Here is an 85577-nt window from a genome sequence, read left to right as displayed (position 1 = left end):
TTCTTTAAGGTAAGGAGGTGATCCAACCGCAGGTTCCCCTACGGTTACCTTGTTACGACTTCACCCCAGTCATGAATCACAAAGTGGTAAGCGCCCTCCCGAAGGTTAAGCTACCTACTTCTTTTGCAACCCACTCCCATGGTGTGACGGGCGGTGTGTACAAGGCCCGGGAACGTATTCACCGTGGCATTCTGATCCACGATTACTAGCGATTCCGACTTCATGGAGTCGAGTTGCAGACTCCAATCCGGACTACGACATACTTTATGAGGTCCGCTTGCTCTCGCGAGGTCGCTTCTCTTTGTATATGCCATTGTAGCACGTGTGTAGCCCTACTCGTAAGGGCCATGATGACTTGACGTCATCCCCACCTTCCTCCAGTTTATCACTGGCAGTCTCCTTTGAGTTCCCGGCCGAACCGCTGGCAACAAAGGATAAGGGTTGCGCTCGTTGCGGGACTTAACCCAACATTTCACAACACGAGCTGACGACAGCCATGCAGCACCTGTCTCAGAGTTCCCGAAGGCACCAAAGCATCTCTGCTAAGTTCTCTGGATGTCAAGAGTAGGTAAGGTTCTTCGCGTTGCATCGAATTAAACCACATGCTCCACCGCTTGTGCGGGCCCCCGTCAATTCATTTGAGTTTTAACCTTGCGGCCGTACTCCCCAGGCGGTCGACTTAACGCGTTAGCTCCGGAAGCCACGCCTCAAGGGCACAACCTCCAAGTCGACATCGTTTACGGCGTGGACTACCAGGGTATCTAATCCTGTTTGCTCCCCACGCTTTCGCACCTGAGCGTCAGTCTTTGTCCAGGGGGCCGCCTTCGCCACCGGTATTCCTCCAGATCTCTACGCATTTCACCGCTACACCTGGAATTCTACCCCCCTCTACAAGACTCTAGCCTGCCAGTTTCGGATGCAGTTCCCAGGTTGAGCCCGGGGATTTCACATCCGACTTGACAGACCGCCTGCGTGCGCTTTACGCCCAGTAATTCCGATTAACGCTTGCACCCTCCGTATTACCGCGGCTGCTGGCACGGAGTTAGCCGGTGCTTCTTCTGCGAGTAACGTCAATTGCTGCGGTTATTAACCACAACACCTTCCTCCTCGCTGAAAGTACTTTACAACCCGAAGGCCTTCTTCATACACGCGGCATGGCTGCATCAGGCTTGCGCCCATTGTGCAATATTCCCCACTGCTGCCTCCCGTAGGAGTCTGGACCGTGTCTCAGTTCCAGTGTGGCTGGTCATCCTCTCAGACCAGCTAGGGATCGTCGCCTAGGTGAGCCGTTACCCCACCTACTAGCTAATCCCATCTGGGCACATCCGATGGCAAGAGGCCCGAAGGTCCCCCTCTTTGGTCTTGCGACGTTATGCGGTATTAGCTACCGTTTCCAGTAGTTATCCCCCTCCATCGGGCAGTTTCCCAGACATTACTCACCCGTCCGCCACTCGTCACCCAAGGAGCAAGCTCCTCTGTGCTACCGTTCGACTTGCATGTGTTAGGCCTGCCGCCAGCGTTCAATCTGAGCCATGATCAAACTCTTCAATTTAAGTTTGATGCTCGTGAATTAAACTTCGTAATGAATTACGTATGTTCACTCAGAGACTTGGTATTCATTTTTCGTCTTGCGACGTTAAGAATCCGTATCTTCGAGTGCCCACACAGATTGTCTGATAAATTGTTAAAGAGCAGTTGCGACGCGCTTTAGCGCTCTGTCGCGAGGTCCCGTATATTACGTTTTCCTCATTCAGAGTCAAGCATTTATTTTTGCTTTTCTCTACGAGATTCTCAGTGGAACCCCGCTGACCCGGCGGCTTGTAATCCGTTGTTCCGTGTCAGTGGAGGCGCATTATAGGGAGTTATTTCAGGCTGACAAGGGGAAATTTAAAATAATCTTCCGAGTGCGTATTTTTTCACCAAAACCACTTAAACTGACAGTTTTTCGAGCGTTTTAAAGCCATAGCGCTGTAGCACGGGCAATAATTGCTCGGCTTCTGTCGTCATTGCCATACAAAATGCAACGTTCTCATCGGTTGATTTCGCATCTGGCGCTTCATGTTCTAATAGCCAGGCCGTACGGCGCGCAATCGCGGCACCAGAATCAACCAGCCGCGTCCCCTCTGGAAGAACCTGCAAAAGCTCTTCCTGTAATAGAGGGAAATGAGTGCAGCCGAGCACCACCGTGTCAGGCGGTTCCGACATCCGCAACCATGGACGTAGAATGCGGCGCAGCTCTTCCAGAGAAACTGTTTCACCGTGCAGTTTCGCTTCCGCCAGTTCCACCAGCTCAGCAGAACCCAACATTGCAATTTGACATTCGTTAGCGAATCGCGCAATCAGCTCATGGGTATACGAGCGCTTCACCGTTGCACGTGTAGCCAGTAACCCCACAATGCCATTCGCCGTGAGCCGCGCCGCCGGTTTAATCGCAGGCACCACGCCCACAACCGGGAAAGCAAACTTCTCACGTAATGCAGGAAGCGACACCGTGCTTGCTGTATTACATGCGATGACCGCAAGAGAGAGGGGATAGCGCTGCTGGACTGCAGTCACAATCTCAACAACACGCTCGACGATAAACTCCTCGCTCTTCTCTCCATAAGGAAAGGCGACGTTGTCGAAAGCGTAGATATAGTGGAGATCCGGCAGAAGACGCCGGATCTCGTCATAGACCGACAACCCACCGACGCCGGAATCAAACACCAGCACGGTGGGACGGGGATCAGAAGGTGTAGCTGCCAGACAAGGTGTATTCCCGTCCTGCAGTTGCGTAGCCATAAACTGTCTCGTAATCTTTATCGAACAGGTTGGCGATTTTACCACGAACTGTCAGCTGTGAGGTGATTGGATATGAGGCAGAGATATCTAACAGGCTATACGACGGCATACGACGCTGTGTGCTGGAAAACTGATTCGAGTTATTATTGTAACTCTTGCCATAATATTGATAGGACAAATCCATATCAAAGCCGAGCATCGTCCAATCCAGTTGGTATTTGTATTGCTGACGGGAACGATGAGCCAAGACTTCATTATCAGAATCCCGACGCGGGTCAAGATAACCCATGCTAATACGATGCGTCACTGGCCCAGTATCAAAGTCTCCTGTTAACTCTACACCTTTAATCGTTGCTGACTGGGTATTGTAGTACACCCCTGTCATACCGTTATCTGGGGAGTAATAATCAATCAGATTTTTAATTTTGTTCTGGTATGCCGCAAGCCGCCAGTTAACCGGTCCTGTCAACCCTTGTAATCCGACTTCAAATTGACCTGATTTCTCGGCTTCCAAATTAGGGTTAGGGGTAATATACAAACGGCTTTGGCCATACATTTGCCCCAGTGTAGGCGCCTGGAATCCTGTGCCATAGGAAATTGTTACTTGGTAATCAGGTACAAACTCCCAGCCTACTGCTGTTTGCCAGGTGCCATTCCAACCAAATTGTTCGTTATCATCTCCACGTAGCGCGCCTTCAAGAGTTACCGTATCCACCTTTTGTTGCGCAGTCAGATAATAACCGGTGTTATCACGCTTATAATCATTAGAGTTATACGTATCAACTGATGTCAGTTTTTGTTGTTGCCAGTCAATACCCGCACTAACCGTTCCTTTCCCTACTATGAAGCTGTTGCCCCACTGGACGTTTTTCTGCGTCATATCATCAAGCGTGGTCCCTGCTTGATACAAGCCTTGCGTACTGGAATAGTTATAGTCTTTATATTTCTGATAACTACCAGTAAGTTGTGTGGAGTAAAAATCATTATTCCATGCAAGTCCTGTTTCATAGGTGTGGTTGTAAACCTGGTGCTCATCACCCCCATCTTTATAGCCTGCATCATAGTCCGTATTGTTGCTATAACCATAACCACGAACAAAAGCGGATAATTCGTCAGTGAATTTGTGGGTCACTCCAGCCCAAAATGTCTTATTACGGAAGCCATCACGGTCACTATCTCCCGAATATGATGAATCGGGTTGAACGTTGTAGCCTTTTGTATCAGTGAAAGAGCCAGCAATCGTCGCCAGTGTATCTTCGCCAAGCTCCTGACGCAGACTCGCATCGTATTGCTGGTAATGATTAGACCCCACCCCAACCTGAACTTTACCGCCGGGTTGCGTATTCTGGGTAATGATATTGATAACACCGCCAATTGCATCCGCACCATAGACTGCCGAGCGCGGGCCACGAATCATTTCAATACGTTGAATCAAAGAGAGGGGGATTTGACTAAAATCGGCAATACCTGTGATTCCCGACTTTGCCAAAGGAATGCCATCAATTAAAACCAAAGTATGGCGCGCTTCTGCACCACGGATATAGATATTACTGGATTGTCCCATCCCCCCATTTTGCGCAACATCCACACCAGGCAGACGACGCATCACATCAGTCAGATCTTTTGATTGCCAACGATCGATATCTTCGCGTGTCACAATTTCAGTAGGTGCCAGCACAGTGTTAACAGGCTGCTGAAAACGGTTGGCAGTAACGACGAGAGTATCTGGGCTAGTATCCTGTGCCCAACCAGAAAATGCCGTGACGGACAGTGCCGTGCACAGCAACGATTTTTTAATCATTGTAAAGCATCCACAATATAAGAAGGATGCCGCAGGTCCCACCGATAGTACGCGATGATGAAAGCCAGATGCGACGTTAGCCGGCAGGTCTTCGGGCTTGGAGGCAACTTAAAGAGACGATAACTTCCCACGGCATGCCGCAGTGTCTGCACCAGGTGCGCTCATCCCCTACCTTCCTTACCGCTGCGCGTCAGCTCCAGATTCACACTGGATTCCCTTTTAACTCACAGGACCGGAAAACGGATGCTACAGTTTGTTACAACCCACTGTCCAGACCACGCATCACAATATCGGAAATCATCAATGACTGGACATCTGTTGAGCAATCCCTACAATCCCCGCGTACTTTTATTTTTCAGGACGCATCATGACCCCCGAACACCTTCCGACAGAACAGTACGACGCACAGTTAGCTGAAAAAGTGGTGCGTCTGCAGAGCTTAATGACGCCATTTTATGCACAGGCTCCGGAAGTGTTTCGCTCACCGGTCAGCCACTACCGTATGCGCGCGGAATTCCGTCTGTGGCATGACGGTGATGATCTGTACCACATCATGTTCGACAGCCAGACCAAAAACCGTATCCGTGTTGACAGCTTCCCGGCGGCCAGCGAGCTTATCAATACGCTGATGGCGGCAATGATCGACGGCGTTCGCAATAACCACATCCTGCGCCACAAACTGTTCCAGATTGATTACCTCACGACCCTGAGCGATCAGGCGGTGGTATCGATGCTGTACCATAAAAAGCTGGATGATGAATGGCGTCAGGAAGCCGAAGCACTGCGGGATGCGCTGCGGGCGAAAAACCTGAATGTGCATTTGATTGGCCGGGCAACCAAAACCAAAATCGAGCTGGATCAGGACTATATTGACGAACGCTTACCGGTGGCGGGTAAAGAGATTATCTATCGGCAGGTTGAAAACAGCTTCACCCAGCCGAATGCCGCCATGAATATTCAGATGCTGGAATGGGCGATTGATGTCACCAGGGGGTCAAAAGGCGATCTGCTTGAACTGTACTGCGGCAATGGCAATTTCTCGTTAGCCCTCGCACAAAACTTCAACCGCGTGCTGGCCACTGAAATCGCCAAGCCATCCGTTGCTGCTGCACAGTACAACATTGCGGCTAACCATATTGATAACGTACAAATTATCCGCATGGCGGCCGAAGAATTTACTCAGGCAATGAACGGCGTTCGCGAATTTAACCGTTTGCAGGGGATCGATCTGAAGAGTTACCAGTGTGAAACTATCTTCGTTGACCCACCGCGCAGCGGTCTGGACAGCGAAACGGAGAAAATGGTGCAGGCGTATCCGCGCATTCTGTACATCTCCTGCAATCCGGAGACATTGTGTAAGAACCTGGAAACGTTAAGCCAGACGCACACTGTTTCACGTCTGGCTCTGTTCGATCAGTTCCCGTATACGCACCATATGGAGTGCGGAGTACTGTTAACGAAGAAATAAGACTGAACGTAGGCCGGATAAGCACTGCCTGTTCAGATTGCCGGATAGCGGCTTTCCCTATCCGGCCTACAGCTATAACTGTTACTCCGCTATTTCCTGCTTACGGTTACGCACTTTAAAGCCGATCCAGAACACCAGAATTACAGACAGTACCGCCGGGAAGAAGTTAGAGCCAATATCCGGATATTCAGCGCGTACCACTGTGCTGTACAACAGAACGCCGAGGATAAAGCAGGCGGCAGCCAGGCCCGGCAATCCCACAGGCATGGTGCGATTTTGATAGCGTTGATGCAGACAATACACCGTCAGCACCAGCGAAATGATCGGGAATACTGAGAATGGCACAATGGAGCTAAACAGCGCCGCAAATGTACCATTGATCGATAAGCCAGCAACCAGCGCCAGCAGCAGCGTACCTTTATCTTGACCTGACTGTTTCATTGCTTGTCCTTCTCGTTACTCGGAGTGGTGCGTCATCTTCTCTTGTTCACGGCGGTACCAATAAAATGCGCCTTTCGCGATCATGCGTAGTTGCAATACCAGCCGCTCTTCCAGCTGTCGACGCTGCTCGGCGCCAACATCCAGTGCTTCTGCCCCGGCGCTGAACACAATGGTTACCATGGCTTCGGCTTGCGCTTCAGTAAACGCACGAGGCATATGGTTTTCGAGTTCCAGATAGTCCGCAAGTTCCGCAATGAAGTGCTGAATTTCACGAGCGACCGCTGCACGAAACGCTGCGGATGTCCCCGAACGCTCGCGCAATAATAAACGGAAGGCGTTGGGATTGTTGCCGATGAACTCCATAAATGTTGAGACCGAGGTGCGGATCACACTCCCGCCCTTCGCAATACGCTGGCGCGCCTGGCGCATCAACTGACGCAGCATCAGACCGCTCTCGTCCACCATCGTCAGGCCGAGTTCATCCACATCGCGGAAATGGCGATAAAACGAGGTTGGCGCAATGCCCGCTTCACGAGCAACTTCGCGTAAACTGAGACTGGCAAAACTGCGCTCAGCGCTCAGTTGACTAAATGCGGCTTCTACCAGCGAACGCCGGGTTTTTTCTTTTTGTTGCGCTCTAACGCCCATCACGATGTCTGAATCCTTCCACATACCTTGCTGGCACTATACCAGAGATTAGGCGGTTGGCATGGCTTTGTGAATGATTGTTTACGCGCAGTTTGTGCTTCGAGTTCGCAAAAAAGCACAACGATAATTGGGTTATCTCAACAACGATGTTACTATTCTGTTGCTTTTATGTATAAGAACAGGTAAGCCTGACCATGTCACATTCTTACGATTACGATGCAATAGTAATAGGTTCCGGTCCCGGCGGCGAAGGCGCGGCAATGGGTCTGGTTAAGCAAGGAGCGCGCGTCGCGGTGATTGAGCGCTATCATAACGTCGGCGGAGGTTGTACCCACTGGGGCACCATCCCGTCGAAAGCTCTCCGCCACGCCGTCAGCCGCATTATTGAATTCAATCAGAACCCACTGTACAGCGACCACTCCCGACTCCTTCGTTCTTCTTTCGCCGATATTCTCAACCACGCTGATAACGTTATTAATCAGCAAACGCGTATGCGGCAAGGATTTTACGAGCGCAATCACTGCGAAATTTTGCAGGGGAATGCCCGTTTTGTTGATGAACACACGATTGCCCTGGAATGTCACGACGGTACGGTGGAAACGCTGACCGCAGATAAGTTCGTTATTGCCTGCGGCTCACGTCCTTATCGACCTGTTGATGTCGATTTTTCGCATCCCCGGGTTTACGACAGCGACTCTATCCTGAGCCTGCACCACGAACCCCGCCATGTGCTGATTTATGGCGCGGGGGTCATTGGCTGTGAATATGCGTCGATCTTCCGTGGAATGGACGTCAAAGTTGATTTAATCAACACCCGCGATCGTCTGCTGGCATTCCTCGATCAGGAGATGTCCGACTCGCTCTCTTACCACTTCTGGAACAGCGGTGTGGTCATTCGCCACAACGAAGAGTACGAGAAGATTGAAGGCTGCGATGACGGCGTCATCATGCACCTGAAATCCGGTAAGAAACTGAAGGCTGACTGCCTGTTGTACGCCAATGGCCGTACCGGTAATACCGATTCGCTGGCGCTGGAAAATATTGGTCTGAAAACCGACAGCCGCGGACAGTTGAAGGTCAACAGCATGTACCAGACGGCGCTGCCGCACGTGTATGCCGTAGGGGATGTGATCGGTTATCCAAGCCTGGCATCGGCGGCCTACGACCAGGGACGCATTGCCGCCCAGGCGTTGGTAAAAGGCGAAGCCACCGCGCATCTGATCGAAGATATCCCAACCGGGATTTATACCATTCCGGAAATCAGCTCCGTTGGTAAAACCGAACAGCAGCTCACGGCAATGAAAGTTCCCTACGAAGTTGGCCGCGCCCAGTTTAAGCATCTGGCACGCGCGCAAATCGTGGGTATGAGTGTCGGAACGCTGAAGATCCTGTTCCATCGCGAAACCAAAGAGATTTTGGGGATCCACTGCTTTGGGGAGCGCGCGGCCGAAATTATTCACATCGGACAAGCGATAATGGAGCAAAAAGGTGGTGGTAACACTATCGAGTACTTCGTTAACACCACCTTTAACTACCCAACCATGGCAGAAGCCTATCGGGTAGCGGCGCTAAACGGCTTAAACCGCCTGTTTTAACGCACTGTCGAAATGGCCATCCATTGATCCACGGATGGCCTCTGCCAGCTGTTCATAACGGCTGCGCAGCGGCGAACCAGGACGGTACACCAGGCCAATCGTACGACGCGGTTCGGGTTTAATGCATGGCAGATAAACGACACCATCACGCTTACGCTCCGGCGGAACGGCCAGCGCAGGCAGTAAGGTAATACCGCTTCCTGCCGCCACCATGTTACGCAGCGTTTCCAGACTGGTTGCCCGGAAATGGGTATCTTCATCAGCACCCGCTTCAAAGCAGAAGCCCATCGCCTGATCGCGCAGGCAGTGGCCATCTTCCAGCATCAGCAGTTTTTCACCCGCCAGATCGGACATCGGTACACAGTCACGATTTGCCCATGGGTGATCTTCATAGATCGCCAGCATCATAGGCTCATCAAATAGCGGTACTTCGATGAACGCCTCACTCTCTTTGACCAGCGCCAGAATGACGCAGTCGAGCTTACCGCTATCCAGTTGCGCCAACAGCTGATGTGTCTGCGCTTCATGGAGATACATTTCCAGTTTTGGGAAGGTCTGGTGCAACATCGGAATAATATGCGGCAGCAGGTATGGCCCCACCGTTGGGATCAAACCAATATGCAGCGGGCCAGACATTGTCTCGCCTTGTTGGCTTGCCATCTCCTTGAGCACTTTGACCTCGCGCAGCACGGTGCGCGCCTGATCCACCAGCAGCAAACCGGCCTGGGTGAACAGCACCTTGCGACTCGTACGCTCCAGCAACATGACGCCAAGCTCATCTTCCAGCTTGCGGATCTGCCCGCTCAGCGTTGGTTGGCTAACGTGACAGGAGTCTGCCGCTCGTCGGAAGTGACGATGTTCGGCTAGCGCCACCAGGTATTCAAGATCACGAATATTCATTATTCATCCTCCATCGCCACGATAGTTCGTAGCGATAGGTAGCATAGCAACGAACGATTATCCCTATCAAGCTTTCTGTTTAATAATGCACCACAGAAACGGAACGGTACCCCTTTAACCCTTGAAGCTACTGTCCGTTTTGAGAGTTTCTCTCATACTCGAAATAACTAAAGCCAACGTGAACTTTTGCGGACCTTGCGTCCGCATTTTTTTTGCATAAAAAAGCCCGGCGTCGCAAAGCTCGGCCGGGTTATGGTTTGGTAGGCCTGATAAGCGTAGTGATATCAGGCAGAACGGCGCACATTGCCGGATGGCGGCTTCGCCTTATCCGGCCTACAGGCGTGCCTTCGCATAGTCGATCGCCTGCGCAACCTGCTGCGGCGAAACGCCACCTTTCGCTGCACGTTTATCCAGACACGATTGCAACGAGAGGATCGGGTAAACGTCATCGCCGATCACCTGGCTAAACTTTTGTAAGTCAGTGAGTGACAGCGCTTCCAGCGGTTTGCCCTGACGAATCGCCTCGACCACCGTTTCCCCCACAATATGGTGCGCTTCGCGGAACGGGACGCCTTTCGCCACCAGATAATCCGCCAGCTCAGTGGCGTTAGCATAACCCTGCTGCGCCGCTTCCTGACAACGCGGACGTTTCACCTGGATGCCATCCAGCACCAGCGCGGCCATATGCAGACAGTCCAGCCAGGTGTCGAGCGCGTCGAACAGCCCTTCTTTGTCTTCCTGCATATCTTTGTTGTATGCCAGCGGGAGGCCTTTTAAGGTCATCATCATGCCAGTCAGCGCACCCTGCACGCGACCACATTTGCCACGGATCAGCTCCAGCGCATCTGGGTTTTTCTTCTGCGGCATCAGAGATGAACCGGAAGTCACACGGTCGGACAGCTCAACAAAGCCCGCTTCGCCGGTATTAAAGAAAATCAGATCTTCAGCAAAACGCGACAGGTGTACCATGCCGATAGAGGCGTCGGAGAGTAGCTCCAGCACGTGGTCACGGTCAGAAACGCTGTCCAGGCTGTTGCGCGTTGCCGAGGCAAAGCCCAACCAGCCCGCCAACTGCTCACGATCGATTTCATACGCCGTACCCGCCAGCGCGCCGCAGCCTAACGGACTGACGTCCAGGCGTTTGAGCGCATCCTGCAAACGGCTCTCGTCACGCGCCAACATTTCAACATAGGCCAGGCACCAGTGAGCAAACGTCACCGGCTGCGCACGTTGCAGGTGGGTGTAACCCGGCATGACGGCGTCCTGGTTATTCTCCGCCGTCACCACCAGCGCAGTTTGCAACTGACGATTGGCCGACAGTAATTCGATAACCGTGTCTTTACACCACAGCTTGAGATCGGTCGCGACCTGGTCATTACGGCTACGCCCGGTATGCAGTTTTTTACCAAGCTGGCCGACTTTATCAATCAGCTTACCTTCCACCCAACTATGAATATCTTCGGCATCGCTTTGCAGAATCTGCTGAGGATTCGCGCGAACCTCTTCCAGCAGGTTATTCAGCGCCTCTTCCAACTGCAGCTGTTCATCGGCAGTCAGTACACCGACCGTTACCAACGCTTTGGACCAGGCCACAGAGCCAACAATATCCTGTTCTGCCAGGCGGTAGTCAAAACGCAACGAGTCGTTGAACTGTTTGAACCGCTGATCTGCTGCCTGTGTAAAACGCCCACCCCAAAGTGCCATAACGAATTTCCTTAATATGATATTTTTGCCCGGTGGCGCTGCGCTTACCGGGACTACAAAACCCACATAGGCCGGATAAGGCGAAGCCGCCATCCGGCACATTAATAGTTAAGCCAGAATACGCGTACCGATTGGCGTGCCGTTAAACAACGCCGGAAGTTGCTCTGCATGACGCCAGGAGGCGATATCCACCGGACGGCCCAACGTACGCGCGGCATCCAACGCCGCATTCACCTTCACAATCATGCCATCGGTAATGATGCCCTGTTCAATCAGCTGTTCCGCTTTCGCCGCAGTCATTTCGGCAATGCGCTGGCCTTTGCCATCCAGAATACCGCTCACATCAGAGAGCAGGATCAGATCCGCACCCAGCGTTGCCGCCAGCGCCGTTGCAGCCTGATCGGCATTCACGTTCATCAGCAGACCATCATCAGTGACGCCAATAGAGCTCACTATCGGCAGAAAACCGTTTTCCAGCAGCGTGTTAATCAGTTTAGGCGAACCCGGCTGCGCCAGTCCAACATGACCCAGTTCTTTATCGAGCGGCGTCACTTTTACGCTGTCGCCATCGCCAAGATACAGCCCCACGGACGCGATGTGATGCTTTTTCGCCCAGGCCAGCAAAGTTTTATTCGCCGTTCCCGCCAGGGCACCGGTAATAATGTCAATTTGATCGGCAGGCGTGACGCGCAGACCATTTTTCTTTTTCACCGGCAGATTCAGCTGCTTCATCAGTTCGTCGACCACGCAGCCGCCACCGTGCACAATGACCAGCGGGCGCTGGTGCGACTCACGATAATTCACCAGTGCGGTAAACAAGCGCTCCAGCGCCTCTTCGCTATCCAGTAAAACGCCGCCCAGCTTGATAATTAATGGATTCATTGTTGCACCCTTAAATAAGAGACTGCGTTTGGACAAAGCCAAAACGAATATTTGCGCACTGCATCGCCTGTGCCGCCGCGCCTTTCAATAAGTTGTCTTCCGTCGCCACCACGATCAGATGCTCACCCTGTACGGCAAACCCGATATCGCAGAATGGTAATCCAACCACATTCTTCAGCGCCGGAACCCCTTTGTCATACAGACGCACCAGCGGTTTATCGCTATACGCCTGTTGCAGCGTCTGAGCCACCTGTGCATGGGTTACGCCCGCTTTAAGGCGGCAAGTGATAGTTTCCAGAATTCCGCGCGGGAAGTTGCCCAGATGCGGGGTGAAAATCACTTCAGCCCCCAGATGAGTGGCGATTTCCGGCTGGTGACGATGGGTAAACACGCCATACGGTTGCAGGCTTACTTCGCAAAAACTATTAGAGATAGCCGCTTTACGGCCCGCGCCGCTCACGCCGCTGGTCGCATTAATTACCGGCCACTGGCTGAGATCCAACAGCCCGGCATCAATCAACGGCTTCAGCGAAAGCTGCGCCGCCGTCGGGTAACAACCCGGCACAGCAATCAGATTCGCTTCTTTCAACTTGTCAGCGTTCCACTCCGCCAGCCCGTAAACTGCCTGCTCCAGCAGATCGGGGTGCTGATGGGTAAAACCATAATATTTTTCATAGAACGCGCCGTCATTTACGCGAAACGCGCCAGAGAGGTCAAACACCACGCAACCGGCCTGCAAAAACTGCGGAGCCAGGTCATGACTTACCTCATGAGCCGTTGCGAGAAACACAACATCCACCCCTGAGCTAAACTCGCTGATATCTGACATTGGCTGCAACGGTAAATCGACAATACCTTTCAACTGCGGATGCAAATCGGAGATTAATTTTCCTGCATCATTGCTTTGCGCTGAGACGGTCAAAGCGGTTATGGTCATATCAGGATGGCGATTTACATAGGTCACAAGCTCTGCGCCGGCATAGCCACTGGCGCCCACAATCAGCGTATTCAACATCGGGGCTGCTCACCTTCTTAGATTCTGTTGCCAGGTATAAGCCTTTATCACCTCACCTTACACTTGGTGGGTTTTATTACGCTCAACGTTAATGTATTTTTATTCACAAATACTGCATGAATATTGATACTATCATGACCCGAGGTGTGTCAACAATGAAAAACAATTTACCGCCATTTATCGAGATTTACCGCGCTCTGATTGCCACGCCATCGATTAGCGCTACCGAAGAAGCGCTCGATCAAAGCAATGCAGGTTTAATCACTCTGCTGGCGGGCTGGTTTAAAGATTTAGGTTTCAATGTGGAGGTCCAGCCGGTTCCCGATACGCGAAATAAATTCAATATGCTGGCGAGCATTGGACAGGGCGCGGGTGGTCTGTTGTTGGCGGGCCATACCGATACCGTACCCTTTGACGACGGACGCTGGACACGCGATCCGTTCACCCTGACCGAGCATGACAATAAGCTCTATGGTTTGGGTACGGCGGACATGAAAGGCTTCTTCGCCTTTATCCTCGATGCGTTGCGTGATGTCGACGTCACGCAGCTGAAAAAGCCCCTCTACATTCTGGCCACTGCTGACGAAGAGACCAGCATGGCGGGAGCTCGCTACTTCTCTGAAACCACTGCTCTGCGCCCAGACTGCGCGATTATTGGCGAACCCACTTCACTGCAACCGGTTCGCGCACACAAAGGTCATATCTCTAATGCGATACGCATTCTGGGACAGTCAGGTCATTCAAGCGATCCGGCGCGTGGTGTCAATGCGATTGAACTGATGCATGATGCGATCGGCCATATCATGCATCTGCGCGATGACCTGAAAGCGCGCTATCACCATGATGCCTTTACCGTCCCGTACCCGACGCTAAATTTGGGCCACATTCACGGCGGCGACGCCGCCAACCGAATCTGCGCCTGCTGCGAACTGCATATGGATATTCGCCCGCTACCAGGTATGACGCTAAACGATCTCAATGGGTTACTTAACGAAGCGCTGGCCCCTGTCAGCGAACGCTGGCCGGGTCGCCTGACCGTATCGGAACTGCATCCGCCGATTCCAGGCTATGAGTGTCCACCTGACCATCAACTGGTAGAGGTGGTTGAGAAACTGCTGGGCGCACAGACTGAAGTGGTGAACTACTGCACCGAAGCGCCATTTATCCAAACGCTTTGCCCGACGCTGGTATTGGGTCCAGGTTCTATTAATCAGGCGCATCAGCCGGATGAATATCTGGAAACGCGCTTTATTAAGCCAACCCGCGAATTAATCACCCAGGTTGTGCATCATTTCTGCTGGCATTAACTGCCTGTCACCCCGCTAATCCTTTAGTGGTAAGCGGGGCGATTTTTTAACATTTCCATAAGCAACGCTTATTTGATTGGATGTGAATTAAATAACGTAAATTCACGGCATTTATTCGTTTGCTGAACCGATTTCGCAGCAATTGACGTCACGTGTTTTACGTGGCTTTATAAAAGACGGCTAAAAAGTTAAGTCCGCAAGATTTCGCGTGATAGTCAGGCGCGAAAGATACAGGACATATTCAAAATAGATGGGGTGTCTGGGTTAATATGAACGAACAATATTCCGCGTTGCGTAGTAATGTCAGTATGCTCGGCAAAGTGCTGGGAGAGACCATCAAGGATGCGCTGGGAGAGAACATTCTTGATCGCGTAGAAACAATTCGTAAGCTGTCCAAATCATCTCGCGCTGGCAATGAAGTTAATCGCCAGGAATTGCTCACCACACTGCAAAATCTGTCTAACGACGAGCTGCTGCCGGTTGCCCGCGCATTTAGCCAGTTCCTGAACCTGGCCAACACCGCCGAGCAGTACCACAGCATTTCGCCAAAAGGCGAAGCAGCCAGCAACCCGGAAGTGATTGCTCGCACTCTGCGTAAACTGAAAGAGCAGCCCAACCTCAATGACGCCACCATCAAGAAAGCCGTAGAATCACTCTCTCTGGAGCTGGTACTCACCGCCCACCCGACCGAGATCACTCGTCGTACTCTGATCCATAAAATGGGTGAAGTGAACGCCTGCCTCAAGCAGCTTGATAATAAAGATCTCGTCGATTATGAACGCAACCAACTGATGCGCCGTCTGCGCCAGCTCATTGCCCAGTCCTGGCATACGGATGAGATCCGCAAACTGCGCCCAAGCCCGGTTGATGAAGCCAAATGGGGTTTCGCGGTAGTTGAAAACAGCCTGTGGGAAGGTGTGCCGAACTACCTGCGTGAGCTGAATGAACAACTGGAAGAACATCTTGGATATAAGCTGCCGGTTGATTTTGTCCCGGTTCGATTTACCTCCTGGATGGGCGGCGACCGTGACGGCAACCCGAACGTAACGGCGGATATCACCCGTCACGTGCTGCTGCTCAGCCGCTGGAAAGCGACAGACCTGTTCCTGAAAGACATCCAGTTTCTGATTTCTGAACTGTCGATGGTGGATGCCACGCCGGAACTGTTGGCGCTGGTGGGCGAAGAAGGCGCAGCAGAACCTTACCGCTATCTGATGAAAACCCTGCGTTCTCGTCTGATGGCAACCCAGGCCTGGCTTGAAGCCCGTCTGAAAGGCGAGAAATTGCCGAAACCTGCGGGACTTCTCACCCAAAACGAACAGCTCTGGGACCCGCTTTACGCGTGCTACCAGTCTCTACAGGCCTGTGGCATGGGCATCATCGCCAATGGCGAATTGCTCGACACCCTTAGGCGCGTGAAGTGTTTCGGCGTGCCGCTGGTACGTATTGATATTCGTCAGGAAAGCACCCGCCATACTGAAGCCCTGGGCGAACTGACCCGTTATCTGGGTATTGGCGACTACGAAAACTGGTCGGAAGCGGATAAACAGGCTTTCCTGATCCGCGAGCTGAATTCCAAGCGTCCGCTGCTGCCGCGTAACTGGGAGCCGAGCAACGACACCCGCGAAGTGCTCGACACTTGTCGGGTCATTGCCGAAGCCCCATATGGCTCCATTGCCGCCTATGTTATCTCGATGGCGAAAACTCCGTCGGATGTGCTGGCCGTGCATCTGCTGCTAAAAGAAGCCGGAATTGGTTTTGCTATGCCGGTCGCTCCGCTATTTGAAACGCTGGACGACCTCAACAATGCCGATGACGTCATGTCTCAACTGTTGAATATAGACTGGTACCGAGGCTTTATTCAGGGCAAACAGATGGTCATGATTGGCTACTCTGATTCCGCAAAAGACGCGGGCGTGATGGCGGCCTCCTGGGCGCAATACCAGGCTCAGGACGCGCTGATCAAAACCTGCGAAAAAGCCGGTATTGAACTGACGCTGTTCCACGGTCGCGGTGGTTCCATTGGTCGCGGCGGCGCGCCTGCGCATGCGGCGCTGCTCTCTCAACCGCCGGGCAGCCTGAAAGGCGGTCTACGCGTGACAGAACAAGGGGAGATGATCCGCTTTAAGTACGGCCTGCCGGAAGTGACCATCAGCAGCCTGTCGCTGTATACCGGAGCAATTCTGGAGGCCAACCTGTTACCACCGCCAGAACCGAAAGATAACTGGCGTCATATCATGGATGAGCTTTCCGATATTTCCTGCGAGCTATACCGTGGATATGTGCGTGAAAACAAAGACTTCGTCCCTTATTTCCGCTCAGCTACACCTGAGCAGGAACTGGGTAAACTCCCGCTCGGTTCACGTCCGGCAAAACGCCGTCCGACCGGTGGCGTTGAGTCTCTGCGCGCCATTCCGTGGATCTTCGCCTGGACGCAGAACCGCCTGATGCTCCCGGCCTGGCTGGGTGCAGGCACCGCGCTGCAAAAAGTGGTTGAAGATGGTAAGCAAAGCGAACTTGAAGCCATGTGCCGCGACTGGCCATTCTTCTCCACACGCCTTGGCATGCTGGAAATGGTTTTCGCGAAAGCAGACCTGTGGCTGGCGGAGTATTACGATCAACGCCTGGTCAAAAAAGATCTGTGGCCGTTGGGTGCAGAGCTACGCCAACGCCTGGCAGCAGATATCGATGTCGTACTGGCGATTGCCAACGACTCACATTTGATGGCCGACCTGCCGTGGATTGCCGAGTCAATTCAGTTAAGAAATATTTATACTGATCCGCTGAACGTATTACAGGCAGAGCTGTTACACCGCTCACGCCAGGCAGAAGAACAGGGCAATTCACCGGATCCGCGCGTGGAACAAGCGCTGATGGTGACCATTGCTGGTGTCGCCGCTGGTATGCGTAATACAGGCTAACATCCCTCCCCCGTCGCCTTCGTGCTATTATTCGGAGGCGACGGCAAAAACCGCTGTTACAACCACTTCATTTTCAATATATTCCCCTCGAATATATTCATTAAATGAATATAACGATGGCAAAACACGATCCTAAGATCGTGATGCTTCAGTTCCTCTTAATGTTTAAGTGCTACTCTTGGCGCTACAATTAAAGACAGGCTTACATTATGCAATCCTTACACTCCCAGTCTAAACCTAAATTTAGCTGGAAAGCCCTGGGTTGGGCGCTCCTCTATTTTTGTTTTTTTTCCAGTTTACTCCAGGTCGTTATTCTCTTATCCGGCTATAGCGGAACTAATGGTTTACGCGACTCCTTGCTGTTCAGTTCGCTGTGGTTGATTCCGGTATTCTTATTTCCAAACCGTATCCGCGTTATTGCTGCCGTCATTGGCGTAATGCTATGGGCGGCCTCACTAGCTGCACTGAGCTATTACGTCATCTACGGGCAAGAGTTCTCGCAAAGCGTTCTGTACGTGATGTTTGAAACCAATGCGAACGAAGCCAGCGAATATCTGAGCCAATATTTCAGTCTGAAGATTGTCTTAATTGCGCTGGCCTATACAGCTGTGGCAATTCTGCTATGGACACGTCTGCGTCCTGTGCATATTCCATCGCCCTGGCGCTATCTGGTGTCGTTTGCACTGTTATACGGTTTGGTTCTGCATCCGATGGCGGTAAACACGTTCATCAAACATAAACCATTTGAAAAAACGTTGAATGGCCTGGCATCACGCATGGAACCTGCCGCACCGTGGCAGTTCATCTCCGGGTATTATCAGTATCGTCAGCAGTTGACCGCGCTGAATAGCCTGCTGAATGAGAACAATGCCCTGCCGCCGTTGGCCAACTTTAAAGACAACTCCGGTGATGCACCGCGTACGCTGGTACTGGTGATTGGCGAGTCAACGCAACGTGGCCGTATGAGCCTGTACGGATACCCGCGTGAAACAACGCCGGAACTGGATGCGCTGCATAAATCCGATCCTAACTTCACCGTGTTCAATAATGTCGTGACCTCCCGTCCGTACACCATTGAAATTCTGCAGCAGGCGCTGACCTTCGCCAACGAGAAGAACCCGGACCTGTATCTGACTCAGCCATCCCTGATGAATATGATGAAACAGGCGGGGTATAAAACCTTCTGGATCACCAATCAGCAGACGATGACCGCCCGCAACACCATGCTGACGGTGTTCTCTAAGCAGACGGATAAACAGTTCTATATGAACCAGCAGCGTACGCAAAGTGCGCGCGAATATGACAGCAATGTGCTGGCACCGTTTAAAGAAGTACTGGCCGACCCGGCACCGAAAAAGTTCATCATCGTTCACCTGCTGGGAACGCATATTAAGTACAAATTCCGCTATCCGGATGGTCAGGGTAAGTTCGACAATAATATCGACAATGTGCCCGCAGGCCTGAGTGACGATGAGCTGGAAGCTTACAACGATTACGACAGCGCGAATGTCTACAATGACCATATCATTGCCAGTCTGATCAAAGACTATAAAGCGACGGATCCGAACGGCTTCCTGCTGTACTTCTCCGATCATGGGGAGGAGGTGTACGATACGCCACCGCATAAAACGCAGGGTCGTAATGAAGACAACCCGACGCGCCATATGTATACGGTGCCGTTCCTGCTGTGGACCTCGGAAAAATGGCAGGCCGCACACCCGCGTGACTTCTCACAGGATGTGAATCGTAAATACAGCAGCTCAGAGCTTATCCACACCTGGTCTGATTTAGCGGGCTTCACCTATGATGGTTTCGATCCAACTCGTGCCATTACCAGCCCGCAGTTCAAAGAGACGACCCGCTGGATTGGCAATCCGTATAAGAAAAATGCCCTGATTGATTACGACACCCTGCCTTACGGCGATCAAATCGGTAATCAATAACCGTCTGCCGGATGCACTACGCTTATCCGGCCTACAGCTCGCAAAGACTTGTAGGTCGGATAAGGCATTAGCCACCATCCGGCAATAATCACTTGAGGGCGGTTGTTTTCAACGTTACTGTTCCCCTGTCTGCTGCCTGCAAGGGATTAACATGTATCACGACATCAGCCATCTGCTCTCTCGCCTGATTAACGGCCCCACGCCGTTGCGCCAGATTTTTTTTGCCAGCACCAGTAGCTCAACGCCAGAACTGGCGTATCAGGTCGATTTTCCCCGACTGGAGATTGTGCTGGAAGGTGAATTCACCGATAACGGTGTTGCTGGCGGATCCGCGACGTTACAGCCTTGCGATGTGTTATTCGTTCCCGCTGGTGGCTGGAACTTTCCGCAGTGGGTCACACCAGTCACGACACTCAGCATCTTGTTCGGCAAACAACAACTGGGTTTCAGCATCGTGCAATGGGACGGCAAGCAATATCAAAACCTTACCCGCCAGCACGTTGCGCGGCGTGGACCACGTATTGGCTCATTCCTGCTGCAAACGCTCAATGAAATGCAGATGCAGCCGCAGGAGCAGCAAACCGCCAGGCTAATCGTCGCGAGCTTACTGAGCCACTGTCGCGATCTGCTCGGTAGCCAGATACAAACCGCATCACGCAGCCAGGCGCTTTTCGAAGCCATTCGCAACTATATTGACGAACGCTACGCTTCACCACTCACCCGAGAATCCGTCGCACAGGCGTTTTACATTTCACCCAATTACCTTTCCCACCTTTTTCAAAAAACGGGCGCCGTCGGTTTCAACGAATACCTGAACCACACGCGGCTGGAACACGCAAAAACGCTATTGAAGGGTTACGAGCTGAAGATTAAAGAAGTGGCCCACACCTGTGGGTTTGTTGACAGCAACTACTTCTGCCGCCTGTTTCGCAAAAATACCGAACGTTCGCCATCAGAATACCGTCGGCAGTACCACAGCCAGTTGACGGAGATAAAAACTAATCCAGAGTAAGATGCGTGTGCTGTGGCGCTGAAAGCAGCTTTCGCACGGCGCTCATCACCCGCTGCGGCTCACGCAGAAATGCGCTAATGCCCGACTGAACGTATCGGCTCTGCGTAAAACGCTCTGCTCCTGCCAGTTCAATATCAGTAATCAGCAACACCACATCAGCGCGGTTAATATCCTCTTCCGTCAGGCGATTTTCGGTACCCAATGCACCCTGAGTTTCGATCTTGATGCTCCATTTTTCCTGCTGGCAGAGTTTCTCCAGCCGCTCAGCTGCCATATAGGTATGGGCCACGCCGCTTACGCACGCGGTGACAGCAACCAGATATCGTACAGGTGCGATGGTCATACTATCCTCCTACTGTTACCTGAAATCCGGCGCATTCTGCCATCTTACGTATACTATCCACCTCTTGCGCCGTCGGTACGGGCACTTCTTTCATCAACCAGGGCAAACCGAGCAGGCTGTATTTTGGCTCGCCATATTGATGAAACGGTAGCAGGTGTACCTGCTTTATGCCTAGTGATGACAACATCGTCAACACATGCTGCGTGTTATCTGAATTCATCGTAAAGCCCGGAATCAGCGGCAGGCGAGGTATGACATTAACCCCTTCCTCCACCAATAACCGTAAATTCGCCAGCACACGCGGCAGATTCATGTTGATGATCTCACGTGCCAAATCTCCATCCATTATTTTGAGATCGAACAGCACCTCATCACACTCTTTTGCCAGCGATAACAAGCGACCGGCCGGCGCATCGCCAGCCGTTTCAATTGCACAGCGCACATCCCAGCGCCGCAGACGTTGCAGGAGCCGTGTGGCAAAGGGCGCTTGCATCAGCACTTCACCGCCGGAAAGCGTCACTCCCCCGCCAGAAGAGCGAAAGAAAATATCATCTTTCATCACTTCATGTTCCAGCTCGTCCAGCGTGATATCACGACCAATACGCTCAAACGCACCGGAGGGACATTCGTCAGCATCACGCAGACAGGGTGTGCAGTGCAGGCATTTACTCTCCCGCCGTACAGTTTCAATACGCGGGGAGAGAGATTCAGGGTTAGCACACCAAGGGCAGGTATGCGGACAGCCCTTAAAAAAGACGACCGTACGAATACCCTGCCCATCATTCAATGAGTAACGCTGAATGTTGAATATACGCGCGACTTCCTCGCCACGAGGGTCAATTACCTCACAGTTGATGCGCGGTGCGGCGAATGATGTCATCCTGGATCTCCTTCGACAGCTCGACAAAGAAGGCGCTGTAACCCGCCACGCGCACCACCAGCCCGGTGAAATCCTGCGGGCGCTGCTGTGCTTCGCGCAATGTGTCGGCATTTACCACGTTAAACTGGATGTGCTGGAGCTTGAGCTGGGTAAATGCCCGCAGAAAATCCGCCAACTTGCGTAAACCGGCCTCACCTTCCAGTGTGGCTGGCGTAAACTTCACGTTCAGCAACGTCCCATTGGAAAGTAGCGTGTTATCCAGCTTGCTGACCGACTTCAATACCGCCGTCGGTCCTTGCATATCCTGTCCCAGCATCGGCGACAGGCCCCCGTCTGCCAGTTGTTCCCCGGCGAAGCGGCCATCCGGTGTTGCCCCAACGACCGAGCCCAGCGGCACGTGCGCAGAGACGGTATACGAACCCGGCGTAAATTGCCCGCCGCGTGGATTGTGGTATTTCTCTACCTCTTTGCAGTAATGACGCAGCAGTTCGGCGCTGATGTTATCTACATCATCGATATCGTTGCCGTATTTTTCGAAGCGATTGATCAGCCTGGCGCGAACTTTCTCGCCTTCCGGGGTAGCAAAGTTATCTTTTAGCACCAACAAAAGCTCATCAAAAGATAAGCGCTGTTGTTCGAATACCAGCCCATTGAGCGCATGCAGCGAATCGCTCAGGTTTGCAATACCGATCCCCTGTACGCCGGAGAAGTTATACCGCGCGCCGCCGTCAGTAATATCGCACCCTTTATCCAGACAGTCGCTAATAAACGAGGAGAGCAGCGGCACCGGCGCCCAGTCGCGATGACCGATGTCGCAGATATTACTGCCCTCGACCATCAACGTGATGTAGTGGCTGATTTTGGCACGAATATGCGCCAGGAGATCGTCGTACGTCAGCGTGCGATTGCCTTCGTTCTCATGCAGACAGATTTCCATCACTTTCAGCAGATTAAACATGGCGATATCGTGCAAACCGTATGTTCTGCCTGGAATAGACAGCTCGACACAGCCTACTACCGCGTAATCCCGCGCATCTTCCAGCGAAACACCGCGATTCAGAAACGCGGGCACCACCACTTCATCGTTAAAGATTTGTGGGATGCCGGTACCAAGACGAATGGTCTGTGCTGTTTTCATCAGGAACGGTGTATCGATCAACGCGTTCGTGCGCACACCGAGATTTGGTTGTGGCAGCTGTACATTCTGATACGCATCAAGGCAGAGGAAAGACAGCACATTTACCGCACTACGACCATTCTCCGTTAATCCCCCCAGTAGCGCGGTGTAGCCTGTTGGGAAGCCAGCAAAATAGCGCGCGCTGCTGGTGGATCGCAGTAGCACAATGTCATTACATTTTACCCACAGGGATTCGAGGATCTCTTGTAAGAATGCCGGGTCTTCCCCCTGCGTCAGCGAGGCCTGATAAAACGGCAGCATATACTGGTCGAAGCGGCCGAGTGAAAGCGAACTGGCGTTGGATTCATATTGCAAAATAATGTTCATGTACCAGAACAGCTGACATGCCTGCCAGAAGGTTTGCGGCTTGCTGTGGGCGTTATACCGGGAGTTTTCAGCAATCGTCAGTAATTCCTCGCGTCGCTGCGCATCCGGGCAGCTTTCCGCCATCTTCTCTGCCAACATAGCGTAACGCAGAATATGGTTTTGCGAAGCCTCAAGCAGCAACAGCGCAGCCTGATAAAAGTGATTATCCGGCTGTTGCAGACAATGCGCCCGCATCTGCGCTACCAGCTCGCCAAGCCCGTGATTCAACAGGCGTGGATAATCAATAATGATATGTCCCTGACCTTTGTCAGTCTGGTTAATGCTAAAAATCTGGGTACTGACGGCGGCTTTTACCTCATCGGTCATCTGACCGTTGATGAAATCTTTCATCGACCGCTTTTCCCAGTATGGATACAGCACATCACGATAGCGATGTTTATCCTCTTCGCTGATGTCAAAACGGTCCTGCGGACGGGTTGGAAACTGCTCCAGCTCTTTAAGCAGCCAGTAAGGATCCATTTCCGGCGACATAATGCCCGCACGCGGTTTAACGGTACGGTTTCCGGCAATCAGTTCCTCATCACGAATCGAAATCTCAACGTGCTCAAGAATATATGCGGTGGCTTTCGCCCGACGCAGAATAACCGGCTCTCCCTCCGTCTGCTGGTGGCTGGCGGTATATAACAGCGCACGCTCAAGCGAAATTTCACGGTTGTTCTGAAACAGAGCGTTTTTTAAACGTTGGATACGGTTAGTCATGAGGAACTCCCAGGAACCTGTCCATCAAGCTATCTTATTTGTCATTTTGAGCCAGGGCAGTGCTCGCGCCCCTCACGTACTGCGTGTACGCTCGGGTTCCTGCGCGCTGTCCGTGTTCAAACTGCCTGCAACGATAACGCCTGATGAAGCAGGCTCTAAAAATGAAAAGTTAAGCGGTTTGCGCCAGATGCGCGCCAATCTTGTTCATGATGGCGTCGGCACGTTTCACTGCATCGCTGATGTTGACGCGAACGATAGTTTTGCCCGCAAAACGTTCTTCAAATTTAATACCAATGTCCTTGGTCAGAATAACCATGTCGGCTTCCGCCACATCCGCCGCGGTCAGTTCGTTTTCCAGACCGATCGACCCCTGAGTCTCAACCTTTACTTGCCAACCTTTGGCTTTAGCGGCGCTTTCCAGCGCTTCGGCTGCCATATAGGTGTGGGCAACGCCAGAAGGACATGCGGTTACTGCGATAATCTTGGTCATGACTCATTCCTCACTTAATTCATTTCAAAATCTAAATCCAGGTCATCTTCTTTCTGATCGACCTGAGACACTTTTTTCCGCGCCAGACTTTTCAGTACGTTAACGCACACGGCGGTCACTACAGCACCAACGGCAACCGCCGCGATATAACCCAGTTTTCCTTCCACTACAGGCAGAACAATCAGCCCGCCCCAGCCGGCATAACACTGCGCACCAAACAGGGCGGCGGTTACCGTGCCGCAGGCGGAACCCACCATAATCGATGGGATGACGCGCAGCGGATCGGCTGCAGCAAACGGAATCGCGCCTTCTGTTACGCCAACGCAACCCATTACCAGCGCAGCTTTACCGGCTTCGCGTTCTTCAGAAGAGAAATTCTTACGACCAATCAGCGTCGCCAAACCTAAACCCAGCGGCGGCACGCAGATCCCCACTGCAGCGATTGCCACCACGGTATAAACCCCCTGTGCCACGCAAATCAGCATGAAAGCGTAGGCAACTTTGTTAATTGGCCCTCCCATATCGAAGGCCAACATCAGTCCCATAATTACCGCCAGCAGTACGATGCTGCCCTGCTGCATCCCCTGCAGCCACTCGGTCAGGCTCGTGGTTAACGCGCCAACGGGTTCTCCCAAGCCCCACATCATGATGCCTGCGGTGATAAAGGTGCCGACGATAGGAATAACGAAGATGGGCATTACCGAGCGCAACACCTTATGAACCGGGATCTTCTTCAGATAATGAACGACGATACCGCCAATGATCCCGGCGATTAATGCGCCAAAGAAACCTGCACCGAAGCTGTTTCCCACCCATGCGCCAATCGCACAAGGGGCCAGAGCAGAACGTTCAGCAATGGAATAGCCGATATAAGCGGCAAGAAATGGCACCATCAGCGTCAACCCGGCGACGCCAATATCAAAAAGCTTTTTGAGATTAGGATCGGTCGCTGCATCCGGTACCGCGCCCTTGCCATACAGCATGACGGAGACAGCCAGCAAAATACCGCCCGCTACGACGAAGGGAATCATATGCGAAACACCGGTCATCAGGTGCTGACGAGTATTTTTCAGGATTTGTACCAACTCTTTCATACGTCGCTCCCGGGCTGCCTAAAGCCCATATCCATAAACTTGTTGCGGAAAACAATAGGCAATCCGACGCGACGCAAACAGTGGATAAAAAGGCCATTTACTGGACTTTTGTAATGTCAGTACAAAAATGCGATCCGCCTCATAACTTGCAGTTTCTCGGAATTTATAGGGGATACGCTGACTTGTGAGGGATGTCTCACTTTGATGGTTACATTACATTTATCCAGTTTTTGGCAGATTTGTCACATGGCAGGCTCAGGCGTTGCCCTTTTATCCTGTAGCGAGAAATCGTTATGGGAGATGAGGCTATGGCCCTGATTGTGGAATTTACCTGTGAGCTACCCAATGGCGTACATGCACGCCCGGCAAGCCACATAGAAACGCAGTGCAACACCTTTACTTCGCACATTGAGTGGCACAACCTGCGTACCGAACGTAAGGGCAACGCTAAGAGCGCGTTATCGCTGATTGGCACCGATACTCTGGCGGGTGATAGCTGTCAGTTGCTGATTTCCGGTACAGATGAACAGGCAGCTCACCAGCATCTGAGCCAATGGTTACGTAATGAATTTCCGCACTGCGATGCACCGCTAGCGGAAGCCAAAAACAACGAGCTGGAGCCACTTCCGGCATCGCTCACCCATTTAAATCCACAGCTTTTCCGCGCTCGCGCCGTCTGCAGCGGCAGCGCAGGAGGCGTTCTGAGTCTGCTTTCTTCGCTGGATCTCAACGCGCTCAGTAACCTTCCATCCGCTCAGGATATTGAAACCGAGCAAGCGGCACTGGATAACGGTTTAACGCTGTTGATGAAGAATATTGAGTTTCGATTACTCGACAGCGACGGCGCTACCAGCGCGATTCTGCAAGCACACCGCTCGCTGGCCAGCGACCTCTCACTGCGCCAGCACCTGCTCGCCGGCGTATCACGCGGGTTAAGCTGCGCCCAGGCGGTTGTTGAAAGTGCCGGACATTTTTGTGATGAATTCTCCCGTTCAAGCAGCAGTTATTTACAGGAGCGTGCGCTGGATGTACGCGATGTTTGCTTCCAGCTTCTGCAGCAAATTTATGGAGAACAGCGCTTCCCTGCGCCGGGAAAACTGACCCAGCCTACGGTTTGCATGGCGGATGAGCTAACACCGAGCCAGTTCCTCGAACTGGACAAAACATTGCTGAAAGGCTTGCTGTTAAAAAGCGGTGGTACTACGTCACACACGGTGATTCTCGCCCGGTCATTCAACATCCCTACGCTGGTTGGCGTAGATATTGAATCTTTGATGCCATGGCTGCAGCAAACAGTTTATATCGATGGTAACGCAGGAGCAGTCGTCGTTGCCCCTGATGAATCCGTCGTACGTTACTATCAGCAAGAAGCCCGTATTCAGGATGCCATTCGGGAACAGCAACGTATCTGGCTGACCCAGGAGGCACGCACGGCTGATGATATCCGCATGGAAGTCGCCGCCAACATCGCTCACTCCGTGGAAGCGCAGGCAGCCTTTAGTAACGGTGCGGAAGCGGTTGGCCTGTTCCGTACGGAAATGCTGTATATGGACCGTACCTGCGCCCCGGATGAGAACGAGCTATACAACATTTTCTGCCAGGCGCTGGAACCCGCACAGGGACGCAGCATTATTGTGCGCACCATGGATATCGGCGGTGATAAACCCGTTGATTACCTGAATATTCCTGCTGAGGCCAACCCGTTCCTCGGTTATCGTGCGGTGCGTATCTATGAAGAATATGCCGCATTGTTTACCACGCAACTGCGATCGATCCTGCGCGCCTCAGCGCACGGTAGCCTGAAAATCATGATCCCAATGATCTCCTCCATGGAAGAGATCCTGTGGGTCAAAGAGAAACTGGCTGAAGCCAAACAGCAGCTACGAAGTGAACACATTCCGTTTGATGAGAAGATCCAGCTCGGTATTATGCTGGAGGTTCCGTCTGTGATGTTCATCATTGACCAATGCTGCGAAGAGATTGATTTCTTTAGTATTGGCAGCAATGACCTAACGCAATACTTACTGGCGGTCGACCGCGACAACGCCAAAGTTACCCGCCATTACAACAGCCTGAATCCGGCCTTCCTGCGTGCACTGGATTACGCCGTGCAGGCAGTACATCGACAGGGGAAATGGATTGGCCTGTGCGGTGAACTGGGTGCCAAAGGTTCTGTGCTGCCACTGCTGGTGGGACTGGGTCTGGACGAACTTAGCATGAGCGCACCCTCCATTCCCGCCGCCAAAGCGCGGATGGCGCAACTCGACAGCCGCGCCTGCCGTCAGTTGCTGAATCAAGCGATGGCTTGTCGAACTTCGCTGGAGGTCGAACATCTGCTGGCCCAGTTCCGCATGACCCAACAGGATACTCCGCTGGTTACCGCCGAGTGCATCACGCTGGATAGCGAGTGGCGCAGTAAAGAAGAGGTCATCAAAGGGATGACCGACAACCTCCTGCTAGCAGGCCGTTGCCGCTATCCACGTAAACTGGAAGCAGACCTGTGGGCTCGCGAAGCCGTCTTCTCTACCGGATTAGGTTTTAGCTTCGCCATTCCACACAGCAAATCCGAACATATTGAGCAGTCCACCATCAGCGTAGCGCGCCTGCAAGCGCCGGTACGTTGGGGTGATGATGATGCGCAGTTCATTATTATGCTGACGCTCAACAAACATGCCGCTGGCGATCAGCATATGCGTATTTTCTCGCGTCTGGCGCGCCGCATTATGCATGAAGAATTCCGTAACGCGCTGGTTAGCGCCGCCTCAGCCGACGCTATCGCCAGCCTGTTGCAACATGAACTTGAACTTTAAAGAGGATGTTTTTGTATGGAACTTTATCTTGATACCGCCAACGTCGCGGAAGTCGAACGTCTGGCACGCATCTTCCCTATCGCGGGTGTTACCACCAACCCAAGCATTGTAGCGGCAAGCAAAGAATCCATCTGGGATGTACTGCCGCGCCTGCAAAACGCCATCGGCGAAGAGGGTATTTTGTTTGCCCAAACCATGAGTCGAGACGCGCAGGGCATGGTGGAAGAAGCTAAACGCTTGAGCAATGCGGTGCCTGGTCTGGTAGTGAAAATCCCGGTGACATCCGAAGGTCTGGCCGCGATTAAGATGCTGAAAAAAGAGGGCATCACCACGCTGGGAACCGCCGTTTACAGTGCATCTCAGGGGCTACTGGCTGCACTGGCGGGAGCTAAATATATCGCGCCTTACGTTAACCGTATCGACGCGCAGGGCGGCGACGGAATTCGCACTGTACAGGAACTGCAAACGTTACTGGAACTGCATGCGCCAAACAGCATGGTACTGGCCGCCAGCTTTAAAACCCCGCGTCAGGCGCTGGATTGCTTACTGGCAGGATGTGAAGCAATCACCCTGCCATTAGACGTAGCGCAACAAATGCTCAATACCCCTGCGGTAGAGTCAGCAATAGAGAAGTTTGAGCAGGACTGGAACAACGCATTTGGTCACATCAACCTGTGAGGGAAATAAAGTATGGATCGCATTATTCAATCACCTGGTAAGTACATCCAGGGTGCCGATGTTATTACCCGTCTTGGCAGCTACCTCAAACCATTGGCAGAACGCTGGCTGGTCGTTGGGGACAAGTTTGTCTTAGGTTTTGCCCAGGGCGCACTGGAAAAAAGCTTCCAGGATGCCGGACTGGCGCTGGAAATTGCACCGTTTGGCGGCGAATGTTCACAAAACGAAATCGACCGTCTGCGCGGCGTGGCGGAAAAAGCGCAGTGTGGCGCAGTACTTGGTATTGGCGGCGGTAAAACGCTGGATACCGCCAAAGCGCTGGCGCACTTTATGGGCGTGCCTGTCGCCATTGCGCCAACCATCGCCTCTACCGATGCGCCGTGCAGCGCGCTGTCCGTCATTTACACCGATGCCGGTGAATTCGATCGCTATCTGCTGCTGCCCAACAACCCGGACAGGGTCATTGTTGATACCAAAATTGTCGCGGGCGCACCGGCGCGTCTGTTAGCTGCGGGTATTGGCGATGCGCTGGCGACCTGGTTCGAAGCCCGCGCCTGTTCACGTAGCGGCGCAACCACCATGGCGGGCGGTCAGTGTACTCAGGCGGCGCTGGCGCTGGCAGAGCTGTGCTTTAATACGCTGATCGAAGAAGGTGAAAAAGCGATGCTGGCAGCCGAGCAGCACGTGGTGACTCCAGCACTGGAGCGCATCATTGAAGCTAACACCTATCTGAGTGGCGTTGGTTTTGAAAGCGGTGGTCTGGCAGCGGCTCACGCCATTCATAACGGTCTGACCGCAATCCCGGATGCGCATCACTACTATCACGGCGAGAAAGTGGCTTTCGGTACGCTGACGCAGTTGGTGCTGGAAAACGCGCCGGTCGATGAAATTGAAACCGTGGCGGCGCTGTGTCATTCCGTTGGACTGCCAATTACCCTGGCGCAACTGGACATCAAACAGGATATCCCAGCGAAAATGCGCATTGTGGCTGAGGCAGCCTGTGCCGAAGGCGAAACCATCCACAACATGCCTGGCGGCGCAACGCCGGACCAGGTATATGCCGCCCTGCTGGTGGCTGATCAGTACGGTCAACGTTACCTGCAAGAGTGGGAATAAGCTCCGCAAACGCTCCCGGTCTACCCGGGAGTGTTCTTTTGTGTTCCTTTTAACGCACGTTGCCTGGAAAGCGTGTGTGCTTTATAGTGCGCTTTTCCTTCCGACGAAGCGTGACTATGCAATCATCAGACAGAAGAATGAGCATTTACGCCATTCTGCAGCAAGATAAAAAAGTCGTCGTTAACGAACTCGCAGAAAAGTTTGGCGTCACCAAGATGACCATACGCCGTGACCTCTCTTTCTTTGAAAAACAAGGGATTGTCAAAACAACCTATGGCGGTGCTTACCTGACCAGCGGCGCCAGCGTGGAGCCCAGTTTCCAGCTTAAATCCGTGCAAATGGTCGATGATAAACACCTGATCGGCCAAAAAGCTGCCCAACTGGTTGAAGATGGCGATACCATCATCATTGATTGCGGCACAACGCTGCTGGCTTTTGCCCAGTTCCTGTTTGATAAAAAAATCATGGTGATTACCAACTCTATTCCGGTGGTCAATCTGCTGAAAGGAAGGCGTGGGATCAAACTGATTGTCGCACCAGGCGAATACGAAGACGATACACAGGGCATGATATCTTCCGCCACGTCTGATTTTTTCAATAATATTCATGCCGATAAAGTCTTTCTCAGCACCCAAGGCATCAACGAAACTGGTGAAATAACGGTACCCAAGCTGGCGGACGCCCATGTAAAACAGGCTCTCCTGCGCGCAGGACGACAAAAAATTCTGCTGGCAGATAAGAGCAAGTTTGGACAGACATTCCTTGCCGGACATGGCCGGATTGCTGATTTTGATTACATCATCAGTCAGAGTGGGATTCCTGATTCCCTTATCACACAGCTTAACGAACATGTTCAGTTACTGTTAGCCGATACTCCCTCCTGATTTTTTTATCTAAGCGCACACCATGTTGTGCGTTTTTGTGCTTTTGAAATGTTCCTTTTGTATTTTTATGTGATCAAAAGAACAAAATAGATCATGATCTGATTGACAATCGAACACCTCAGGCGTGGAATACAAAAAACCCTTCCTGCCACGAGGTCTTTATGAACGGATTACTCAGCTTTACCCCCACCAATAACGATTGCGATTTCGCCAGAATTGCGAACAAGCAAGATCAGATGTTCCATCGCGTCGCAACGCTATGTCCGGAACGCGCAGAAATCATTACCGAGTCGTTTAAACGTTCTGAAGGCAAACCAATTGTTATCCGACGGGCTCTGGCACTCGCCGACATTCTTGCCAACATGACCATTTACATCGAACCGGATATGTTAATCGTCGGTAATCAGGCCAGCGCCAACTTCGCCGCACCGGTCTTCCCCGAATTTTCCTTCAACTGGGTGATTGAAGAACTGGATGAATTTGATAAACGCTCCGGCGACAGCTTCCAGGTTTCTGAAGAGACCAAAGCACGTCTGCGCGTTTTACAGGATTACTGGCAGGGCAAAACCCATCAGGACGAAGTGCTGGCCAATCTACCGCAAATCAATCGTCTGGCGGAAAAACAGGGCGTTCTACACCGCGGCGGCATCAGTATGTCCGGTGATGGCCACATCATCCCGAACCATGATTTTGTGCTCGAAGTCGGCTACGGCGGCATGCGTGATATCGCAAAACAGCACCTGGCGGAAGACCAGAATCTGACTGACGAGCAAAAAGATTTCTATCAGGCCGTCATTATCACCATGGAAGCCGCGCTGAACTACTGCAAACGCTTCTCTGTCCTCGCCAAAGAAGAAGCCGCAAAAGCCCCCGATGAAAAACGCCGTGACGAACTGCTGGCAATGAGCGAAATGTTTGCCCATCTGATGGAAGGCAAAGCACAAAACTTCTGGGAAGCGGTGGAAACCGTCTATCTGACCCATCTGCTGATGATGATCGAAAGCAACGGTCACTCCTTCTCCTTTGGTCGCTTCGACCAGTATATCTGGCCGTTCTACGAAGCAGATATTAACTCCGGCAACATCAGCAAAGAGAAGGCGCTGGAGATCCTGACTCACTTCTTCATTATGACCAACAGCCTCAACAAAGTGCGTCCATGGGGCCATACCCAGTATAGCGGTGGCTACCCACTGTATTCGAATTTAATGGTCGGCGGCATGAAGCCGGACGGAACAGACGGCACTAACGACCTCTCGTATCTGGCGCTGGAAGCGATGGCGCTGACCGGATTACCGGAACCCAACCTCAGCGTCCGTTTCTCCAAAGACACACCACATTCACTGATGCAGGACTCGGCAAAGCTGATTCGTAAAGGTTTTGGTATGCCGTCCATCTTTTGTGATGAAGTGGTGATCCCTGCGATGATGACCCTCGGGCTGAGCGAAGAAGTGGCTCGCGAATATGCCTCAATGGGCTGTGTAGAAACCGCGATTCCAGGTCGCTGGGGCCACCGTGCTACCGGTATGACCTACGTGAATTTTGGTAAAATTCTTGAGCTGGTAATGAACAATGGTTGCGATCCAGCAACCGGAGTTCAACTGGTGAAGGTGAACGGTAAAGAAGGCCGGGAGATAAACTACGCGTCTTACGACGAAGTGTGGGCCGCGTGGAATCAGCTGCTGGAGTTCTACTCTGATCTGGCGGTAGATTGCGATCTGGTATGCGACCGCGCGCTGAAATATCACGATGCCGATGCTTTCGCCTCTGCAACCATCAACTGTTCGCTCGAACGCGGAAAAACCCTTAAAAACGGCGGCGCGGAATATGACTTCGTCAGTTCCTCCAACATTGGGCCTTCAGTCGTCGGCGACAGCCTCGCGGCGGTGAAAAAGCTGGTCTTTGATGACAAAGTACTGACGCTCAAGCAGCTGCGCGACGCCATGGATTGTAACTTCGAAGGCATTGAAGGCGCACGCGTGCGCAAACTGTGTCGCAACGCGCCTAAATTTGGTAACGATATCGACTATGTCGATCACATTGTCGCCGACGTGTTCGAGTCCTACCTGAAACTGCTGCCTAAGTATAAAACCGATCGCGATGGCAAAGGTCCGAAGGGCTGCGGGTATACCATGTCGACCTCCAACATCACTTCTTACGTGCCGAATGGTTTTGACGTTGGTGCCACACCGGACGGTCGTCTGGCAACTTTGCCGCTAAACGAAGGCGCATCGCCATGTCTGGGGGCAGACAAAGAAGGTCCGACGGCAGTCATCAATTCGGTAGCGAAGCTGCCGAACCAGAAAATCGCCGGCGGCCAGTTGCTGAATATGAAATTCACCCCAAGTGCGCTGGAAGGCGATGAAAACCTGGAGAAATTTACCCATTTCATGGAAGCCAGCCGGGTGAAAAATATCTTCCACAACCAGTTCAACATCATCGATTCGAACATTCTGCGGGCAGCGAAGGCACACCCGGAAGACTACCCGAACCTGATGGTACGCGTAGCGGGTTATTGCGCCCTGTTCTCGACGCTGATGCCAGAAGCGCAGGATGCGATTATCGCCCGTACTGAGCTGGCATGGTAAGTACGGAGGTAATATGAAAACTGGCCTGATTTCCCGTATTCAACGTTACTCCACCAAGGATGGTCCAGGAATACGTACCACCGTGTTTATGCAGCAATGCAACTTACGCTGCCAATGGTGTGCGAATCCGGAAACCATCAGGCCTGGTTTCAACGTGTTCTGGTTTAAAGAACGCTGCCGTCAGTGCGGCACCTGCGTTCAGGCTGCGACAAACAACGCGATTACCCTTGCAGCACCGGGCAACGGGGTCAACATCGACAGGAAAAAATGCACTAACCTGTTGGATATTGTTGAACTTTGCCCTTACGACGGCTACGAAAAAGTGGGCAAAGAGATGACGTCCCATGAACTGGCCGACCTGCTGCTGCGTGACAAAGCGTTTTACGATGAAAGCCACGGCGGTGTCACTTTTTCCGGCGGTGAACCGGCGCTCCAGGCAGAGTTCGTCAGGGAAACCGCCCTGCTATTGCAGGCTGAAGGCGTTCACGTCTGCCTTGATACTGCCGGGGCTATTCGCTGGGAGAAGCTGCGTCCGCTGATTGAAATCGTTGATTTGGTCTCTTATGACTTTAAAGCCTTTGATGCCGAAATCCATCTCAGCTGTACCGGCGTCGATAACCGACTGATTCTGGAGAATGCCAAAGCAATCGCCGCCATGGGCAAGCCGATCCTTGCGCGAATGGTAATTGTACCAACGCGCAATGACGATCCCACCGATATACGTAAACGACTCGATTTTATCCGGACGCTGGGTAGTGCTGTACAGCAAGTAGATATTCTTGAATACCACATTTATGGCATCGGTAAATATCAGAAATTGGGTATGCCTTACTTGTTAAATGATATTCCACCATGCTCACGTGAGATGACCGAAGAAATAAAACACTACGCCAGTGAAATTGGCTTGAAAGCCACTATTGGCGGTTAAAGGATAAAAATGCTGAATTTTATTATTACCGAAACCTACAGCGCAATGAGTATACTGGCGGCGAATCGCGTCGCCGCTGCTCTGATCAATAAACCGGATCTTGTGATGGCTATGCCAACGGGCGGAACGCCCGTTGGCATGCTGGCAGAAATGAGTCGAATGGCCAAAGAAGGTGAAGCTGATTTCACAAAAACCTTTTCCTTTAATATCGATGAATATATTCCGCTAGCGAAAGACGACCCACAAAGTTATTACTCTTTCCTGCAACACCACTTTTATCAACACGCCCATATCCCCACCGAAAATACCTTTGTTCCCGACGTTCAGGCTGCAGACTTGACCGCAGAATGCATCCGTTATGAACAAATAATTGTGGACCACGGCGACTTTGATATAACGATTCTCGGCATTGGTCACGATGGTCACATTGGCTTTAACGAACCGCACGCCACTCATAGCTCAGTCTGTCATCTCATTGATCTTAAAACGGAAACTATCGAAGCCAACACCCGTTTCTTTGCCAGCAAAGACGATGTGCCGAAGCAAGCGATTACGCTGGGTATGGGAACCATCTTGCGGAGCAAAGAGATTGTTCTGATAGCCAACGGTGTCTCGAAAGCTGCGGTGATGAAGCAGCTTTATGACTGCACCCGCATCGATCCGCTGTTTCCGGCATCGTTCCTGCTGCTGCACCCAAATGTGACGGTGATTGGCGATCGCGAGGCAGCATCACTATTTAACCTTTAATTCATCCTGAGGCGCTTATGATTATTCAAAGTGAACGGGTATGGCTTTACGGGCGTTTTTTTCCAGCACACATTACCGTTGAGAACGGGAAAATTTTCGATATTAACATCGGGTTAATCACCGACGCCGAATATGATTTTGGTCAGCGCCGTATCGTACCGGGATTTATCGATATGCACACGCATGGTGGATGGAATTACGATACCAACGAAGATGACGCCGTAGGCCTGCATCGTTGGGCATCGCGATTACCGCAGGAAGGCGTCACTGCTTTTTGCCCCACTACAGTAACAGACGATCATCCCGTCCTGCTGGCAGCATTACGCAATATTGCGCAGGTAATGCAAACCCCATCAAAGGGTGCGGAGATCCTGGGCATCCATCTTGAGGGCCCTTTTCTCAACCCTTTGTATCGCGGCGCGCAGCCAGAAAAGGCCATCCGCCAAACCAACATCGCCGATTTCACAGCTTATCAACAGGCGGCCAGGGGGCACATTATCGCCGTGACGCTGGCGCCGGAGATGGACCCCAATTACCAGTTAACGCGTTATTGCACAGAGAGGAATATCGTCGTCAGCATGGGGCATTCCGACGCCTCATTCGATCAGGCGCTGGAAGCGATGAGCAACGGCGCAAGTAGCGTCACTCACGTATACAATGGAATGGCGAAATATATCAACCGTGAACCCGGTTTGCTGGGAGCCGCGTGGGGTCTGGATGGGCTGTATGGCGAGCTGATCGCCGACGGTATTTTTGTGAGTCTGGTCTCTGCTGCACATTTATTCCAGGCCAAAAGTGATGATTACATCATTATGATAAGCGACTCCATGAAGGCCAAAGGCGAAGCGCCTGGCCGCTACATGTTTGGCGGCGAGCCGATGATTCTCGCTGACGACGGCGCGACCCGGCGAGAAAACGGCGTGCTGGTAGGCAGCACATTGCAGATCAACCGTGGTCTGTACAATATGGTCGAGAGGGCGATGGTACCCTTTAGTTCGGCGTTAAAATCCTGCACGATAAACCCTGCTCGCCTGCTCGGCCTCGACGATCGTAAAGGTAAACTACAGCGCGGATATGACGCTGATATTGTAGTGCTGGAAGATAATTACCAGGTCAATACCACTTTCTGTAAAGGAGAAATATCCTGGTCAATTAATTAAATAGTATTTGGCATAACTATATTTATTCTGCGGTTGTGAAAAACAACCGCCAGGAATTATTTGCTTTTTATTATGAATAGAAATTAATTTCATTTAAAAATAAAAAACGAGATATAGATAACATTAATTCACCACATAGTTTTTTAAAAATACCGAACTAAATAATAAGACCCACCCACCACATTTATCTCCCATCGCGAACATTATTTACCAGCCAGCAATGTTTTTGCTGGTTGATGATTTTTATCTGCTTACAGGGAATATTATGAATATTTTAGGATATTTACAAAAAGTGGGCCGTGCATTAATGGTTCCGGTAGCAACCTTACCCGCTGCGGCTATTTTAATGGGCATCGGATATTGGATCGATCCCAATGGCTGGGGTAGCACCAATGCGCTTGCTGCCTTATTTATTCAGTCAGGTTCGGCCATCATTGACAATATGGGCGTACTGTTTGCTGTCGGTGTGGCATATGGGATGTCAAAAGATAAAGACGGTGCAGCAGCATTGACGGGATTTGTTGGCTTTCTGGTATTAACCACACTCTGTTCACCCGCTGCGGTGGCGATGATCCAGCACATACCTCTCGAGCAAGTACCAGCGGCTTTTGCCAAAATTAAAAACCAGTTTATTGGCATTATGGTGGGCGTCATCTCCGCCGAACTGTACAACCGTTTTGGCAGCGTCGAACTACCAAAAGCACTTTCATTCTTCAGCGGGCGTCGACTGGTTCCAATCATCACCTCTTTTGTGATGATTGTGGTTGCTTTTATCATGATGTTCATCTGGCCTATCGTTTTCAGCGGCCTGGTCGGTTTTGGCGAACATATTCAAAAACTCGGGTCCACCGGCGCCGGTATTTACGCCTTCTTCAACCGATTGCTAATCCCCGTAGGATTGCACCACGCACTTAACTCCGTCTTCTGGTTTGATGTCGCCGGAATTAATGATATTCCTAATTTCCTCGGCGGCGCGCAGTCGATTGAGTCCGGAAAAGCGGTTGTCGGTATCACCGGACGTTATCAGGCCGGTTTCTTCCCGATTATGATGTTTGGCCTACCGGGTGCTGCACTCGCGATTTATCAGTGCGCTCGCCCGGAAAACAAAGCCAAAGTATTAGGCATCATGATGGCAGGCGCGTTCGCCTCGTTCTTCACCGGCATCACCGAGCCGCTGGAGTTCTCGTTTATGTTTGTCGCACCGATACTGTATGTTATTCACGCGCTGTTGACCGGCATCGCCGTATTTGTTGCGGCCAGCCTGCATTGGATAGCCGGTTTTGGTTTTAGCGCCGGTCTGGTCGATATGGTGCTCTCTTCACGTAACCCCCTTGCCGTACAGTGGTATTTTCTCATCCCGATGGGTCTGGTATTTTTTATCATCTACTATCTGGTGTTTCGGTTCACCATCATCAAGTTTAATCTGATAACTCCAGGGCGCGAGCTGACGCTGGCTGGAAGTGCCGCCGACGGCCAGGACATCAATATTGGTAACCCTAAAGATCTGAACATTAGCGAGCTTGCGCGTCAGTACATCGCCGCCGTTGGCGGCACGGATAACCTGACCGGCATAGATGCCTGTATCACCCGCTTACGCCTGAGCGTCAACGACTCCTCTCGACTCAATGACGCCCTGGCAAAGCGGCTGGGCGCCACCGGCGTGATCCGTCTGAATCACACCAGCGTGCAGATAATCGTCGGATTTGCGGCAGAAAAAATCGCTAATGCGATGAAAACCACAGGCTACGTAGAAGCCGCCAGGGCCGTTGCCGTCGACACCGCACCCACATCGGCGAAACCGCTGATGGCTAAACCCGTCGCCGCCATCGTTGAACTGGTCGCACCGGTCAGCGGCGAGGTAATTATGCTGGAACAGGTGCCGGATGAAGCCTTCGCCAGTAAGGCGGTTGGGGACGGTATTGCCATTAAACCGACAAGCAACATCGTCCTTTCACCCGCCGCTGGCACCCTCGTCAAAATATTCAATACTAACCACGCATTCTGTCTGGCAACACCCGCAGGTGCAGAGATCATCGTCCATATGGGGTTGGATACCGTCGCACTTAACGGACAGGGGTTTAGACGTCTGGTAGAAGAAGGGATGGAGGTTGTCACAGGCCAGCCGATACTGGAGATGGATCTCGATTTCCTCAATGCCAACGTCCGTTCGATGTTAAGTCCGGTGGTATGCAGCAATATTGAAGATTTTACGGAGATAGAGTTCAGGGCGCCAGACGGTAACGTTATTGCGGGACAGACGCCGCTCTACATCATCAAGGGATAAACGACAAAATCAGCGACTGCCTTTGGCAGTCGCTGATTTATTGAGTTACAGCAGATCGAAACGATCCAGGTTCATCACTTTCACCCATGCGGCAACGAAATCTCTCACGAACTTCTCGTGGGCATCGCTGCAGGCATAAACTTCAGCCACTGCGCGCAGTACAGAGTTAGAACCGAACACCAGATCGGCGCGGGTTGCGGTGTATTTTACTTCACCGCTCAGACGGTCACGACCTTCGAACAGCTCTTGTGACTCATCAACCGCCTTCCACTCATGACGCATATCCAGCAGATTGACGAAGAAGTCAGTGCTGAGTACGCCTGGACGATCGGTAAAGACGCCGTGCTGGCTACCATCAAAGTTGGTGCCCAGTACGCGCATACCGCCCACCAGCACGGTCATTTCCGGTGCGGTCAGCGTCAGCTGCTGTGCTTTATCAATCAGCAGCGACTCGGTGGTCGACACGTCAGGACGAGAGCGGTAGTTACGGAAACCATCAGCAATCGGCTCGAGCAGTTCGAACATCTCAATATCCGTTTGATCCTGGCGCGCATCCACGCGGCCCGGTGCAAAAGGTACCTTAATGCTGACACCCGCAGCGCTAGCCGCCTGCTCTATACCGACAACACCTGCCAGCACGATAATATCGGCTAACGAAGCGGTATGGGCTGACTTATAAATGCCTTCCAGCACAGGCAGTACGCGTGCCGCGGTAGCATTCACATCCCAGCCACGCTGTGGGTCCAGCGCCAGACGCGCACCGTTAGCGCCGCCACGTTTATCCCCACCGCGGAAAGTTGATGCGGAAGCCCACGCTACCGATACCAGTTCGCCCACGGACAGCCCGGAAGCGGCGATGGTCGCCTTCAGCTTCAGAATATCTTCTTCGCTTGGGTTGAAGAACGCATGCGGCAGCGGGTCTTGCCAAATCAGATCTTCTTTTGGCACTTCCGGTCCGATGTAGCGCGATTTTGGCCCCATATCACGGTGCGTCAGTTTAAACCACGCACGGGCAAACGCTTCGTTGAACGCCTGTGGATCGTTCAGGAAACGACGGGAGATCTTCTCGAATTCAGGATCGAAACGCAGCGTCAGGTCGGTAACCAACATTGTTGGCTTACGTTTTTTCGACGGATCAAACGGATCGGGAATAATTTCTGGCGCGTCAACGGCTTCAAACTGAATCGCGCCTGCCGGACTGCGAGTTTGCACCCACTCATATTTGAACAGGTTCTCGAAGAAATAGTTGCTCCATTGGGTCGGCGTCTGCGTCCAGACCACTTCCAGACCGGAAGTAATTGCGTCTGCGCCCGCGCCGCTGCCGTAGCTGCTGGCCCAGCCCAGGCCCTGCGCTTCAATCGGCGCGGATTCTGGATCGGCACCTACGTGCGAAGCCGGTGCTGCACCGTGGGTTTTGCCCAACGTATGACCGCCGCCAATCAGCGCCACGGTTTCTTCGTCGTTCATGCCCATGTTACCGAAGGTCGCACGAATCGCCGCTGCCGCAGAAAGCGGTTCGCCGCTATGGTCCGGCCCTTCCGGGTTCACATAGATAAGGCCCATTTCGGTTGCGCCCAGCGGCGCTTTCGCCAGCTCTTCCGGATGACGGTGGGTCAGCCAGGCTTTTTCATCACCCCAGTTTACGTCGAGATCCGGTTCCCAGACATCTTCACGACCGGCACCAAAGCCGAAGGTACGGAAGCCGGAGTTTTCCAGCGCCACGTTGCCCGCAAGGATAAACAGGTCGGCCCAGGAAATTTTTTGACCATATTTCTGCTTGATTGGCCACAGCAGACGACGCGCTTTATCCAGGCTGACGTTGTCCGGCCAGGAGTTCAGTGGTGCAAAACGCTGCTGTCCGCGACCCGCGCCACCGCGTCCATCGATGGAACGATAGGTCCCTGCACCGTGCCATGCCATGCGGATAAATAATCCGGCATAAGTTCCCCAGTCAGCGGGCCACCACGGTTGAGATTCGGACAGAAGGGCTCTGAGATCCCCTTTCAGGGCAGAATAGTCGAGTTTGCTAAACTCTTTACGGTAGTTGAAGTCCTCACCCAGCGGGTTTGAACGATTGGAATGTTGGTTTAAAAGATCAACGCGGAGTTGGTTAGGCCACCAGTCGCGGTTATTCGTTCCTGCTCCCGCGCTGTGATCCGGCCCGCCCTGATGAAAAGGACACTTACCGGCAGTTGATGCGTTCTGGCTATCGTCGGACATGCTCATCTATATGCTCCCTTTACAGTGTTCTGACTACGATATACACCACCAGAGATAAGATATAGTCGAAATAACCCACAGATTCGATAGCTAATTCCTTTTATATTTTAAGTTACAGAGATGTAGATCAAAATGATCAATAAAAAGCCCTCCGTAGAGGGCTGGGGCATCTGTTTAATTCGGTCTTACACCTAGTGTATGACAAATAGCGTAGCTCATCTCGGCGCGATTTAGGGTATAGAAATGAAAATCTTTCACCCCTTCGCGACTGAGGATCTTCACCATGTCCATGGCGATATTCGCTCCCACCAGCTTGCGGGTTTCGGCATCATCATCCAGACCATCAAACATGGTCGACATCCAGGAAGGGATACGAACATTGGTCATATCGGCAAATTTTTTCGCCTGTTTAAAGTTAGAGACCGGCAGGATACCCGGAATAATTTCCACATCGATACCCGCAGACACGCAGCGATCGCGAAAGCGCAGATAGCTTTCTACATCGAAGAAAAACTGGGTAATCGCGCGGTTTGCACCGGCATCTACTTTGCGTTTCAGGTTCAGCAGATCGGCCTGAGCGCTCTTCGCTTCTGGGTGTACTTCCGGATAAGCCGCAACGGAGATATCAAAGTCCGCAACGTCTTTCAGCAGAGTCACCAGGTCAGAGGCATACATATCCGGTTTACCGCTTCCCGGCGGTAAGTCACCACGCAGAGCAACAATATGACGAATACCGTTATTCCAGTAGTCCTGAGCAATGGTCCGCAGCTCATCGCGAGTTGCATCAATACAGGTCAGGTGCGGAGCCGCTTCAAGGCCAGTGCGATCCTTAATGCCTTTAATAATGCTGTGCGTGCGGTCGCGCTCACCAGAGTTTGCACCGTAGGTGACTGAAACAAACTTCGGCTTCAGGCTGCTCAGGCGATCGATGGAGTTCCACAGGGTTTGCTCCATTTCACTGGTGCGCGGCGGGAAAAACTCAAACGAAACGTTAATCTGACCCTGTACTTCCGCCAGGCTCTGATTCAGGGCTTCCCGCTGGTTGGCGTGAAAAAAGCTCATACCTTACCTCATCAATCTTTTGTCGTTATATGTTGTGTTGTGAACTGCTATACGTTTAGACGTCTAGATGTAAAAATGACGGAAAAGCATGCTGGCGTCAACACAAAAATCATCGTTAAAGGTGAGGAATACTCAGCCAACGTGAAAAAAATTCACATCAGCCTGAAATAATGAGGGATTGCGTCATGGCCGTCTGCAGCCACGCTAATTTTGTTACGTTCTCAGGCAGCATCAGCAACCCCGTACTAATACGTAATTCGGTATCGGTAAGCGGAAGAAAGGTCACGCCCTGACGCTGGATAGCCGAAAAGGAGGCCGGAATCAGGCTCAGACCGTCACCCTGCGCGATCCGCGCCAGCAGCACGTCATGTTCCAGCGGCTCTTCAATACAGGCAGGCGAGTAACCCGCACGACGAAAAATGTGTCGGGTGTAATCAAAGAAGGCGGGGTTGCGTTCACGTTTGAACCAGAACAGTGGCCGGTGGTTCAGCGCCGTTAACGAGAGCGACGGCAGCGTCGCTTCTGCCCACTGCGCGGGTAAAGCGGCGATCATCGATTCTTGCCAGCCAAGCGGCGTGACGCTAAGCCCCGAAGTTTCAAGCGGTAGAGCCACCAGAGCGGCATCCAGTTTTCCCCGACGCACCTGGCGTGCCAGTTCAGGCGAACTATGACGGACAACATGCAGCTTCTGTACTCGCGTAATAAGCTGTGACTCAAGTGCAGCGAAAACGCCCTGCTCAAACGCCGTACTTAGCCCTAAGCGCAGAGATTGCTCCCCCGTTTTCGCTAGCTGACTCAGCGCCGTCCAGGTTTTATCCTGTAGCGCCAATAGCGGGAGCACGATATCAAGCACGCGCTGGCCGTCCTCCGTCAGCGTAAGCCCACGGGTATGACGGACAAAAAGCGTCACTCCCAGGCGTTCTTCAAGCTGGCGAATATGGCGACTCAGCGGCGGCTGCGACATAAACAAACGCTGCGCCGCCCGACTCATATTGTTCTCTTCCGCGACTACGGCAAAGTAACGCAGCAGGCGAATATCCAGAGAGTGCAAAGACGGGGTTGTCATACCGAAAAGGTATCACGGAAACGGTATTATCCCAATCATTCCGCACGCTCTATCCTCACGCCACAGACCACATGAAAGAGGAAGAAATGATGCCTTCAGAACGCTTTATTACCGGTCAGAAGATGTTGCAAAAAGTGGATGGTAAAGGGGGCGATGCAGTCGTCGAAAGTCTGCAAGATATTGCCCCAGATTTCGCCCAATACCTGATTGAATTTCCTTTTGGCGACATCTATTCAAGACCGGGGCTGGATTTACGCAGTAGAGAAATCGCTACCGTCGCGGCATTAACTGCGCTGGGTAACGCCGCACCGCAGTTGAAGGTACATATTGGCGCGGCATTACACGTAGGTTTAACGCAGGATGAGATCGTTGAAGTGATTATGCAGATGGCCGTATATGCTGGCTTCCCCGCGGCACTCAACGGCTTGTTTGCCGCAAAAGAGGTGTTTGCCTCCCACAAAGGCTAAAACAACAGGCCAGCGGAATATCTGCTGGCCTGAGCTCACTACGGTTTCACATCTTCCACACGCATGCCTTTGAGTTGCTCATCCGTCAGCGTATTTCCTGCTTTGAAAAAATCAACGACAGCATTAGAGACATAGTAACCGCCGGATGTGTTACGCGCTTTACCTTCGGTAAATGTTGTAAAACCATCACCGCCGTCTGCCAGGAAGCTATTTGTGGCAATGTGATAAACCGTGGCATCCTCAATGGGTTTGCCGTTTAACGTCAATACGGTGACCCGCTGACCAACCGGTTTACTGCTGTCATACTTCATCTCCAGTCCTTTGGACACCTGCAATACACCGTTGCTTAAACTCGCGCCATGCTCCATCAGGCTACGCAACTGCTTACCGGTAAGATCCATGGTTGCCAGCTCATTCGGGAACGGGAAGGTGCTAATGACTGCGCCCATGGTGATGGCTCCAGCAGGGATTTCATTCCGGATGCCGCCCGAGTTAGTGAGCGCTAACTGGGTCTCTTTACCCGCCGCAGCCAGCAACGCATCTGCCGCCAGATTTCCCAAGGAAGAAGATTCACCGTAAGCACGCGTCAGCTCAACCGGGGAGTTGGCAACCGTTTGTTGTACCACTTTATCGAGCTTTTTATTCCAGCCATCAATGACCTGTTTCGTCTGCGGGTCTGGCTGCCACTCATCAGCAAAAATGGTCTTCAGCTCGAAGTTCTTCACGGTAAATTGATGCGGTTTCTGCTGGTAATCCAGCACCAGTTTACCCACATCAATACCACCGCTGTCGGTAGAAAGTATCAGGGTGTTACCGACTTTAATCGGCTCCGGCGTGCCCACATGCGCATGACCGGTGATCAGGATATCCAGCCCCTTCACCTGGCCTGCGGTCTGGATGTCTTTATCCAGCGCACGGCGCACATCGGTGCCCCCCAGACTGGACTGACGTGCTGGCGTGCCTTCATGGATCAGTGCCACGGTAAGATCGACTTTGCCTTTAAGCTCATCGATATAGCGTTGCAACCACTTCACTTCATCCCGCGCCTCGATCCCGACACGTGTCGCAGCGGAAACCGTATCATCAAAAGCAAACACGCCGTGCAGGCCAATCACGCCAATCTTCACGCCATCTTTCTCAATGATGGTGTAGGGCTGATCCCAAAACTTTTTGCTGCTGTTCTGATAAAAGATATTGCCCTGCACAATAGGGAATTTCGCCTGACTCAGCTGCAACAACGTATTGTCCCAACCGTGATCGAATTCATGATTACCCATGGTGACAGCATCAAAATTCATGGTGTTCATGATATCGATAATCGCCTTACCCTTGGTCAGGCTGCTGATATATGGCCCGGTAAAATAGTCACCAGCATCAAAAAACCAGGTGGCGCTATTTTTCGCTTTCTCCTGCTTCACCATCGTCGTGATATTGGCCCAACCACCAATGTCACGTGAGCCATTGGCAATCCATGGGACTTTATAAGGTTCGACATGGGCATGGAGATCGTTGGTATAGATAATCGTGACATCTTTAGCACTGGCCCAGAGCGGCAAAGAGACCAGAACACCAACAGCAAGCATTTTTAACTTCATAATCAATCCCTTTCAGTCATATAAAGAATCGCTACGTTACGTTCTGAAAGGTTTTTTTATGTGAGAAAAATCACATCCGTCAGGGATAGTCGCGGGTCAAAATCGACGACCCTTAAAAATCGTTGGTAATCCGATGATGCCTCTGTTCACTATCAATTGCTGCAAGTCCTTCGGCTGTCAAAATTTGGGACAGGATCGTTCAGTTGATTACCATTGGCCAGATTATCGGCTGGGTTATGCCGCACTGCATTGCCGGGCATGCGGCAGCTATCCCCCGCTGTTTAACGAGGAACAGTTCCATAGCTGGTTGTCGGCATATTTAGCGGATTTTGCGATCAATAGAGGTGAGTTTTGCCCACATTGTTATCAGCGGAAAACCATCCGCTATGGGCACAATCCCCAGGGCAGCCAGCGTGTTCAGTGTCGGAACTGCAAACAAGTCTGGACACCAAAGCAGCAGCCGCTCACCACCATTGTTCCACCAGAACAAATAGCGACGGTTCCCTTAATCGTGCCTTTTCAGGGAGCCAGCACCGACCAGAAACTTTATGTATTGCTCAGTTTTGACGCTATTCGCGGTGATGTGTTGCATGTTTCCAGTAATTTCACGCCCCATCCCATTGGAGACTCATTACGTTACCGCTGGCGCGGCATCGGTGAAGCAACTGCAACGCATGATGATATTGTTGAGCGAGTCAGCCAGCGGGAAACCCAGTTTTTACGCCGCAGCCAGTTTGACGAAATTCAGTACGGCAGCGCGATGCTCAAACGTAACGCCAGCGGCGCGATTATACGTCCGGTAATTGCTGCCCATGGGCATTTCCGTCTGCTGAGCCATCTGTGGCCGGAGGTAAAAACTCACATTATTGCCCACGAATGTTTTCTGCGCGGCGCGGCGATTACCGCATGGGCGGAACAGTTTCGCCATCATCACGCCTCGCTGTGGTTTATTGATGAAGAAATCAACAACGATAAGCGCACGCTGCCCTGGCAATTGCAGGGTAAAACCTATCAGGGGTGGTGGCGAAACCAGTGGCAGATTTGGCAACGAGGCGATTCGCGTAAAATGGTGTGTTTGTTAACGGAGGGGCAGGTTGAAGAAGGCGCGTCAATAACCCTGGCGGCAAGCCATCATTTTCTCGCCTGGTTGCGGCAACAGACGGAATTTCAGCAAAGCCCCCGTTACTCCGCCCATTCGGTGTTTCAGACGATAAGGACGCTGGTAGATCAATACAACGCCCTGATCACCCTGCGCGATTTGCCCGGTGGCGCTGACCGGGCCTACGGTTCATGAAATATGTAGGCCGGATAAGCGTAAGCGCCATCCGGCAACGCAAACTACAGCAGCTGCGCCAGACGGTTGATGTCTGACTGAATCGCTCCGGCGGTGACGTCACGACCTGCGCCCGGTCCACGGATCACCAGCGGGTTATCGCGATACCAGCGGCTTTCAATGGCGAATACGTTATCGCACGGCAGCAGCGCTGCCAGCGGGTGTTCAGGGCGAACCGCTTCAACGCCAACGCGTGCTTTACCGTTAGCATCAAAACGCGCCACATAGCGCAGCACCAGCCCCATTTCACGCGCCGCTTCCAGACGCTGCACCATCTGCTCGTTCAGCTCATCGCCATTCTCAAAGAAATGGTCAATAGAGCCTTCTTCACAGTGCGCAGGCACCAGCGATTCCACGCGAACCTGGCCCGGTTCGATGTCGTAACCGGCTTCACGCGCCAGAATCACCAGCTTACGCATCACATCTTTGCCGGAAAGATCTACGCGCGGATCGGGTTCAGTCAGACCCTGTTGCCACGCCTGATCCACCAGATCGGTGAACGGGACCGTGCCATCAAATTGCAGGAACAACCACGACAACGTGCCAGAGAAGATCCCACTGATCGACAGAATGGTATCTCCGCTATCAATCAGATCGCGCACGGTATGGTTGATCGGCAAACCTGCACCCACGGTGGCGTTATACAGCCAGTGGCGACCGGTTTTTTCAAAAGCGTCATGAATTTGGCGATAATTATTACTGCTGCTCGCCCCCGCCAGTTTGTTGGCGCTGATAACGTGGAAACCATGGCTGGCAAAATCCAGATACTGATCCGCCAGTTGCTCGCTGGCAGTGACGTCCAGCACCACTAAATCATCATACGGGTGAGCACGCATCCACAGGAATAGAGACTCTTCATCCTGCTCTACCGCCTCATCATCAAAGAAGGCTAACGCGCGGCTGGCATCCAGTCCTTCGTAATTCAGCAGGCTACGACGGCTATCAACCACACCCGCCAGCACAAACTCGAATCCGGTACGCGCCGAGAGCGTGCTCTGCTCGCGAGCGAACAGCTCCAGCCAGCGCGAGCCAATGTTGCCTTTGCCGAACAGCACCAGACCAATGCGTTTTTCCGCGCGGAAAATTGACTGATGCAGACCCTGAATCAGGCTCTCCGTTGGCCCAGTACGCAGTACCGCGACCAGGCTGATACCCTCTTCCGACTGCCAGGTGAATTCAACCGGTTGACCTTTCAACTGTTGCCAGAAACGGTGGCAGTGCAGCGGATTACGGGTGACGCCCGCCCCGACCATCGCCACCAGCGCCAGCCCCTGGCGCAGACGCAGTTCGCCCGGCAGACCAGCTTCATCAAGAATTTTCAGTGCGCCGTCAGCGACTTCGGAGGTATAGCAAAATTGCAGCAGTTGGCGGTCAGGATGCACACCCACTGCCAGCGGACGCACCTGGGTACGTTTTAAAACCTGGTCGATCTCTTTATATGCCAGCTTAAAGTCCTGGCCAGTCGGAACCAAAAACTCAATCAGGCAGACGTCATCATGACTGGTCACAATACGCGCCCCGGTACCGGAGGCCAGTACGCGTTCAATGCGCGTTGAACCTTGCTCCGGCGTATAGCTACAACGCAGTTGAAGATCGATATCGCTACCGGAAACCGGCTGTAAGGTACGGGCATGGAGAACCGGCGCCGCCAGACGCGCCAGCTCGCTGGCTTCATCCAGACGCAGCAGCGGCAGCAAACAGGCGTCTTTTACTTTACGCGGGTCCGCGCTGTAAACCCCGGCGACATCGCTCCAGATAGTTACGCGGGAAACGCCCGCCAGCGCGCCAACCTGCGTCGCCGAGTAGTCGGAGCCGTTACGCCCCAGCAGGACCGTTTCACCGGCATTGCTGCGGCTAATAAAGCCGGTCACCACCAGCCGTTTACCCGGATGCTGCGCCAGCAGTTGCTGTAGCAATGGGTAAGAAAGACCTTCATCTACCTGCGGCTGAGCACCGCGTTCAGCACGTAAAAAATCGCGCGCATCCAGCCAGGCTGACTCCAGCCCCTGTTGGTTAAGGACGGCAGACATCAAACGCGCGGACCATACCTCACCATGCCCAACAACTTCAGCATAGACGGCATCGTTCACACCGCTGTCGAGTAATCCGGCCAGACGCTCCAGATCGTGAATAAATGCGCCAATCAGTCCATCCGCTACCTCAGGAGGTAACAAACCGCTGATAAGCTCGCTCTGATAGCGACGTAACGCCTGTTGAACCTGATGCGCAGAAAGGCGATCGGTCTGGCTTAATTTCAGCCAGCTAATCAACTGGTTAGTGGTACTGCCTGCGGCTGAAACAACCATCATGTCATCAGGCTGCGAGTACTCCGCCATAATGCCTGCGACACGCAGATAACATTTCACGTCTGCCAGACTACTACCACCAAATTTGTGCAGTTGACGACCCTTCGCCCCTGCCTGCGCAATCACACTCATGTTTACCCCTTGTTTGCAGCCCGGAAGCCATTTTCCAGGTCGGCAATTAAATCTTCGCCATCTTCAATACCGGTGGAGATACGCAGCAGCGTTTCGGAAATTCCGGCAGCTGCACGCGCTTCTGGCGCCATGCCCGCGTGTGTCATGGTTGCGGCGTGGGAGATCAGACTTTCAACGCCCCCTAACGATTCCGCCAGCGTAAACAATGACAACCCGCCGAGGAAGCGGCGCAGCGTTTGCTCATCACCATCCAGTTCAAAACTTAACATCGCGCCAAAGCCTTTTTGCTGACGCGCGGCAATCTCATGGCCCTGATTATCCGGCAATGACGGGTGATACAATTTTTTCACCAGCGGCTGAGTTTGCAGATAATCGACTATCGCCTGAGCATTACGTTGCGCCACCTCCATACGAGGAGACAGAGTACGCAGGCCGCGCAACAGCAGATAACTATCAAACGCGCCGCCGGTCACACCAATATTATTCGCCCACCATGCCAGTTCAGTGACCGTTTCCGGATCTTTCGCTATCACAACACCAGCCACCACGTCTGAGTGACCGTTTAAATATTTCGTGCATGAATGCAACACCAGATCGGCGCCCAATGCCAGTGGATTTTGCAGTGCCGGGCTTAAAAAAGTGTTGTCGACCACGCTGACCGCGCCAGCTTCACGCGCCAGCTGGCAGATTTTCGCAATATCCACCACGCGCAGCAGCGGGTTGCTTGGGCTTTCTACCAGCACCAGCTTCGGTTTTTCCGCCAATGCGGCCTGCAATGCCTGCTCATTTCCTTGATCGACAAACAGGACGCGGTAACAGCCACGTTTTGCCAGACTGTCAAACAGTCGGTAGCTCCCGCCGTAGCAGTCATGCGGTGCGACCAGCAGATCGCCTGGCTTGAGGAAGACCGTGGTCACCAGATGAATCGCCGACATGCCAGTATTGGTCAGCACAGCACCTGCACCGCCTTCCAGTTCCGCCAGCGCACGCTGAACAACATCGCGCGTTGGGTTACCGCGACGCGAATAGTCATGGGCGCGAGGTTCATTAAATCCGGTAAAGTTATAGGTGCTGGAGAGGTGAATCGGCGGGACAACGCAACCGTACTGTTCGTCGTCATTTAACCCGCTACGCACTGCGATGGTGGCCTGTTTACGCGTCATATTGAGGAGATCCTGGCTGAGTCGGTGAAAAGTCAGACACCAGAGTAATCATAGTTACGATAGCCGTCAATACATCTGGACATCTAAACTTCTTTGCGTATAGATTGAGCAAACTGGAAATAGCCGTTAAAATTATATGCATTAGCGTACATCTGCGTCGGCTTACTTCGTGTCAGGGCCACGCCACTACGATAAACTACGCGCAATTATGGTCCGGGCTCAGGTTCTGGCCTCAATATTAATGACGAAGAGGATTAGGTATCTCATGGCTGAATGGAGCGGCGAATATATCAGCCCATACGCTGAGCACGGTAAGAAGAGTGAGCAAGTCAAAAAAATTACGGTTTCCATTCCTCTGAAGGTGTTAAAAATCCTTACCGATGAACGCACGCGTCGTCAGGTGAACAACCTGCGCCACGCCACTAACAGCGAACTGCTGTGTGAAGCGTTTCTGCATGCTTTTACTGGGCAACCCTTACCCAACGATGACGACCTGCGTAAAGAACGCAGTGATGAAATCCCGGAAGAAGCAAAGGTAATCATGCGTGAACTGGGTATCAACCCGGAAACGTGGGAATACTGATAGTTAGAACGGCAATGGGCGTGTAGAGGCGGGAATGCTCCCGCCTTTTCTCACTGTGTTACTTACTAATACCATTGAGTTTATTCAATTTTTCTTCCATTTTGAGCGTTTCCGTACGGTTCAATGGGTAGAAATAAATCAGAATGACCGCCGCCAAAAACAGGCATAGCGCCGGCAAGAGATTAGCCATCGTATAAATATTTTCCTGCACAATGCTGGTTTGTACTGCTCCACCTGTTGACGATGATTGATAGCCAATGATAGCCAACATAAAGCCACCAATCGCCCCTGCGCATGCCTGACCAACCTTGCGCGCAAAGAAATTCACACCATAAACCGTGCCATCCTCGCGATCGCCTGTGACATACTGGTGGTAGTCACAAACATCAGTCATAAACGCCCAAATCATCAGGTTGAATAACCCTGCTCCCAGCGTCGCCAGGAACAAGAAAACCAGATAGACCTTGGCATCCGTAATGTGGACAAAGTACATAATCACATACATGACCACGGCAAAAAGCAACGCGCCTACGCTGGCTTCTTTTTTACCAAACCGCTTCGTGAGCCAGGATGCTGATGGCGCCAGCAAAACCAGGGAACCAAAGGTAAACAGCAACGCGACTGACATCGCCTCTTTATTGTGGAAATAGTCATTAAACAGGTAAGTCATGTTGGTACCGGACAACCCCTGATTAATTACAATCAGCAAATCCACAACCACTAAAACAATCAGCGCCTTATTGCGTGCCAGTCCCTTCAGCAACACCGAAACAGGCATGCTCTCTTTTCTCTCCACGCGCACGCGTTCCGTCGTTAAATGACAGGTCAAGGATAAAAAGATCAAGCCCAGCACTGCGCAACCAATGGAAATCCAGAAGAAGTGTTGCCCGGAAATCACCTGGCTTCCGTCCACCAGGGTGGTGTACATCAGGATCGGAATGAAAAAGCCGGTTGTCCCGCCACCGATGGCTGACCCAACGCTACGCCAGGTTGAAAGCGATACACGATCATCCGGATTCGAGCTAATCGCCGCAGACATAGCACCGTACGGAATACTCACGGTCGATAACAGCGAACCGTAAATGAAATAGGAGCAGCAGATGTAGATAATTTTCGCCGTATAAGAAAAATCATTCACAAACGGCAGGAACAGGACAACCGCAATGATGCAAAATGGATACTTCATGCGACGCACCCACGGGTTAAAACGTCCATGTACCGTCAGTTTAGAGGTATCGCATAAGCGCCCTACACCAACATCGACGAATGCATCAAAGAGTTTGGTGACAAAATAGAGTGAGCCAACAATAACGCCGGAAATACCGAGGACGTTAGTGTAATAAATCATTAAAAAACTATTAACTAAGCCAAGAATAAAACAGGTTCCGAGGTCACCACATAAATAACCAATTTTATCCCGAATTCCGAAAGGTCTGATGGCAGTGGTTTCATTATTTCCGATAATAGTTCCATCATTAGACATGATGTCAACTCCTTAGACATATTATTCACACAAACTATGCTTATCGACGTAATCAGCCGATACGAAAACTATTACCGATTAGAAGTTATAACCAAGACCGACACGATAACGGGTCTGACGATCGTCTGTGGTGGTAGTGTTATAACCCGAGGAAACGTTGCCAACTTCAACAAATGGAACCCATGAGCCTAGTTTATACGCCACGCGGAAGTTATATTCATAATCATCTTTCCGGTTGTTATATAAATCTTCACTATCGGCAATTTTATAAATCCCATTTAGCTCAAACATCCAGTCATTGACGTTATAACCAAGCCAAGCTTCCGGACGATAAACCATGCGGTCATCTTTGCCGTCAGTGTTTCTGCGCATGTACTCCTGGCGATAGCGGAACGCGGTCCACCAGCTGTCGTTGATGTTGTACTGCACGCGGATATAAGGCTTATAAATCGCGATATTATCGCCCGTTTCGATCGCAATGCCGGGCTGCCAGACAAGACCCTGCCAGGTGAACTGGTAGCTTGCGGTGTACTCGTTGCCGTTACTTTCCATATTATTCCACGCATCATTTGATTGCGTGTTTTCGGAACGAGAAATGGCTTCTACTGCCACACCGAAACCCGTAGCAAAACGGTGAGACATATAAACACGATCGTAATTACGTCCATCGTCATAATATTCATGCCGGTAATCAACATAACCTGCTTGTGCGGCCGCAGAGAATAATGGAATCAGTAATAACGCAGATTTCAATTTCATGACAATCCCTCTTCATACTCAATAACGGAAATTATCCATTTCGTTTTGTCCATAAAATGGGAAAACAAAAAGGCTTTTAGATTAATTTTATATTTCCACAAAAGTGTATTTTAGAAAGAAAGCAGAAACCTTTGGCATTTTGCCAGGAACTGGTAAAAGTGGCAAAAGACAGAAGATAAAAAGGACGCAGATCACCAGTACAAATATTTAATCGAAAAAAAATAAAACAATGCTTTACTTATTGAATAAAATAGATCATTCAATACATCAATATATATTTCAGTTCTGAACCGCAGAAACAAAAAAAGCGCCATAAGGCGCTTTTTTCTGACAGCTGAAACTTACTTGCTGCCTGGGATGCTGAAACGCTTGTTGAAGCGATCAACACGGCCACCGGTAGCAACATCACGCTGCTTGCCAGTATAGAACGGGTGGCACTGACCGCACACGTCCAGGTTCAGATCGTGACCGACGGTAGAGCGGATTTTCATGACGTTACCGCAAGAGCAGTTTGCAGTAATTTCTTCGTATTTCGGGTGAATATCTTTTTTCATGGGAAAACCTCGGTTTAAGGCCGCGTCGCTCTTCCAGCCCTAACGCCAGACACCACGCGATGTTAATTATTCCCCGTCACCTTTCACGCTGCATCAACAGCCTGAAACTCTCGGGTAATGGTCAGTATTTGACGCAATCAATTTGCATCAAAGGCGGCGAATCATACAGAAATTAACCTGCCCATGCAAACTGATCCGCATTCTACCCTCCACTAATGTGTATACTAACCCGCCAGATTTCAAGTCAGGATGATTCAATGCCCGTTGCGCACGTTGCCTTACCTGTTCCGCTACCTCGCACCTTTGACTACCTCCTGCCGGACGGCATGAGCGCCAAAGCAGGGTGTCGTGTACGCGTGCCCTTTGGCAAGCAGCAGGAGCGCGTGGGTATCGTCCTTTCCGTCAGCGAGCACAGTGAACTGCCGCGGAGCGAATTGAAAGCCGTTCTCGAAGTGCTGGACAGCGAACCCGTCTACTCGACCTCTGTCTGGCGTCTGCTGTTGTGGGCGGCTGATTATTATCATCATCCCATCGGTGACGTACTGTTTCACGCTCTGCCAATTTTACTGCGCCAGGGACGCCCGGCGACAAACGCGCCCATGTGGTACTGGTTTGCTACTGAAGAAGGCCAGGTTATTGACCTCAACAGCCTGAAGCGTTCTCCCAAGCAGCAACAGGCGCTGGCTGCATTACGCCAGGGGAAAATCTGGCGCGACCAGGTGGCTGAACTGGAATTTAATGACGCCGCATTACAGGCACTGCGGAAAAAAGGGCTGTGCGATCTGGCGAGCGAAACGCCAGGCTTTAGCGACTGGCGTACGCACTATGCGGTTACCGGTGAGCGTCTGCGGCTGAACACCGAGCAGGCCACCGCGGTCGGGGCGATTCACAGCGCCTCAGACAGTTTTAGCGCCTGGCTATTAGCGGGCGTAACGGGATCAGGCAAAACAGAGGTCTATCTCAGCGTTCTGGAAAACGTCCTGGCCCAGGGCAAGCAGGCGCTGGTGATGGTGCCGGAGATTGGCCTGACGCCGCAAACTATTGCCCGTTTTCGCGAACGTTTCAATGCGCCGGTCGAAGTCCTGCACTCCGGTTTAAACGACAGTGAACGTCTTTCCGCCTGGCTGAAAGCAAAAAATGGCGAAGCGGCAATTGTTATCGGCACACGCTCGTCGCTGTTTACGCCGTTTAAAAATCTCGGCGTGATTGTCATCGACGAAGAGCACGACAGCTCTTATAAACAGCAGGAAGGCTGGCGCTATCATGCGCGCGACCTCGCGGTTTACCGCGCCCATAGTGAGCAGATCCCGATTATTCTCGGTTCAGCCACCCCGGCGCTGGAAACGCTGTGTAACGTGCGGCAGAACAAATATCGCATGCTGCGCCTGACGCGTCGCGCCGGAAATGCGCGCCCAGCCACTCAGCACGTGCTGGATCTCAAAGGTCAGCAGGTGCAGGCTGGGCTCGCCCCTGCGCTGATCGCCCGGATGCGTCAGCACCTGCAGGCGGATAACCAGGTGATCCTGTTTTTGAACCGCCGGGGTTTTGCGCCTGCGCTGCTGTGCCACGACTGTGGTTGGATTGCCGAATGTCCGCGTTGCGATCACTACTACACGCTACATCAGGCGCAGCACCACCTGCGTTGCCACCACTGTGACAGCCAGCGCCCGATACCGCGTCAGTGCCCTTCCTGCGGCTCGACGCATATGGTTCCGGTAGGGCTCGGCACCGAACAGCTTGAACAGGCGCTGGCACCTTTTTTCCCCGGCGTGCCAATTTCACGCATCGATCGCGACACCACCAGCCGTAAAGGGTCGCTGGAGCAGCATCTGGCAGAAGTGCATCGCGGCGGCGCACGAATTCTTATAGGCACGCAAATGCTGGCCAAAGGCCACCACTTCCCGGACGTCACTCTGGTGGCGCTGCTGGACGTTGACGGCGCGCTGTTCTCCGCAGATTTCCGGTCAGCGGAACGCTTCGCCCAGCTCTACACGCAGGTCTCTGGCCGTGCCGGACGCGCCGGGAAACAAGGCGAAGTGGTACTGCAAACGCACCATCCTGAACATCCGCTGCTGCAAACCTTGCTGTATAAAGGCTATGACGCGTTTGCCGAACAGGCGCTGGCCGAGCGACAAACGCTCCAGCTCCCACCCTGGACCAGCCATGTGATCGTGCGGGCAGAAGATCATAACAACCAGCATGCGCCAATGTTCTTGCAGCAGCTACGGAATCTGATCCAGGCCAGTCCGTTGGCCGATGACAGACTCTGGGTGCTCGGCCCGGTTCCCGCCCTGGCGCCCAAACGCGGTGGTCGCTATCGTTGGCAAATTTTGTTGCAACATCCATCACGAATTCGCCTGCAACATATCGTCAGCGGCACGCTAGCGCTGATCAATACACTACCCGATGCACGCAAGGTTAAATGGGTGCTGGATGTCGATCCCATCGAGGGATAACCCCTCACGATGCGAGGCGGATCGTAAAATTAAAGATCCATCACACTTTTTATGAAAATTCTGTAACCGCTTCCATTCACTATCTGATAAAAATGTTTCAGATGAAGGTCATCCAGGGACGAGTCTGTGCCAGCAGCTCTCTGGCGAGGAGAAAGAGTGAAACCGAATAAGCAGGTTGCCGCCGCTACGATGAAAGATGTTGCTCTGAAGGCGAAAGTCTCAACGGCAACCGTATCCCGCGCATTAATGAACCCGGACAAAGTCTCGCAGTCAACCCGTAACAAGGTTGAGCAGGCAGCGCTGGAAGTGGGATATCTACCCCAATCAATGGGACGCAACGTCAAGCGTAATGAGTCGCGTACCATTCTGGTGATTGTGCCCGATATCTGCGATCCGTTTTTTAGCGAAGTGATTCGTGGTATCGAAGTGACTGCCGCAGAACAGGGATACCTGGTGCTTATTGGCGACTGCGCGCACCAGAACCAACAGGAAAAGACGTTTCTTAACCTCATTATCACTAAGCAGATCGATGGCATGGTACTGCTCAGCTCGCGCCTGCCGTTTGATGCCAGCGTGGAAGAACAGCGCAATTTACCGCCAATGGTCATGTCCAACGAGTTCGCGCCAGAGCTGGAACTCCCTACCGTCCACATTGATAACCTCACCGCCGCCTTTAACGCGATGAATTATCTGCTGGAACTGGGGCATAAACGCATTGGCTGTATCGCCGGACCCGAAGATATGCCGCTGTGCCATTATCGTCTGCAAGGTTACGTTCAGGCATTACGTCGCAGCGGAATTACGGTCGATCCACATTTCATCGCGCGCGGTGACTTTACCTATGAAGCGGGAGCCAATGCGTTGAAGCAGCTCCTTGAACTACCGCAGCCGCCTACCGCTGTCTTTTGTCACAGCGACGTCATGGCGCTGGGCGCACTCTCTTACGCCAAACGTCAGGGTCTGAAAGTCCCTGATGATTTATCCATTATTGGCTTTGATAACATTTCGCTCACGGAATTTTGTGATCCACCCCTGACAACCGTCGCACAGCCGCGTTTCGATATCGGACGTGAAGCTATGCTGTTACTGCTCGATCAATTACAAGGGCAGAGCGTCAGCAGTGGCTCACGTTTACTGGACTGCGAGCTTATTATTCGGGGTACTACCCGGGCACTGACGTAAAGTAAAGTGCTTTCGGACTCCCCTGTCTGGTCAAAGGCCCGCCGCTTAAGTAACATGGCGGGCTGACGAACGAATAAATACAGCGAAACGATAGTGGCACAACGAGATTATGTACGTCGCGGCCAACCGGCACCTTCGCGGCGCAAGAAGAGCACATCACGGAAAAAACAACGCAATACGCCTGCGGTATCGCCCGCAATGGTTGCTATTGCTGCAGCCGTACTCGTGACCTTTATCGGTGGTCTGTACTTCATTACGCATCACAAGAAAGAAGAGTCCGAAACGCTGCAAAACCAGAAAGTCACCGGTAATGGCATTCCACCAAAACCGGAAGAGCGCTGGCGATACATCAAAGAGCTGGAAAGCCGTCAGCCTGGCGTACGTGCGCCTACCGAACCGTCTGCGGGCGGCGAGGTGCTGAACGCCGATCAGCTAACCAATGAGCAGCGCCAGCTATTGGCGCAAATGCAGGCTGATATGCGTCAACAGCCGACACAGCTCAACGAAGTACCGTGGAACGAGCAAACGCCTGAACAGCGCCAGCAAACGTTGCAGCGTCAGCGTCAGGTGCAACAGCAGCAGTGGAATAACGCACAGCAGCAGGCTCAGCAGCCGCGTCCGCGGGCAACGGAACAGCCTTACCAGCAGCAGCAAACACGTACAGCGCAAGCCGCACCGGTACAGCAGCCGAAACCGCAGCCAAAACCGGCGGCGCAACAGCCGTATCAGGATCTGCTGCAAACACCGGCGCATACCGCCGCAGCTCAACCGAAAACGCAGCCGGCCGCGCCAATAACCAATGAAACGCAGCCGCCAAAACAGACGGCTGAGAAAAAAGATGAACGCCGTTGGATGGTTCAGTGCGGATCATTTAAAGGCGCTGAGCAGGCAGAAACCGTACGGGCACAGCTGGCCTTTGAAGGCTTTAACTCCCGTATTACCACCAATAACGGTTGGAATCGTGTGGTCATTGGTCCGGTCAAAGGCAAAGAGAATGCCGACAACACCATCAGCCGCCTGAAGGTTGCTGGTCACACAAACTGCATTCGACTCTCCACTGGGGGTTGAAACCCCCAAAATCCCCCCCATCTATACTTGCATTACGCCCCGCACACTGTGCGGGGCCTGTACATTGCATTTGTAACCAAGGGGTCTGCTCGTGACAACAATAGTAAGCGTACGCCGTAACGGCCATGTGGTAATCGCCGGTGATGGTCAGGCCACACTGGGTAACACCGTAATGAAAGGCAACGTGAAGAAAGTCCGCCGTCTGTACAACGATAAAGTCATCGCGGGCTTTGCGGGCGGTACTGCGGATGCATTCACGCTGTTTGAACTGTTTGAACGCAAGCTGGAAATGCACCAGGGTCACCTGGTGAAAGCTGCCGTTGAACTGGCAAAAGACTGGCGTACCGACCGTATGCTGCGCAAACTCGAAGCGCTGCTGGCCGTCGCAGATGAAACTGCATCGCTCATCATCACCGGTAACGGCGACGTCATCCAACCAGAAAACGATCTGATTGCTATCGGCTCCGGCGGTCCCTACGCCCAGGCTGCTGCACGCGCTCTGCTTGAAAACACCGAGCTTGGCGCACGCGAGATTGCTGAGAAAGCGTTGGATATTGCAGGGGATATCTGCATTTATACCAACCACTTCCATACCATCGAAGAATTGAACTCCAAAGCGTAAGGATCCCCCATGTCTGAAATGACCCCACGCGAAATTGTCAGCGAACTGAACAAACACATCATCGGCCAGGATAACGCGAAGCGTTCCGTGGCGATCGCCCTGCGTAACCGCTGGCGTCGTATGCAGCTCAACGAAGAGTTGCGCCATGAAGTCACGCCGAAAAACATTCTGATGATTGGACCGACCGGCGTCGGTAAAACCGAAATTGCCCGTCGTCTGGCAAAACTGGCCAACGCGCCGTTCATCAAAGTCGAAGCAACAAAATTCACCGAAGTCGGCTATGTTGGTAAAGAAGTTGACTCCATCATCCGCGATCTGACCGATGCTGCCATTAAAATGGTCCGCGTGCAGGCAATCGAGAAAAACCGCTTCCGTGCCGAAGAGATGGCGGAAGAGCGCATTCTCGACGTGCTGATCCCACCGGCTAAAAATAACTGGGGACAGTCAGAGCAGCCGCAGGAACCTTCTGCAGCACGTCAGGCATTCCGTAAAAAACTGCGTGAAGGCCAGCTGGATGATAAAGAGATCGAAATCGATCTCGCGGCCGCACCGATGGGCGTTGAAATTATGGCGCCTCCGGGAATGGAAGAGATGACCAGCCAGCTGCAGTCCATGTTCCAGAACCTCGGCGGTCAGAAACAAAAACCGCGTAAGCTGAAAATCAAAGACGCGATGAAGCTGCTGATTGAAGAAGAAGCGGCCAAACTGGTGAACCCGGAAGAGCTGAAACAGGAAGCTATCGATGCCGTTGAACAGCACGGGATCGTGTTTATCGACGAAATCGACAAAATCTGTAAGCGCGGTGAATCCTCCGGCCCGGACGTGTCCCGTGAAGGCGTACAGCGCGACCTGCTGCCGCTGGTTGAAGGCTGTACGGTCTCCACCAAGCACGGCATGGTGAAAACAGATCACATTCTGTTTATCGCTTCTGGCGCATTCCAGGTAGCCAAACCGTCCGACCTGATCCCGGAACTGCAGGGTCGTCTGCCGATTCGTGTCGAGCTGCAGGCGCTGACCACCAGCGATTTTGAGCGTATCCTTACCGAACCGAATGCCTCCATCACCGTACAGTACAAAGCGCTGATGGCGACTGAAGGTGTGGACATCAACTTCACTGAGTCCGGTATTAAACGCATTGCCGAAGCGGCCTGGCAGGTCAACGAAACAACCGAAAACATCGGTGCACGTCGTCTGCATACCGTTCTGGAACGTCTGATGGAAGATATTTCCTATGATGCGAGCGATTTGAACGGCCAAAGCATCACAATTGATGCCGAATATGTGAGCAAACATCTGGATGCGCTGGTCGCAGATGAAGATCTGAGCCGTTTTATCCTATAATCGCGTTCAATGCATTTTCATCACTGTTGATGGGGCTGATAAAGCCCCATTTTTATTGGCGCTAAATATGACTGAACAACAACAAATTAGCCGCTCACAAGCCTGGCTGGAAAGTTTACGACCTAAGACCTTACCGCTCGCCTTCGCGGCGATCATCGTCGGTACGGCATTAGCATGGTGGCAAGGATACTTCGATCCGCTGGTTGCTCTGCTGGCACTGATTACGGCAGGACTGCTGCAAATTCTGTCCAATCTTGCTAACGACTATGGCGATGCCGTCAAAGGCAGCGACAAGCCCGACCGTATTGGACCGCTGCGCGGTATGCAAAAAGGGGTCATCACCCAACAGCAGATGAAGCGCGCGCTGATCGTCACCGTGGTGCTGATCTGTCTGTCCGGGCTGGCCCTGGTTGCTGTAGCCTGTCACACGCTGGCGGATTTTGTCGGTTTCCTGGTGCTCGGCGGCCTGTCGATTATCGCCGCGATCACCTACACCGTGGGTAATCGCCCTTACGGATATATCGGCCTGGGCGATATTTCTGTGCTGGTATTCTTCGGCTGGCTCAGCGTAATGGGAAGTTGGTATCTGCAGGCGCATACGTTGATTCCAGCGCTGATTCTGCCTGCCACCGCCTGCGGCCTGCTGGCAACCGCCGTGCTCAACGTCAACAACCTGCGCGATATCAACAGCGACAGAGAGAACGGCAAGAACACGCTGGTCGTGCGTTTAGGCGCCGTCAATGCCCGCCGCTACCACGCCTGCCTGCTGATGGGGACGCTAGTCTGTCTGGCACTGTTCAACCTGTTCTCACTGCAAAGTCTGTGGGGATGGCTGTTTATTCTCGCCGCTCCGCTGCTGATCAAACAGGCTCGCTATGTAATGCGCGAGATGGACCCGGCAGCAATGCGTCCGATGCTGGAACGCACCGTAAAAGCGGCATTGTTAACTAACCTGCTGTTTGTCGTTGGAATTTTCTTAAGTCAGTGGTCCCTTTAACTGACAAATATCAATTAACAATTGATGATTTTGCCAACAGTACACATAGCGCGATATACTAAAAATTCTCGCAGCAACTGAACGTTAAGCCTATGAAATACGATACATCCGAGCTTTGTGACATCTATCAGGAAGATGTCAACGTCGTGGAACCGCTGTTCTCTAACTTTGGAGGACGGGCGTCGTTTGGCGGACAAATCATCACGGTAAAATGTTTCGAGGACAACGGGTTGCTGTACGATCTGCTCGAACAAAATGGCCGTGGTCGTGTTCTGCTGGTCGATGGCGGCGGTTCTGTTCGTCGTGCGCTGGTCGATGCCGAACTGGCACGACTGGCCGTACAGAATGAATGGGAAGGTCTGGTCATCTACGGCTCTGTCCGCCAGGTAGACGATCTGGGAGAGCTGGACATCGGCATTCAGGCGATTGCCGCGATTCCGGTAGGCGCCTCAGGTGAAGGCATTGGGGAAAGCGATGTGCGCGTCAACTTCGGCGGCGTAACGTTCTTCTCCGGCGACCACCTGTACGCCGACAACACCGGGATAATCCTCTCCGAAGACCCGCTCGATATCGAGTAATCAAAAAAGGCCATCAGCAAATTTGATGGCCTTTTTTTCATTCATTTGATTCGTAATGAATGACTTTAATATCATACTTTTCATATTTTTCTTCGACAACGATACTCATCGTCTCACGACTGACAGGATAAGTTTCGATATAAGCATTTAATTTATCCTCAGCTATCTGAATGCCACTCTTTTGTATCCCGGTAAAAATTATCTCACTGCGTTGAAGATGACTACCATTATCTGCATAGCTTACAAAAAACCAGTCGTTAGATATCCTTGGAACCTGTTTAAGAAGTTTCGGTGTTAGCAGATGATAAAATAATAAATTCTGCTGAGTGTAGAGTTTTTCTGTATAGATGCTCACCATAAAATGACAGTAAAATAACGCAATAAAAAGCATAAACACAATAATAAAGCCTGATCTCCTGGATTTCATATATGGATTTCCCGAACATAATCAGGATTAGCAATAGGTCTTATTACATCCATAAATAAAGGTAATTCACCCGAATAGGGTTCATGTCTCTTATCTTTATTGATAGGGTCAGGAAATAGTAACGGAATAACACTTTTATTCTTAAACTCACCAACTGGGCCATAGAAGTCCCAGATTCGATAAGCCTTTTCTTTCGAGCATATCTGAAGGTAAGAGGTGTAATCCGCATAATTTACCGCTTGGTAAAAACTAAATAGATTTGAGACCAAATCTTCAGCACTATAACCACTATCCGTTAAATAAACATAAGGCCAAAAGTCCTGTAAGGACTCAAAGCGATGTGACGTACCTAAGAATATTGATAAAGCAATACCTTGTAAGGTTCGCTCCTGCAATCCTCGGCGCACCATAAATCTACGATATATACCAGTATTGATAGTTATGCCATGAATGTTTTTGGACATACTTTGATGATAATTCACTTCATAAAAATCACTATCACCACCACGAGGCCTTGTCATTTCAAACCATAATTTTTCAGCCCCTGCCGGATTAGCATGGCCTAAATCAATCCATCCTAAATTCTCTGTATAGATAAGACCATATCTAATATCTCTGGTGATAAGTCGATCCGAATCATCAATAATATCGTTTCTTTTTGTCATATCGTATTCTTTGATATTTAAAAAATACGATATCCTAATCTCTACATAGCAAAAAGGCATCCATTATGGATGCCTTTTTCAAGAAATCAGAATTAGACTTCTTCCATACGACCCAGCAGGGCATGCAGACGATCCTGCCAGCCGTTCTGCTGTTCTTTCAGGCTGTTGTTCTCACGCTCCAGTTCTTCACGCTGCTGCTGTGCAGACTGAACTTCCTGCGACAGTGAGTTGTTCTTTTCTTTCAGCTCTTCGATTTCCATCTGTAACAGCGTGATGGTATCAATCGCCTGCTGTACTTTTGCTTCCAGTTTCTCAAACACTTCTAATGACATCGTCATACCTCTCCTGAATTGCAAGGCGTTGATGGATAAAAATCCTCGTCCCGATAACCGGCGACGCCTTAATAAAAACGAGCGCACTCTACTTAACACCGATTGTATGAAGCCGCGTCATCCCTGTCCAGCGGCATCCCGCGCAGATTGCGGTTTGCAACACTTTTAGTCTTTCTCCTGGTGACATTACTGTCATAACTCTTAAGTGTTAACAGATTGTTCAGTGAAATGATTCAGCTCACACTATTTTTGTATAACAAATACCGCACAATGGCGCGAAAACGCTCATTTTGTTGATGCAGTACACACATTTTAATTTCGATATTTCTCGTTTTTGAGCGTTAACGATAAATTAACAGTGTGCCTACCGGCTCCGGGGATGTCAGTGACCTTCTCGCACACAATAAACATTAAACTCTCTTCAGGATCCGATTATGAGTCAAACCTCAACCTTAAAAGGCCAGTGCATTGCTGAATTCCTCGGTACCGGGTTGTTGATTTTCTTCGGTGTGGGCTGTGTCGCTGCACTCAAAGTAGCTGGGGCTACTTTTGGTCAGTGGGAAATCAGTATCATCTGGGGTCTGGGGGTAGCGATGGCTATCTATCTGACCGCAGGCGTTTCTGGTGCACACCTGAATCCCGCGGTAACCATCGCACTCTGGCTGTTCGCCTGTTTTGATAAACGCAAAGTTGTTCCATTTATTATTTCGCAAATTGCCGGCGCCTTTTGCGCAGCGGCACTGGTTTACGGGCTTTATTACAATCTTTTCCTCGATTTCGAACAAACTAACCATATCGTACGCGGCAGTACCGAGAGCCTGGGTCTGGCAGGTACTTTCTCCACTTATCCGAACCCGCATATCAATTTTGTGCAGGCCTTCGCGGTTGAAATGGTCATTACCGCTATTCTAATGGGGCTGATTCTGGCTCTGACCGACGATGGTAACGGTGTGCCTCGTGGTCCGCTGGCACCGCTGCTGATCGGCTTGTTGATTGCCGTTATTGGTGCTTCCATGGGTCCGCTGACAGGTTTTGCGATGAACCCGGCACGTGACTTCGGACCGAAACTCTTCGCCTGGATGGCCGGATGGGGTGAGATTGCCTTCACGGGTGGTCGTGATATCCCTTACTTCCTGGTTCCGGTGTTTGGCCCGATTACCGGCGCGATTTTGGGCGCATGGGCATATCGCAAACTGATTGGTCGTCATTTACCGTGCGATGTCTGCGCGATTGAAGAGAAAGACGTTGCGGCCAACACTCAACAAAAAGCTTCGCAGTAATGTGACTACGGGACAAAAAATTATGACTGAAAAAAAATATATCGTTGCGCTCGACCAGGGCACCACCAGCTCCCGCGCGGTCGTAATGGACCACGATGCGAATATCGTTGCCGTTTCACAGCGCGAATTCGAACAAATCTACCCGAAAGCAGGTTGGGTAGAACATGACCCGATGGAAATTTGGGCGACCCAAAGCTCCACGCTGGTAGAAGTTCTGGCGAAAGCCGATATCAGTTCCGATGAAATTGCAGCGATCGGTATTACCAACCAGCGTGAAACCACCATCGTCTGGGAACGCGAAACCGGTAAACCAATCTATAACGCCATTGTGTGGCAGTGCCGTCGTACCGCGGATATCTGCGAAAAGCTCAAACGTGACGGTATGGAAGAGTACATCCGTAACAACACCGGTCTGGTTATTGACCCGTACTTCTCCGGTACCAAGGTGAAGTGGATCCTCGACCACGTAGAAGGCTCGCGTGAGCGCGCTCGTCGCGGCGAACTGCTGTTCGGTACCGTAGACACCTGGCTTATCTGGAAAATGACGCAGGGGCGCGTACACGTAACGGATTACACCAACGCCTCGCGTACCATGCTGTTCAACATCCACTCCCTGGACTGGGATGACACGATGCTGGATGCGCTGGATATTCCGCGTGCAATGCTGCCTGAAGTGCGTCGCTCTTCTGAAGTGTACGGTCAGACCAACATCGGTGGTAAAGGCGGTATTCGTATTCCTATCTCCGGTATCGCCGGTGACCAGCAGGCGGCGCTGTTTGGCCAGCTATGCGTGAAGGAAGGGATGGCGAAAAACACGTACGGTACCGGCTGCTTCATGCTGATGAACACCGGCGAGAAAGCCGTTAAGTCCGAAAACGGGCTGCTGACCACTATCGCCTGCGGACCGACCGGGGAAGTGAACTACGCGCTGGAAGGTGCGGTATTTATGGCTGGCGCATCTATCCAGTGGCTGCGTGATGAAATGAAACTCATCAGCGATGCGTTCGACTCCGAATATTTCGCGACCAAAGTGAAAGACACCAACGGCGTGTATGTCGTTCCGGCATTTACTGGCCTGGGCGCACCGTACTGGGACCCGTATGCCCGCGGCGCCATCTTTGGTCTGACCCGTGGGGTAAACTCCAACCACATCATCCGTGCAACGCTTGAGTCTATTGCATACCAGACTCGTGATGTTCTGGAAGCAATGCAGGCTGACTCCGGAATTCGCCTGCACGCCCTGCGCGTCGATGGCGGTGCGGTCGCCAATAACTTCCTGATGCAGTTCCAGTCCGACATTCTCGGCACGCGCGTTGAGCGCCCGGAAGTCCGCGAAGTCACCGCATTGGGTGCGGCGTACCTGGCCGGTCTGGCAGTAGGCTTCTGGCAGAATCTGGATGAGCTGCAGGAAAAAGCGGTCATCGAGCGTGAATTCCGCCCAGGCATCGAAACCACCGAACGTAACTTCCGTTACAGCGGCTGGAAAAAAGCGGTCAAACGCGCCCTGGCGTGGGAAGATCACGACGAGTAATACGTCATTGCCGGATAGCGACTGTGTCTTATCCGGCAATATCTTCGTGCGGGGGCAACCCCGCACACACATCAATAATCTCGCCCCCTCCCCTGTGCTACACTTCGCGCCATTCCTTTCAGCTACGAGTTTGCAATGAGACGAGAACTTGCCATTGAATTTTCACGCGTGACCGAAGCGGCCGCGCTGGCTGGCTATAAATGGCTGGGCCGCGGCGATAAAAATACCGCTGACGGCGCGGCGGTAAACGCCATGCGTATTATGCTCAACCAGGTCAACATTGACGGCACCATCGTGATTGGCGAGGGCGAGATCGATGAAGCACCGATGCTGTTTATCGGTGAGAAAGTCGGGACCGGTCTTGGTGATGCGGTCGACATCGCCGTCGATCCTATCGAAGGCACGCGCATGACGGCAATGGGTCAGGCAAACGCGCTGGCGGTGCTGGCTGTGGGCGATAAAGGCTGCTTCCTGAACGCACCAGACATGTACATGGAAAAACTGATTGTCGGTCCTGGTGCAAAAGGGTCTATCGACCTGAACCTGTCGCTGGAAGCCAACCTGCATAACGTTGCCGCTGCACTCAATAAGCCGCTGAGTGAACTGACCGTCACCATTCTGGCCAAACCGCGCCATGATGAAACGATCGCCGAAATGCAAAAACTGGGCGTGCGCGTCTTTGCCATTCCAGACGGTGACGTTGCAGCCTCCATTCTGACCTGCATGCCAGACAGTGAAGTTGACGTGCTGTACGGCATTGGCGGCGCACCGGAAGGTGTGGTTTCCGCGGCCGTTATCCGTGCGCTGGACGGCGACATGCAGGGCCGTTTACTGGCGCGTCATGATGTCAAAGGCGACAGCGAAGAGAACCGTCGTATTGGCGAACAAGAACTGGCTCGTTGCGCCGCCATGGGTATTGAAGCGGGCAAAGCGCTGCGCCTCGATGAAATGGCGCGTAGCGACAACGTCATTTTCTCCGCCACCGGCATCACCAAAGGCGATTTGCTGGAAGGGATTAGCCGCAAAGGCAATATCGCGACCACCGAAACGCTGCTGATCCGCGGCAAATCACGTACGATCCGCCGCATTCAGTCGATTCACTACCTCGATCGTAAAGATCCCGATGTGCAGGCGCACATCCTGTAATTGATTTGATCAATAGAGCCTTCCAGCCCATATGGGCTGGAAATCTTTCGTCCAACGAACGAAGATAAGGCAATCAAAGCAGACAGGAGAAAACCATGGCAGATTGGGTAACAGGCAAAGTCACGAAGGTACAGAACTGGACCGATGCCTTGTTTAGTTTGACCGTGCGAGCTCCGGTTCTTCCTTTCACTGCAGGTCAGTTCACTAAGCTTGGCCTTGAGATCGACGGCGAACGCGTCCAGCGCGCCTATTCTTACGTCAATGCCCCTGATAACCCCGATTTAGAGTTTTATCTGGTGACGGTTCCCGACGGCAAACTCAGCCCTCGTCTGGCAGCACTGAAGCCAGGCGATGAAGTCCAGGTGGTAAGTGAAGCTGCTGGTTTCTTCGTGCTGGATGAAGTCCCCGATTGCGACACGCTGTGGATGCTGGCAACCGGCACGGCTATCGGCCCATATTTGTCGATTCTGCAATTAGGCAAAGACCTGGATCGCTTCAAAAATCTGGTGCTGGTCCACGCCGCGCGCTATGCCGCCGATTTGAGCTATCTACCGTTGATGCAGGCGCTGGAAAAGCGCTACGAAGGTAAATTACGCATCCAGACGGTGGTCAGTCGTGAAACGGCCGCTGGCTCGCTGACCGGCCGCGTCCCCGCGCTGATTGAAAGCGGTGAGCTGGAAAAAGCAGTGGGTTTGCCGATGGATACCGCCACCAGCCATGTGATGCTCTGTGGGAACCCACAGATGGTGCGCGATACCCAGCAGTTGCTGAAAGAGACCCGGCAGATGACCAAACATCTGCGTCGCCGACCGGGCCATATGACTGCTGAGCATTACTGGTAAGAGCGTTTTACTGCCCGGTAAACACCCGGGCATTTTGCCGGATGGCGCTTACGCTTATCCGGCCTACGAGTCAGCTCTGTACTTTACGTCCTGCGTATCCTTACCATATTTATTTGCGTCCTGGGTGCCAATAAACGCCCCCAGATCGATAAGCATACCGACCAGAATCAACGTTGGAACAAAGCGGCCTACCGCCCATTGCCAGACGCCGGGTAACATCGCCCAGTTTCCGGCCAGCAGCATCCACGCCAGAATCATTAACAGCGCCCACGCTCCGGAACGCCCCCGGTCATGCAGACGTTTTACCGTCACTGCCGCCGTTGGCCATAACAGACACACCAGACAAAAAGCCGCGGTCTGAATATCAAGTAATTGTTTGCTCGCCAGCGAAAACAGAACCAGCATGCTGACGATCCATAGGCCAATCCAAATCCAGAAATCACGGCGCCCGATGCGCCCTTTAAATGAGAATAACCACTGCTGTATGGTCATGTAAGTTCCTTTATTATTACCTTCCAGAACAGTTTACCCTTTTGACAAGCTCGACGGTTATCGTTTTAATCGTGGTCAGTCATAACGAAAGGTACGATTGATGAAGCAAGGATTTACACTGTTTTTATTATTGTTTTCAGCCTTAACCGCGAGCACTGCGGCACTGGCGGAAGAGCCATCGACAGCAACCACAGCCCCCTATTTACTGGCGGGCGCGCCGACCTTTGACCTGTCGATTAGCCAGTTTCGCGAAAACTTTAATACGCAGAATCCGAAGCTTATCCTGAATGAATTCCGCGCCATCGACAGCAGTCGCGATCGGGCAAATCTCACCCGCGCGGCCAGTAAAATCAATGAAAACCTGTATGCTTCTTCCGCTCTTGAGCGCGGCACCCTAAAAATCAAAAGCATGCAGATAACCTGGTTACCAATTCAAGGGCCAGAGCAAAAGGCAGCCAAAGCGAAAGCGCTGGAATACATGACCGCCGTCATCCGCACCGTCGCACCGCTACTGACGAAAGAACAGAGCCAGAAAAAGCTGCAAAAACTGCTCGCCGCTGGCAAAGGAAAGCACTATTACGCCGAAACGGAAGGTGCAATTCGCTATGTCGTTGCAGATAACGGCGAAAAGGGGCTGACCTTCGCTGTTGAACCGATTAAGCTGGCACTATCTGAAAACCTCGAAGGGTCGAATAAATGACAAAAAGCAAAGCCTTCGGGATGATCAATCTCTATACTGTTTCACAGACCATGCTGCCCTGACGGGCGGCCATATTCCTTAATTCGCTGACAAGCGTGGAGAAATGAAATGCGACATCCTTTAGTGATGGGTAACTGGAAACTGAACGGCAGCCGCCACATGGTAAACGAACTGGTTGCTAATCTGCGTAAAGAACTGGCTGGCGTTGCTGGCTGTGCAGTAGCGATTGCTCCACCGGAAATGTATATCGACCTGGCGAAACACGCCGCTGCCGGTAGCCACATCATTCTGGGCGCGCAGAACGTTGACCTGAACCTGTCTGGCGCATTCACTGGTGAAACAAGTGCTGAAATGCTGAAAGATATCGGCGCGCAGTACATCATTATCGGTCACTCTGAGCGTCGTACTTACCACAAAGAGTCTGACGAGCTGATCGCTAAAAAATTCGCTGTGCTGAAAGAGCAGGGTCTGACTCCGGTTCTGTGCATCGGTGAAACCGAAGCAGAAAACGAAGCGGGCAAAACTGAAGAAGTTTGTGCACGTCAGATCGACGCGGTTCTGAAAACTCAGGGCGCAGCAGCATTCGAAGGCGTCGTTATCGCTTACGAACCAGTATGGGCTATCGGTACCGGTAAATCTGCAACTCCTGCTCAGGCTCAGGCTGTTCACAAATTTATTCGTGACCACATTGCTAAAGCTGACGCGAAAATCGCTGAGCAAGTAATCATCCAGTACGGCGGTTCTGTAAACGCAGCTAACGCGGCAGAACTGTTCGCTCAGCCGGACATCGACGGTGCGCTGGTTGGCGGTGCTTCTCTGAAAGCCGACGCCTTCGCAGTCATCGTTAAAGCAGCAGAAGCCGCTAAACAGGCTTAAGTTGTTAAGGCGGGAGGAGCACTCCTCCCGCTGTATTAAATTTACCAGTATCCCAACCAGTGCCACCAGAAGGCACCGGTCACACCCCAAATAGTCAGGTTGACCACACTCATCACCAGCCCCGTTTTCCACCATTCAGCCAGCGTGACATAGCCCGAACCAAAGATGATCGGCGCAGTACCCGTACCATAGTGCGTGAGCGACATCATCAAGGAGGAGGAGAAACCGAGCATTAAACCAAGCAGCGCTGGCGGCGCGCCGAGGCCTAATCCTGCGGCGAAGAATGCAGCGAACATCGCCGTAATATGCGCAGTAGTACTGGCAAAAAAGTAGTGCGAGTAAACGTAAAGCAGAATCAACAGCAGCGTTGCAACGCTCCAGTGCACGCCAAGATGATCGATTGCACTACCAACGCTGGTTGCCAGCCATCCCACCAACCCCAGTTTGCTGAGAAAATCCGCCATCATCACCAGCGCGGCGAACCAGACTATCGTATCCCATGCCCCGCGGCATTTAAGAATGTCATCCCAGCTCAATACGCCCGCCATCAATAGAATCGATAAACCAATTAACGCGGCGCTAGTGGGGTTTACGCTCCAGGCACTGCCCATCAGCATCGCTGGAACACCCGCCCACAGACAGAGCAGCAGAATGAACACCGCCAGGGTGATTTTTTCTGCCAGTGATAATGGACCGAGCGCATCCAGTTTTTGCCGCGCGAACTGCGGCGCATTTGGCGTGCGCGTGATAGCGGGCGGATAGAGCCACCAGATTACAATCGGCATGACAACCAGTGATACCAGAGCGGGAAGAAGCGCCGCAATAGCCCACATTCCCCAGGTCATGTTCAGCACGCCATCCGTCCCCTTCGTCAAAAAGCTGACGATTAACGGGTTAGGTGCGGTCGCGGTGATGAACATTGCCGAGCTGATCGGGTTTATGTTGTAGTTCACCAGCGCAAGATAACGGCCCGTTGAGCCATTCTCAGCATGGCCTGGCTGCGAGCCAAGGCTTTCCGCAATCGCCCGCATTACCGGGTGGATAATTCCGCCACCACGTGCGGTATTGCTTGGCGTTACGGGTGCAATCAGCGTTTCCGCAAGGGTTAATGCCCACGCAATACCCAGCGTTCTTTTACCAAATAGCGCAATAAACCCGTAGCCAATACGCGCCCCCAGACCGGTCTTTAACAGACTTTGCGACAGCATAATGGATAAACCGATCAGCCAGATTAGCTGGTTAGAAAAACCACTCAACGCATCGTTCAACGCCGCGGAGGGTTTGCCGGGGTTAGTAACGCCAGTCATCGCCACCAGCATAATCGCCACAATCGCAATTGCGCCAATCGGCATGGCTTTACCGATAATTGCGGCGATCGTACCAATAAACAGTGCCAGCAGGTGCCACGCTTGCGGGGTTACGTCAGGTGGACACGGGATAACAAACCAGATGGTCAGCGTAATTACGAGCGAGATGATGGCAGGCCAACAGCGGATGGGGGTCAAACTGTCCATGAATCAATCCTTGAATTTCCAGTGCGCAAATCTGCGCTCAGGCATTAACCAATATTGCCGCGCATAATACAATTCACCCACTCACAAAACAAAAAATTAACATTTTGATACAGCTACAGTTTTCCCAACACCGTAAACCAGGCGTAATCCAGCGGCAGAAGAATCAAATACGTTGCCGCCGCCAGTGCGATACACAGCAGCATCCCCGCCCTTGCCGGTACTTTCCCGAGCGCCATCGCCACCACGATCGGTGAAGCCTGATACGGCAACAGTGGTGTGGAATAACCCAGCACCTGGATCATAATCACCGACAGCAGCGGGAATCCCGTCGCATCGGCAAAGCTTTGCGCCAACGTGGTATACAGCGCCGGAACGCCGTTCGCCGTCATAATAAAATTAAGCGCAGTGGTAATACCGGTCAGCGCGAGGAAACTGGTAAACGGCTTTTCCGCATCCAGCGGCATCACCTGTAACAGCGCTTCGCCAACGGCGCTACCAATACCGGTCTGCGTGACGGTGATCGCCAGCCCCAGAATACCCGCCACATAAATACAGGTACGAATGTTGACCCCAGTGGAAAACTCGTCGCCATTGATAAAGCCAACCCGTGGTAGCAATGTGATAACTGCCGCCGCCAGCCCGGTCCACGCGGGGCCAATGCCGTGCCAGCTTTCGCTTACCCACAAGAACAGCACCACCGCTAACATCCAGGCCAGACGTTTTTCATCCCGGCTCATCGGCTCCGACGGCGTAAGATCGCGCGGCGCATGCGGCTTGCCAGGGAACAGCCAGCAGATAAGCACAATGAGCACCGCGCCTTTAAGCCAACCCAGAATCGGCGTATGCAGCAGCAAATAGGGAAGATAATTGAGGTGGATGCCGTAAGAGCCTTCCGCCGCGCCGCTCATCACCAGATTCGGTACGTTAGCGGGTAAAATCGTCGCAGAAAGCTGGAACGTCCCAAACCCGACGGCCAGTGCCAGACCATACCAGGCGCGCGTGCCGTCGGTAATTCCGGCTCGTTTCGCCATCGCCGCGACAATCGGCATCAGCAGCGCAATGCGGCCCATGTTGGATGGCATTACAAATGCCAGCGCGTAACTCAGCAGCACTACGCTCGCCACCATTAACGGCCAGGAATCGGTCAACCGCGATGACAGCGCCCTCGCCGCCCTGTCCGCCAGCCCCGTTTTACGAATCGCAATACCCAGTACAAAGCCGCTAAACACCAGCCAGAACGCGGAGGACGCAAAGCCGCCAAAAATAACATCCGGTGGTGCGATTTTGGCCACCATTGCCACGGCAAAGAACAGCAGCGCCGTTATAAACTCCGGCAGCAGAGACGTAGCCCAGAGCAGAATGGTGATGCCAACCACCAGAGAGGGGATAAACAGAGGGTGTGTAAGCCAGAGCGACATGCCTGTCTCCTGTTGTTTTTTTCAACAAGAATACGGGGACAGGCATGCGGAGTAAACGCCAGATTAGGTGGGGTTAGCGCAGAATATCACATTGATGATCCTGAATTTCCTCAGCGGAGGCAAGATTCAGTGCCAGCAGATTGCGCTGAGTAGCCAGCAGAACAAAGGATTCATCGCTCTGGCGCACCATCGCCAACGCATAGCTGCCCATATGCTCACGTGCATCCGGCACCTCTTCTGCCAGCATCATAAACGGGCTGCGTTGTGCCAGCTCATTTTCCGTGACGCGACGCGCCAGATATTCATGACCGCGCAGCCCACCCGGTAATGGTAGCCAGCGGGTGCTGATTTTCGCCAGGTTGTCATCCAGCTGCTTTCTGACATCGGTTCGCAGGCAGGAGATATGAATATGCAGGTGATTTTGCGTACGCCCGCTACGTGAGTTAATGGTCAGAGAGACTGCTTTGTCAGGGATTTCCTGGCCGTATTTTTGGCTCATAAAGCTACGCGCCTGCCAGGCCAGCCAGAAAAAGTTCGGCGTGCCTGATTTCAACAGCAGCGGACTTTCCGTACCGTTGATCCGCCAGGTCGGCATCAACAGATATTGCAGTGGGCCGTTACGGTCTTTGAACACCACATATCCGGCATCCGGCTTCACTTCTGCGCATGGTGCAGGATCCTGCTGTTGCAGCTGGTGCGGCAGGCATTGCTGAAGAACGATCTGGCGTAATGCGTCCGGGTTGCCGGTGAATTTCCAGTACCCGATACCTGCAGCGGCGGCGACCACAATCACCGCCAGTAAAAGATAGCCTGCTTTTTTCATTACGCGTTTCCTGTATCCCATTGAAGGGCAAGAGTAACGCAAAACCATGACAAATAAAAAACCCGGTCGCGTTAGGCCACCGGGTCGGTAAATCACAGACTTATTTATCGTTTACTGATCTGGTCGAACGTACCGCCGTTAGAGAAGTGCTCTTTCTGCGCTTTCGTCCAGCCGCCAAACTCTTCATCGATAGTGAACAGCTTCAGCTTCGGAAATGCGTTTTCGTATTTCTTCGCGACTTCTGCATCACGTGGACGATAGTAGTTTTTCGCTGCAATTTCCTGACCTTCCGGAGAGTAGAGATACTTCAGGTAAGCTTCCGCCACCGCTTTGGTGTCTTTCTTTTCCACTACTTTGTCGACTACGGAAACGGTCGGCTCCGCGAGGATAGATTCACTCGGCGTCACTATCTCGAATTTGTCTTTGCCCAGCTCGTTCGTTGCCAGCAGCGCTTCGTTTTCCCAGGCGATCAGTACATCGCCGATACCGCGTTCAACGAAGGTATTGGTTGAGCCACGTGCGCCAGAATCGAGTACCTCAACGTTTTTATACAGAGCCTTCACAAAGTCTTGTGCCTTGGCCTGATCGTTGTTGTTGTGGTGCAGGGCATAGCCCCATGCCGCCAGATAGTTCCAGCGAGCTCCACCGGAGCTTTTCGGGTTTGGCGTAATGACCGACACGCCCGGTTTGATCAGATCGTTCCAGTCATGAATTTGTTTGGGATTGCCTTTGCGGACCAGGAACACGATGGTGGAGGTGTAAGGCGCGGAGTTATCCGGCAGGCGTTTAATCCAGTTTTTATCAATTCGACCACGTTCAGCAATGGCATCCACGTCGTAAGCCAGTGCCAGCGTCACGACATCGGCTTCAATGCCGTTGATGACGGAGGTCGCCTGTTTACCCGAACCACCATGCGACTGGCGGATCACGACATTGTCGCCCGTTTCCTGCTTCCAGTGCGCGCTGAAGGCCTTATTGTACTGCTCGTACAGTTCACGCGTTGGATCGTACGATACGTTAAGTAACTGAATATCCTTTGCCAGAACGCTGGTCGATGCCAGCAATAATGTTAACCCTACGCCCCATTTGTTCATCGCCCAGCTCTCTTATGTAATGTTGTGATGAGCAAAGCGTGCCAGAAAGGCATCCAAACATTAAAGAATAAAAAAAGATTTGCTATAACTTGGGGGAATATATGGAGTGGGGTTTTTGCCGGATGGCGCTACGCTTATCAGGCCTACGATTTGCATCATGTAGGCCGGATAAGGCGCAAGCCGCCATCCGGCAATTGCAATTAGTACAGTTTCTTCGCGCAGTCCAGCCAGTCACCTTTGAACGGACGCTTCATGTTTTCGATAGCGTCGATGATGTCATGGTGAACCAGCTGCTCGTTCTGAATACCGACACAGCGACCGCCGTGACCTTCCAGCAGAAGTTCAATGGCATAGGCACCCATACGGGATGCCAGGATACGGTCGTAAGGAACCGGGGAACCACCACGCTGAATGTGACCCAGCACGGTTGAACGCGTTTCGCGGCCAGTTTCCTTCTCGATGTAATGCGCCAGTTCGTCAACGTCACACATGTGTTCAGTGATCGCTACGATTGCGTGTTTTTTACCTTTCGCGATGCCCGCTTTGATTTCAGCAACCAGATCGTCACGGCTGAATTCAACTTCCGGAACTACCACGAACTCACAACCACCGGCAATTGCAGCCGCCAGGGTCAGATCGCCACAGTAGCGGCCCATCACTTCGACGATGGAAATACGCTGGTGAGAAGAAGAGGTATCACGCAGACGGTCAATCGCTTCAACAACGGTACCCAGCGCAGTGAAGTAACCGATGGTGTAGTCGGTACCCTTGATATCGTTATCGATAGTGCCCGGCAGACCGATGCATGGGAAGCCCATTTCAGTCAGGCGTTTTGCACCCAAATAGGAACCGTCACCACCGATAACAACCAGCGCGTCAATGCCACGCTTCTTCAGGTTTTCGATCGCCACCGCACGTACGTTCTCGTCGCGGAATTCCGGGAAGCGAGCTGAACCGAGGAAAGTACCGCCACGGTTGATCATGTCGGACACACTGTAGCGATCAAGCTGGACCATACGGTCTTCATACAAACCCAGGTAGCCATCATGGATCCCCATGACTTCCAGCCCTTCCGTCAACGCTGCACGTACAACACCACGGATTGCTGCGTTCATGCCCGGCGCATCACCGCCGCTTGTCAACACACCGATTTTCTTAATCATGACTACCTCTGAACTTTGGAATGCAAAATGAAATCTGCTGCCGGAAGTCGATTCCGCATATCGAAACGATCCAACGAATATGCAGATAGTATAACAATCACTTCCTGCTGAATTGATTCAGGTCAGGCCAAATGGTGGTAATTTATACACAAAATGCTGGCCCGGTTCACTTTTTTTACAACGAATTATGAAAGCTCAAACATCTTGCCTTCCTTGGGTACGACTGAACAGGGATCCTGATGAATGATGACATCCGATCCCGGGAAACGCCGTAAAATTGCCTGCTCAACCTGTTCAGCCACTAAATGCGCCTGAACGAGCGGCAGATTATCTTCCATTTCCAAATGAATCTGAATAAAGCGGGTCGGCCCTGACTGCCGCGTGCGAAGATCGTGGGCGCCGCTGACTCCAGGCCATGACGTCACGATATCAATAATTTCCTGACGTTCCTCATCGGGTAAAGCGCGATCCAGCAAAGATTGCACTGCCTCATACCCCATGCGTAATGCGCTATATAAAATATAGATGCCAATCCCGAGCGCAAACAAGGCATCCGCACGATGCCAACCGTACCATGCCAGCCCGAGCGCAATGAGAATCGCACCGTTCATCATAACATCAGACTGATAATGAAGCATATCTGCCCGAACGGCCTGACTTTGCGTGCGCTTCACTACCCAGCGCTGAAACGAGACCAGAATGATTGTACATACTAACGCAATGATGGTGACAACCACCCCGACGCCCGGATCTTTCATCGGCGTGGGTTGGATGAGATGCTGAATCCCGGTCAGGAATAAAAACAGCGCCGAACCGGAAATAAACATGCTTTGCGCCAGCGCCGCCAGCGATTCCGCTTTTCCGTGTCCGAACGTATGTTCATCATCGGCGGGCTGCAGCGAATAGCGCACCACCAACAGGTTGGTTAATGACGCCGCGATGTCCACCAGAGAATCCACCAGTGCAGCCAGAATACTGACCGATCCGGTGTACCACCACGCAAAAATTTTGATCAAAAGTAACAGCGATGCCATCACGGTTGCCGCGATTGCCGCCCGGCTCACCAGCCGCCCATAGGTTTGATTCATAAACACTCCTGCCAGGATATGCCGCTAGTATAACGGATGAAGTAAAACAGTCAGGCAATAACCGAGGGACAAATTTTGGGCAAAAAAAAACCCCACATCATATGGGGAAAGACAAGGATGGAATGTTGCAGCAATACGTCACCTGAATACGTTTTATTCTGAATTTTTAAGGCCTCTCTGTAACACTTCTAATCCTCATTTACTTTAGGTGTACGATAAACGCTCAATCAACATATCTTGAGGGATTAAGATGGCGTATTACCCTAATTCTATTGACTGGAAACCGATCCAAGAAGGAGGTCTGCGTAGGTTAAGGCTTGGCGAGATAAATCTTGCAAACTCGCTCTTTGGCTTCAGCATTCTTTACCATCAGGTTTGGGTTCATCTGGAAAGTTATCTTCCTTTTGATACTCAAAACCCAGGTCAGGCGATGACGCCTGACGGCGAAATGTGGTTTAGAACAATAAAATACGAAGATGATTTCTCGATGCCAACAAAACAGCCAACTCCAAATGCCCAGCATCTTTTTTTGCATGAAATGATGCATGTTTGGCAGCACCAATATGGAATGTGGGTACGAACACGTGGGGCGTTCTCATGGGCAGCTGACTATACATACAGCCTAAATGAAAAAAATCTACTTGATTACGTACTGGAGCAACAAGCATCCTTAGTCAGCGATTACTGGTTGTTAAAGCACTATGGGTTTGATGGGCATAGCGATCTGTATGTTTACCGTGATTATGACCCAGAAGAACCGGCGCTGGAATTAATGCAGAAATATGAAAAGGTACTCGGGAGCTTTCCGATATGAAGAAATCGTTCTTTTTTCTCCCTTTACTTTTATTTCTGGCCGGGTGCCCAGGGAAAGGCAGAGAGGGTGCAGAGTCCGGTGAACGACAGGCGATCTACGTAGATGGCAATCGTGTTTGCTTTACCATAGATAAAAATGATGTGTTAAACCGCTATATTCTGTCAACTAATGGTAGAGAAGATAAAAAATTATTAGTCGGCGATTTTAAACATCTCATCTACCCAAGTACCTGCTTCACGGTCAATTTAGAAAAAGGGGTGGTGTATGGTGCAAGCTATACCTTAAATGGAAAAAATCACTACTACACATTTATCATTACCAATGATGGAAAAGTGTTGGATTTAGGAAAAAGCTAAGCATTATTATCAGATCACGCCGCTCTACATAAAGGCAGTAAGTTACATTGAAGTCAGCCACACATAACAAAAGCTGTTTTCAGCTCCAAATACTATCTGCAAGTAGCTGTTTATCTTTGGTAATTCACTGTAATTTTAGGCAAAAAAAACCCCCACATCATGTGGGGGAAGACAGGGATGGTGTCTATGGCAAGGAAAACAGGGTTACTACTGGGAACGTGAGTTGCTACTACTCAATAAATTCAACGATGAGCTTTTTTTCCAGTGCGCTACGTCGCGCAGTTGCTCCATTCGTTGTTCATGTTTCTCATTTAAAACCGCTTGCTGCTCTGGCGTTAACAGGCGATACATCTGGTTGCGGATCCTGGCTATTTCAACCTGGCGGGCAACCTGTTCTTGCGCCATTCTTTCTGCCTGAGCGCGCACTGCGCTTTCATCAAATTTCTCTGCGGTGACAAGGCGATGCATTGTCTCCATTTCGCTAACATTAACAGGAGGCTGTTCGTGTCTTGCCTGCTGCATTAAATCTCGCATCTGTTGACGTTGATGTTCGGTTAAACTGATACCGTCAAACATGTGGCTCTGAACGCTGCGTTGCGATGAGCCTTCACCCAGGTGCCAGTGATCGCCTGTGACGACTTCAGCTGCATGGCTAAATGTACTGAGTGCCAGCGTTGAGGCCATGACGGCAGCGGTAACTTTGCCCATCACTTGCTCCCAAAATCTTTTCTGTCGCGATTCAACGAGAGACAGTTTACGATTCGGGCTGCAAACATGCGTCAGGGGGTGTAAAACAACGTAAAGTCATAGATTAGCGACGCCTGATGACGTAATTTCTGCCTCGGAGGTACGTAAACAATGAATAAAATCCTGTTAGTTGATGATGACCGAGAGCTGACTTCCCTGTTAAAGGAGTTGCTCGAAATGGAAGGTTTCGATGTGCTGGTTGCCTATGATGGGGAACAGGCGCTTGAGCTTCTGGATGACAGCATCGATTTACTTTTGCTCGACGTCATGATGCCGAAGAAAAACGGCATTGATACGCTGAAAGCACTTCGTCAGACACACCAGACACCCGTAATCATGCTGACCGCTCGCGGCAGCGAATTGGATCGCGTACTTGGCCTTGAGCTGGGCGCGGACGACTATTTACCTAAACCGTTTAACGACCGTGAACTGGTCGCGCGCATCCGCGCTATTCTGCGTCGCTCGCACTGGAGCGAACAGCAGCAGAACAGCGATAACGGCTCGCCGACTCTGGAAGTAGATGCGTTAAGCCTTAATCCGGGTCGCCAGGAAGCCAGCTTTGACGGGCAAATTCTGGAGTTAACCGGCACCGAATTCACCCTGCTCTATTTGCTGGCACAGCATCTCGGTCAGGTGGTTTCGCGTGAGCACCTGAGCCAGGAAGTGCTGGGCAAACGCCTGACGCCTTTCGATCGCGCGATCGATATGCATATCTCGAACCTGCGTCGTAAGCTGCCAGAGCGTAAAGACGGACACCCGTGGTTTAAAACTCTGCGTGGTCGCGGCTACCTGATGGTCTCCGCTTCATGATAGGGAGCTTAACCGCACGCATCTTTGCCATCTTCTGGTTGACGCTGGCACTGGTGTTGATGTTGGTACTGATGTTACCCAAGCTCGACTCACGCCAGATGACCGAGCTACTGGACAGCGAGCAGCGCCAGGGGTTGATGATTGAGCAACACGTTGAAGCTGAACTGGCGAACGATCCACCCAACGATTTGATGTGGTGGCGTCGCTTGTTTCGGGCGATAGACAAGTGGGCGCCGCCAGGACAGCGGTTATTACTTGTTACGACGGAAGGACGCGTGATCGGCGCAGAACGCAACGAAATGCAGATCATTCGTAACTTTATTGGTCAGGCCGATAACGCCGACCATCCGCAAAAGAAAAAATACGGTCGCGTTGAGATGGTCGGGCCTTTCTCCGTCAGAGACGGTGAAGATAACTACCAGCTGTATCTCATACGACCTGCCAGCAGCTCACAATCTGACTTTATCAACCTGCTGTTTGACCGACCGCTGTTGTTGCTGATCGTCACCATGTTAGTCAGCTCTCCGCTATTGCTTTGGCTTGCCTGGAGTCTGGCGAAACCAGCGCGTAAGTTGAAAAACGCGGCGGATGAAGTGGCCCAGGGCAACCTGCGTCAGCATCCGGAACTGGAAGCCGGTCCGCAGGAGTTTCTGGCGGCAGGCGCCAGCTTTAACCAGATGGTGACAGCGCTGGAACGGATGATGACCACACAGCAACGCCTGCTGTCGGACATCTCTCACGAGCTGAGAACACCGCTAACGCGTCTGCAACTGGGCACAGCTCTGCTGCGCCGTCGTAGCGGTGAGAGCAAAGAGCTGGAGCGCATTGAAACAGAAGCTCACCGACTGGACAGCATGATCAACGACCTGCTGGTGATGTCACGTAATCAGCAGAAAAACGCGCTGGTCAGTGAAACGGTGAAAGCTAATCAGCTGTGGGGCGAAGTGCTGGATAACGCCGCCTTTGAAGCTGAGCAGATGGGTAAATCGCTCACGGTGAATTTTCCGCCGGGTCCGTGGCCGCTGTACGGCAACCCAAATGCACTGGAAAGCGCGCTGGAAAACATTGTGCGCAACGCCCTGCGCTATTCACACACCAAGATTGAAGTTGGTTTCGCGGTGGATATCGACGGGATTACCATTACCGTAGACGACGATGGTCCGGGCGTAAGCCCTGAAGACAGAGAACAGATTTTCCGTCCGTTCTATCGTACCGATGAGGCGCGCGATCGCGAGTCTGGCGGAACAGGTCTGGGCCTGGCGATTGTTGAAACCGCAATCCAGCAGCATCGTGGCTGGGTGAAGGCCGAAGACAGCCCGCTGGGTGGTTTACGGCTGGTGATTTGGTTGCCGCTGTACAAACGCGCTTAACAGGCTTCCCCGGTAGCCTCGTGCCGGGGAAGCTCTCACCTTATGCTGTCACTTCTGCAGCCGCTAGCTTTTGCTTTTTAATCCGCTTCACCAGAATGGTCGAACAGATAAAGCCCATTAAGCTGAATGCAATCATCACGCTAAAGACATAGTTGTAGCCCGTGATGCCGCTATTGGTATCCAGTAAATAGCCGTATAACGTGTACGCAAACATCGCTGGCATATATCCGATGATGCAGCCAAATGCCATTGCTGAACCCGCGTACTCACGTGGGGTACCAATCTCATCCATTGGCGCGAAGAAAATGGCGCGCTGTGAGAAGATAATCGCTCCAAACCCTAATGTCGCCGCCATACCGATATACACGTTCATTGTTTGATGCGGTAACTGCATGAACACAAGCATCGCAACAGCAGAGATCAGGAACGTCCACTTCAGATACACTGTCGGTGATTTAGCAACTTTATCTGCCAACATTCCACCAATCGGCCCACCTACCATTTTTAACGCATACTGGTTGATGATGCCGTACGCACCAACGAGTGCTACCGGCAGCATATAGATATCTTTTAAGAACGGAATAAAGTAAGTCAGGCCACAGTACGCGGCGTAAACGAAGAAAATACCTAAAGAAGCCAGCCAAACGTTAGGGCAGGACAAAACATGTTTGATACCCTTTAACACTTCCATGTTGGCACTGGTTTTCTCGCCGCCTTTCACTTTGTCATCATCGACAATAAAGTACGTCACAATACCTGCCACAAGCGTAATTACCGTATAGAACAACAGGCCCGCCTGCATCCCCGCTTTACCTTCACCAAACTGGACGAAGACAAACAGAGCGCCAGAAGCAACGATAACATCCACCACGCCACGTCCGGCTTCTAAAAAGCCGAACATGCGTCCTTGTTCTTCTTTCGTGCCCAGCAAACGAACAGCTTTCAGCAATACCGGCCAATAAACCACATCGGCAAAGAACGCCATCGCGGCAAAGCAAATGAGATAACCGGTAAATGACGGTAGGGTCGCTAAATATAAACCACATAACCCAACGCCAATCAGACCGAACGGTAATAATATTTTCTTGGAGTAACGGTCTGCGATATAGAGAGAAAGAAAAAGCCCGGTTGTCTGAACAATCGTATAAACCGTAAAGCTCAACCCAATTTGCGTATTGGTTAACCCCCAGTCATTCTGCATTGGCACATAGAAAACATCTTTCATACTTGAAAGCTTAAATATCGTGCCGCCGCCTAAAATCAAAAAACAAAGCCTTGCCCATTTATTCATGAACATGATTAAACCCTCATTGCTTGTTGAGAGAAATATCTAAATTAGATTATATAATTAATAAAGCCAGGGGATTATTTTCATAATCCTTTCCGTATTTAATAATATTTTAAGAAAACTAATTAATTGCCTATAAACTTGTCACACATATCACGAATGTATTTTATTTGGGCAAGAGCATGTTCTTTTTCCTGCGCCAGTCGCGCATCGATCATGTCATTGTCGGGCAACGGTGTATAACTTGCATCGCGCCATGGGATCCAGGGGTTATCACCCTCATCGTCGAAGCGAAATGCAGGGGCATAATATTCAACTTCTTCTTCCAGACCAAAAGCATGTACTTGCGGTTTATCTTCACCTAAAAGTAATAATGCCTTGAGCATCTCTTCCATGGGTAAATCGCCGTGTCCTGAACGACAAGCCTCATGCCCCCAGCCTTTACCTTCTTTAATAATTTTAGCGTCTTTGATATGCACCTGAGTGATCAGAGGAGACATAACCTCTAACGCAGAAAGCGGCTGTTCATTAGCATTAATCATGTTGCCAAAATCAAACAGAATAGAGAGATTTTTCATCCCGCTATTGTTCACCAGCGTCACCAGCTCATGGCCTTGCAGATCTTCATGCTGTTCGATAGTAAAGCTTAGTCCGCAATCGTCATACTGAGACAGCCACGCAATATCATTGGCAATCTTCGCCATAACATCGTTCAGATGCCCTTCATAACGCGGGTAGAAACGCACTGAAGTTGCACCAGTAGCAACAGCAATACGGATGGCATCCGTCAATGTCGCCTTATCCGATGCGCTCGTTTCGATATGCACATCCAGATTATATTTTTTGGCCTTCTCTTTAAAATCGTGTAGCTGCTGATCGTTCAGTTTCTGCAGTGATTGGGACTCACCATCCTCAACATGTATTTTTACACCCTTCAATTTTTGCTGATGCGCAATATCCAGAAGATCCCCCGGCAGGACTCTCTCATAGCGCATATTCAGATGAAAAGCATAAGCATGTAGGTACAGCGGTATATTTCTCGCGCGTTCCGCAAGAAGTTCTTGGTTACATTTTCCCATTATTTTTCTCATTCATCGCGAATAACAAGTTCCACTGATTCAAGTCGCCAGTATTCAAAATCAACCTGAACCACTTTTTTATCTCGGGTAGCCCGATGTTTTTCTACTAAAATTCCATACGTATTAGGCGCAACACCCAGCTCTTTGCAGGCCACTTCTGGCATATTAACCGGTTTAAAAATCATTTCTTTGATATTTAAAACATGGCCAAACGCATCTTCCCAGACGCTGGCAAAAGACTGATTGCCCAATTTATTAATGAATCCTGGCGCAACAGCGGCATCAATATAGGATTCATGGTAAAACACTTTATGTGAATCAAGACCGCACCAGCCGGTAACTAAATAGCGATCGCCGGAGGAGAGAAAAACATCATCAACATGATGCGGAACTGTATCAATGGTTTCTTTGGTTAAATAATCCCAAAAAGGCTTACGTCCCTGAGCACAGGCTTCAGCATTGAAGCTGGAAAGTGATTTAGGGTTATAAATAAATCGCTTCGACGAAATAAACCAACCACTGCGGTTCTTGCGGAAAATACGCGCATCGATCTCAAGCTCAATCAGAACCTGACGTAAGGTCATACGCTTTGCATCCAGCAGCTCACATAGCTCCCTTTCTGAAGGCAATTTGGACCCCGCTGGTAAATTCTTCTCGTTTAACCAGCTTTCAAAGCGCTCTCTGAGCACATCAACATTGTTTTTCTTTTTCATTTTGCTCATCTGGTTTAAACCAATTTGAAGCTAAGATATTTGAGTGCAGGAAATACTCAAGTTTTTTTTCAACGCAGAGTTTCTTTTTGTGGACCAGGTATCAAGAATGGCTTTGAAGCAAACCGTGACCGTCAGGTTTTTGCCCGGTTTGGTACGCAGAGAGATGAACCACGGGGAGAGGTAAATCAGGTGTCGCCACCTGATTTAATTGCAAGATTAAGGTGGGTTTATTTTCCCCACAAACGGCGGGAATTGTCTTCGATCTTGCCGCTTAAACGACGCTTTTGCATCGTTCTGGTCCAGCTTTTTGATAACCCGGCAGCCGACAGTAGACGGTGATATTGCGAATCATCAAACGGCATATGCCAGGCGATAGCAATTGCCTCCCGCACGCTGACGTCGCTTACGCGTGACGCCAGGATCAACGGCGCGTCTGCTGACACCTGACCAGGCGCGATGACGCTGCACAGCCAGCCCGTCTTACCTGCATCCTGCATCTGGCTGGCCATATCGCTGATGCCAAAATGGAAATTCAGCTTAAAGCACGGCGAGCGCGGCTGCGTGACCTGAATCAGCGCCTCTCCCCACTGGAAAATGTCACCAATATACACATTCTCTTCAGTCAGCCCCTCAGTAGAGAGGTTCTCACCAAACGCGGGCGCGACAAATAGCTCCGCCTGCTCCGGGAACGCTTGTCTCCAGTGCTGATAGTGTTCACGCGGATAGTGACACAGCGCGCGATCCGGCCCGCCATGAATTTTCGTTTCCGCCTGTTCATCCCCCGTCAGCCCCAGTTCGGTCAGCATCAACTCACCGTCAATCTGGACTTTAGCAATCGCGCTGGGACGGCTTCCCGTGTAGTCCCGAACTTTGCCCGTAAAAACATCGACCGGATATCGCATCTGTTCCCTCTCCCGATAAATTTCCCCCATTACACCACATTTATTTTACCCCAGTCGCTCAAAATGAGAGCACGGTTCACATGAAAGTTAGGGACACATGCTATCAATGTAATCTGGTTTTGAAACATCATTTCAAATAAGGAGTCGACAACGTGACTGGTCAATCGCAATTTGCTGGCGTCTGGTGTCCTTCCATTACGCCAATGGACAATGACGGCAAGATCGATCTCAACGGTCTGAGCCAGCATCTCAAACGCCTTACCGAGGCCAAAATCGACGTGATTTTGCTGATGGGCAGCATCGGGGAATTTGCTTCCTTTACGCTCGAAGAAAGGCTGCTGCTGATCCGTGAGGCCCGCGCCATGAGCTCGCTAAAGATGGTCGCCAACGTCTCATCCACCTGCCAGAATGATGTTTTATTGATGGCACAGGAAGCGTATCGCTCAGATTACGATGCCGT

The 85577-nt window shown here is 51.8% G+C and carries 73 protein-coding genes, 1 rRNA gene and 1 riboswitch (1 of these 75 running past the window's edge); of the genes, 36 read left to right on the top strand and 38 right to left on the bottom strand.

Translation table 11 applies throughout. The features are described 5' to 3' along the window. Positions 1-10: 10 nt before the first annotated feature. The 3 genes from OGY83_RS02515 to btuB all read right to left on the bottom strand — a co-directional run bounded on the left by OGY83_RS02515 (position 11) and on the right by btuB (position 4582). A 16S ribosomal RNA gene (locus OGY83_RS02515) occupies positions 11-1552 on the bottom strand. A 377-nt stretch (positions 1553-1929) separates the two neighbouring features. Continuing rightward, positions 1930-2781, bottom strand: a complete 852-nt coding sequence (murI, locus tag OGY83_RS02510) for a glutamate racemase (protein ID WP_003825097.1) — start codon at positions 2779-2781, stop codon at positions 1930-1932. Then, positions 2726-4582: a TonB-dependent vitamin B12 receptor BtuB gene (gene btuB / locus OGY83_RS02505; protein WP_003825100.1), complete on the bottom strand. Its 1857-nt coding sequence runs from the start codon at positions 4580-4582 to the stop codon at positions 2726-2728. Before btuB ends, murI begins: the two co-directional genes overlap by 56 nt. Before the next feature lie 65 nt (positions 4583-4647). Then, positions 4648-4834: riboswitch (cobalamin riboswitch) on the bottom strand. 115 nt (positions 4835-4949) lie between these two features. Here btuB and trmA point away from each other — a divergent pair. Continuing rightward, complete coding sequence (gene trmA, locus OGY83_RS02500) at positions 4950-6050, top strand: tRNA (uridine(54)-C5)-methyltransferase TrmA (protein ID WP_286635171.1); 1101 nt, start codon at positions 4950-4952, stop codon at positions 6048-6050. Positions 6051-6131: 81 nt separating this feature from the next. Here the strand turns inward: trmA and OGY83_RS02495 are convergent, their stop codons facing one another. After that, positions 6132-6491, bottom strand: a complete 360-nt coding sequence (locus OGY83_RS02495) for a YijD family membrane protein (RefSeq protein ID WP_003825114.1) — start codon at positions 6489-6491, stop codon at positions 6132-6134. A gap of 15 nt (positions 6492-6506) precedes the next feature. Further along, positions 6507-7142 (bottom strand): HTH-type transcriptional repressor FabR, encoded by a 636-nt coding sequence (gene fabR / locus OGY83_RS02490; protein WP_003028862.1) that lies wholly within the window; start codon positions 7140-7142, stop codon positions 6507-6509. Between the two features lie 191 nt (positions 7143-7333). On the opposite strand from fabR, the gene sthA reads away from it, so the two are divergent. Then, positions 7334-8734: a Si-specific NAD(P)(+) transhydrogenase gene (gene sthA / locus OGY83_RS02485; protein WP_003028860.1), complete on the top strand. Its 1401-nt coding sequence runs from the start codon at positions 7334-7336 to the stop codon at positions 8732-8734. Here sthA and oxyR read toward each other — a convergent pair. The 4 genes from oxyR to argC all read right to left on the bottom strand — a co-directional run bounded on the left by oxyR (position 8717) and on the right by argC (position 13235). After that, entirely contained in the window at positions 8717-9634 is a 918-nt protein-coding gene (gene oxyR / locus OGY83_RS02480; protein WP_008787060.1) for a DNA-binding transcriptional regulator OxyR, read from the bottom strand. The genes sthA and oxyR overlap by 18 nt on opposite strands. Before the next feature lie 333 nt (positions 9635-9967). Continuing rightward, on the bottom strand, positions 9968-11338 hold the full coding sequence (argH, locus tag OGY83_RS02475) for an argininosuccinate lyase (RefSeq protein WP_123269159.1): 1371 nt from the start codon (positions 11336-11338) through the stop codon (positions 9968-9970). Positions 11339-11446: 108 nt separating this feature from the next. After that, a complete protein-coding gene (gene argB, locus OGY83_RS02470) occupies positions 11447-12220 on the bottom strand; it encodes an acetylglutamate kinase (RefSeq protein ID WP_191213588.1) in 774 nt (257 codons plus the stop codon). 10 nt (positions 12221-12230) lie between these two features. Beyond that, the gene (argC, locus tag OGY83_RS02465; RefSeq protein ID WP_286635168.1) at positions 12231-13235 is read right to left on the bottom strand and encodes an N-acetyl-gamma-glutamyl-phosphate reductase; all 1005 of its coding nucleotides are present in this window, start codon (positions 13233-13235) and stop codon (positions 12231-12233) included. 155 nt (positions 13236-13390) lie between these two features. On the opposite strand from argC, the gene argE reads away from it, so the two are divergent. The 4 genes from argE (at position 13391) to OGY83_RS02445 (ending at position 20418) form a co-directional block, all read left to right on the top strand. Then, positions 13391-14542, top strand: coding sequence for an acetylornithine deacetylase (argE, locus tag OGY83_RS02460; RefSeq protein WP_079939345.1), 1152 nt, complete (start codon positions 13391-13393; stop codon positions 14540-14542). 269 nt (positions 14543-14811) lie between these two features. Next, positions 14812-17463 carry a phosphoenolpyruvate carboxylase gene (gene ppc, locus OGY83_RS02455; RefSeq protein WP_286635166.1) on the top strand — a complete coding sequence of 884 codons (2652 nt, stop codon included), beginning with the start codon at positions 14812-14814 and terminating at the stop codon, positions 17461-17463. A 209-nt stretch (positions 17464-17672) separates the two neighbouring features. Next, positions 17673-19406 carry a phosphoethanolamine transferase CptA gene (locus tag OGY83_RS02450; RefSeq protein ID WP_123269163.1) on the top strand — a complete coding sequence of 578 codons (1734 nt, stop codon included), beginning with the start codon at positions 17673-17675 and terminating at the stop codon, positions 19404-19406. Positions 19407-19557: 151 nt separating this feature from the next. After that, on the top strand, positions 19558-20418 hold the full coding sequence (locus tag OGY83_RS02445; RefSeq protein WP_191234361.1) for an AraC family transcriptional regulator: 861 nt from the start codon (positions 19558-19560) through the stop codon (positions 20416-20418). On the opposite strand, the gene OGY83_RS02440 is transcribed toward OGY83_RS02445, so the two are convergent. From OGY83_RS02440 to OGY83_RS02420, 5 genes are all read right to left on the bottom strand, one after another. After that, on the bottom strand, positions 20405-20761 hold the full coding sequence (locus OGY83_RS02440) for a PTS fructose-like transporter subunit IIB (RefSeq protein WP_008787052.1): 357 nt from the start codon (positions 20759-20761) through the stop codon (positions 20405-20407). The genes OGY83_RS02445 and OGY83_RS02440 overlap by 14 nt on opposite strands. 1 nt (position 20762) lies before the next feature. Next, positions 20763-21641, bottom strand: coding sequence for a [formate-C-acetyltransferase]-activating enzyme (locus OGY83_RS02435; protein WP_286635162.1), 879 nt, complete (start codon positions 21639-21641; stop codon positions 20763-20765). Then, the gene (locus OGY83_RS02430; RefSeq protein ID WP_286635160.1) at positions 21607-23904 is read right to left on the bottom strand and encodes a formate C-acetyltransferase; all 2298 of its coding nucleotides are present in this window, start codon (positions 23902-23904) and stop codon (positions 21607-21609) included. Before OGY83_RS02430 ends, OGY83_RS02435 begins: the two co-directional genes overlap by 35 nt. Before the next feature lie 169 nt (positions 23905-24073). Beyond that, the gene (locus tag OGY83_RS02425) at positions 24074-24394 is read right to left on the bottom strand and encodes a PTS fructose-like transporter subunit IIB (protein ID WP_003825151.1); all 321 of its coding nucleotides are present in this window, start codon (positions 24392-24394) and stop codon (positions 24074-24076) included. Positions 24395-24408: 14 nt separating this feature from the next. Next, positions 24409-25488, bottom strand: a complete 1080-nt coding sequence (locus OGY83_RS02420; protein WP_003825153.1) for a PTS fructose transporter subunit EIIC — start codon at positions 25486-25488, stop codon at positions 24409-24411. A gap of 308 nt (positions 25489-25796) precedes the next feature. On the opposite strand from OGY83_RS02420, the gene ptsP reads away from it, so the two are divergent. From ptsP to nagE, 9 genes are all read left to right on the top strand, one after another. Then, the gene (gene ptsP, locus OGY83_RS02415) at positions 25797-28298 is read left to right on the top strand and encodes a phosphoenolpyruvate--protein phosphotransferase (protein WP_286635175.1); all 2502 of its coding nucleotides are present in this window, start codon (positions 25797-25799) and stop codon (positions 28296-28298) included. 15 nt (positions 28299-28313) lie between these two features. Further along, positions 28314-28976 carry a fructose-6-phosphate aldolase gene (fsa, locus tag OGY83_RS02410; RefSeq protein ID WP_003825157.1) on the top strand — a complete coding sequence of 221 codons (663 nt, stop codon included), beginning with the start codon at positions 28314-28316 and terminating at the stop codon, positions 28974-28976. Positions 28977-28988: 12 nt separating this feature from the next. Beyond that, entirely contained in the window at positions 28989-30092 is a 1104-nt protein-coding gene (gene gldA / locus OGY83_RS02405) for a bifunctional L-1,2-propanediol dehydrogenase/glycerol dehydrogenase (protein ID WP_191234365.1), read from the top strand. A gap of 137 nt (positions 30093-30229) precedes the next feature. Beyond that, positions 30230-30976 (top strand): DeoR/GlpR family DNA-binding transcription regulator, encoded by a 747-nt coding sequence (locus OGY83_RS02400; RefSeq protein ID WP_286635157.1) that lies wholly within the window; start codon positions 30230-30232, stop codon positions 30974-30976. Between the two features lie 161 nt (positions 30977-31137). After that, positions 31138-33561, top strand: a complete 2424-nt coding sequence (locus OGY83_RS02395) for a glycyl radical protein (RefSeq protein WP_286635155.1) — start codon at positions 31138-31140, stop codon at positions 33559-33561. Between the two features lie 13 nt (positions 33562-33574). After that, the gene (locus OGY83_RS02390) at positions 33575-34489 is read left to right on the top strand and encodes a glycyl-radical enzyme activating protein (protein ID WP_286635154.1); all 915 of its coding nucleotides are present in this window, start codon (positions 33575-33577) and stop codon (positions 34487-34489) included. A gap of 9 nt (positions 34490-34498) precedes the next feature. Next, on the top strand, positions 34499-35236 hold the full coding sequence (gene nagB, locus OGY83_RS02385; RefSeq protein ID WP_286635153.1) for a glucosamine-6-phosphate deaminase: 738 nt from the start codon (positions 34499-34501) through the stop codon (positions 35234-35236). 17 nt (positions 35237-35253) lie between these two features. Then, a complete protein-coding gene (nagA, locus tag OGY83_RS02380) occupies positions 35254-36396 on the top strand; it encodes an N-acetylglucosamine-6-phosphate deacetylase (protein WP_286635151.1) in 1143 nt (380 codons plus the stop codon). A gap of 265 nt (positions 36397-36661) precedes the next feature. Continuing rightward, positions 36662-38680 (top strand): N-acetylglucosamine-specific PTS transporter subunit IIBC, encoded by a 2019-nt coding sequence (gene nagE, locus OGY83_RS02375; protein WP_286635149.1) that lies wholly within the window; start codon positions 36662-36664, stop codon positions 38678-38680. Between the two features lie 45 nt (positions 38681-38725). On the opposite strand, the gene katG is transcribed toward nagE, so the two are convergent. The 3 genes from katG to OGY83_RS02360 form a co-directional block, all read right to left on the bottom strand. Beyond that, positions 38726-40906 carry a catalase/peroxidase HPI gene (gene katG, locus OGY83_RS02370; protein ID WP_286635148.1) on the bottom strand — a complete coding sequence of 727 codons (2181 nt, stop codon included), beginning with the start codon at positions 40904-40906 and terminating at the stop codon, positions 38726-38728. 168 nt (positions 40907-41074) lie between these two features. Continuing rightward, positions 41075-41962, bottom strand: a complete 888-nt coding sequence (gene metF / locus OGY83_RS02365; RefSeq protein ID WP_003825161.1) for a methylenetetrahydrofolate reductase — start codon at positions 41960-41962, stop codon at positions 41075-41077. A 157-nt stretch (positions 41963-42119) separates the two neighbouring features. Further along, a complete protein-coding gene (locus tag OGY83_RS02360; RefSeq protein WP_191213599.1) occupies positions 42120-43028 on the bottom strand; it encodes a LysR family transcriptional regulator in 909 nt (302 codons plus the stop codon). Positions 43029-43117: 89 nt separating this feature from the next. On the opposite strand from OGY83_RS02360, the gene OGY83_RS02355 reads away from it, so the two are divergent. Beyond that, on the top strand, positions 43118-43495 hold the full coding sequence (locus tag OGY83_RS02355) for a carboxymuconolactone decarboxylase family protein (RefSeq protein ID WP_079939337.1): 378 nt from the start codon (positions 43118-43120) through the stop codon (positions 43493-43495). A gap of 38 nt (positions 43496-43533) precedes the next feature. On the opposite strand, the gene OGY83_RS02350 is transcribed toward OGY83_RS02355, so the two are convergent. Then, positions 43534-45090 (bottom strand): bifunctional metallophosphatase/5'-nucleotidase, encoded by a 1557-nt coding sequence (locus OGY83_RS02350; RefSeq protein ID WP_286635146.1) that lies wholly within the window; start codon positions 45088-45090, stop codon positions 43534-43536. 133 nt (positions 45091-45223) lie between these two features. On the opposite strand from OGY83_RS02350, the gene OGY83_RS02345 reads away from it, so the two are divergent. Further along, positions 45224-46384: a cytoplasmic protein gene (locus OGY83_RS02345; RefSeq protein WP_286635144.1), complete on the top strand. Its 1161-nt coding sequence runs from the start codon at positions 45224-45226 to the stop codon at positions 46382-46384. A 44-nt stretch (positions 46385-46428) separates the two neighbouring features. Here the strand turns inward: OGY83_RS02345 and metL are convergent, their stop codons facing one another. Further along, positions 46429-48861, bottom strand: a complete 2433-nt coding sequence (metL, locus tag OGY83_RS02340) for a bifunctional aspartate kinase/homoserine dehydrogenase II (RefSeq protein ID WP_123269170.1) — start codon at positions 48859-48861, stop codon at positions 46429-46431. A gap of 2 nt (positions 48862-48863) precedes the next feature. Then, positions 48864-50024, bottom strand: coding sequence for a cystathionine gamma-synthase (gene metB, locus OGY83_RS02335; protein ID WP_123269171.1), 1161 nt, complete (start codon positions 50022-50024; stop codon positions 48864-48866). A 265-nt stretch (positions 50025-50289) separates the two neighbouring features. On the opposite strand from metB, the gene metJ reads away from it, so the two are divergent. Beyond that, complete coding sequence (gene metJ / locus OGY83_RS02330) at positions 50290-50607, top strand: met regulon transcriptional regulator MetJ (RefSeq protein WP_003825168.1); 318 nt, start codon at positions 50290-50292, stop codon at positions 50605-50607. Positions 50608-50665: 58 nt separating this feature from the next. Here metJ and OGY83_RS02325 read toward each other — a convergent pair whose 3' ends face one another. The 3 genes from OGY83_RS02325 to rpmE form a co-directional block, all read right to left on the bottom strand. Continuing rightward, positions 50666-52090, bottom strand: coding sequence for an MFS transporter (locus OGY83_RS02325; protein ID WP_286635141.1), 1425 nt, complete (start codon positions 52088-52090; stop codon positions 50666-50668). Positions 52091-52168: 78 nt separating this feature from the next. Continuing rightward, positions 52169-52849, bottom strand: a complete 681-nt coding sequence (locus tag OGY83_RS02320) for an oligogalacturonate-specific porin KdgM family protein (protein WP_079939331.1) — start codon at positions 52847-52849, stop codon at positions 52169-52171. A gap of 341 nt (positions 52850-53190) precedes the next feature. Then, on the bottom strand, positions 53191-53403 hold the full coding sequence (rpmE, locus tag OGY83_RS02315) for a 50S ribosomal protein L31 (protein WP_008787040.1): 213 nt from the start codon (positions 53401-53403) through the stop codon (positions 53191-53193). A 257-nt stretch (positions 53404-53660) separates the two neighbouring features. Between rpmE and priA the strand changes: the two genes are divergently transcribed. The 7 genes from priA to rraA all read left to right on the top strand — a co-directional run bounded on the left by priA (position 53661) and on the right by rraA (position 61647). After that, the gene (priA, locus tag OGY83_RS02310) at positions 53661-55859 is read left to right on the top strand and encodes a primosomal protein N' (RefSeq protein WP_286635139.1); all 2199 of its coding nucleotides are present in this window, start codon (positions 53661-53663) and stop codon (positions 55857-55859) included. A 156-nt stretch (positions 55860-56015) separates the two neighbouring features. After that, complete coding sequence (gene cytR / locus OGY83_RS02305) at positions 56016-57041, top strand: DNA-binding transcriptional regulator CytR (RefSeq protein ID WP_003825179.1); 1026 nt, start codon at positions 56016-56018, stop codon at positions 57039-57041. A 93-nt stretch (positions 57042-57134) separates the two neighbouring features. After that, on the top strand, positions 57135-58109 hold the full coding sequence (ftsN, locus tag OGY83_RS02300; protein ID WP_079939329.1) for a cell division protein FtsN: 975 nt from the start codon (positions 57135-57137) through the stop codon (positions 58107-58109). Positions 58110-58200: 91 nt separating this feature from the next. After that, a complete protein-coding gene (gene hslV, locus OGY83_RS02295) occupies positions 58201-58731 on the top strand; it encodes an ATP-dependent protease subunit HslV (RefSeq protein ID WP_003028805.1) in 531 nt (176 codons plus the stop codon). Between the two features lie 9 nt (positions 58732-58740). Continuing rightward, entirely contained in the window at positions 58741-60072 is a 1332-nt protein-coding gene (gene hslU / locus OGY83_RS02290) for an ATP-dependent protease ATPase subunit HslU (RefSeq protein WP_003028803.1), read from the top strand. A 67-nt stretch (positions 60073-60139) separates the two neighbouring features. Beyond that, entirely contained in the window at positions 60140-61069 is a 930-nt protein-coding gene (menA, locus tag OGY83_RS02285) for a 1,4-dihydroxy-2-naphthoate polyprenyltransferase (RefSeq protein ID WP_003825185.1), read from the top strand. 92 nt (positions 61070-61161) lie between these two features. Then, complete coding sequence (gene rraA, locus OGY83_RS02280) at positions 61162-61647, top strand: ribonuclease E activity regulator RraA (protein WP_079939327.1); 486 nt, start codon at positions 61162-61164, stop codon at positions 61645-61647. A 37-nt stretch (positions 61648-61684) separates the two neighbouring features. On the opposite strand, the gene OGY83_RS02275 is transcribed toward rraA, so the two are convergent. The 3 genes from OGY83_RS02275 to zapB form a co-directional block, all read right to left on the bottom strand. Continuing rightward, on the bottom strand, positions 61685-62074 hold the full coding sequence (locus OGY83_RS02275; RefSeq protein ID WP_286635136.1) for a hypothetical protein: 390 nt from the start codon (positions 62072-62074) through the stop codon (positions 61685-61687). Beyond that, on the bottom strand, positions 62071-62739 hold the full coding sequence (locus OGY83_RS02270; protein WP_286635134.1) for a hypothetical protein: 669 nt from the start codon (positions 62737-62739) through the stop codon (positions 62071-62073). The genes OGY83_RS02275 and OGY83_RS02270 overlap by 4 nt, the downstream gene beginning before the upstream one ends. A gap of 92 nt (positions 62740-62831) precedes the next feature. Continuing rightward, positions 62832-63077: a septal ring assembly protein ZapB gene (zapB, locus tag OGY83_RS02265; RefSeq protein ID WP_005121725.1), complete on the bottom strand. Its 246-nt coding sequence runs from the start codon at positions 63075-63077 to the stop codon at positions 62832-62834. Between the two features lie 428 nt (positions 63078-63505). Here zapB and OGY83_RS02260 point away from each other — a divergent pair, with 428 nt between their 5' ends. From OGY83_RS02260 to fpr, 4 genes are all read left to right on the top strand, one after another. Next, positions 63506-64351: an MIP/aquaporin family protein gene (locus OGY83_RS02260; RefSeq protein WP_003825195.1), complete on the top strand. Its 846-nt coding sequence runs from the start codon at positions 63506-63508 to the stop codon at positions 64349-64351. A 22-nt stretch (positions 64352-64373) separates the two neighbouring features. Continuing rightward, complete coding sequence (gene glpK / locus OGY83_RS02255) at positions 64374-65882, top strand: glycerol kinase GlpK (RefSeq protein ID WP_186413844.1); 1509 nt, start codon at positions 64374-64376, stop codon at positions 65880-65882. Between the two features lie 135 nt (positions 65883-66017). After that, a complete protein-coding gene (gene glpX, locus OGY83_RS02250) occupies positions 66018-67028 on the top strand; it encodes a class II fructose-bisphosphatase (RefSeq protein WP_003840506.1) in 1011 nt (336 codons plus the stop codon). Positions 67029-67123: 95 nt separating this feature from the next. Next, positions 67124-67870 (top strand): ferredoxin--NADP(+) reductase, encoded by a 747-nt coding sequence (gene fpr, locus OGY83_RS02245; RefSeq protein WP_079939325.1) that lies wholly within the window; start codon positions 67124-67126, stop codon positions 67868-67870. Between the two features lie 63 nt (positions 67871-67933). On the opposite strand, the gene OGY83_RS02240 is transcribed toward fpr, so the two are convergent. Then, positions 67934-68362, bottom strand: coding sequence for a DUF805 domain-containing protein (locus OGY83_RS02240; protein ID WP_079939324.1), 429 nt, complete (start codon positions 68360-68362; stop codon positions 67934-67936). 100 nt (positions 68363-68462) lie between these two features. On the opposite strand from OGY83_RS02240, the gene OGY83_RS02235 reads away from it, so the two are divergent. Together OGY83_RS02235 and tpiA are read left to right on the top strand one after the other, a co-directional pair. Continuing rightward, a complete protein-coding gene (locus tag OGY83_RS02235) occupies positions 68463-69062 on the top strand; it encodes a YiiQ family protein (protein WP_123269175.1) in 600 nt (199 codons plus the stop codon). Between the two features lie 108 nt (positions 69063-69170). After that, entirely contained in the window at positions 69171-69938 is a 768-nt protein-coding gene (tpiA, locus tag OGY83_RS02230; RefSeq protein WP_003028783.1) for a triose-phosphate isomerase, read from the top strand. A gap of 41 nt (positions 69939-69979) precedes the next feature. Here tpiA and OGY83_RS02225 read toward each other — a convergent pair whose 3' ends face one another. The 6 genes from OGY83_RS02225 to fieF form a co-directional block, all read right to left on the bottom strand. Beyond that, positions 69980-71452 carry a DASS family sodium-coupled anion symporter gene (locus tag OGY83_RS02225; protein ID WP_003825206.1) on the bottom strand — a complete coding sequence of 491 codons (1473 nt, stop codon included), beginning with the start codon at positions 71450-71452 and terminating at the stop codon, positions 69980-69982. Between the two features lie 113 nt (positions 71453-71565). Next, entirely contained in the window at positions 71566-72870 is a 1305-nt protein-coding gene (locus OGY83_RS02220; RefSeq protein ID WP_286635130.1) for an SLC13 family permease, read from the bottom strand. A gap of 73 nt (positions 72871-72943) precedes the next feature. After that, positions 72944-73693 (bottom strand): CDP-diacylglycerol diphosphatase, encoded by a 750-nt coding sequence (locus OGY83_RS02215; RefSeq protein ID WP_020996109.1) that lies wholly within the window; start codon positions 73691-73693, stop codon positions 72944-72946. 104 nt (positions 73694-73797) lie between these two features. Beyond that, on the bottom strand, positions 73798-74787 hold the full coding sequence (sbp, locus tag OGY83_RS02210; RefSeq protein WP_008787024.1) for a sulfate/thiosulfate ABC transporter substrate-binding protein Sbp: 990 nt from the start codon (positions 74785-74787) through the stop codon (positions 73798-73800). Positions 74788-74987: 200 nt separating this feature from the next. Next, positions 74988-75950: a 6-phosphofructokinase gene (pfkA, locus tag OGY83_RS02205; protein WP_079939320.1), complete on the bottom strand. Its 963-nt coding sequence runs from the start codon at positions 75948-75950 to the stop codon at positions 74988-74990. A gap of 185 nt (positions 75951-76135) precedes the next feature. Next, positions 76136-77038, bottom strand: coding sequence for a CDF family cation-efflux transporter FieF (gene fieF / locus OGY83_RS02200; protein ID WP_003825216.1), 903 nt, complete (start codon positions 77036-77038; stop codon positions 76136-76138). Between the two features lie 250 nt (positions 77039-77288). Here fieF and OGY83_RS02195 point away from each other — a divergent pair, with 250 nt between their 5' ends. Both OGY83_RS02195 and OGY83_RS02190 read left to right on the top strand, forming a co-directional pair. Continuing rightward, complete coding sequence (locus OGY83_RS02195) at positions 77289-77852, top strand: type IV secretion protein Rhs (protein WP_286635128.1); 564 nt, start codon at positions 77289-77291, stop codon at positions 77850-77852. Next, a complete protein-coding gene (locus OGY83_RS02190) occupies positions 77849-78208 on the top strand; it encodes a putative T6SS immunity periplasmic lipoprotein (RefSeq protein WP_079939318.1) in 360 nt (119 codons plus the stop codon). The genes OGY83_RS02195 and OGY83_RS02190 overlap by 4 nt, the downstream gene beginning before the upstream one ends. 207 nt (positions 78209-78415) lie before the next feature. On the opposite strand, the gene cpxP is transcribed toward OGY83_RS02190, so the two are convergent. Beyond that, positions 78416-78916, bottom strand: coding sequence for a cell-envelope stress modulator CpxP (gene cpxP, locus OGY83_RS02185; RefSeq protein WP_008787022.1), 501 nt, complete (start codon positions 78914-78916; stop codon positions 78416-78418). Between the two features lie 150 nt (positions 78917-79066). Here cpxP and cpxR point away from each other — a divergent pair, with 150 nt between their 5' ends. Then, complete coding sequence (cpxR, locus tag OGY83_RS02180) at positions 79067-79765, top strand: envelope stress response regulator transcription factor CpxR (RefSeq protein WP_003028763.1); 699 nt, start codon at positions 79067-79069, stop codon at positions 79763-79765. Further along, a complete protein-coding gene (gene cpxA, locus OGY83_RS02175) occupies positions 79762-81135 on the top strand; it encodes an envelope stress sensor histidine kinase CpxA (protein WP_003028758.1) in 1374 nt (457 codons plus the stop codon). Before cpxR ends, cpxA begins: the two co-directional genes overlap by 4 nt. Positions 81136-81175: 40 nt before the next feature. Here the strand turns inward: cpxA and OGY83_RS02170 are convergent, their stop codons facing one another. The 4 genes from OGY83_RS02170 to yiiM all read right to left on the bottom strand — a co-directional run bounded on the left by OGY83_RS02170 (position 81176) and on the right by yiiM (position 85117). Further along, on the bottom strand, positions 81176-82426 hold the full coding sequence (locus OGY83_RS02170; RefSeq protein WP_122973888.1) for an MFS transporter: 1251 nt from the start codon (positions 82424-82426) through the stop codon (positions 81176-81178). A 122-nt stretch (positions 82427-82548) separates the two neighbouring features. Beyond that, positions 82549-83502 carry a sugar phosphate isomerase/epimerase family protein gene (locus tag OGY83_RS02165; protein WP_191234375.1) on the bottom strand — a complete coding sequence of 318 codons (954 nt, stop codon included), beginning with the start codon at positions 83500-83502 and terminating at the stop codon, positions 82549-82551. An 8-nt stretch (positions 83503-83510) separates the two neighbouring features. Then, positions 83511-84215: a GntR family transcriptional regulator gene (locus tag OGY83_RS02160; RefSeq protein ID WP_079939316.1), complete on the bottom strand. Its 705-nt coding sequence runs from the start codon at positions 84213-84215 to the stop codon at positions 83511-83513. Between the two features lie 227 nt (positions 84216-84442). Next, positions 84443-85117, bottom strand: a complete 675-nt coding sequence (gene yiiM, locus OGY83_RS02155) for a 6-hydroxyaminopurine reductase (protein WP_048215189.1) — start codon at positions 85115-85117, stop codon at positions 84443-84445. Positions 85118-85269: 152 nt separating this feature from the next. On the opposite strand from yiiM, the gene OGY83_RS02150 reads away from it, so the two are divergent. Continuing rightward, positions 85270-85577, top strand: partial view of a dihydrodipicolinate synthase family protein gene (locus OGY83_RS02150; RefSeq protein ID WP_079939315.1) — the start only. Its footprint extends 589 nt past the window's final position; 308 of the gene's 897 nt are visible here — the first part of the coding sequence; the start codon lies at positions 85270-85272; the stop codon falls past the right edge of the window.

The organism is Citrobacter sp. Cpo090, from assembly GCF_030332665.1.
GTDB lineage: Bacteria > Pseudomonadota > Gammaproteobacteria > Enterobacterales > Enterobacteriaceae > Citrobacter > Citrobacter portucalensis.
This window is presented reverse-complemented; position numbering and strand designations above follow the sequence as displayed.

Excerpts from the sequence above, each read along its gene's own strand:
- murI (WP_003825097.1), bottom strand. The coding sequence starts at position 2,781 with ATGGCTACGCAACTGCAGGACGGGAATACACCTTGTCTGGCAGCTACA.
- btuB (WP_003825100.1), bottom strand. The coding sequence starts at position 4,582 with ATGATTAAAAAATCGTTGCTGTGCACGGCACTGTCCGTCACGGCATTT.
- trmA (WP_286635171.1), top strand. The coding sequence starts at position 4,950 with ATGACCCCCGAACACCTTCCGACAGAACAGTACGACGCACAGTTAGCT.
- OGY83_RS02495 (WP_003825114.1), bottom strand. The coding sequence starts at position 6,491 with ATGAAACAGTCAGGTCAAGATAAAGGTACGCTGCTGCTGGCGCTGGTT.
- sthA (WP_003028860.1), top strand. The coding sequence starts at position 7,334 with ATGTCACATTCTTACGATTACGATGCAATAGTAATAGGTTCCGGTCCC.
- oxyR (WP_008787060.1), bottom strand. The coding sequence starts at position 9,634 with ATGAATATTCGTGATCTTGAATACCTGGTGGCGCTAGCCGAACATCGT.
- argH (WP_123269159.1), bottom strand. The coding sequence starts at position 11,338 with ATGGCACTTTGGGGTGGGCGTTTTACACAGGCAGCAGATCAGCGGTTC.
- argB (WP_191213588.1), bottom strand. The coding sequence starts at position 12,220 with ATGAATCCATTAATTATCAAGCTGGGCGGCGTTTTACTGGATAGCGAA.
- argC (WP_286635168.1), bottom strand. The coding sequence starts at position 13,235 with ATGTTGAATACGCTGATTGTGGGCGCCAGTGGCTATGCCGGCGCAGAG.
- argE (WP_079939345.1), top strand. The coding sequence starts at position 13,391 with ATGAAAAACAATTTACCGCCATTTATCGAGATTTACCGCGCTCTGATT.
- ppc (WP_286635166.1), top strand. The coding sequence starts at position 14,812 with ATGAACGAACAATATTCCGCGTTGCGTAGTAATGTCAGTATGCTCGGC.
- OGY83_RS02450 (WP_123269163.1), top strand. The coding sequence starts at position 17,673 with ATGCAATCCTTACACTCCCAGTCTAAACCTAAATTTAGCTGGAAAGCC.
- OGY83_RS02445 (WP_191234361.1), top strand. The coding sequence starts at position 19,558 with ATGTATCACGACATCAGCCATCTGCTCTCTCGCCTGATTAACGGCCCC.
- OGY83_RS02440 (WP_008787052.1), bottom strand. The coding sequence starts at position 20,761 with ATGACCATCGCACCTGTACGATATCTGGTTGCTGTCACCGCGTGCGTA.
- OGY83_RS02435 (WP_286635162.1), bottom strand. The coding sequence starts at position 21,641 with ATGACATCATTCGCCGCACCGCGCATCAACTGTGAGGTAATTGACCCT.
- OGY83_RS02430 (WP_286635160.1), bottom strand. The coding sequence starts at position 23,904 with ATGACTAACCGTATCCAACGTTTAAAAAACGCTCTGTTTCAGAACAAC.
- OGY83_RS02425 (WP_003825151.1), bottom strand. The coding sequence starts at position 24,394 with ATGACCAAGATTATCGCAGTAACCGCATGTCCTTCTGGCGTTGCCCAC.
- OGY83_RS02420 (WP_003825153.1), bottom strand. The coding sequence starts at position 25,488 with ATGAAAGAGTTGGTACAAATCCTGAAAAATACTCGTCAGCACCTGATG.
- ptsP (WP_286635175.1), top strand. The coding sequence starts at position 25,797 with ATGGCCCTGATTGTGGAATTTACCTGTGAGCTACCCAATGGCGTACAT.
- fsa (WP_003825157.1), top strand. The coding sequence starts at position 28,314 with ATGGAACTTTATCTTGATACCGCCAACGTCGCGGAAGTCGAACGTCTG.
- gldA (WP_191234365.1), top strand. The coding sequence starts at position 28,989 with ATGGATCGCATTATTCAATCACCTGGTAAGTACATCCAGGGTGCCGAT.
- OGY83_RS02400 (WP_286635157.1), top strand. The coding sequence starts at position 30,230 with ATGAGCATTTACGCCATTCTGCAGCAAGATAAAAAAGTCGTCGTTAAC.
- OGY83_RS02395 (WP_286635155.1), top strand. The coding sequence starts at position 31,138 with ATGAACGGATTACTCAGCTTTACCCCCACCAATAACGATTGCGATTTC.
- OGY83_RS02390 (WP_286635154.1), top strand. The coding sequence starts at position 33,575 with ATGAAAACTGGCCTGATTTCCCGTATTCAACGTTACTCCACCAAGGAT.
- nagB (WP_286635153.1), top strand. The coding sequence starts at position 34,499 with ATGCTGAATTTTATTATTACCGAAACCTACAGCGCAATGAGTATACTG.
- nagA (WP_286635151.1), top strand. The coding sequence starts at position 35,254 with ATGATTATTCAAAGTGAACGGGTATGGCTTTACGGGCGTTTTTTTCCA.
- nagE (WP_286635149.1), top strand. The coding sequence starts at position 36,662 with ATGAATATTTTAGGATATTTACAAAAAGTGGGCCGTGCATTAATGGTT.
- katG (WP_286635148.1), bottom strand. The coding sequence starts at position 40,906 with ATGAGCATGTCCGACGATAGCCAGAACGCATCAACTGCCGGTAAGTGT.
- metF (WP_003825161.1), bottom strand. The coding sequence starts at position 41,962 with ATGAGCTTTTTTCACGCCAACCAGCGGGAAGCCCTGAATCAGAGCCTG.
- OGY83_RS02360 (WP_191213599.1), bottom strand. The coding sequence starts at position 43,028 with ATGACAACCCCGTCTTTGCACTCTCTGGATATTCGCCTGCTGCGTTAC.
- OGY83_RS02355 (WP_079939337.1), top strand. The coding sequence starts at position 43,118 with ATGCCTTCAGAACGCTTTATTACCGGTCAGAAGATGTTGCAAAAAGTG.
- OGY83_RS02350 (WP_286635146.1), bottom strand. The coding sequence starts at position 45,090 with ATGAAGTTAAAAATGCTTGCTGTTGGTGTTCTGGTCTCTTTGCCGCTC.
- OGY83_RS02345 (WP_286635144.1), top strand. The coding sequence starts at position 45,224 with ATGATGCCTCTGTTCACTATCAATTGCTGCAAGTCCTTCGGCTGTCAA.
- metL (WP_123269170.1), bottom strand. The coding sequence starts at position 48,861 with ATGAGTGTGATTGCGCAGGCAGGGGCGAAGGGTCGTCAACTGCACAAA.
- metB (WP_123269171.1), bottom strand. The coding sequence starts at position 50,024 with ATGACGCGTAAACAGGCCACCATCGCAGTGCGTAGCGGGTTAAATGAC.
- metJ (WP_003825168.1), top strand. The coding sequence starts at position 50,290 with ATGGCTGAATGGAGCGGCGAATATATCAGCCCATACGCTGAGCACGGT.
- OGY83_RS02325 (WP_286635141.1), bottom strand. The coding sequence starts at position 52,090 with ATGTCTAATGATGGAACTATTATCGGAAATAATGAAACCACTGCCATC.
- OGY83_RS02320 (WP_079939331.1), bottom strand. The coding sequence starts at position 52,849 with ATGAAATTGAAATCTGCGTTATTACTGATTCCATTATTCTCTGCGGCC.
- rpmE (WP_008787040.1), bottom strand. The coding sequence starts at position 53,403 with ATGAAAAAAGATATTCACCCGAAATACGAAGAAATTACTGCAAACTGC.
- priA (WP_286635139.1), top strand. The coding sequence starts at position 53,661 with ATGCCCGTTGCGCACGTTGCCTTACCTGTTCCGCTACCTCGCACCTTT.
- hslU (WP_003028803.1), top strand. The coding sequence starts at position 58,741 with ATGTCTGAAATGACCCCACGCGAAATTGTCAGCGAACTGAACAAACAC.
- menA (WP_003825185.1), top strand. The coding sequence starts at position 60,140 with ATGACTGAACAACAACAAATTAGCCGCTCACAAGCCTGGCTGGAAAGT.
- rraA (WP_079939327.1), top strand. The coding sequence starts at position 61,162 with ATGAAATACGATACATCCGAGCTTTGTGACATCTATCAGGAAGATGTC.
- OGY83_RS02275 (WP_286635136.1), bottom strand. The coding sequence starts at position 62,074 with ATGAAATCCAGGAGATCAGGCTTTATTATTGTGTTTATGCTTTTTATT.
- OGY83_RS02270 (WP_286635134.1), bottom strand. The coding sequence starts at position 62,739 with ATGACAAAAAGAAACGATATTATTGATGATTCGGATCGACTTATCACC.
- zapB (WP_005121725.1), bottom strand. The coding sequence starts at position 63,077 with ATGACGATGTCATTAGAAGTGTTTGAGAAACTGGAAGCAAAAGTACAG.
- OGY83_RS02260 (WP_003825195.1), top strand. The coding sequence starts at position 63,506 with ATGAGTCAAACCTCAACCTTAAAAGGCCAGTGCATTGCTGAATTCCTC.
- glpK (WP_186413844.1), top strand. The coding sequence starts at position 64,374 with ATGACTGAAAAAAAATATATCGTTGCGCTCGACCAGGGCACCACCAGC.
- glpX (WP_003840506.1), top strand. The coding sequence starts at position 66,018 with ATGAGACGAGAACTTGCCATTGAATTTTCACGCGTGACCGAAGCGGCC.
- fpr (WP_079939325.1), top strand. The coding sequence starts at position 67,124 with ATGGCAGATTGGGTAACAGGCAAAGTCACGAAGGTACAGAACTGGACC.
- OGY83_RS02240 (WP_079939324.1), bottom strand. The coding sequence starts at position 68,362 with ATGACCATACAGCAGTGGTTATTCTCATTTAAAGGGCGCATCGGGCGC.
- OGY83_RS02235 (WP_123269175.1), top strand. The coding sequence starts at position 68,463 with ATGAAGCAAGGATTTACACTGTTTTTATTATTGTTTTCAGCCTTAACC.
- tpiA (WP_003028783.1), top strand. The coding sequence starts at position 69,171 with ATGCGACATCCTTTAGTGATGGGTAACTGGAAACTGAACGGCAGCCGC.
- OGY83_RS02225 (WP_003825206.1), bottom strand. The coding sequence starts at position 71,452 with ATGGACAGTTTGACCCCCATCCGCTGTTGGCCTGCCATCATCTCGCTC.
- OGY83_RS02220 (WP_286635130.1), bottom strand. The coding sequence starts at position 72,870 with ATGTCGCTCTGGCTTACACACCCTCTGTTTATCCCCTCTCTGGTGGTT.
- OGY83_RS02215 (WP_020996109.1), bottom strand. The coding sequence starts at position 73,693 with ATGAAAAAAGCAGGCTATCTTTTACTGGCGGTGATTGTGGTCGCCGCC.
- sbp (WP_008787024.1), bottom strand. The coding sequence starts at position 74,787 with ATGAACAAATGGGGCGTAGGGTTAACATTATTGCTGGCATCGACCAGC.
- pfkA (WP_079939320.1), bottom strand. The coding sequence starts at position 75,950 with ATGATTAAGAAAATCGGTGTGTTGACAAGCGGCGGTGATGCGCCGGGC.
- fieF (WP_003825216.1), bottom strand. The coding sequence starts at position 77,038 with ATGAATCAAACCTATGGGCGGCTGGTGAGCCGGGCGGCAATCGCGGCA.
- OGY83_RS02195 (WP_286635128.1), top strand. The coding sequence starts at position 77,289 with ATGGCGTATTACCCTAATTCTATTGACTGGAAACCGATCCAAGAAGGA.
- OGY83_RS02190 (WP_079939318.1), top strand. The coding sequence starts at position 77,849 with ATGAAGAAATCGTTCTTTTTTCTCCCTTTACTTTTATTTCTGGCCGGG.
- cpxP (WP_008787022.1), bottom strand. The coding sequence starts at position 78,916 with ATGGGCAAAGTTACCGCTGCCGTCATGGCCTCAACGCTGGCACTCAGT.
- cpxR (WP_003028763.1), top strand. The coding sequence starts at position 79,067 with ATGAATAAAATCCTGTTAGTTGATGATGACCGAGAGCTGACTTCCCTG.
- cpxA (WP_003028758.1), top strand. The coding sequence starts at position 79,762 with ATGATAGGGAGCTTAACCGCACGCATCTTTGCCATCTTCTGGTTGACG.
- OGY83_RS02170 (WP_122973888.1), bottom strand. The coding sequence starts at position 82,426 with ATGAATAAATGGGCAAGGCTTTGTTTTTTGATTTTAGGCGGCGGCACG.
- OGY83_RS02165 (WP_191234375.1), bottom strand. The coding sequence starts at position 83,502 with ATGGGAAAATGTAACCAAGAACTTCTTGCGGAACGCGCGAGAAATATA.
- OGY83_RS02160 (WP_079939316.1), bottom strand. The coding sequence starts at position 84,215 with ATGAAAAAGAAAAACAATGTTGATGTGCTCAGAGAGCGCTTTGAAAGC.
- yiiM (WP_048215189.1), bottom strand. The coding sequence starts at position 85,117 with ATGCGATATCCGGTCGATGTTTTTACGGGCAAAGTTCGGGACTACACG.